Below are 115,343 nucleotides of genomic sequence, written 5' to 3' on the forward strand. Positions count from 1 at the left end.
TTACGCTTGCCAGGATGAGAAGTTTGATGCCAAAGAAAGGCTGTACTCGATTCCATCCCGGTTCGGTTTGCATAAAGCGTTGTGGTTCGCCCGCGGCTTTCACGTAGTAACAGCCATCGGTTTTATCGTTCTTTTCTTTGTCACACCGGTTGGCTGGTGGTATCTGATCGGCATGATCATCGCCTGCGGAATTTTGTTCTATCAGCATTACATCTTGTCGCCGAACGATATGAGCCGTCTGCAAACCGCCTTTTTTACGATGAACAGCACACTGAGCATCATCCTGTTTGTATTCACTCTGATTGATTTGGTGGTGCGGTATATCTGATGAAATCCATGCGCAGAAAAAGCTGGGTTGTCGGTATTACGGGAGCCAGCGGCAGCATATACGGTGTTCGCCTCACCGAGAGCCTGCTCTCGCTGGGCTTTGATGTGCATTTGATCATTTCCAATGCGGGCTGGCGTGTCCTGAAGGAGGAAATGGGCTTTCAGGCGGGCAACCGCGAAGAAGTGCTGGCCGAGAAATTCGGCGGATACGAGGGGAGTGTGATGTACCATCCGATCTCTGACATCGGGGCTACGATAGCCAGTGGATCTTTCCTGGTGGAGGGCATGATCATTATGCCATGCTCCATGGGGACATTATCCTCGGTGGCACACGGCTCTTCCGACAATCTGATGGGACGCGCCGCGGATGTGATGCTGAAAGAAGGCCGTCCTCTGGTGCTTGTCCCGAGAGAAACGCCTCTGCATGCGATTCACCTGGAGAACATGCTGGCGCTGGCCAAGCTTGGCGTGAAAATCATTCCCGCGATGCCTGCGTTCTATTACGGACCGAAGACCATTGATGATATCGTGAATTTTCTGGTCGGCAAGGTATTGGACAGCTTACGCATTGAACATCAATTGTATACAAGATGGGGTGACTAGCAGGCCGGAGTGTATCGGGGAGTTAGCGGCTGCTGCAATTCTGCTTGACGAACCTGTGCTACGATTTTGGCGAACGACAACAGGAAGGGGTACGCTTATATTTCAAGTTCGTGGATGAACTTGGCCTGCTAAGATTGCAAGGTAGTGCCGGAGTTATGGAAAGAGAATCTAAGCATACGGGTGAAAAGATGAAACGATTTGACATATTCGGAACATTAAAAAAAGATATGGACGTTATCGAGAAGGAACTCTATCTCAGTGTCGAAGGCGACAGCCCCGAGCTGACAGAGACTTCTTTGCATCTGCTCCGAGCAGGGGGCAAGCGACTCCGTCCTGTTTTTGTGCTGATGGGCGGTAAGTTCGGCGACTATGACATTGACAAGCTGAAGCATGTGGCCGTGCCGCTCGAGATGATTCACAGCGCATCACTCGTTCACGATGACGTGATCGATGATGCGGACACGCGGCGCGGTAAGCCAACGGTAAAGGCGAAATGGGACAACCGGATTGCCATGTATACCGGCGACTATATTTACGGCAAGGCGCTGGAGTTGACGACCCACCTGAAGCAGCCAGAGATTCATCAAATTCTCGCCAAGGCCATGGTCGAGATGTCCATCGGCGAAATGGAGCAGATTCGTGATTTCTTTAATACCGATCAGGACGTCAGAAGGTACCTTCTTCGCATTCGCCGCAAGACGTCACTCTTGATCGCCGTCAGCTGCCAGCTCGGAGCACTGGCTGCGGATGCGGACCGCAAGGTCGCAAACGGTCTGTATCGATTCGGATATAACGTCGGCATGGCCTTTCAGATTCAGGACGATCTTCTGGATCTGTGCGGGACAGAGAAGCAGATTGGCAAGCCGCCGGGGAGTGATATGAGGCAGGGGAATATTACGCTGCCCGTTATATTTGCTCTCGAAGATAGCAAACGGAGGGAGCCGCTGCTGCAAGCGCTGGATCGGATTCATGCAATGAATGGCCAGTGTGATGTGACGGACGCCGTGGAGCTTGTAACCTCAAGCGATGGTATATCGAGATCTGAGGCGTTGGCTGATCGGTATATCCGTAAAGCATTGGCCGCATTGGATACTTTGCCTGACATCAAGACCAAAAAACAGCTTAGAGATATCGCAAATTTTATTACGAAGCGGTCATATTAGCCTTAACCATGAGGTTGCTTTCTGTTAAAATACGGGTACAAACATGTAACATCACCTGAGCATGGAATGATTGTTCAATATCCTAGAATGAGGGGAAGCGTGATGAGGCCAATGGAACGTACTTTTTTAATGATTAAACCCGATGGTGTACAGCGTGGGCTGATCGGCCGAATCGTCGGCCGTTTGGAGGATAAAGGATTCAAGCTGGTTGCAGGCAAGTTCCTGCAGATTTCAGACGAGCAGGCCAAGCGCCATTATGCGGAACATGAAGGCAAAGATTTTTTTGAGAACCTGGTTGGGTTTATCACGTCCGGACCGGTGTTTGCGATGGTTTGGGAAGGGGACGACATCATTGCTTTGTCCCGCCAGGTGATCGGCAAAACGAATGTGAAGGATGCGCTGCCCGGGACGATCCGGGGGGATTTTTCAGCCCATACGCCCCACAATCTGATTCATGGATCGGATTCACCGGAGAGCGCCCAACGCGAAATTGCCAATTTTTTTGAAGAGAAGGAATTAGTTGAATATAACAAGACGCTGTCCCCTTGGCTGTAAGCTAAGGAAGCGGAATAATCTGATTAAACAGGATGATACGATGACGGAACATGAACCTGTGCTGGATGATCCGGATTATATCGGCTTTGTTCGCAGTATCGAACGAAGCACGGGGATCAATCTGGCTGATTATAAAGAGGCCCAGATGAAGCGAAGGCTGACAACGCTGCGTATGAAGAAGGGGTTTGAAACCTTCTCGGCCTTCTATGACGCCATGATGAAGGACAAGCCATTATTTCATGAGTTTTTGGACCGGATGACAATTAACGTCTCGGAGTTTTGGCGCAATCCCAACCGGTGGGAAGTTCTCCGTGACAAAATATTGCCAGAGATATCCCGGCAGAATCCCGGGGTATTGAAAATATGGAGCGCCGCCTGCTCCACGGGTGAGGAGCCATATACGCTTGCCATGATACTGTCCGAACAGAAGATGCTGGGCCGTGCGCGAATCGCGGCGACGGATATTGATGATGGGGCATTACATAAAGCGAAGGAAGGCCTATATGTCGAGAGGTCATTGAAGGATGTGCCTCCGGATGTAGCCGCCCGCTATTTTAAGGAAGAGGGCTCGGTGTATCGCTTCAGTGAGCATTTGAAGAAGGAAGTCACCTTTCATAAGCAGAATCTGCTGACGGACCGGTTTGAGACTGGATATGATCTGATTGTTTGCCGAAACGTGATGATTTATTTCACGGAAGGGGCCAAGCATAAGCTGTACCAGAAGTTTGCGTCAAGCTTGAAGCCAGGCGGATTTTTGTTTGTGGGCAGCACGGAACAAATCTTTAATCCGGGACAATATGGCCTGGAGAGCAACGAAACCTTTTTCTACCGTAAAATTCAATAGAGACAGCTGTCAATCACGCAAAAGCGCTTTTCAATCCGTAGGATGAGAGGCGCTTTTGCTTGTCTTGCGACATTCTTGTCAAAGCGGTGGACCTATACTATAATGAGCAGAAGATATTTACGGAGTTTAGCGGTTTAACGCTTAAAAGTTTAAAGGGGGAAAAGCATCATGAGCTTACGCTTTTTAACTGCTGGGGAAACACACGGTCCTCAGTTGACAACCATAATCGAAGGACTTCCAAGTAATTTGGAGCTTGATTTCGAAGCATTGAACTTTCAGCTTCATCGGAGACAGAAGGGGTATGGCCGGGGGCGCCGCATGCAGATCGAGAAGGATACCGCGCAAATCCTTGGGGGCGTGCGTCACGGATATACAACCGGTGCGCCAATCGCCTTGGTCGTGCAGAATAACGACTGGAAGCATTGGCAGAACATTATGAACGTGGAGCCGATTGAAGGTAGCGACGAGGTGAAAAGACGGGTGCACCGCCCAAGACCGGGGCATGCCGACTTGAACGGCGGTTTGAAGTACAACCTGAAGGATCTGCGTAATGTGCTGGAACGCTCCAGTGCCCGTGAAACCACGGTTCGTGTAGCGGTTGGCGCTATCGCGAGACAATTCCTGGCACAATTCGGCGTTAAAGTGGCTGGCCAGGTCATCCGGATCGGCGAGATCGAAGCTCCCCCGCACAATCTTTCGATGGATGAGCTGATCGAGCGTACGGAAGCCTCCTCGGTTCGCGTGGTGGACGAAGAGACCGAGAAGAAAATGGAAGCCTACATAGACCAGATTAAAAAAGAAGGCGACTCCATCGGCGGCATCGTGGAATGCATCATCGAAGGAGTGCCGGTTGGACTGGGCAGCCATGTCCAATATGACCGCAAGCTGGATGGCCGCATCGCACAGGGCGTGATGTCGATTAATGCCTTTAAGGGCGTGGAGGTCGGAATCGGATTTGAAGCAGGCCAATTGCCCGGTTCCCAGGTGCATGACGAGATTATGTACAGTGCAGAGCGCGGGTATCACCGCGCAACCAATCGCCTGGGCGGATTTGAAGGCGGGATGACCAACGGCATGCCGATCGTCGTTCGCGGCGTCATGAAGCCGATTCCAACGCTGTACAAGCCGCTTCAAAGCGTGGATATCGATACGAAGGAAGCTTTCACGGCTCAGGTTGAACGCTCGGATGCCTGTGCGGTTCCGGCAGCCAGCGTTGTCATGGAGCATGTTGTTACCTGGGAGGTAGCAAAGGCGTTTCTTGAGAAGTTTGGCGGTGATTCGATGGAAGAGATTCATGCGAATTACCAGAGCTACCTGAAGCAGCTGGAGAACTACTAATATGAGAACACTTCAGGTGGAACTGGGAGAGCGTTCATATCCGATTTATATCGGAGCTGGGATTTTGGATACCATCGGTGAGCTGATCGCGAAGCATGGGATTACAAGGAAGAGCCCACATTTGATCGTTACGGATGATAAAGTGGCACCTCATTATTTGTCGCAAGTGGAGGAGTTGTTAAAATCGGAAGGATACACGGTTATTTCCCATATTGTCCCTTCCGGTGAATCCTCCAAGTCGCTTCAAGTCTATGAAGAGGTAATGACTACAGCTATTAACGGCAAGCTGGACCGCAGCTCGGCAGTATTCGCGCTGGGTGGAGGCGTTGTAGGTGATCTGGCCGGATTCGTCGCGGCAACGTACATGCGCGGCGTGACGTTTGTTCAGATCCCGACCACCATTCTGGCCCATGACAGCAGCGTCGGCGGCAAAGTGGCGGTCAACCATCCGTTAGCCAAAAATATGATCGGTGCGTTCCATCAACCCGTTATGGTCGTTTATGATGTGAATACGCTGATGTCACTGCCTCCGCGTGAGGTATCCTCAGGTCTTGCGGAAATGGTGAAGCATGGTTTGATCATGGACCGTGATTTTGCTTATTGGTGCCGGGAGAATGGTCAGAAGCTGCTGAGCCTGGATCCCGATACGTTGATATATGGCCTGGAGCGCGGCTGCGCGATCAAAGCGGACGTGGTTTCCCAGGACGAGCGGGAAGGCGGTTTGCGTGCCATCCTTAATCTGGGTCATACCATCGGTCATGCCATTGAAGCCGTTGGCGGCTACGGACGCTTTTTGCACGGTGAGGCGATTGCAATCGGAATGGCCGGTTCGGCCCGCCTTGCCGAAAAGCTCGGCAGACCATCGGATCTGCACGACGAGACAGTGAGCATGTTGAAGGCGGTCAATCTGCCGGTAACCTTGCCGGGTGACGTCTCGGTTGAGCGAATTATGGACGCTATGCAGCACGATAAAAAGTTCGCCGAGGGGAATATGGTATTTATCGTACCGGAATCCATCGGCACCGTCAGCATCGTTAAGGATGTACCGGTAGAAGCTGTTCGATCCGTGGTTGAACAGTTGAAGGGAGAGGGATAGTTCATGATGAATCGGGGAATCCGGGGGGCGACAACCGTCACCCGCAACGATGAGCAGGAGATTGTACAGGAAACGCTGCGGCTGCTTGAAGAGATGGTGAGACGAAACGAGCTTCAGCCGGAGTATATCAGCAACATATGGATTACGATGACACAGGATCTGGATGCGACATTTCCGGCGAAAGCGATACGTCAGCTGGAGGGCTGGGATCTCGTCCCTTTAATGTGTTCGGTTGAAATACCGGTTCAAGGCAGTCTGCCGCGCTGCATCCGGTTTATGGTGCAGGTCAATACGGATAAAAGCCAGAGCGAGATTAAGCATGTGTATTTGAACGAAGCCAAGCGGCTGCGTCCGGATTTATCAGGCTCCAACGCTTGATGTAGAAATTTAGGGTTGCAGTAACACGGCATCATCCTGTATAGTGATATCAGAATAGCTGAGTAGAGTTAGGTTTTACAGATGAGTTGAGTTGAGAAGAGCTGAGGCATTTTAGGTAATAACATAATCGGGATTAAGGATGAACTTGATTTCATGATGAATAGTACAGCATGTTCGTACGGCTGGTTACAAGCCTATTTCTTGTATCCGTCTTTGGAACAATAGCCGCTGTAGTTCGTCGTTGAATGGGTTGGAATTCCTTGACCGCGCTCTTTTTTTCATAGACTTTTTCTGAACATTAACCTCTACTTCGGTAGAGGTTTTTTTGTTGTATATCATCAATTAAGGAGGGATTGACATGGCGAATCCATCAATGGAGCAAGTGGTGGCTATGGCAGGTGAATATAACCTGATTCCGGTAGCGATCAGACTGTTAGCCGACATGGAAACCCCGATTCGCATTTTTCAGCGGTATGCGGAGCGGAAACGGGCATTTTTACTTGAAAGCGTTGAGGGTGGAGTACAGTGGGCGCGGTATTCGTTTATCGGAACAGACCCCTTCTTAATGATCACGGGCAAAAAAGGCAAGATCGAAATTGAAAGGAACGGAGAGCGTTCCCTGCTGGAAGGAAAACCTGTCGAGGAGTTAAAGGCGCTGCTGCGGACGTACCGCAGCCCGCAGCTGAAGGAGATGCCTCCTTTTACCGGAGGGGCTATCGGATTTTTCGGATATGACCTGCTCCAATATTATGAGAAGCTTCCGCCACATGCGATGGACGATCTCGGAATGGATGATATCCGGTTCATGTTTTGCGATCAAGTCATTGTCTTCGACCATGTGAAGCAGCAGATCATGCTGGTGGGCAACGTGCACGTGAAACCTGGAGATTCGGACGATACCATCCGTCAGACCTACATGGAGGTATGCCGTGCCCTGGAAGCGGCGGCCGAGCAGCTGCAAGAACAGGGACCGCGGGAGAACGTGAACTCCAGAGGCATTCCGGCTGATGTTGATATGGGTGACATTAAATCCAATATGACAAAAGAGAAGTACCTTTCCAACGTGGATCAAGCGAAGGAATACATTCGCGCAGGTGACATTTTTCAGGTGGTATTGTCCCAGCGCTTTCACATTGAGACCGAAGTATCGCCGCTTCACGTCTACCGGGTGCTGAGAACGCTGAATCCTTCGCCGTATATGTATTATCTCAAAATGGACGACGACATTATCGTAGGAACCTCGCCGGAAGCTCTGGTGAAGGTAGATGGACGAAGATTGGAAACAAGACCGATTGCAGGCACCAGACCTAGGGGCCGTGATGAGGCCGAAGACCAGGCGCTGGCTGATGATCTGCTGCAGGACGAGAAGGAACGCGCCGAGCATTTGATGCTGGTGGATCTGGGCCGCAATGACCTAGGCCGTGTGTCAGAGTTCGGCACGGTGAAGTGCGACACGTTCATGGAGATTGAAAAATACTCCCACGTGATGCATATGGTATCCAGCGTTTCCGGTCAGCTGAGCAAGGATAAGGATTTCTTCGATGCTTTTCTGTCCTGCTTGCCGGCAGGAACGGTATCCGGTGCTCCGAAACTAAGGGCAATGGAGATCATTGCCGAGTTGGAGCGGGAGGCCAGAGGCGCATATGCGGGGGCCATCGGTTATCTGGGCTTTGGCGGCAACATGGATTCCTGCATTACGATCCGTACGATCATTTTTCGTCATGGCAAAGCTTACGTCCAGGCGGGGGCTGGCATCGTATGGGACTCGGTACCGGAGAAGGAATATGAAGAAACCGTCAACAAAGCCAAGGGGATGCTGAAGGCGATCCGCGTCGCGGAAGCGATGTTCCCGTCCAGCACGGGTGCTAACGATTTAATTAATCAGGATTACCTGTACCAATACACACCTTAAACCGAAGGAGGAGAACGTAATGAACGTCATGGAAACGATGCAATCCAGCCTTACGAAGCTGATTCAAGGTCAAGATCTGAGCCGGGAGGAAGCGCGCGGGGTCATGCAGTCCATTATGGAAGGCCAGGCAACCCATTCTCAAATCGGGGCGCTGCTTACGGCCTTGAGAATGAAGGGGGAGACGGTCGAAGAGATCACCGGCTTTGCCGAGGCGATGCGTGGTGCGGGCGGGCGCGTCGTTACCGAGCGAAACCAGCTGCTGGATACATGCGGCACCGGTGGATCCGGCATTCATAAATTTAACATTTCTACCGTATCCGCCATTATCTCCTCCTCGGTTTCGGTCAGAGTGGCCAAACACGGCAACCGCTCGGCATCGGGACGGGCGGGCAGTGCCGATGTGCTGGAGGCTCTGGGCGTCAATATTCACTTGACGGCAGAGCAAGCGACAGCCTGTCTGAACGATATCGGCATCTGTTTCCTATTTGCCCAAATCTATCATCCATCGATGAAATATGCGGCTGCTCCTCGCAAAGAGCTCGGGGTTCGAACCGTATTTAACATGCTGGGGCCTTTGACAAACCCGGCGGGGGCAGATCGGCAGATGCTCGGGATCTACGATATGAACAAAACGGAAACCATCGCGCAGGTGCTCAAAGAGCTTGGCTTGAAGCGGGCCATGGTGGTAACCAGCCATGACGGTTTGGATGAAATCAGCATCTCTGCGCCTACTCGAGTATCCGAGCTCCGCGGCGGAGAAGTCCGAACGTATGATATTCATCCGCATGATCTGGGACTGTCGGTTCATCCGATGAGCGATATTCTGGGTGGCGATGCAAAAGAGAACGCGGCCATCATCGGATCGGTGCTGCGTGGTGAGCGCAGTGCTTATCGGGATATCGTGCTTGCCAATGCCGGTGCCTGCATCTATGTGTCCGGGCTTGCGGATAGTTTGGCCGAAGGTGTGCAGCGCGCAGCGGGAGCCATCGATTCAGGGCTGGCTCAGTCCAAGCTGGAGCAGCTGATCTCAAGAACGGGGGAAATGAGTTATGTATCTTGATCGAATAGTAGAAACGAAGCGCAGAGAGGTTGCTCAGCTGCGAGATACATTCAGCATCTCGGAGGCGGAGAGGCAAATAGCGGATTTACCGCCGACTCTCGGTTTTGAGAAGGCGTTGTCCACGGGGCGTAAACGCAGCATGGGATTAATCGCCGAGGTGAAGAAGGCTTCGCCGTCCAAAGGGTTAATTCGTCCGGACTTTGACCCGGTTATGATCGCCAAAGCTTATGAGGCAGCCGATGCCGATTGCCTATCCGTGCTGACCGACATGGACTATTTTCAGGGTAGCGGAGAGTATTTGAAGGCGGTAAGGGCAGCCGTCAACATTCCTTTGCTGCGCAAGGATTTTATTATTGACGAGACTCAGATTTACGAAGCGCGCCTGTTAGGTGCGGACGCGGTTCTCTTGATAGCGAGCATACTGGATCCGCAGCGGATCGCGAATTTTATAGACATCGCTGGTTCCATTGGCTTGGATTGCCTGATTGAGGTCCATGATGGGCAAGAGCTGGAATCGGTTCTTGGGCTGGGAACGGCGCAGCTTATCGGGATTAACAACCGCAATCTGCGGACATTTGAAACCTCGCTGCAGACAACGGCCGATATCGCGGCACAAGTCCCGGAGGGAGTTACGTTGATCAGCGAGAGCGGAATATCAGGCCCCGCCGATATTTCCTACTTGCATTATGTTGGGGCACATGGTGTTCTGGTAGGGGAGCATTTCATGCGCCAGCAGGACGTGTTCCGCGCGGTAAACGATCTGATGGGACCCTTGCCGATCGCTGCAGACATCGAATAAAGGGGATATTGGATGATGAGTACGACGCTAAAAATATGTGGACTTCAAAGCGTTGAAGTGCTAAAATCTATGATAAACTTACCTGTGGATTATATCGGATTCGTATTGGCCAAGAGTCGGCGTAAGGTAACGCCGCAGCAGGCTTCGCAGCTGATGCAAGTATTGCGGGAATGGGATCATGACAAGATTCCCGCCGCTGTCGGCGTCTTGGTTAACCCTGATGTGAATGAGCTGGAAGAGCTTCTACGAGAAGCAGCGCTTGACGTCGTGCAGCTGCATGGTCAGGAATCGCCGCAATTTTGCCGGGAAGTGAAGGAGCGCTTCCCGGTTTCCGTTTTTAAGGCGGTATCGATCGAGAGTGACCGTCCGGAAGCGGAACGTCTGTCAGCATTGGATGCGTATGCGGGCGCCATCGACGGATTGCTGATCGACACGTACGATCCGGTGTATGGCGGAGGGTCTGGCAAGACATTTGCCTGGGAGCTCATTCCGCCTTACCAGAAGTGGGCGAAAAAGCAAGGGATCCCCTTGTTTGTAGCCGGCGGATTGGATTCGGATAATGTATCGCATTTAATAGGTCAGTACGCTCCGTACGGCGTGGATGTATCCAGCGGCGTTGAGAGCGAACCTGGCGTAAAGGATATAAACAAAGTGATTGCATTCGTAGAAAGGGTGAAGGGGAAATGACACAACTTCCTGACCGTAATGGACGTTTCGGAGTGTTTGGTGGCCGGTTCGTACCGGAAACACTCATGAACGCTTTAATAGAGCTTGAACAAGAGTATAACCGCTTTTCGGAGGATCCTGCCTTCAAAGAGGAGATTGCTTATTTGCTTAAACAGTATTCCGGACGGGAAACGCCGTTATATTATGCCGAACGACTCAGCAATCACCTCGGCAAGGCGAAAATTTATCTGAAGCGTGAGGATTTGAATCATACAGGCGCACACAAAATCAACAACGCCATTGCTCAAGGCGTGTTAGCCAAGCGCATGGGCAAAGGCAAGGTCATTGCCGAAACGGGTGCCGGGCAGCATGGCGTTGCCACTGCAACCGTAGCCGCTCTGCTCGGTCTCGAATGCAAGGTGTTCATGGGCGAAGAGGACACCAAACGGCAGCAGTTGAATGTATTCCGCATGAAAATGCTCGGTGCCGAAGTGATTCCGGTGACGTCGGGAAGCCGAACGCTTAAAGATGCCGGCAACGAGGCGCTTCGTTACTGGGTCAGCAACGTAGAGGATACCTTCTACGTGCTTGGATCCGCAGTAGGTCCGCATCCGTATCCGATGATGGTGCGGAACTTTCAGCGGATCATCGGTGACGAGACCCGCAAACAGATTCTGGAGACGGAAGGAAGACTTCCAAACGTGATTCTTGCACCAATCGGGGGAGGAAGCAATGCGATCGGCATGTTCTACCCGTTTCTGGAAGATAAGGAAGTCGGTTTGATCGGTGTCGAAGCAGCCGGCAAAGGGGTAGATACCGATTTTCATGCGGCTACCATGTCCAAGGGGACCCAGGGCGTATTTCAGGGATCGATGAGTTATTTGCTTCAGGATGAGTATGGACAGGTTCAGGAGGCGCATTCCATTTCTGCCGGCCTTGATTATCCCGGCGTTGGGCCTGAGCATTCCTACTTAAAAGATATTGAGCGTGTGCAGTATGTGCCTATAACCGACCAAGAGGCATTGAATGCCTTGCAGCTGCTTTGCCGCACGGAAGGCATTATACCCGCGCTGGAATCCGCGCATGCCGTAGCGCAAGCAGTAAAAATGGCGTCCGCGTGGACCGAAGACGATATTGTCGTCATTAATTTGTCCGGTCGCGGTGACAAGGACGTGGAGTCCATCATGGCTTACACGGGAGGGAAAACCGAATGAACCGAATCGACCAGACCTTTGCGTCGTTGAAACAGCAAAACAAGACGGCCCTGATTCCTTATTTGACCGTTGGGGATCCGGACGTAAAGTCGACGCTGGATATTATTGATGAGCTTGAAATTGCAGGGGCCGATATGATCGAACTCGGCGTTCCTTATTCTGACCCACTCGCCGATGGCCCGGTCATTCAGCGTGCTTCCGAGCGCGCCCTGAAGAGCAAGGTGACCATTCGCACTTGCATGGAGACCGCACACTTGGCGAGAGAACGGGGCAGCAAGCTGCCGTTCATTCTGTTCACCTATTACAATCCGGTTCTGCAGACCGGACTGGATGTCTTCTTCGAAGAAGTGGTAAGGCATGATATCAGCGGACTGATCATTCCGGATCTGCCGGTGGAAGAATCCGAAGAGGTTCGGAAACGGGCTCATGCCGCGGACGTTCACCTAATTCCGCTGGTGGCACCTACTTCCCATGAACGGATTGCGAGCATCGCTTCGGAAGCGACCGGCTTTGTATATTGCGTATCCTCGCTTGGCGTGACAGGCGAGCGCACCGATTTTTATACGGGAGTGGAATCATTCCTTGAAACGGTGAAGCAGTACAGTAACGTGCCAATCGCGATTGGCTTTGGTATTTCGTCGGGCGAACAAGTTGCCAGATTCTCGAAAATCTGCGACGGCGTCGTTGTTGGCAGTGCTATTGTGCGTCAGATCGAATCAACCATTCCTCTGCTTGAGAAGGAAGAGACAAGACGGCAGGGACTTTTGCAAATCAGAGAGTTTGTGGCACAATTAAAAGGATAGTGTTGTGTTAAGCAGTTATGAAAGGTGAGGCGAATAACAAATGAAACCGAAAGCGCAAATTGTTAATCTTCCTGTATATCAACCCGGGAAGCCAATCGAAGAAGTCAAAAAAGAATTAGGCCTGGATGTTGTCATTAAACTGGCCTCCAACGAGAATCCGTATGGCTGCTCGCCGCGCGCAACCGAAGCGATTACCGCTGAACTGGGAGCGCTCAGCCTGTATCCGGATGGTAGTGCAGCCGATTTAACGGCGGAGCTTGCTGACCAGCTTGGCATTGAACGCAATCAGATTATTTTTGGATGCGGATCCGATGAAATCATCGCTCTCATTATTCGGGCGTTCCTGGAGCCGGGAGACGAAACCATTATGGCCGATCAGACCTTCTCGGTTTATAAAACGAATGCAGATATTGAAGGTGCAACAAGCATTGAGGTACCTCTGGTTAACGGGAAGCATGATCTGCCGGGCATGGCAAAAGCCGTTACGGACAAAACCAAAATCATTTGGGTGTGCAATCCGAATAATCCGACCGGAACCATCGTTTCTGAAAGCGAGCTGGTATCTTTCCTGGATGAAGTTCCTGCTCACGTGATGGTTGTTCTCGATGAAGCTTATTATGAGTATGTTACGGACGCTTCGTATCCGGCCAGCATCCAATTAATGGAGCGTTATCCGAATCTGGTCATCCTGCGTACCTTCTCCAAAATATACGGCCTGGCTGCACTTCGCATCGGCTACGGCATGGGGCAGACTGAGGTTATCTCCTTAATTAACCGAGTGCGTGAGCCGTTTAATACAGGACGTCTGGCCCAGGTAGCGGCGAAGGCAGCTCTGAAAGATCAGGAGTTCGTAGCTAAATGCCGTCAATTGAATGCCGAGGGAATCACTTATGTCCAGCGAGAGTTTGATCGTCTTGGGTTATCCTATTTTCCTGCGAACGGGAACTTCATCATGGTGGATGTGAAAAAGCCGGGCACCGAAGTGTTCAAGTCCCTGCTAAGCAAAGGCATTATCGTACGTCCTGGATTTGAAGTATACCCGAACTACATTCGCGTAACCGTTGGCTCTGAAGAACAGAACAAGGCTTTCATCGGCGCATTGGAACAAGTGCTGCAAGAAGTGAATGCACCAGCCTAATCTAATGACATAACAATAATCGCAGCTTGAAACGAGTGAGAGAGAACATGACCATGCAAATTTCTATATTCGGCGTCGGCTTGATCGGCGGTTCGTTAGCTTTAAATTTCAAAGGAAAACCAGGCATAACCGTTACCGGTTATGCCCACACGCAAGAATATGCGGACCAGGTCATCGCCAAGGGTGTTGTCGATAAAGTTACGCTTTCGGTAGGAGAAGCTGCCCAGGACGCGGACATCATATTTTTGTGTGTTCCGGTAGGAAGTCTGGAGATGTACATAAAACGTCTGAGTGAAATGCAGCTTAAACCCGGGTGCATTATTACGGATGTAGGCAGTACCAAAGCGAGTATTGCCGAATGCGCATCCCGGCTTGCGCTTAAGGATGCCTATTTTATCGGAGGTCATCCGATGGCCGGCTCGGAAAGATCCGGCGTAGGCGCTGCTTCCACCGTATTATTCGAGAATGCATATTATGTGCTTACTCCACCGGATGAAGTCCCACAGGAGAAGCTGGACGTACTTGTAGAGCTTCTGTCGTATACGCGTGCACATATTGTCAAGGTTGATCCAAGACTGCACGATGAAATTGTTGGAGCCATCAGTCATCTGCCTCATGTGATCGCCGTGGCTTTGGTGAACCAGATCAGCTCCTACAATGACGATAATCCATTGTACCGTACGCTGGCTGCAGGAGGTTTTCGGGATATTACCCGTATTGCTTCCAGCGACCCGGTCGTTTGGCGGGACATTCTATTAAATAATCGAAATGTCATGCTGCCGCTGTTACGAGACTGGAACGAAGGCATCCAGCGTTTCATGGATATGCTGGAGTCGAAGGACGGGGCGGCTATTGAAGAGGCCTTCCGCAGAGCGGGGGAATTCCGCAGCGTGCTCCCAGAGCGACGGAAGGGGATGATTGTATCCCAATACGATCTGTATCTGGACGTGCCTGACCATCCGGGTATCATCGGCCGCATAGCGACGGATTTAGGGACGAATAGCATCAACCTTAGCAACATGCAGATTATCGAGAGTCGGGAAGATGTGCCGGGCGTGATGCGCCTTTCCTTCCGCAATGAAATCGAGCAGGAGCGGGCTAAAGAGCTATTGTTGTCGCAAGGACACTCGGTGTACCAGTAATTTTCCGGTTGTTTTTAAACAACCGGAAATAAATGCGTTTTCAGTGTTGACAAAATGAAAACGTATACATATAATAAAAGTACAGTATGGTTTCTCTCCACTCCTATCCAAAATATTGCACTGTGTGCAACCGCCTTCAATGTTGAAGGCGGATTTTTTTTGTCTTTTTTCCTATCCGTGGCAAACCTGCTGCCACAAACCTGAACTTTTCTCCAATATGTGCTATAATGCTAGAGTGCTAGTGTAGAAGATTTGGGGAAATTGCCAAATACATAGAATAGTCAGACATCTTGAGGCGTAACTATATATGGTTTGACGGTACTTTTGCACAAATCCATGATCATTGCATCCGCGGAGATGTAAAGGACAGGGAAGAGGCACCGGATGGTGAAGGAGGAACGAAAAATCATATGACGGATTCCCAACTAATCCAAGAAATTAAGCAAGGCAATACCGAACTTTATTCCGAATTAATGCGGCGTTATCAGAGAAAAATATTAGCGTTTGTCTATCATATGTTAAAAAGTTCGCACATGGAGCTTATGGCTGAAGATTTATGTTCGGAAACATTTTATAAGGCGTTCCGGAGTTTGCACTCATTCCGGGAAGTGGATGCATCCTTCTCGACTTGGCTCTATACCATTGCCCGCAACACCGTGCTCAGCGAACTGCGCAAGCATCGGAGCGGCACATTGCCGCTGGAGGAGAGCGGGGTCGTGCCTGTGGCTCCACTGGAGGTTGCTCCTGAACAGGCGATACTACGCAGTGAACGAGTACATATGGTAAGGGAAGCAATTAATAATTTACCGGAGAAACAGAGATCGGCGCTGATTCTTCGGGAGTATGATCAACTGGATTATCAGGAAATCGCAGATATTTTAGGTCAAAGCGTCAGTTCGGTTAAGTCATTGTTGTTCAGAGCTCGCGGCAGTGTCAAAATTCAGCTCGAACCCTATTTTTATGAGCCGGTTTTTGAGGATCTGAGAGGGATGAAGAATAGATGACTTGCGATGAAGCCCAAGAGCTGATGGAAACGGTCTGGGATTTGCCGGACAATGATCTGCAGCGACAACGGCTGATCGCACATGTTCAAACCTGCAGCTCGTGTGCAGCGGAGTACGAAATGTGGGTGGAAAGCCAGAACATGGTTCATGTTCTGGAACATGAGATCCCCGACATGGACGCTGAACAGATCAACCGCAACGTGATGGACCGCATCTATCGCGATTTCCCATGGCTGGTGGAGGAAACATCTAAGAGCCGGGCGGTAAGCCGAGTGTTCCGCAAGCGGCTGACTTTCATGATTGCCGGTTTTTTGGCTCTATTTGTTTGCAGCTTCGTTTATTTTGCAGCGACCGGCAACCAGCCGGAGCCGGTTCCGGAAGCGGTAACGACAGGGATCATCCCTACGGGGGTGGCTGACACGGCCCAAACCCTGAACTCTCAGGACGATTACAACATTCCGAAAACGAACAGCGGCATTATTGATCCTTTTGTGGTTGATATGAGCCCGACCCAGCCAGAATATTGGATGATACTATCCCTGTTGGGCATTGGATTCGCCATGTTTTTCCTGAAGAGATTAAATCGGGTCAGAAGATGAAAAATGGTTAGGATGGAGGAGATGCGGCATGCAAATCGGCTTGGTTCGTCATGGATTAACGGATTGGAATGCGTTAGGCAAAATCCAAGGCCAAACGGACATTCCACTGAATGAGGAAGGTCGTCGTCAAGCGCGTTTGCTTGGGGATAGACTTCTGCAGGAGCCTTACCGATGGGACTTTGCGGTTAGCAGCGGACTCTCCCGTGCTGAGGAAACAGCTAAGATCATCTCGTCCATGCTGAACATTCCATTAATGCCACCGGATAACCGTTTGCGCGAGCGCAAGTACGGTCAGGTGGAAGGTTTGACAGCGGAGGAGCGTGAATCCCGGTTCGGTGCTGATTGGCATCTGTTGGATTTGGGACAGGAGACGGATCTGGAGCTCCAATCCAGAGGGCTTGTCTTTCTGGATGATATGTGGCATAAACACCCGGATGCCAATATTTTGGTTGTCAGCCACGGTGGATTTTTAGCGCAGCTATACAGGCTGGTGTGCCGCGGCGTTCTGAGCGAGCGGATCGGCAATCTGTCGCTTACGGTCCTGGAGAGAAAAGACGATGACTGGTCGCCCCTGCTGTTTAACTGTACCAAACATCTGTTGACAAAACAGTCGTAACATGGAGCTTCATGAATAGAAGTAAGAGCCTTCCCGCGGGAAGGCTCTTATTTGTTTCTAAGATGAGTTTTACGCCTCTGCTATTAAAATAAACCGATGCTGCTGCACCTCGAAGTAGCCCTTAGTCCGGATAACCTGATGAATCTGATATAAGGGTTCGACGTAGCGTTCAACCGTAAAATCCGGAATCTGCCAGGGGATCGCTTTTAGGTAATAGACCAGCGCACCGATGTCATAAAACCGCTGCGGTGAAAAGTCCTCCCGGCTGAAGGTGACGTTGAAGCGGTGATCCTGCAGTTCTTGGACAGCGGTTTCCAGATCCCAATGAGCGAACTCTTCATTTAACGGAACGCCAAACCATTCGTTGATTCCATAACAGTCGGTTCCCCCGGCTTGCTGGGTTACGAACACGCCATGATCGTTTAGAATTCTTTGGATTTCCGCTACGGAATAAGACTCATGCTGATTGATGATCAGATCAAAAAAATGATCCTTCAAAGGCAGCGATGCATCCTCTTCAAAATAGACGACCTTTGCGCCAAGCGGCTCAAGTCTTTGCTGTGCAATCGGTACGTTTGGCTTATACCCTTCGGTTGCATAGACCGTTTTCGGAAGTGGATGGAGGGAGGATAAGAACTCTCCTCCGCCTGTCCCCATGTCCAGCATCGTTGTGGCGTCTCGCATGAACGGAATCACCATGCTGCCTAAAGACCAGGGTAGAGCATGGGACTGCATGCGTCCTGAAGCTGTAATGCGCGAAAAGTCCCATCCTGAAAAATGTTGATCCACATCTTGAATAAAGGCCATAAATTCTGCATCTTTTATCATTTCTCATAACCTCCAAGCTTTTGATAATGAAAGGTTCTTTCATTTTTTGAAAAGCTCTTAAGGGAGGCCCCCGGATTCGATTTGCACCTAGTTATATCTCATGTTCTGGAGTTCTCATGATTTTGCTCCTCCTGTAGTGATTGAATAATTACCTTCATATAATCGGTTTATCATTTTATTTAAATGTAATACATCATAAGCGAATTCTCTGCAATAATCAGTAAGTATTCTATCATTAAATAAGAGAGCATAGTCATTTCTATATACAAATAAATAAAAAAATATTTCGTTAAACCGAAGTGTATCAGGTATCAAATGTCCAAAACCTTCCCATAATGGTTGTAAAACGGCGAGGCGATGGAAGATGAATCTAGCGGATATGCTCACATATGCCGATATTGGACAGCTTAGCAATATAGCGAATCACTATGATTGTGATGCTAAGCGGAATTCAAAGCATGAACTGATCCAGAGCATCCTGTCCAAGCTCGGACGCAGAGAGTTTTTCGAGGAGCAGGTCAGCAGCTTGTCCCCAAGCGATTTGCGTTTTCTGAACAACCTGGCATTTGACACTCGAACAGGCTACAGCCTGGAAGAATTAACGGCTGCGATCCGTCATGCGGCGGAAGTGGAGGAGAAAGATGATCAAGCTTCTTCAAACAAGAAAGCTGCCGCTGCCAAACCGGAAAGTCCGCGTGAGGCGGTCGCACGTTATCGCCGAAGCGGCTGGTTGTTTAACGGCTTTACCCATTCCACCAAGTATTTGTTTCAAGTGCCTTCGGATTTGAAGGAGCGGTTTCGTGACGTGCTGCGTGAACGGCTTCATCAAAATCTGCAGCGATTGAGTGATGACCCGGAAGTGTACCGGGATGAGCAGGGACTAGCCGCAGAAGATCTCATGCTGATTCTTAAATATGTCGGCAGACATGATATCGAGTTGAATCAGGAAGGATTTATGTATAGGCGAAATCAGCAACAGCTCATGAGTACGCTGCATATTACGGAACCGCTCATTACCAAGGGAGCATGGCGGTTCGGGTATGGCCGCTCCTGCATTGAATATCCCGATCGGTTTGCGCTGCTGTACGATTATGCTTACGCTAAAAAATGGATCAGGGAAAACAATGCCCGGTTGATCCTGACCGAAAGCGGAGCTGCGCTTATGGAGGAAGGAAATCAAGTTAGCGTGATACAGATATTCCGCTTTTGGTTAAGACTTTATAAAGGCGCAATTCCCAATATCACATCTCTTGTATACTGGATCAGTCAATGCGCAAGAGATTGGGTCACCGCAGCCTCTCTTTACGAATCGCTGGGCTGGCTAATCCGTCCTTTCTATTATGACAGTCCGCAAAACATTTTGGAGCAGCGGATTATCCGCATGCTGATGCATTTAGGGATGCTCAGAATAGGAGAGAGTCAGAGTATGGGGATTTCGTACAAAATGACCGCTCTTGGCTTAAAGGCCGCGGAAGCCGGCATACATATCAGCGATTCAAACGATTTGATTCTCTAGCATGGTTGTTTGGTTACATTTGCAGCAGCCGTAAAAATTTTTGGAAGTAAAGCATTTAAAGGGAAAGAATATAAGGTATACGCAAATTTAGTTTGGAGGTGCATCCTAATGGATAAGATGAAGGTTACTTACGAGGTTATGTTAGGTCTGGCGGCCGAAATGGTGTGGGACGAAGCATTGCGCAAGCATCGGAGTGAAGAGCTGTACAAAGAAATTGACGAAGCGCTGGCTTCCGGCGACGAAGTGGCTTTCCGAAACCTGACGGATGAACTGAGGACTTTGAATTGAAGAAATGCTTTATCGCATTTCTTCTTTTTTTTGCTTTATCCGCTCTTCCACTCGTATAATGATAACAAAATGATGATGAGTGAGCAGAAAGGATGTACCTTGCATGAAATTTAGTGAAGTAGACGAGCAGACTTGGCCGGAACTTAAACCTTTTTTTGATACCTGCCTGATTCCGTTTACCGGATTATCGGGGTTGGAAACGCCATGGGAGGCTACAGCTGCGCTTGAACGGCTGCGGGATTTTATGGATTTGGCAGAAATTCCGTTTAAGGGAAGATTGGTTACATATCCTGCTGTACAATATGGAAATACTGAAGATATAAAGCTTCTAAATGAGGTTTGTCACAATGTCAAATCCATCGGGTTTACATTTGTTGTTATCATGACCGCGGATGTTGAGCTCTCTAAAGAGGATGTGCCTGAAAGCACGCTTGTACTGTCCCGGCGCAGGTTGGAAGGCCATGAAGGTATCCCCCTGTCAGCTATCGTTTCCGGTCAAATCAGTGAAATGTGGCAGCAGGAAAGCTGAGTTCAAATGTGACAAAAAACCAACAATTTATGAAAGGGCTATTGGAAGCGAACCCAAATTTGGGGTTCAAATTCTTGACGGTCTTGGGTGCCTAAGATATTATTAGTATGTCCTAGTAAGTCGTGTGATTTTAATCATTGATGACACTTAAGAACGGTTGACAAAGGGGGTTGAACACAGAATGAGCAGCAACCACAATGACGAGCATGAAGAATCGCACAATCCACCCCGACAGAAAGAGATGTCCCGCAGACAATTTCTTACATACACGTTGGGCGGTGCCACAGCTTATATGGCTGCTGGAGTAGTTTTGCCAATGCTTCGCTTTGCCGTTGATCCGATTCTTCAAAATAAAGAAGAAGGGTCTTTTGTAAAGGTCGCGGAAGAGAGCAAAATTACCAACGATCCACAGGAATTCCATTTCGAGCTCAAACAGCAGGACGGCTGGTACAACAGTACAGCTACTTTGACGGCGTGGATTCGTAAGAACGATCAGGGTGAAATAGTAGCGCTTTCACCGATCTGTAAACATTTGGGATGCCTTGTTGGATGGAATAACAACAAAAATTTCCCTGATGAATACCACTGCCCTTGCCACGGTGCGCGTTATACACCGGATGGGAAGAACCTGGCAGTTGCGCCGAAGCCGCTTGACCAGTACGAGACGAAAATCGAGAACGGCTGGATTTACCTCGGCGCCATCGTGCCAAATACCGTAGTTAAATAGGAGGCGTAGATTCAGATGTTGAAGAATGTCTACAACTGGATTGATGAACGTCTCGATATCACGCCGATTTGGAGAGACGTTGCAGATCACGAGGTACCGGAACACGTAAACCCGGCGCATCATTTCTCCGCGTTTGTGTACTGTTTCGGCGGCTTGACGTTTTTTATCACAGTCATCCAGATTCTGTCGGGGATGTTCCTGACGATGTATTATGTACCGGATATCATAAACGCTTACAACAGTGTTGAGTACCTGCAAACACAGGTTGCCTTCGGACAGATTGTCCGCGGCATGCATCACTGGGGCGCAAGCTTGGTAATCGTGATGATGTTCTTGCATACGATGCGCGTGTTCTTCACCGGCTCGTACAAAGCGCCGCGTGAAATGAACTGGGTTGTTGGTATGCTCATTTTCTTTGTTATGCTCGGTCTTGGTTTAACAGGTTACCTGCTGCCATGGGATAACAAAGCTTACTTCGCTACAAAAGTTACATTGGAGATTGCGAACTCCGTACCTTGGCTTGGACCTATCATTAAAGAACTGCTGCAAGGCGGTACGATCGTAGGTGCCGAAACGTTAACGCGTTTCTTCGCTATTCACGTATTCTTCCTTCCGGCTGTCCTTCTTGCTCTATTGGTAGGACACTTTATCATGATCCGCAGACAAGGTATTTCCGGTCCACTATAAGAAGAAGGGAGGCGCATATTTATGGCACATGGTCATAAATCTGATGAGAAAGTAGTTTATGTCGGCGATTCGCGTGTGAAAAAAGGCAGCGGTTGGGTTACGCCGCCGGATTACACCGCTTATCCCGGCAAATCAGAAGCGTTCATTCCTAACTTCTTGTTGAAGGAATGGATGGTTGGTGTAGTTGTACTGGTCGGTTTTCTTGTGCTGACCATCTCGGAGCCGGCTCCGCTCGGTTATCCGGCGGATCCGGGAGCTTCAGTAATCCCGATGCCGGACTGGTACTTCCTGTTCCTGTATGAATACCTGAAGCTTCCGTACGCTTCCGGTGATTATGTAGTCCTTGGTACGATTGGTGTTTCGGGCGTTGCCTTCGGCGCATTGCTCCTTGTTCCTTTCCTTGATACGGGGAAAGAGCGGCGATTCTACAAGCGGCCTATTACTTCGGCCCTTATGATTCTGTCGTTATTTGCAGTCATCTATCTGACGAATGCAGCATGGACGCACTATGTGCATGAGCTGGAAGCTACTGGACAGAAACCGGAGCATATTCAGCGTGAAGAAGAGGCGGAAGAGAAGCATGCAGCTGGTCTACCAACGACTAGTGGCAAGCAGGCTGAAGACAGTATTGTAGCGATCGTGGATAAGGATAATCCGGCGATGGAAACCTTTAAGACAGCTACCTGTATCTCCTGTCATGCTGCAGATTTGAAAGGGGCATCCGGACCGTCGCTTCGTGGTGTCGGGGATACCCACACGAAAGAAGAGATCGTGGCTATTATTGAAAATGGCCAAGGCGGCATGCCGGCTATGAAAGACACGGCGCTTGCGGCTGGAGTAACCGAAGAACAACTCGACCAGTTGGCTGATTGGCTCGCAAGCCAAAAGGCAGAAGCAGCTGCAGAGTAAGAAGCATAGAAGAACCTGACCGTATTACGGTCAGGTTCTTTTTTAAATGCGTACATAGATGAAATATGTCCCTGGTTTAGGTATAATCGGCATTAGTCTAAAGAATACAGGAACAGGATTGGAGGACCGATTTTGTCAATTTCGTTTTTATGGAGCCGGGAATTTCTAAGCAAGCGATCGATTCTCTGGTTGCTGCTCATATGCAACATCCTTGGAACGATCTATGGATACATATGGTACGGTGGTCAAATGGTCGATACGGTGGATCATGGCTTGATATGGCAGGTCATATTCGTACCGGACAGCCCGACGGCCAGTTTATTCTTCAGTTTGGCACTGCTGCTGCTCCTTTACCCGCCTCGGGGGCTTGGGGGCTCCTTGTTTCAGCAATTTATTGAGGCGCTGGCGGTTGTTACATCGGTGAAGTATGGGATATGGGCTGTGGCCATCATATTTGCCGGACAAGCCCAAGGGGATGTGCTGGCATGGCAGGATTGGATGCTCGTCGCTTCCCATACGGCGATGGCGGTGGAAGCGCTATTGTTCGTACGATTGTTTCATTATCGCTGGACAGCGCTCACGGGGGCCATTGCTTGGACACTGCTGAATGATACCGTCGATTATACGTACGGTGTATTTCCTTGGCTGCCGGGTCAGTTATATGACGACCTATCAGCGGTCGAGCTGTTCACGTATCTTTTGACTCTCTTCAGCGGTTTCGCCGGTTGGATTTTCATGAAGTATGGGAAATCCAAACAACGTTAGCTGTGTAGGCAACGCGGTTCTATGAGCATCCCTTCTGCCATACATATACGGTAGGAGGGATGTCCCATGTTTCGAACCTTTCCGAAGCTCCTGCTGTGCCTGTCTGCACTGCTTATGCTGGTTACCGTCAGCATGGGTGATCCTGTGCGGGCTACCCCGGCAAACGGACAGTCAGAGACTTCGCCCGCCGCGTCCATACAGGCCAAGGCGCTGAACAAGGAAGTGGAGCGGTTATACCGCCATGTGGAAGAAGGCAATGTACAAGCCGTGCTGGAGGATATTCGCCGGGTATCCGGGTTATTTGAGGCTTCGTCATTTCAGGGATTGACCGGAGTAGAAGGTATTCATGCGTTGGCTGAGAGCATTCTGGAAATGAAGGAAGCCACGGCAAGGGCCACACAGGACCCGCAGCACTGGATGGTGTCCGCAGGTAAACTCCGAATGGCAACCGATAGCCTGATCCATGCCAGAGATGCGTTATGGCTGCAATATTATAAGGTCATACGTGAAGATCTGAGAGTCATGGGGGAGTATGCCGTCCAGCAGGATCAGGCTGGCATGAGACGAGCGTATGACAGCCTGAGTGGACATTATGAACTCATCCGTCCTTCCGTTGTCATACAGCGAAAGCCTGAGGATGTTAACATGATGGAATCCTGGATATCCTATGCCGGGGGTCTGGTGTCATCCGGAGACACGGCAGAGGTGCAAAAAGTGGTTCCTCAGGGCGAGGAAATGATCAACACGTTGTTTGGCAAAAAGAAGGATGAGCCAGCCCTCGCTCCGCTGGGAGAGGTCAAGGAACCATGGACGTGGCAGCTGGTCATCGGTGCTTTCATTTTGGCGGCATTAACGTTTGCGGGATACCGCAAATACCGGGGCCAGTTGAATAGCGCAAAACCAATGTTCCCTCGAAAAATGTAGGCGGGAATCCATAGCTGTTCCGATTGAGGCCCGGTGCGAACCGGGCTATTCCTCTTTAAATCCTTCGCCATGCACATCATTGACATCATTAATGATAATAAATGCCCGAGGGTCCAACGATTTGGCGATTCCCGTTAGGCGGCGAATTTCCTGCCTCGATACGACGCAGTATACCATATGCTTGGCTTGCTTGGAGTAGGCGCCGATGGCGGGGATAAGCGTAACCCCGCGCTCCATCTCGGTTGATATGCGATGGGCGATATCTGGGGCCTGATCACTGATGATGGTGAAGGCTTTGGCCGCATAGGCCCCTTCCTGTATGAAATCGATGACCTTGGAAGCGATGAATACGGCCACGAGGGTATACAATATCCGCTCGAGCGGGATAAAGAATAAGGAAAGCCCGATAATCAAGATATCTAGCGATAGAATGATCTGGCCCATGCTGAAGCCGAATTTCCGGTTGATGATTCTGGCAATGATGTCTGAACCGCCCGTTGTCCCGCCAAACCGGAACACGATACCGAGTCCAGCCCCCAATGTGACACCTGCGTAGAGCGCAGCAAGAATATAATCCTGTTCGGTCTGAAACGGCACAACATAGCCGCGGTCGATCAAAGCTTCGAACAGCCACAGAAACAGGGTTAATGAGGCGATGCCAAGACCTGTGTAAATCGATTGGCGTTTACCGAGGATTTTCATGCCGACCAAGAATAGCGGGATATTAAGCGCCATGGTTGAGATGGACGGCGATATGTTAAAGGCATAGTTCAGCAGTACGGTAATGCCGGTGACGCCCCCCTCCATGAGTTCATTCGGAATGATGAAATACAGCAGGCCGAATGCGTAAATAGCGGAGCCGGCGATGATCGGAATGATCGTTTGAAGCTGATGGAGCAACTTGGACGTTTTCATAAGACCCCTCGCATTCCCGATTGTGGATATTACCCGTATGTCTGGGTTGCTTGCACACCTACCTAGTATGTGCTGATCATGTTCCAGCCATAAAAAATTATTTGTTTTCAAATCCGCTTTACGATAACATAGGTTTAAAACCAATCGCTCGTCATGAGAGAATGCTGCTTTTCGGCTTGGAGGTTACAAGTTGAGGCAGACTGTGCAGTGAAGGGAGTTTTAGAGTCTTGGGAAAATCAATGGCTGAAATGCAGCAGGAAGTCGATCAATACATATCACAATTCAAGGAAGGTTATTTCAGTCCTTTATCCATGATGGCCCGGATGTCGGAAGAGGTGGGCGAACTCGCCAGAGAGGTTAATCATCAGTTCGGTGAGAAGCCGAAAAAAGCGGATGAAGCAGACAATTCCATCGAAATGGAACTTGGAGATATATTGTTCATTACGATTTGTTTTGCCAATTCTCTTGGCATCGATCTCGCGGAAGCACACGCTAAAGTCATGCATAAATTTGCGACGCGTGATGCCGATCGTTGGACGAAAATAAACACCGATTAGGCTGCTGCTACATATGCTGTACCAAACCCGCTGTGGGGAGGGACAGCCCGTGAAACCTGAAAGTTATATACAAAAAGCATATCGATGCATCCTTCAAAATGATTTCGAAGAGGCCTTACGTTGGTTTGAGCAAGCGATCATTGCGAATCCGGGAGATGCCGAAGTGCATTACCGATGCTCCATTACCTACGGCAGAAGCAACAAACTGGAGATGGCGATTACTCACGCGGAAGAGGCCGTCAGGCTGCAGCCTGACAAACCGGAATATGCGCTTCACTTACAGCATATCAAGGCGGCGGAACTGGTGCAGCGTGCCAGAAAAATGGTGGAAAATCGCAAGGATGTGACCAAGTCGGAGCTCTATCAGGCCGTGTCTCATCTGAAATTAGCCGTAGCGATGGACCCTTTATACGCTCAAGCCTACGTATGGCTTGCTCTGGTCTATAGCGAACTCGATGAGCATGCGCGTGCCATTTCCACTCTAAAAGAGGTCATCTCATTGTACCCGCAGGAGAGTGGGCTTCAGCATATTATGGAGGAACTCAAACAGCGCTTGAAATCATATATGCAGGATACAGCATCGGATTGAAAGTGAGGACATGTAAAAATGGCAAACAAATGGACAGTTGCGGTCGTCGGTGCCGGCGGCCGTATGGGTAAAGAAGTAGTGAAGCTTGTTTTGGGCGATGAGGAGCTGGAACTGGTTGCCGCTGTCGGCCGATCGGATGCAGGTGCTGATGCAGGAACGCTTGTGGGTCTTCCTGCCTGCGGCGTTACGGTGACTTCCGATCTGGAGATGGCGCTCGTCGAAACGCAACCGGATGTCATGGTTGATTTTACAGCACCGCAATTTGCCTATAGCAACACGGCTCTGGCCATTAAGCACGGCGTGCGTCCGATCATGGGCACAACCGGCTTCACGCCAGAGCAAATCGAAGAGTTGGACAAGCAGTGTACGGAGCAGAATATCGGTGGTTTGATTGCACCGAACTTTTCCATCGGAGCGATCCTGATGATGAAGTTTGCCGCTTCGGCTGCCAAATATTTGCCTCATGTTGAAATCATTGAAACCCATGGCGACCAGAAGCTTGATGCGCCATCCGGAACATCGATCAAAACAGCGGAAATGATTGCTGCAAATCGCGAGGAGATCCGCCAAGGCAATCCGAAGGAAGAAGAGGTCATTGAGGGCGCCAGAGGCGGGTATTATAACGGCTTCCGTATTCACAGCGTTCGTCTGCCGGGCGTCTTTGCCCAGCAGGAGGTCATATTTGGCGGTTACGGACAAAGCTTGAAGATCCGACATGATTCTTATGAGCGTGCAGCTTATATGCCGGGTGTGAAGATGGCTATAGAGAAGGTAATGGGTTACACCGGACTGGTCTATGGATTTGATCATTTTATTGACTAACATAGGGGAGAAATTACTATGAATATTGCATTTATCGCTCATGATCGTAAAAAAGAGGAAATGGTCAATTTCGTTATCGCATATGAAAATGTATTCGAAGATCATAATCTTTACTCAACGGGAACGACGGGGACCCGTATTATGGAGCAAACCAAGCTCAGCATTCACCGTTTTGCTTCAGGACCGCTTGGCGGCGATCAGCAGATTGGTGCACTCGTTGCGGACAATGAGATGGATCTGATCATTTTTTTACGGGATCCTTTGATGGCGCAGCCTCATGAACCGGACATTAATGCACTCCTTCGTTTATGCGACGTGCAGGGAATTCCGCTTGCTACCAATGTGGCAACAGCCGAGATTCTAGTTAAAGCGCTGGACCGTGGCGATTTTGCATGGCGGGAACTCGTTCATAAATACAAACCGGGTGTGGATAGCTAATGAACAGCCAACTGGATATTTTAATCTTCGGAGCACACGCAGACGATGCCGAGATCGGAATGGCAGGAACGATTGCGAAGCATACGGCAGCTGGACTGTCGGTCGGGATCTGCGATCTGACGCAGGCCGAGATGTCGTCTAACGGTACCGTCGACATTCGCAAGCAGGAGGCGGAGCAAGCTGCCCGGATTTTGGATCTCAAGGTCCGTACGAATCTGGGACTGCCGGACCGCGGTTTATTTGCGACGCCAGAGAACATTGAACGGGTCACGGCCGAGATTCGCAAGTTTTCTCCCTCGATTGTGTTTGCCCCTTACTGGGAGGATCGCCATCCGGACCATGTGGCTTGCAGCCGTTTGGTTGAGGAAGCTGTATTTAATGCCAAACTTCGTCGTTACATGCCTGAGCAGCCGCCGGTTAAGGTGGACGAGCTTTATTTTTATTTCATTAATGATATCGGAAGAACGGACCTCGTCGTTGACGTTACGGATCATTACGGCGTCAAGGAGCAGGCCCTGTCTAGTTACCGTTCCCAGTTCCAGAAGGCTGAAGAAGATGCAGTCTCTACCCCGTTGACAGAGGGGTACATAGAGCGTGTGCGGGCCAGGGATTCACTGCTTGGAGCGCGCAGGCTTATTCCTTATGCAGAAGGCTTCGCTTGTAAAAGTCCGTATGTTGTTCATCTATTCGGCTCCAAGCAGGCATAATATATAGAGGCGTACGTAAAGGAGGCCTGACATGAATCAACAACCATTAAAAATCGGCATTACCTGTTACCCTTCATTGGGCGGGTCGGGCGTGGTGGCGACAGAGCTGGGAAAACTCCTGGCCGAGCAAGGTCACCAGGTTCATTTTATTGCTCACAGCATTCCGTTCCGGTTAGGGACGTTCCATAAAAATATTTTTTACCATGAAGTTGAAGTGAACGACTACTATGTGTTTCGATACCCGCCATATGATCTGTCGCTAGCGACAAAGATGGCTCAGGTAGCCAAAATGCAGCAGCTTGACGTGCTGCATGTGCACTATGCGGTGCCACACGCCGTGTGTGCCTTCTTAGCGAAGCAGATGGTCGGAGATCAGCTGAAGGTCGTCACGACGCTGCACGGAACCGATATCACAGTACTTGCGCAGGATGAATCGCTGAAGGATTTGATTCGGCTCGCCATTAATGAAAGTGATGCCGTTACGGCTGTTTCTCAGGATCTCATCCGAGAAACGCGGGAGCTGCTGGATATAAGCCGGGATATTGACCTTACCTACAATTTTGTGGATCCACGGGTGTACTATCCACGGGATTCGGAATCGCTGCGTAAAGATTATGCAGAACCGAATGAAAAGATTTTGATGCATATTTCCAACTTCCGTCCGGTAAAACGGGTAGCTGACGTGTTGGAAATATTCGCTCAGGTTCAGGAACAGGTACCGGCGAAACTGCTGCTTGTCGGGGAAGGGCCTGAGCTTCCGAAAATCCAGTGCCGGATCAATGAGCTGGGACTCGGCAGCAAGGTACATTTCCTAGGCAAACAAGATGAAATTGCGCACGTGATTTCGATGGCGGATGTACTGCTGCTTCCTTCCGAAAAGGAAAGCTTTGGCCTGGTTGCTCTGGAAGCGATGGCCTGCGGAGTGCCTACTGTCGGCTCCACGGCAGGCGGGATTCCCGAATTGATTACACATGGCGAAACCGGATATTTGGCTCCAATCGGAGACACCTACTCGATGGCTCAGCATGTGCTTGAAATATTAAAGGACGAAGCCCTTAGTGAGCGGCTGCGCAAGGCTTGCCTGCATCGTTCCAAGACGATGTTCTGCAATGAATTGATACGGGGCAAGTACGAAGAAATATATTACCGAGTATTGGGACGGGAGGTTAGCGAGCTGAAGCCGGTCTGCGGCTAAGCTCGACCCTCTCGTTGTTTTTCGGATAAAGGAACGGGGAACTATGGCAGATATGTTTAATTCAATACGATGGCGCAATGCGGATCCCGATATGGCTGAGCGGAGTGCGGACGTGATCCGGACTCTGCTTCGGCATGGACATGAAGCGTATTGGGTTGGAGGCTGTGTCCGTGATGAATACATGGGACGCAGGGTCAGTGATATGGATATTACCACCTCCGCCTTGCCGGAAGTCACCTGTTCCGTCTTCCCCAAGGTCATTCCTACAGGAATCAAGCATGGGACCGTGACGGTGCTGATGGAAGGCCAGTCTTTCGAAGTGACGACGTATCGCGTGGAGAGCGGTTATGCGGATCACCGTCATCCAACGGAAGTTGCTTTCGTCCGAGAAGTGAAGGAAGATTTGAGACGGCGCGATTTTACGATGAATGCGATGGCCCGAGGGATTGATGGATCCTGGGTGGATCCGTTTGGCGGACGAGCGGATATTGATAGGCGGGTGATCCGCTGCGTAGGCGATGCGCGTCTCCGTTTCCGTGAAGACGCCCTGCGCATGGTTCGCTGCATCCGTTTCGCCTCCGTGTTCGGTTTCTCCATCGCGCAGCATACATGGAGGGGGATTCTCTCGGAGAGAGACACCTTAAGCTGGATTGCAATGGAGCGCATCCGCAGTGAATTTGAAAAGATTTTGACTGGACCGGCCCCGTTGCGCGGGTTGGAGATGTTTGTCCGCAGCGGCTTGCACGCCCGAATGAAAGCGCCGTTTCCGTATACCGGACATGACACGAAGGCGATAGAAGCCATGAGTGGGATCGAGCCGGAGCATTCTACGATCCGCTGGACGCTGCTGCTGCTTGCCTGCGGCATTTCAGCCCAGGAAGCAGAGGGGCTGCTGCGATCGTGGACATTCTCTAATAAGCAGCGGGAAGCCATCGTTAAACTGCTCGCGCTTCATGAGTCCTATCTGCAAGAGCAGGAAGAGGAAGATACCGAGAACGTCAGGCACAAATGGATTAAGCTGGTCCTTGTCCACGGAGCCGAGGCAGCTCAAGGCTGGTTGCAACTGCAGACGGCGTTGAATCAAACGGGGGCGGCCTCTGCCGCACTACGTTTAATCGAACAGCTTGACGGTTGGCTCCGGGACCTCCGAATTCGGAGTTTGAAGGATTTGGCCATCACCGGAAACGAACTGCTGGAGTCGCTGGACAAGCGGGGGGGACCATGGCTTGGAGAACTTCTCGGGCAATTGCTGGAGAAAGCGGCGGCAGGTTTAATTAACAACGATAAGGAATCGTTGATTGAAGAAGCAAAGCGGGTGGTAATTCATAATGAAGGATTATGATCAAGACAATGCACTTCTGAAAATGTTCCAGGAGCATTCCGGCCAATTTTTGTCCGGAGAAGAGATCAGCCGTAAATTGTCCATCAGCCGGACGGCCGTATGGAAGCAGATCAATAAACTCCGTCATTTGGGTTATGATTTCGAGGCCGTTCCGCGGCTTGGCTACCGCATGATGGATGAACCGGACAAACTGAGCGTGGAACAACTGACAGCGGGGATGACCAGTCAAACCTTCGGTAAACCGCTGAAGCTGCTGGACAAAACGACGTCAACTCAGGAAGATGCCCGGCAATTGGCGGAAGAAGGGGCAGCGGAGGGCACGCTTGTGATCTCGGAAGAGCAGACGGGCGGACGCGGGAGAATGGGAAGGAAATTCCACTCTCCCAGAGGCAAAGGCATATGGATGAGCCTGGTGCTCAGACCGAAGCAACCGCTGCATTTAACCCAACAGCTCACCTTGTTGACAGGCGTAGCGGTATGCCGTGCCATCACGAAGTGCGCCGGTGTGCAGACCGATATCAAATGGCCAAACGACATTCTCTTTCAGGGCAAAAAGGTTTGCGGCATCCTGCTGGAGTCTGCAACAGAAGACGAAAGGGTGCGCTACTGCATTGCCGGTATCGGAATCAGCGCCAATCTGAAAGAGTCCGATTTTCCGGAGGAACTGCGCAGCGTTGCGACTTCGATTCGCATGGCTGGCGGAGCAACCGTCAACCGGACAGAGCTGATCCAAGCCATCATGGCGGAGATGGAGGTTTTATATGAATTGTACAACGAGCAGGGCTTCGAACCTATAGCCTCTCTCTGGGAAGCTTTATCCGGCACGGTGGGCAGGGAAGTTCAAGTTCAGACGGCCCGTGACCGTTTTAGCGGGATTGCCACAGGACTCAACCGAGATGGTGCGCTGCTGGTTCGCAACCAAGATGATGAGCTGATCCCCGTATATTCCGGTGATATTCTTTTTAATACCAGGTAAATGAAACATGGTGAAATCGTGGCTCAAATTTGTTATACTATGACCAAGAGGCGGTATCGCCATGAGCGAATTGCACTCTGCAGCAATGGGTACTGAAATGTATTACTTTTTTTAGAACACCTTCATAACTGTTATGCCGGTTACGTTGGATTCTGCTCTGAGCCGAAAGGACCGAGACAGAAGGGACGATCGCGAGTGACTCTTTTTTGCCTTTCGGACTTTTTAGCAAGTATGTGCTAAAAGGTTTTTTTTATTGTGTCTAACTTATTTACACAAAGGAGGCTGTGTCACAATGGCAGACAAACAACCACTGAACATCGTGAAGATGAAGAACATGAAGAAGAAGGGTGTACCGATCACCATGCTGACCGCGTACGATTATCCTTCTGCCAAGCTGGCGGAGGAAGCGGATATTGATATGATATTGGTAGGCGATTCCCTCGGCAATGTCGTGCTCGGCTATAATTCCACCATTCCAGTAACGCTTGACGACATGGTATACCATACCCGTGCCGTCGCTCGTGGAGCGGAGGACACTTTCATCGTCGCGGATATGCCGTTTATGACCTATCACGGAGATATTGATGAAAGTCTTCGCGGGGTGCGGAGATTGATGCAGGAAGGCCATGCGCATGCGGTGAAAATGGAGGGCGGCGAAGAAATCGCCGGCACCGTGAAACGGATTGTACAGTCCGGCGTACCGGTACTGGGCCATATCGGGCTGACGCCTCAGTCGGTGAATCAGATTGGAGGCTACCGGATACAAGGCAAGGATGCCCAAGACGCGCAGCGGCTCATGAATGATGCAAAGGCGCTTGAAGCGGCTGGAGCATTCGCAATTGTATTGGAGCTGGTTACGGAAGAGGCAGCGACGGAAATATCCAAGGCGCTGAGCATACCGACAATTGGCATTGGAGCGGGTCGTTACTGCGACGGTCAAGTTCTGGTATTCCATGATATATTGAAATACGCGTCTCCCTATCGGGACAAACGCTTCGTGAAAACATACGCCGATGTCGGCTCCGTCATCCGTGAAGGCATCACGCAGTATGTGAAGGAAGTAAAGGACCGCTCATTCCCGGCAGAGGAGCATGTCTTCAAGGCTGAGAATCATGCAGGTTCAGAAACAACAACTTTATATGGAAGCAAAAAGGAAAAGGTGGGCACGACATCATGAAAGTGATTCGCACCATTGCGGATTTAAGATCAGAGCTCCAGGACCGCCAGGAATCCGGCAGTGGTCCGGTAGGACTTGTGCCTACGATGGGTTATTTGCATGAAGGACACGCCAGCCTGATGCGTAAGGCGCGAGAAATGGCAGGTACGGTGGTCGTCAGTATCTTTGTCAATCCGATTCAATTCGGACCGGGTGAGGATTATGAGACCTACCCTCGGGATGAGGCACGCGATTTGGCGTTGGCGGAATCCGAAGGAGTAAATGTGGTTTTTATTCCCTCGGTTCAGGAAATGTATCCTCAGCCGACCAAAACCAAGATCGCCGTATCGGAAATTACGTCTTTGTTGTGCGGGGCTTCCCGTCCCGGGCATTTTGACGGTGTTACCACGGTTGTTAACAAATTGTTTAATATCGTAAAACCTGACTATGCATTCTTCGGCATGAAGGATGCCCAGCAGGTGGCCGTGATTGAGCAGATGGTACAGGATTTGAACATGGATGTGACCATCGTGCCTTGTCCGATCATCCGCGAATCTGACGGACTTGCTCTAAGCTCACGCAACGTGTATCTGAAGCCGGAAGAGCGGGAACAGGCACTTGTGCTGTCGGGCTCTCTGCGGACCGCTCAGGAGGCAATCCGACAGGGACAAGCGGCGACGGCAGGAGAGATCCGTGCTCATCTTCGGGAGTATATATCCCGATCCCCGCTCGCTGATATTGATTATGCAGAATTGCTCACTTTCCCGGAACTTGTTCCCGTGGAAGATTCATATCGCATTGCGGATGAAGACAGAACCGTCATTATGGCGCTGGCCGTACGTTTTGGCCGCACCCGTCTCATTGACAATGCGTTACTTCAACCAAAAGTAGGGGGATCCCATGTTTAGAACAATGATGAAATCCAAAATCCACCGTGCAACGGTGACGGAAGCCAATCTGAACTATGTGGGCAGCATTACCATTGATGAGGATCTAATGGAGGCTGCAGATCTTCTGGAGAATGAAAAAGTTCAAATCGTGAACAATAACAATGGCGCTCGTTTGGAAACGTACGTAATTAAAGGCGAACGGGGCAGCGGCGTTATCTGCTTGAACGGGGCAGCCGCACGGCTTGTACAGCCCGGCGACAACGTCATTATCATTTCTTATGCCATGATGTCCAAAGAGGAATACGACAATCACACCCCAACGGTCGTGATCGTTGACGAATTGAATAAGCCGGTTACGACGGAATATCGCGAAGTTCACGCCGCGGTTCTCTAAGAGGACTCCTAAGAGCCAAAATGTGTCGGGACCCTAAAGGGATGAAAAGACCGTCTTCTACAGAAAATGAGTTCAGGTCGACGCACTGATCTCATTTTTCCGCTAAGGGTGGGATGCAGCTATGTTTCAACATGTATTCGCTGAAATGAACAACATGTTAGATGAAATTGTGAAGCATTACCCTTCTGCTCAAGGTCCCCAAAAACAGGCGCTGGTACAAAACTGGAACATGCTCAAAAGCATGAGTGAGGGCATTATCGAGGAATGGCTCCATTTTGAAGAGAAGATGGCCATCTTCCGCGAGAGTGCCGCTTCGCCTCCTGTTTTTCCACCGACCGAAGCGCCTGAACTGCAGCTTGATGCATTCATTCGCGGTCAAGGTTATTACAAGTTGTTGATGTTCCAGCCGGCTATACAGCAATTTGAGGCGGCCGCCACGGTATTTCCGGATAGCCTTCTGATCAAGCTGTATATTGCCATGTCCCATCTTTATTTGGGGCAAACCATACCAGCTTCCGATGTGTTGGTGTCCATTCTGCCCATGGCAGACAACAAGAAGATGCGGGCGATGATATACAATGCGCTGGGTTGCATCGAGGTGTTGAATGGACAACAAGGGAAGGCCGAGGAGCATTTCGCACTGGCGATCCACAGCGACCCGACGCTTCCTGACCCCATTATCAATTTGGAGGTCTGCAAGCAGAATCGCGGTGAGCTCCAGTACGGCAGCCAATTGATCTCTTTGCTGTAGAAATCAAGCCCAACAAGAAGCGATGCCAGAGCTCATCCCTGAGACTTTGGTATCGCTTTTTGCCGTATGAGCGGAGGGGGAGAACGCGGGGATTTTTTACCCGGAATGTTCAAAACCCGCAACTTCTGGTATGCTGTTAATTAGTCTGGAGGAAAGGGATTTTATCGAAATGAAATTTGCCGTATTGGATTTTGAAACCACGGGCAACCAGTCAGCAGATGAGATCATTCAGGTTGGACTGGCCATCATCGAAGAGGATCGAAGCATCTCCCGCGTATACGGCACCTATGTCAATCCCGGGATTCCGATCCCTCCTTTTATTACCGGTTTGACCGGCATTTCCGACAGTGATGTAGCGAATGCTCCTTCATTGGAAGAAATGATGATGGAACTAGTGCCCATGCTCAACGATGTCGTATTGGTTGGGCATAATGTCGCTTTTGATTTTAACTTTTTGCAAAATGCACTCGATCGCTGCGGCTATTTACCGTTCAGCGGCCGAATTCTAGATACGATGCACTTCTTAAAAATATGTTTTCCCTCGCTGCCTTCTTATCAGCTCGGGATGGTGTCCTCTCATTTCGGCCTGGAGCATGACCGTCCGCATCAGGCGGACAGCGATGCGCTTGCCACAGCCTATGCGCTGCTGAAATGCCTGGAGGAGATCGATGAGCTTCCTCTTCTTACCGTACAGCGGTTAAGCGACCTGTTTGCGGACGAGGACAGCGACTTGGCCTGGTTCTTTGACGGCATCCGTGCTGACAGGGAACTCCAGGCTGTACAAGCCGGAGACACCCATACGTACTATCGTCAATTCGCCCTGGCAGTTGACGATTGGAACGATATTGCGCCCGTCAGGGATGAGACGGAGCCCAATCCCTTGGCCGATGTAAGCTTCGAGCAATACATGAATGATGTACGTGAACGCCTGAAGGAAACGCTGCCTCATTACGAGAGCAGGGATGCCCAGGACATGATGTTCCAGGAAGTGATGCAGGCACTCGATAACAATAAACATTTATTAATCGAGGCCGGCACGGGAACAGGCAAATCCCTCGGGTATTTGCTGCCGTCGATTTATCAAAGCGTGAAGCAGGAACAGAAGGTTATGGTGAGCACGCATACGATCAACCTTCAAGAACAGCTGCGTGACCGGGATATTCCCCTGCTCACCCAGGTTGTTCCTTTTCCGTTTAAAGCGGCTATTTTCAAGGGAAGAGGCCATTATTTGTGTTTGAGAAAATTTGAACATAAAATAAATAGAAGAGATTTTCATTCACCGAAGGAAGATGTGATCACCGCGGCGCAGATGCTGGTCTGGCTGACCCAGACGGAGAACGGGGATGATGAGGAGCTGAACCTTGGCGGCCGCGGGGGGGATTTCTGGGAGACCATCTCCAGCGATTCGGATTCCTGCCTTGGGCGTGCCTGCCCATGGTTCCGCAAATGCTACTATCACAGAGCCAAGCATGAAGCGGGCATCGCGGATGTTGTCATTACGAACCATTCGAAGCTGTTCACCGACGTAAAAGCGAATCACCAGCTGCTTCCGAGTTATGAGCGTCTCGTCATCGACGAAGCGCATCATCTGGAGGATGTCGCCGGCAAGCACCTTGGCTTGCAGATGAAATATTTTTCGGTTGTCCATACGCTAACCCGTATGTACAAAGACAACCGCAGCGGTCAGCTCCCGGCTCTTCGCCAGCTGCTGCAAGTTTCATCCCATGAGAAGGCTGTCGAGTGGTCTTCCATCATAGATCGGATTTATCCGGATCTGATCACCGTAAAAGAGAATTGGGATCGACTCAGCGATCAATTGTTCGGACTGCTTCCGGAACGCGGAGATGCATCTCCAGGAGACGCCGGTCAATTCTCGCTTCGCTTATCGCCTCTTAAGAAGCCGAAGGATTGGGATTCGCTTGCCGAGCTGGAACATCAAATCCATGTGATACTGGGCGATGTCGTACGCAAGGGTGACAAGCTGATCGCCGAAATGAAGGAAGATCTCGACGATTACAGTGCCGACAGTCTGTTAACAGACCTATCGGGTCTGTTTAAGGACCTGGCCGCACACCGCGAGGACCTGAGGTCCTTCATGGCTCTGAATGATGAAGGCACGGTATACTGGATGGAGGCTAACGGCAATTTCCGCGGGAAATCGCTGCAGCTTTATGCGGTGCCTGTCGATGTAAGCACCCACTTGAAGGAATTGTTTTTTGACAAGAAACAAAGCGTGATCCTGACGTCGGCGACCTTGTCGGTGGACAAATCGTTCCAGTTCATGATCGAGAATTTGGGTCTACAGGAAGCGGCAGATAGCGGCAACCTGAACACGGTTCTGCTGCCGTCCCCGTTTAATTACAGGGAGCAGGCTCTCCTTGTCGTGCCGCGCGATTTTCCGAGCGTGAAGGGCTCGGTCGGGGATGCACTCTTTGTGAATACACTAGTGCAATCATTGGCCGATACGGCAATCGCTACGCATGGACGTATGCTTGTCCTGTTCACCTCGTACCGGATGCTGCGTCAGGTGCATGAGCCCTTGAAGGAGGCGCTGGCATCCAGCGATATTACGGTACTGGGACAAGGGATGGATGGAACCAGCCGTACCAAGTTAATCCGGAGATTCCAGGATAGCAGCGCCTCGGTTCTGCTGGGTACCAGCTCCTTCTGGGAAGGGGTTGACATACCCGGTGAGGCGCTCACTTGCCTTGCGATCGTCCGGCTGCCGTTCCAGCCGCCGAATCACCCTTTGGTTGAAGCCAAGAGCGAATTGCTGCAGCAGCAGAAGAAGAACCCCTTCATGAAGCTTTCGGTTCCGCAAGCCGTCATTCGCTTCAAACAGGGATTTGGCCGACTGGTACGGACAGCGCAAGACAAGGGGATTGTCATCGTCTACGATACCCGGGTCATTGAATCCTATTACGGAAAATATTTCCTATATTCCTTGCCGGGACCAAAGATGGAGCACATGCCGACCGAGGGGATTGTTCCCCGAATTTCGGAATGGCTGCAGGAAGAGGCAGGCGTAGAGAACCAAGCTGAATAAAGTGAAACCATGAACGATCACATTGAAATGTAGTTATTAACCTATTATTAGGGGGAGCATGCATGAAATCGGAAAAAATTTCGGAAGCCGTGGTCCGCAGATTACCTGTATACTTGCGCTATTTGAATGAGCTTCAGAAAAGGGAGGTCTCCACGGTTTCCTCCCAGGAACTGGGACAAAAACTGGACCTCAATCCTGCTCAAATTCGTAAGGACCTAGCGTATTTCGGTGATTTTGGACGGAAAGGGATCGGATATGACGTATCTTATCTGATCGAGAAAATTCGCCAGATTCTAAAGCTGGACCAGAAGATCAATGTCGCATTGATTGGGGCCGGTAATCTTGGACATGCATTATCAAATTACAATGCATTTCTGAAGGACAATATGAAGATTGTGGCGGTTTTCGATTCGTATTCTCCCAAAGTTGGTATGAAAATAAACAATTTGGTTGTACAGCCGATGGAGGAACTGGAGAAGACGGTTCATGAGTACGGCATTCGTATCGGGATTATCACCGTTCCGGATTTTGAAGCGCAAAATGTAGCGAATCAGCTTATCGCCGCAGGCATCGAGGCTATTCTGAATTTTGCGCCGACCATCCTGAAAGCTCCATCCCATATCCGGATTCATACGGCTGATTTTACTACGGATTTGCAAAGTTTGGCCTATTATTTGGATAACGGTAAGGAGGATACAGCACATGACGACAACGAAGTGGATGGTTAAAAACGGAACGTTTGCGGTACTAGAGAAAGGAAGGTCCGTGCTACGCGGATATATGGTTGTGGAGAATGACCGGATAACCTACCTGGGTGAAGAAGAGCCAACCGTCCAAGAGGGAACAGAAATTATCGACGGAACCCATCTGTTTTTCCTGCCTGGATTGGTGAACACGCACGGACATGCGGCGATGTCGCTTCTCCGCGGTTATGGCGACGATCTGGCACTGCAGGTATGGCTTCAGGAAAAAATGTGGCCGATGGAAGCCAAATTCACGGCCGACGATGTGTACTGGGGAACCTCACTCTCCGTGCTTGAGATGATCAAAGGCGGAACCACGACGTTTGTGGATATGTATGATCATATGGATCAGGTTGCAAAGGTTGTGCAGGACTCAGGAATGCGCGGCGTACTGACACGCGGTGTCATCGGATTATGTCCGCCTGAGGTGCAGCAGCAGAAGCTGGATGAGGCGGTTGCATTCGCGAAAGACTGGCATGGCAAGGCGGATGGAAGAATTACGGCGATGATCTCGCCGCATGCACCTTACACATGCCCGCCGGATTTCATCGAGAAATTCGTTCAGGCATCCCATGATCTGAATCTGCCTTTGCATACGCATATGTCCGAAACGGAAACGGAAGTCGCTCAGAATGTAAATGATTACGGACTCCGCCCTGTTGCCCATTTGGAGAAGCTTGGCATGTTTTCCCGTCCAACGCTGCTTGCGCATGCCGTCCATCTGACCGATGAAGAAATCGAAATCCTGGCTAAGCATCAAGTGATGGTGTCGCATAATCCAGGCAGCAATCTGAAGCTTGCCAGCGGCATCGCTCGCGTGCCTGCACTACTGAAAGCCGGGGTCACCGTGTCTTTGGGTACCGATGGACCTGCGAGCAATAATAATCTGGATATGTTTGAAGAGATGCGCCTGGCGGCACTGATCCATAAAGGAGTAAGCGGGGATCCAACCGCGATTCCTGCATCCGAAGCGCTTCGGATGGGTACAGAGTATGGTGCCAAGTCAGCTTTCCTTGCGGATATCGGTACGCTTGCGGTAGGAATGAAGGCAGATATGATCGCACTGAACACGGATCAGGCGCACTTCCTTCCGAAGACGGATTATATTTCTCATGCTATCTACTCCGCCAGTGCGAAGGATGTTGAGCATGTATGGGTTGACGGTAAGCAGGTCGTGAAGAATGGCGCGAGCCTTACTCTCGATGAGGAACGTATCCGGCGGGAAGCGCAGCGTGCCTTTGAGCGTCTTACAACCCTCTAGGAAATAATCAAGGGGAGCGAGGAAGACGGATTTGAAGAAAAAAACGAAGTGGATCTTGCTTAGTGTATCCGGCGTGCTGCTGTTACTGCTTGGTTTACAGCTCTATTATTCATATGTTATGAAAGACACTTGGAATGAAGAAAGAATGGCGATTGCTGCCGCCAAGCAGCATGGCCAATTGGTTTCGTCCGGAAAGACCTATAAATCGGTGTGGGGCGAGGATAATAACTATTGGGTGGTAAGCGGCAAGGATCAGGACAATCAAGATCGTATGGTATGGGTAAAATTTACAGATGACAACGTACCTGTTGAAGGTGCCGATGCTGTCCAGTCCGTTTTATTGAATACAGGGATGTCGGAAGCCCAGATTCGGGATCAGATTTATAACGAATTGCCTGGTGTGGAAATTAAGCGATTGCTGCCTGGAATGTATGAAGGCGAGTATGCCTGGCAGCTGCAGTATGAACACAACGGTCAGCGCGGCTATCGGTTTTATCGTTTTCAAGACGGTAACACGATCGGTAATGACATTATTCTTCCGAATCAATAATAAACGAAGTAAAGAGAGGCGTCCCTTACTATTTAAGAGGGGCTTCTCTTTTTCTTTCATAATTGTAAGCGCATTCAGGAAAAATATGGAAAAACTGTTCTAAATATTTTCACAGACATGCATGAAAAAGTATATAAGATGTGATATACTCGTACTTGTACAAAACGAGCATATAAATTACATGCATCGCAATATATCGTTGTTATATGTATTTTTGTGTTACAAAATGATAGACAAAATTTTATACAGGAAATGAAGGAGGAACTTCATGAAACTACGCATTGTACCTATCATGCTGACTGTCGTGATCTCAGCATCGGTTCTCTTTGGCGGATGGTTTCTGTATCGGCAGATGGCTTTGCAAAATCCGCTGGCAAATGTTGTGTCACAATATGACGGCGTGAAGGATTCTCATATAGATATTAAACAGAATACCGTTACTTTGAATCTTGATTTGGCTCCAGATACAAATTTACAAGGTTTGGTTCAGCATATTAAGAAGGAAGGCAAGTCTGTGATTGGCAAGCGGGAATTGAAAATCCAGGTGGAGGACCATTCCTCGGAAGCACTGGATCAATGGTGGGAGAAGGCCATGCTTTCAGTCGCCGAAGCAATGGATAATAAGCAGTATACCGATATTCAATCATCGCTCGAGCAGCTTGCTGCCCAGTCTCCGAATTTGAAAGCAAAAGCAACCATCGATGACACCAATGTCTATGTCAGCTTGTCAGACGGCAAGTCTGGTAAATTTATAATCTTGCCGCGTCAGCCTGGCAACATGGAGGTGTGGAATCATGCCTAAATTGGCTAAAGAAATCATGTTAGGCTTTATTCCCGTATTGCTGGTATTCCTCGTATTTGTCGGCGTGAACATCGTGCCCTTGCTCATCGCTGCAGGACTTGTAGGCGGCTTGTTGTTTATCGCTAAAATGAAAGGCGGTATTGCTGTAGGCGCAGGGAATGAGCGCAAGCGGAAAAAGAGCGGACCTGCCAAGCTGACGTTCGAAGAAATCGGCGGGCAGGATAATGCTAAACAAGAACTGCGAGAAGCATTGGATTTTCTGATTCGTCATGAAGACATTAAGAAATTCGGCATTCGTCCATTGAAGGGCATTCTCCTAACCGGGCCTCCGGGAACAGGGAAGACGTTGATGGCGAAAGCCGCTGCTCATTATACGGATTCGATCTTTGTTGCTGCATCCGGCAGTGAATTTGTCGAGATGTACGTCGGTGTTGGTGCGGGGCGCATCCGGGATTTGTTCAAGGATGCCCGGAATCGTGCGACAAAAGAAAACAAACAAAACGCCATCATCTTCATCGATGAGATCGATGTCATTGGCGGTAAACGCGAAGGCGGCCAGCAGCGCGAGTATGACCAGACGCTGAATCAGCTGCTAACCGAGATGGATGGCATCTATTCACAGGATACGCCTCGCATTTTAGTTATCGCCGCGACAAACCGGAAAGAAATGCTGGATAGTGCACTGCTGCGTCCAGGTCGATTCGACCGTCATATTCAAGTAGATCTTCCGGATAAGAAGGGACGCACTCATATCTTGAATCTGCATGCGGGTAATAAGCCGCTGCATGAAGATGTTGACTTGGAGAAAATCGCTGAGGAAGCTTACGGCTTCTCGGGTGCACAGCTTGAGAGCGTCATGAATGAAGCGGCCATTTATACGATGCGCGAGAATGAACAGTTTATCCATCAGCGCCATTTGTCCATGGCGATTGATAAGGTAATGATGGGTGAGCGTTCCGACCGCGAATCGAATTTGGAAGAGAAGAAGCGCGTTGCCATACATGAATTGGGACATGCTATTATGGCAGAGCTTGTGCGTCCCGGGAGTGTGAAACAAGTTGCGCTGAGCCCGCGTGGTAAAGCACTTGGTTATGTACGTCATAACCCGCAGGAGGAGCAGTATCTGTATACAAAAACCTTCCTCGAAGAGCAAATTATGATCGCGCTTGGCGGTGCGGCCGCCGAAGAGATCTTTTACGGGGGGCGAAGCACAGGCTCAAGCAATGACTTTGAGCAATCGCTGAACATCGTGGAGACGATGATGAAGTCGGGTTTGACGTCGCTGGGCATTGTTAACATGAACATGGTAACAACTGAAGAGTTAATGAAAGAGAATAATGTGATTTTGGAAGAGTTAATGAACCGCACTAAGAATCTCTTGGGACAAAAACGGCCAATATTCGACAATTCTCTTGATATCCTTTTAAAGGAAGAAATCCTCTCTGGGGAACAATTTCGTTGTCAATTTCGTGAAAACGCGCTTTTACCAGCATAAATTGTTATGCTGGTTATTTTTTTTTACTTTTTTGTCGTGCTAAGATATTATTATACTTTGTGCTCTGAAAATGTATTTTTCGACAAATGGGGTACAATAAAGTATAGAGATAAGGAAAGGGTGGAGTAGAAACCATGTACTTCAAAAAAATCGGCGTCGTAGGCGGCGGGACTATGGGGCAGGGCATTGCGGAGATGCTGGCAGCCAAAGGTCTTGACGTGCTGCTCGTAGAGAAAACTCCAGAGAAACTGGACTATTCATACCGAATGATCGAGACCAGTCTAGATAAACAATTGGAGAAGTGGGGAATTACCCAGGCAGAGAAGAAACTCATACTGAACCGGATTCAAAAAGTAACTCATTTTGCCGAGCTTAGCACCTGCGATATGGTGATTGAGACCATTATAGAGGACTTGGAAGCGAAGAAAGAGGTATTTACACAGCTCGATCAAGTATGTCCGAGCCATGTGATATTAGCAAGTAATACATCCACGCTTAGTTTGACGGAGCTCGCCAGCTCTACCAAATATCCTGAGCGTGTTATTGGCATGCACTTCATTCATCCTGTTTCCAAGGTAGATCTTGTTGAAATCATCCGCGGCCTGAAAACTTCCGAACATACGTTTACGGAAACGAAACGCTTTGTTGAAGAAGTTTCGGATAAAAAAGGCATCATGGTGTATGAGTCTCCAGGTTTCGTTACAACCCGCATGATCACTCTCATGATCAACGAAGCGATGCATCTGCTGCAAGAAGGCGTGGCTTCGGCGGAAGATATCGATGACGCGATGAGAATCGGATATAACTTCCAGCATGGGCCGCTTGAGATGGCCGACCGTTTCGGCTTGGATTCCATTCTCGCTGCGCTGGAGCGCATGTTCCGCGAGTACGGCGAACTGAAATACCGTCCATCGATAGTCTTGAAGAAACTGGTCCGCGCAGGGCAACTGGGCGTCAAAACCGGGGAAGGCTTTTTCAAGTACGATAAGGATGGTGATCGGGTATGAATATTCTCGTAATTAATGCAGGTAGTTCTTCACTGAAGTATCAACTGTACAACATGACGGATGAATCCGTGCTGGCAAAAGGCTTGGTAGAGCGGATCGGCATGGACTCCTCGATTCTGACGCATAAGCCGACGGGAAAACAGGATGTTACGGAAGTTAGCGAAATTCTGGAGCATACCACGGCGATCCGCAAAGTGCTTGGCATGCTCACGAACGAGGAACACGGTGTGATCGATTCTATCGAAAGCATTCAGGCCGTTGGACACCGCGTAGTGCACGGCGGGGAGTCTTTTAAAGAATCCGCGCTCGTTGACAGTGACGCCAAAGCGGAAATCCGCCGCTTGTTCGATTTGGCTCCGCTTCACAATCCCGCATCGATGATGGGGATTAAAGCGGCAGAAACCAATATGCCGGGCGTTCCGCAGGTCGTTGTATTTGATACGGCATTCCATCAGACGATGCCTGAGAAATCATACCTGTACGCTATTCCGAGAGTACTTTATAATAAGTATAAAGTACGTCGTTACGGTGCGCACGGTACGTCCCACGCCTATGTCAGCCAGGCAGCGGCAGAATTTCTGAACCGGCCGCTGGAGGATTTGAAGATCATTACCTGTCATATCGGTAACGGTGCATCCCTGACAGCCGTAAAAGGCGGGAAATCCATCGATACCTCCATGGGGATGACTCCGCTGGAAGGGCTCATGATGGGTACACGCAGCGGTGATTTGGACCCGGCAATAGTACCGTTTGTCATGAACAAGGAAGAGCTGACTGTCAATGAAGTGAACTCCATGCTGAACAAGCATAGCGGACTATTAGCGATTTCCGGGATCAGCAGTGATATGCGTGAGATTACGGAAGGCATGGAAAAAGGCGATCCGAACTCCACGTTGGCCTTTGAAATGTATGAGTATCGTGTTCGTAAATACATCGGGTCATATGCTGCTGCCATGAATGGCGTGGATGTCATCGTATTTACTGCGGGCGTCGGCGAGAATTCGATCGTTCTTCGTCAAAGAGTGCTTGAGCAGCTTACCTATCTCGGAGTAGAATTGGATGAGGAGCTGAACAGCATTCGTTCCGGCGAACCACGCCGTATTTCTGCGGCGAATTCGAAGGTCGAGGTACTTGTGATCCCTACCAACGAGGAACTGGTTATCGCTCGGGATACGCATCGTATCGTACAAGCTTCCAACCGTTAAATAGTAGTGATATAAGGGAGAGATTTAAGCATGGCCACCAAAAGTGTGATTCGTAACGTCAACCAGCATGTCGGTGAGACCGTCACGATCGGCGCCTGGATCAACAACAAGCGTTCCAGTGGGAAGATTCAATTCCTGCAGCTTCGCGATGGCTCCGGATATATCCAGGGTGTTGTTGTGAAGAGCGAAGTATCCGAACAAGTATGGGATGACGCGAAAAGCCTGACACAGGAAAGCTCTTTGTATGTGACGGGTGTTATACGTGAAGAGCCGCGGAGCCAATCGGGTTATGAGATGACGGTTACCGGCATTGAAATCATACATCTTACGGAAAACTATCCAATTACGCCTAAAGAGCATGGTGTCGATTATTTGATGGACCATCGTCATCTGTGGCTTCGTACCCAGAAACAACGTGCGATCATGGTGATCCGTGCTGAAATTATCCGTGCGGTTCAAGATTATTTTGATACCAACGGATTTACGCTTGTGGATCCGCCGATTTTGACCCCAACTTCCGCGGAGGGTACAACCAACCTGTTCCACACGAAGTATTTTGATGAGGATGCCTACTTGACCCAGAGCGGACAGCTGTACATGGAGGCTGCCGCCATGGCGCTCGGTAAGGTATATTCTTTCGGGCCGACGTTCCGGGCCGAGAAGTCCAAAACCCGCCGTCACCTGATCGAGTTCTGGATGATTGAGCCGGAGATGGCCTTCACGGACCATGAGGAGAGCCTTCGGGTGCAGGAGCAGTTCATTAGTCATGTGGTGCAATCCGTGGTTAAGAACTGCCGCCAGGAGCTTGAAACGATCGGTCGCGACATCTCGAAACTTGAGGCGATCCAGGCACCATTCCCTCGGATTACTTACGATGAGGCCATTGAATTCCTGCATACGCAAGATTTCGATATTCCTTGGGGTGAGGACTTTGGCGCGCCACACGAAACTGCCATTGCCGAGAAGTATGACAAGCCGGTCTTTATCACGCATTACCCGGCGGGAATCAAGGCTTTCTACATGAAGCCGGATCCGAACCGTCCGGAAGTCGTACTGTGTGCGGATATGATCGCTCCGGAAGGTTATGGCGAGATTATTGGCGGATCGCAGCGGATAGACGATCCGCAGCTGCTTGAAGAGCGCTTCAAGGAGCATGATCTATCGATGGAAACCTATCAATGGTATATGGATTTGCGTAAATACGGCACCGTGCCTCATTCCGGCTTCGGTTTAGGTCTTGAGCGTACCGTTGCCTGGATTTGCGGCTTGGACCATGTGCGTGAAACGATTCCGTTCCCACGGACCCTGTACCGGTTGTACCCATAAGCCGTGAGAGGTGAGTCTATGGACCACGACGGTAACGTGGACACAGGCGTGAATGGGTGGACGGCCGGCGCCGCTGCCGGCATGAGCCAAGGAATGGCGATCATCCCTTATGCCTTGCTCCGGCATTACCGGTCACTTGGTTTAAGCGACCGCGAAGCCATGCTGGTCATCCATTTGATTGGTTATCAGCAGGTGGAGTTCAAGGCGTTTCCTTCGCTGGAGGAGCTTGCGGAAGTGACGGGGGCTCCCGCGGCTTTCATCGCTACCAGCTTGCAGCGTTTGATGAAGGTAGGGCTGATCGGCATTGATGAGTATGTGGACGAAACACAGGGGATTCATTACGAGCGCTACAATCTCAACGGATTGTATGAGAAGCTCGCTTCGTGCTTGGCTGAAGAGCGTGAGGAAAAGACCCCTGATGGAACCAAGTTTGCGTCTCCGCTTTTAAATGCCCGGCCTGCTAATGGCAAATCAGCTGCATCGGGGAATCCCGTTCCCGAGAAGGAAGAGCGGAATTTGTTCACCATTTTTGAAAAAGAGTTTGGACGCCCGCTGTCGCCCATGGAGCTGGAGACGATCTCCGGCTGGGTTGATGCGGATCGCTATCCGGACGAGTTGATCCTGTTGGCTCTCAAAGAAGCGGTATTTGCGGGCAAACTGCATTTCCGCTACATTGACCGGATCCTGCTGGAATGGAGCCGAAACCGGGTGCGTACCGCACAGGATGCCAAAGCCTATACGCAGAAATTCAGAAATATTGGAAGATAGATAAGAAGCACGTCCGTTAAGGGCGTGCTTTTTTATTTGCAATTTTTTTGTAATCCAGGTCTATGATGGGACTTTTCTAATGCAGCGGGCTGAGGATGGGCTGTTCAGTCCTGTGAATTAGCAGGAGAATTTCTCCGAATTAGCGAATGGATATAGTTGCAGCAGCGGCTGGAGGGGGAGATGAAGATGAGATACAAGGCCATAATTTTTGATCTGGATAACACGTTATTAGACTATAGTCAGAGTGAAAGGTCATGTATGCAGCAGGCACTGGAGGACTACCGTCTGCATGAGGAACTGACGTGGGAGGAATTCTGGAGCACGTTTGGACCGATTAACTTTAATTATTGGATGAACCGGATTCAGAACAATCACGATATTAGGCAGGTGTTGGAGCATTCCTTCATGGACACGTTCCTTGGACTGAAGCGGGAATTTACCCAGTGCCGGGAGATCTCGGAAACCTACTGGGGTTTGTTTTGCAGTTCCAACCATATGGAGCCCCATGCCGATCTTATTTTGGAACACCTGCATGGCGACTTTGCCCTCGGGGTCATATCCAACGGCATTGGTGAGGCTCAGCGCAAACGTCTTGCGGCAGGAGGCTTGTTTCATTATTTTGACTCCTTCATCATTTCGGATGAGGTGAAGTGCTGGAAGCCGGACCCGCAGATCTTTGAACTCGCTTTGCAGGAATTGGCTTTAAGTCCAGACGAGGTGCTGTACATAGGGGATTCGCTTACGGATGACTATGAAGGAGCAGTAAGATCCGGGATTGATTTTTGTTATTATAATCGCCGGGATACCCCTTTAAATGACCATCATCGACCTGCTTATGTGATCAGGGATCTTCTGGAGATCAAGGATTTGGCTAACGATGGAACACGGAGGACTACATAATGAAATATAATCATATACTGTTTGATTTGGATGGAACCCTGACGGATCCGCGTGAAGGCATTACGAAAGCCGTGAAGTACGCACTCGCTCAGCATGGGATTAACGTAAGTGATCTCTCCGAGCTGGAATGTTTTATCGGTCCCCCGCTCCAGGCGACCTTCACCGAGAAATATCATTTTAGTGAAGCCGAGGCTTGGGAAGCCGTTCTGAGTTACCGTGAATATTTCAAGGACACCGGCCTTTATGAAAATGAGGTATATGTCGGCATACGCCAGTTATTGGATTTGCTGTTATCCCAAGGGCGCCAGTTGTATGTGGCTACCTCCAAACCTACGGTTTTTGCCGAAACAGTCCTAGAGCATTTCCAGCTAACCGCTTATTTTTCCATGGTGTGCGGAAGCGAACTGGACGGCACCCGGTCCGCCAAAACCGAAATCATTCAGCATGTTCTGGATACGTGCGGCATTCATACTTCGGAAGCCGTCATGATTGGAGATCGGAAGTTTGATCTGATTGGAGCCGGGAACTGCGGGATACACAGCATTGCTGCAGGTTATGGTTACGGTTCGGAGGAAGAGCTGAGGGCATGCCAGCCAACCTATTATTTCAAAACCGTGGAGGAGATGCTCCGGTCGTTTGCAAGCTTAGCGGTTTAAAATCGGCTTGAACGATGAGACAGAGCACTTCGATTTTTCGCGTAACATCGGTTATAATGGTCATAACCAGTCGGAATGTCATTATTTTGAAGGGAGGGGCATGATCATGATGGGAAGATTGACGATGAGCTCTATGCAAAGTCTATATGATGAACAACGGCGGTTGTTTGCATGGAGCGATGAGAAAGTTACCGCCTGATTACCTCGCATAAAAGAGGCCGTTTATCTAATGGACTTTGCATCCTTAAAACCTTTATTTTAATTTTAAGGAGCAGAGCTACCATGAAATATATAAACGCGGATATTATACTTCCAGAGGAATTGTTGAAGGAAGTGCAAAAATATGTACAGGGCGGGATGGTGTACATCCCTAAACCTGAAGGGTTACGCAAGAAATGGGGAGAAAACTCGGGCAGCCGGGTGTATTTGAAAAAAAGAAACCTGGAAATCCGGCAGTTGTTTGCGTCGGGGGCAAGTATTGATCAGCTTTCTTCTCAATTTTGTTTATCCTGCGATTCCATCAAGAAAATCGTGTATACCAAAAACAAGTAATGCAAAGTCACATTGGACCTGATTCTGATGTGGCTTTTTCTTATGGATAAAAGTCATTTTAAACCAATTGTTATATAGGAAGTACAGATACTGAGCAATTATAATCATTCAAGAACGTCAAATGATAGAGCAGAGGTGAGTTCATGAATGATTTTTTTCAATTTGAAACAGAAGTACAACGGTGTGCGCTGCTCGAAAGAGCCAAGAGGGTTGCGATATCGGCACTTCAGCAATATAACCTGAGATGGGTTGAGATTGAATTTATCGGTATTTCGGACACGATTACATATCAAGTTAAGACAAACTTAGATGAAACATACTTGTTGAGAATTCATTCGCATCGACGGCGCAGTAATGAAATAGACCTGGAGCTTCAATTCCTGGATGCCCTTATTATCGCAGGTATCAAAGTGCCGACAAGTATAACCACACCAAGTGGTTTAAGATTGTTGACAATCGTTACGGACAATGGATTCAGATCACCTCATGTCACCGTGATGAGATGGGTGGATGGTGTGCATGCCCATGAAAGACTTACAGAAGATCAGGCTTATCAGGTAGGTGCCTTGATTGCGAGATTGCATGAAGTTGCACTTGGCTTCGAAAGTTCTTCTGATCTCCGGAGGCCCGTATGGGGGATGAACAGTTATAGAGAAGCGTTAGCCAAGCTGGAACGATATGCAGGAACTTTTTTATCGGAAGTCTCATGGTCACTGTATCAACTCGCAGCTGAAAAGGTTCTATCCCAGCTTGAGCATATGAACGCTGATGATTGCAACTATGGCCTCATTCATGCCGATTTACATCTGGGGAATGTTGTATTTGAAGGGGGAATTCCACATCCGATTGATTTCGGTAGATGCGGTTACGGTTTTTATCTTTACGATCTGGCCGCGGTTATGTTGTCACTTGATCCGAAGCAGCGATTCAAAGTGCTCCAAGGATATGAAAGTGTGCGGAAGTTGGACTCGGATTATATTCAGTCTCTGGAGTGTTTTTTCATCATGATCATGATGGAGAATTATAGCCACCATGCCTCTAATCCAAGAGAGACAGAAAGTCTGAAGAGTGAGCAAATCTATGCACTAGCCTATATCCGTGAATATTTGCACGGACGCCCGTTTCTGCTAACTGTGGTGAAGCCGTTAGAAAAAGACGATGTCCCAATCTCTAGTTGATCCGGTCAGGATAGAAGGGTATCATGATATCATCATACGCGTTACAGAATGGGAGAGAAAAGCTTGCAAGTAACGAACCGCCCAGGTGAATTTATCACCTGCTTGATCATCATGATCGCTACCATCGTATGGGTTCAATGGACCTCAATCCTTTTATCCATGGTGTGGGGAATCGGGCTGATCCTGTTGATATATCGTTTGTGCAAGCTAAGAAGCTTACGCAAGATATCGATTCAAATCAGAGACACAGCCATAGTCGCGCTTATCATGGTGATAGGCTATACGCTCTATCATGCTTTCGGTGAAATCATCAAAAATGGATTCGCGGGGCATGATGCCTGGGCCATCATCCTATCGAGGTTAAGCCTGATTCTATTTGTACTGCCGTTTGCGCTCGCGGCCGCATTAACGAAAGAAAAGCCTTTATACCTCGCCACAGGTTCATGGGGGAAAACGATCTATTTCCCATGGATATTCAAAGGACCAATTAAGGATCCGATTTGGCGTTTCATGCTTATTTTCCTGGTTGTCGTTTGTGGCATATTTTCTTTTTTTATGGACTGGGGACAGCCGCAATTTCTCGTTCTTATCGGTTATGCACTTTCCTTCGCGCTGATCAATGCCGTCCTTGAGGAGCTGTTGTGGCGGGGATACATACTTAGTCATTTTGTAGGTAGATTTGGGGAGCTGAAAGGGCTCATCATCGCTGGAGCTACCTTTGGTTTATACCATTACCACCTAGGTTTTTCATGGCCGGTTTGTCTGCTGTTTTCAATCTTTGGTATCATGATGGGCGGCGTGGCTATTCGTTCGAAAGGTTTGGTTCCCGTGATGGTCATGCATTTTGTGATGAATGTTTTATTTGTTCTTAGCGGCATGATCCTGTAACATCCTAAAAGGGCGTCGATAGACGTTCTTTTTTGTTTTGACCGGTATGGGCAGACTATGGACAAGCAGTGTTGGTCTTGTTTTTATATTTATTCAAAAAACTTTTTGAAAAAAGTGCAGGGGCAGCTTTTAAAGCTGACGTCTATGTATTAGGGAAGGAGGGGAGAGTTATTGATGCTGAAACGTTAATCACGCGCATCCTGCAAGGTGATCAGGAAGCCTTTCGGGAACTGGTGAGCCATTACAGCCAGCACGTGTTCCATACGGCATACTCGGTCCTGCGGGATGCCAAGGAAGCGGAAGATGCGTCGCAGGAAGTGTTTATTCAAGTATACAAAGCTCTCCCCCAGTACCGATCTGAAGGGTTCAAAACCTGGATTACACGCATCACGCTAAATAAAGCGATTGATATGAAGAGGAAGCTTTCCCGTAAACCGCCGGAGCAGCTGCCCGGCGAACATGCTGAAGTGCTGGATAAACTCCCTTCCCGGGACGAGGACGTGGTTTCTCTGCTCATACATAAGGAGAGAAGAGAGGAACTTCGCGAGAAAATCAAACAATTGCCGGACAACCACCGCGCCATTATAACGGCTTTTTATTTGGAAGAGAAAAATTACGAGCAAATCGCAGCCGAGCTGGATGTCACGGTCAAGACGGTTGAATCGAAATTATACCGGGCCAGACAATGGATTCGGAAATCGTGGAAGGAGGAGGAATGGAAATGAACGTTAAGGGCAACGAGCTTACAATGCGGACAGAACGATATGTTAGAGGAGAAGGCTCGCCAGAAGAACGATCTTCTTATGAAGAGCTCATGTTATCGGATGACACCGTGCTGGAGTTATATATGCAGGTACTGGCGAAGCTTGATTCCGAACTCCCTGGCTTGTCAGACCCGGAAACATTTACGCAGCAGGTGGTAGAACACGAACAAATTAAGCCATACACCCATAAAGCACCGCTGCGGATTCTGGAACGTCCGAAGCGATGGTACGAACGCGCGATCGTTCATTACACCATTGCCGCCTCCATTACCATGCTGTTCCTCTTCACCGGGGCATTTGACCGACTTCTTCCTGGAGAAATGAACGGTGATGCTCCATTATCCGAAACACCTTCTTACAGTGAACAATGGGTGGAAAAAACAACGGGCTGGCTTGACCAGCTATTATCCAGATAAGAAAAATGAAAGGAAGATGCCTAGTGCAACCGCAAAAAAGTAAAGGGTTTGCCTTTATATTAAATATCCTTCCCGGCCTCGGCCATTATTATTGGGGGAGAAAGGGACGCGCCCTGCTATATCCGCTCTTGTTCTTCGGAAGCCTCTTCGGCGGATTTGTGCTCGGGATTATGTCCCATTCCGATGCGGTCTTTGGGCTGGGAATTCTCGGAGCCTTCATGATCTGGGGGATCAGCATGCTCGACCTGCTAGTTGCTTTGATCCGATATACGCCTGTAATGATTATCCACGATGAGTATGGACGGCCGATGGAGATTCGCCAGGAAAAGAGTGATGAGTCTGAACGCTTTTATACCATACTGCTGTCCTTCATTCCCGGTTTGGGTCATTTTCAACTGGGATTGATGCAGCGGGGGTTGTCATTCCTGATCGCATTCTTCGGGCTGGGGACGATTCTGCTGTTCTTAACGGGCTTGACTCACGAATCGGTATTCCTGCTGTTTCTGGGCATGCTGCCTATCATTTGGCTTTACTGCATGTTTGATGTGGTTCAGCTGGTTAACCGCAAGCAAGCTGGGGAATTACTTATCGATCGCACGCTGTTTGATGAGTTAGAGAGCGGAAGGGAGAGCGGACGCCGAAGTAAAGTGTTTGCTACCTTGTTATCGGCGTTTCCTGGAGCGGGTCAAATGTATTTGGGATTGCAAAAACGCGGACTACAGCTCATGGTCCTATTTCTTGGCAGCATTTATGTGTTGGATGTACTCAAGCTGTCGCTGTTCCTGTTCTTGATTCCGCTGATCTGGTTCTATGCATTCTTTGACGGCCTGCAGCAAGTAAGCCGTTACGGCAGGGAGCCGCTGCGCGATCGACCGATCATCTCGGGACTTGGGAATCAGCAGCGCTGGCTCGGGCTTGGACTGATCGTACTCGGTATTTATTTCGTATTCACCAGTGTTGTGATGCCTTATATTGATACGCATTTCCCTCATTTACAGCTGGATTACCGCATTCGTTCCTATTTGAAAACCGCGATTATCGCCGTTCTTCTCATCGGAGGAGGAATCAAGCTGATGACCGGCTCGAAAAAGGATACATTAAGGGGAGAGCGTTCATATTATGATACCGACAACGAATGAGATGTCCATTCATGGTCTGGGAAGCCCTCCATCGAAGTCTGCACGGCCATGGAGAGTGGGTACACTCTCCATGGGACTATCCTTGCTCGTGCTCGGTTTGCTTGTCTTGTCCTCCGCCTGGAAAGGCGCAGAGGTGTACAGCTCCGCCGCAAGATGGTGGCCGATCGTATGGGTTCTGTTAGGCGCCGAGATTGTGTGCTATACACTGATTTTTCGGAGAGGCGGTTCGGTCAAGTATGATCTTTTCAGCATTCTTCTCATCGGTTTTCTGACCTTCTGCTGTATCGGCATGGGAGCGCTGAACGCGACAGGTTTACTGGATCAGATTCGCCGTGAGACGATGTCCGTGCAGCAAACGATTCCGTTACCGGATCAGAAAATAACGATCCCGGACGGGGTTAAAAAAGTCATTGTCCAGGGCAGTTACAACCACAATATCCATCAGGATGCTTCCAGCTCGGATGAAATGCTGATCTTCGGCAGCCTGCGTATGGAAGACATCAAAATGTGGAGTACGACCGAGCTGCCGTCGATGATTCAGGTTAAACAGTCGGGAAACATTCTATATGTCCAGCTGAATGATCCCCCGCGCTATGCTTTTCGAGGATCGTTCTCACAACTTGATGTGACGCTGTCCGTGCCTTCTGCAGTCAAAGTGATCATTAGAGATCGCAGCAGTTAGGCTAGGCTGTCTGTCGTACATATGGGTGTTAATAACATCCATTGGATTAAGAGGATCGCGATCTAATCAATGAAATGATATGAACGAGATATGGAGGGAGATATCGTGGCCAAGAATCTGTATTACCTGTTGTATATCGCACTATTTGTTGTGACTTGTTTGTTTATCTTCAATGCCTATTCGTCACCGGATCAGGTACCGGCGCCTTCGATCTCTTTGACGGAGCATGAGCAGAATCGGCTATAATTTATATAAAGAAAAAAACCTGTAAACGATCGGAATCGTTTTACAGGTTTTTTAGTTTTCGTTCAACGAGAATATAAATCAGGATAAAGACGATCACGGTCGCAATACCGGTTGTCATGAAATGGCCGGTAAGCCTGGCGATAAGCAGCAGGACGACCCCGAAGATCATCAGCAGCAAACTGACATAGGCATTCGCAGCTTTAAAGTTCCGTTCATTTTTGAGAGATGACGTCGTTTTATAAGCATAAATGCTCTTGGAACTTTTAGGCGGAATCAAAAAGAGGACCAAACCATACAAAATAAACACGATGCCAATGGCTAAACTTTCGAGCATCCCTATACACTCCTAACGGAAATATAACGCCGGATGCACCCCGAAAACGTTGGATGTAGGTGCATCCGGCTGTTTAAGCCCTGTACATGCAAATATGGCTTTACTTTACTTGGATCCGGCTGCATTCAGGAGTAGACGACGGTAAGAGTATTCGAATATAAATTCAAAAGCCTCCAGATGTTTCTTCGCTTCGAAAGCATTCTTGCCCCACGCATAGATGCCGTGGTTGCGCAGCAAAATGCCGGGTACCGCCGGATCGAGCGCATCCGGAACGAGTTCCGCAATCCGCGGGATGTCCGCATAGTTCGGCAGGATCGGAATGCGAATCGCCGCGTCCTCTTCCCAAATGTTAAAGGCTTTGATCAGCTCGATTCCTTGGGCAGGGACATAGCCTTGTTCACCATACCAGTCGCTGATCAGATTGTTATCGATGGTGTGCACATGGAAAATGGCGCCGCAGCCGGTTTTGCGATAAATTTCGCAGTGAATCAAGGTTTCCGCACTAGGCTTTAAGCCGGTTGCTTCACAAGGTAAGCCGTTCTGATCCACAAAAAGATAATCTTCGGGCGTATGTACCGACTTATCTTTTCCACTGGCTGTCACCGCAAAATAAAACTGCTCCGGGTTGAACTCGCCAACACGGACAGATAGATTGCCGCTGGTGCCAGGGAACCAGTTTCTAGAAGCGAACAGTTCCTTGATCCCTCTAAGATCCTGCAGGGCAGCCTGTTTCTGTTCAAGCCGGATATCTGAAAATGCCACTTACAGCACCTCCTGTTTAAACTTGTCTTTCATATCGTTCTGGATATCGGTAAATGTCTCGAAGGGTACATGAAACACGCCAAGCTTCTTGCACTGCTCGGTGAGCGAAGAACGGGAATAAACCAGGTCGGCTTGCTTGGCGCCTTCGAAATCGGTAAGGCTGTCACCGATCAGAATTCGGTAATATTGATCGGCCGGAAAACGGTCCATCACCGTGACCTTGCACATACCGCAGTCGTTATGGCAGGATTCCTTGCAAGGATGAGGCCAAGTAATCTCGATGTGATCTCCTTCAAAATTCGAACCGTTGCAGAAGATATGGTCTGCCGGAATGCCGAAGGGTTTCAGCAGGGGATCGACAAAGAAATCGATACCGCCGCTTGTGACATAAAACTCAATCCGTTCCGATTTTAAATAGTCAAGGAATGCACGGAAGCCTTCACGGATTCCTGCATGGTTAAGAACAAAATCGGTAATCTCTTCTCGCATCGAGGAAGGGAAGAGGGCAAACATGCGGCCAACGCCCTCCCGTATGGAAATGGTGCGGTCAAGCGTATCCTGCATGATCGACTCGAAGCCTTCCGGTTTGAAGTGCTTCATGATGGCGACAATATTATCGTTGTTCGTGATGGTTCCGTCGAAATCACAAAAAATGATCGGTTGTTTTACTCCAGATGTCATACTTCTCCTCCCCAGATGTCCAGTGCGGCTTTCAACTCTTCGTGCTCTTCGGCAAAGTGTGCGAGCGGAACGGATTTCATCGTCGCCTCAATCGCTTGCACAAAGGCTTTGCCGCCCGCTTCGGTACCCATCGGATGACCGTGGATCCCGCCGCCTGCGTTAACGACCACATCGGTGCCAAAGTCCCGGATGATGCGGGGAACGAGTCCCGGATGAATTCCTGCGGACGGTACCGGCATGCTTCGTTTCACACCAAGTTTAGCGCTATGCAGTTCGTCGCGAATGGCCAGATTCTCTTCTCTCGGCATCGTTACAGATCCGTAAGGCGAAGGGAAGAGCACCAGATCCGCACCGGCGATCCGCATCAGCTGGCCGAGCAGCACCGGAGCCGTTATCCCATAGTATGGAGAAGGATAAATGGCGCCGGCAAGTGCAGGGTGAGCCGCGATAGGAACGGTGATATCCGGATCGCTGCTTAGCTCATGCAAAACGTCATACCCGTAGGACAGCACATTAAAGAGCAGGGCGTTGGCGCCGGCATCAATCGCACGCAGCGCTTGCTCACGCAGCTGCGACGTCCGTCCGGTTAGATTAGCGGCATAGAGCAGCTTTTTACCTGTTTGTTGTTCCACATCGGCAGCAGCCTGGATGCACATGCTTACCCGTTTTTCAATCGGGGTGAGGTCATTCTCGAACAGGATTTCATCATCTTTGATGAGATCTACGCCACCCAGCGCCTGACGGATAAATTGGGCTCTAAGCTCGTCCGCATTCAGGCCGATAACCGATTTGAATATGCTCATCAGCAGCGGACGATCATGGACGCCGAGAAGATTGCGGACTCCGTCGATGCCATATTTCGGTCCTGGAAATGCACTCAGGAAGTCGGGAGACAAATCCAGGGAAGTCAGCTTGATGCGTCCGTCCATGGAAATCTTGCCGAACACCGTCACCAGCAGAGCGGGAATATCCCGGCTGAAATTAATGTCCGGATAAGCAATGCTGACATCCGCATAACGACTGCCGGGCTCCCAGCCCTCGTGAACCTGAATGTCAACGACTTCGCCGAGATGTTTCTGCATCGCTTCACGCTTGGCTTGCGGCAGCTCGGTCCAGCTGCCGACCGTCATGCCAACGGCAATGGAAGTCGCTTTCTTACGAAAATCCGCCTGGTCGTCATAAATTCGGTACGTTGCAATACAGCGGCTCATGAGATCTGCTCCTTCAGCATGGCGCCCATTTCTTTGGAGCGCTCAGCGCAGCGGTTTACGGCGGCAATGACGGTTTCGAAGAAATCGCCTTTGTCTAGCGTTTCGAGGGCCGCTTGCGTGGAACCGTTCGGCGATGTAATCTTCGCGCGAAGCGATGAAGGCTGTTCTCCGGTCTGCTGCACCATCCGGGCCGCGCCCAGAATGGTTTGGAGCGTCAACTCGCGGCTTTGCTCCGGCGTCAGGCCGCCGCGGATCCCTGCGGCAGTCATGGCTTCCATCATGTAATAGAAGTAAGCGGGGCCACTGCCGGAGATGCCGGTCAGGATATCCATCTTCTCTTCTTCAATGACGGTTACATTGCCAACAGCTTCGAACAAGGTCATGACCAGCCGGCGCTGTTCTTCGCTGATTTCCTTCGAGAAAGCGATTCCTGTGGAACCCAGTCCGATGGAGGCGGATGTATTCGGCATCGTGCGTGCAATGGGTTGATGGGTTCCAAGCAGCGTCTGTGTCGTATAAATCGATAATCCGGCGATCACGGAGATAATCAATTGGTCGCTTGAGAGCTTCGGACCCAGTTCTTTCAATACTTTAGCAGCATCCTTCGGTTTCATGGCAAGCACGATCACCGGCGAAGTTTTCAGAATTTCGATTTTAGCGGCTTCGTCGTTATTGATCTGGACACCGTACCGCTCACTCAGTTCCTGAAGGCGCTGAACGTTGCTTCGGTTGAGCATCGTAATATTCTCCGGAAGCACGACAGAACGGCTCACTAATCCTCGTACGATCGCTTCGGCCATCGAGCCGGCGCCGTAGAAGGTGATTGCTTTATCTATTAAAGGTCGGTTCTGCGGGGATTGGCACATCGTTATTTCCTCCTTCATGGGCTTTAGATGAATGATTTATTCGCGTATTTGACCACTACCGATAATAACATATTTGGAGGAAGTAAGCGCGGGTAACCCCATAGGTCCCCGGGCATGCAGCTTCTGGGTGCTGATCCCGATTTCGGCGCCGAAGCCAAATTCAAAGCCGTCGGTGAAGCGGGTCGAAGCATTATGATAGACAGCCGCCGCGTCTACTTCCTGCAAGAAGCGCTCTGCATGATCCTTATTTTCGGTAACGATACATTCCGAATGCTTTGTGCCATAAATCGAAATATGCTCAATGGCCTCATCCAGGTGATCCACGATTTTAAGGTTCAAAATATAGTCGTTATACTCAGTCGCGTAATCCTCAGACGTAGCTTTTACAGCCCATGGAACGTAATCCAGGGTACGCTGGCATCCGCGCAGTTCAACATTGCGCTCACGGAATGCTTCGGCCAGCGCAGCCAGATGCGATTTGGCATAATCAGCATGGACGAGCAGGGTCTCCATGGAATTGCAGACCGAAGGGCGCTGCACCTTGGCATTGAGGCTGATGGCAACCGCCATGTCCGGCGCTGCCGATGCATCCAGATAGGTATGGCATATTCCGGCTCCGGTTTCGATCACAGGTACCGTGGCGTTCATCACGACGTTCTGGATCAGCGAGCTGCCGCCGCGCGGGATGATGACATCCAACAGTCCGTTGAGCTTCAGCATTTCATCCACGGAGGAACGGTTCGGGTCCTCGATAAGCTGCAGCGCATCCTTAGGCAGTGCGGTGCGTTCCATAGCTTCGTGAAGCACCTCGATGATTTTGCGGTTGGAGGAGAGGGCGGATGAACCGCCGCGCAGTACCACCGCGTTGCCTGTCTTCAAGCACAGCCCGGCTGCATCAACGGTCACGTTGGGACGAGCTTCATAAATGATGCCGATCACGCCAAGAGGAACGCGTTTCTTGACGATGTTCAGCCCGTTGGGGCGGTCGATCGTTTCCAAGGTGTCGCCGATCGGATCCGGCAGCTTAACGATTTGGCGCAATCCTTCGGCAATGCCCTCGATTCTGGCCTCATTCAGTGCCAGCCGGTCCAGCAGGGAGGCTGAGGTGCCGAGTTCCTTCCCGCGGCGAAGATCCTCAGCGTTCGCTTCCATAATATCTGCCGTCCGTTGGATCAGGGCGTCTGCCATGATCAGCAAAGCCTGGTTTTTCTCCTCCGTGCTCAGTCTCCCAAGACGAAATGCAGCCTGTTTGGCGAGCTGGGCTTTATTGCGTACCTCACTCATGATAATTCCTCCTTGTTTGAGTTATCAGGAAATCCCTTATTGGTTTATGGCAATCCGGATTATTTTAATGTGATCCATTCATCGCGGTGAATAACCTCGAGCCGATGGATTTCTCCGATGATGCCGATGACTTGACTGCTCGGCAAACCGAGCACGGCCTGCAGCTGGTCCTCATCGTAATTGACGATGCCTCTGCCAAGCCGTTCGTTGTTCATATTAACGACCTCCACCACGTCCCCTGCATGGAAGCTGCCTTCGATTCGTTTTATGCCAACGGGAAGGAGGCTGTGGCCTCCGTGAATCAGCGCTTTCTCGGCGCCCGGATCGACAACGATCCGGCCTAGCGGCGAGGACATAAAGCCGAGCCATTGTTTTTTCATAGGCAGGGAGGATAGGTGGGTAGCAAAATATGTTCCTTTGCCTGCATGCTTAAGCGCCTGAAGCAAATCCCCGGTCTCGTTGGCTTTGCCGATGAAGACGGGGACACCGCCGCGGGTGGCGATTTTGGCAGCGTCGATTTTTGATCGCATGCCGCCTGTACCTACGCTGGAGCCATCGCCTCCTGCCATGCTGTAAATCTCATCGGTAATTTCATCAATTTCCTCATATTTTGTTGCATCCGGCGACTTGCGTGGATCTGCCGTGTACAAACCATCCGTATCGGTCAGGATGATTAGTTGCTGGGCGCGGACCAAATTGGCGACCAGCGCGGATAACGTATCGTTATCACCAAATTTCAGTTCGTCAATCGAAACGGTATCGTTCTCATTAATAATCGGAATAACGCCTTGCTTCAGAAGCTCTGTAATCGTCATGTTGGCATTGTTCATGCGTTTGCGATTCGCAAAGTCCGTTCTTGTCAACAGAATTTGCGCAGCCTTCAATTGATGGGAGGCCAGCGCATTCTGGTAAGCACGCATCAGCAGCGCCTGCCCCAGTGCGGCGGATGCTTGCTTTTCATGCAGTAATTTGGGTCTCGTCTCGTAGCCGATCTCCCGAAAGCCTGCTGCGACAGCGCCGGATGTCACGAGCAAAACCTCATGACCGGCCTTGCGGAGCGCGGCAAGTTCTCCGGCAAAGAAGGCGACGGAATCAAGATTAAGTCCGCCTTCATCTGTCGTAAGGGAGCTGCTTCCGATTTTTACGACGATGCGTGATAGCATCGTGATCACTTCCTTGTATTTATGATTAGTAGGTATAGCTGTAATGAATCCTTTTCTCAGAAAACAAAAAAACTTTCGTCCTGTATGAAAAAGGACGAAAGTTTGACTTCCGCGGTACCACCTTTGTTGATGAGCGCAGCTCATCCGGCTTTAGCCCTGTAACAGAAGGCACTGTCCTGGCAAGCCAGGCCGCTCGGGGGTAGGATTCTGAAAGGGGGTCACGGCAAATTCTTTCAGCCCATGGAATTTGCTCTCTGGTCATCGTGCCATATGCTTTCGTACTGGTCCCGTCTTTGCGTTTTTGAAAATGGCATTCAATTGTTACTGCAAGAATAGCACATCGTTTTTGTTTTTTCAAAAGGAATTAGATTAACCGAACAGGTTCAGCTTGCCGATTCGGTAGGCGGCTTCCCGCATTCGTTCTTCGCTGCTTAACAGGCCGACGCGGACATATCCTTCGCCGTGATCGCCAAAGCCGATACCAGGAGCAACCGCTACCTTGGCCTCCTCAAGCAGCAGGTCGGCAAAGGATACCGAGGTAAAGCCCTTCGGTACGGGCAGCCAGCTAAAGAAGGAGCCTGCAGGTTTCTGGGCTTGCCAGCCGATTTCGGACAGGGCGCCATAGAAGGCGTCCCTTCTCGATTGGTAGCGTGCCACCAGCTCCTCAACGCAGTCTTGCGGCGAAGTGAGCGCTGTGGCCGCTGCAGCCTGAATGCCGCCGAACAGGCTGACGTAGATATGGTCCTGCAGCATATTGATCATCGAGATGATTTTTTGGTTCCCCAAGGCAAAACCAACGCGCCATCCGGCCATATTGTAGGTTTTGGAGAGGGTGTAGAATTCTACGCCAACCTCTTTGGCTCCTTCTGCCTGCAAAAAGCTGACCGGACGGTCTCCGTCAAATCCGATCGCTCCATAAGCAAAATCACTGGCCACCACAATCCCGTGTTCGGCGGCGAATGCCACCGTATCCTCGTAGAAGGACAGGGGAGCGACGGCGGATGTCGGATTATTCGGGTAATTCAAGAACATCAGCTTCGCTTTTTCTCTGTCTGCAGGTGTGATCGCACCATAGTCGGGAAGAAACCGGTTAGCTGCGGTTAACGGCATGAACTTCATTTGGGCACGGGCCAGTGCAACACCTGACCAGTAATCCGGATAACCGGGGTCCGGGACAAGACATACATCACCCGGGTTCAGAAGCACTTGCGGCAGCTGTACGAGCCCTGTTTTTCCTCCAAACAGAATGGCTACCTCCGTCTCCGGATCCAGATCAACGTTGTAGTCTTCCTTATATCGATGCGCAATGGCTTCTTTAAGAAAGGAAAAGCCGGTAAAAGGCGAATATTTGTGAAACTGCGGATTGTCGGCCGCTTCCTTCAAGCTGGATACGATATGAGGCGGCGTGGGCTGATCGGGATTTCCTTGCCCGAGATTGATCACATCATGCCCCTGTGCCACTTGGCGGTTTACCTTGGAGACCAAGGTCGCGAAAAATTGTGTGGGCAGCTGGGACATCATCTCGGCCGGCTCTATTTGGAATTCGTTTAATTTGTTCATTGCAGTTTCATCACTCCGTTATCTAATTACACTCGAATGCAGCTGATTTTGAAAACAATTAGGATTAATTTAACACGATTTATCAGGGGTGTATAGAGGGAAATGGTGCTTGGGTGTTGCAGCAGCAGGGCGGAGGAGGCTATGATGATGACATCAAGAGAATGGATGAATTCCTGAATAAGAGCCCGAACATGGATTTCATGATCACAGCGGCGCTGATGCTGAATTCAACCCAATAACAGGAGGCTGCAAGATGACTGGTGAAGCAAAGGCTCAATTGAATATCGCACTTATCCAAGCCGATATTGAAATAGGAAACGTGAATGCCAATATGAATAAAATGCTCGGTATGATGGAGCAGGCCGCAGCGGCTGATATGAAGCCGGACGTCATCGTACTGCCGGAAATGTGGAATACGGGGTATGCGCTTGACCGGATTCAAGAGCTTGCCGATCCCATGGGACAGGAAACCTCTCGGATGCTGAGCGAATTTGCGCGAAAACACCGCATCCAAGTCGTTGGCGGATCTGTAGCCGAACGAATCGAAGATCGGATTTATAACAGCATGTATGTGTTTAACCGGAGCGGGGAGCAGATCGCCAAATATTCCAAAATTCACCTGTTCCGCCTGATGGATGAAGAGAAGTTTCTGCAAGCCGGACAGCATACCGTAACCTTCGAGCTGGAACAATTGAAAGCGGGCGCGTCGATCTGTTATGATATACGGTTCCCAGAATTGTCCCGCACCCTCGCGCTCAGCGGCGCTCAAGTGCTGTTTGTGCCCGCGGAGTGGCCGCATCCGCGGCGGCATCATTGGAGAACGCTGCTCATGGCCAGAGCGATCGAGAACCAAATGTATGTCATTGCGTGTAATCGTGTAGGAACTAGCGGAGATACGGACTTTTTCGGCCACTCCATGATCATCGATCCGTGGGGGGAGGTCATTGCCGAAGGGGATGAGCAGGAAATGATCCTGACAGGTACGCTGGATTGTGATCTTACGGATGAAGTCAGAGGACGTATTCCGGTTTTTGAAGACCGTCGTCCGAATTTGTATTTTCAATAAATCGTTTATGGTTAAACTCCTCTGAAAAATGAAGTTTCATCTGGTCAGTGGCGGGTATACTATGGGTAATCCGTCAGAGAGGAGGCTTGGAATGATGGCAGAGAACAACCAATTCGACAGCCAAAACCATGAGCAGGAAGAAGTACAAAAACAACAGTTCCGCAACTTTGTTGAGAATGTTGCCGGAGGTGGCAACGGGAAGAATGAATCGATTCAGGATCAGTCCCGTACTGCGGATGAACAGAACCGATTGATTGACCAGCATAATTTGCGCAAATAAACCTCCGATTATGATGAAATGGGTGTGTTATAACTTCAGGTTGAAAAGAAGCTCAGCTTGGTCTTGTCAAATTGACCTTAGCTGAGCTTCTTTTTTATTTATGGGGCAGCACGCACTAGTCCTGAACGCTCTCCACTACCAGCTTGTCCATGACCTGCTTAAAAGTATCGATGAACGCATCCGCGGCTTTGGACAAATACCGGCCGTTGCGGAAAGCCACAACCAGTGTGCGGCTCGGAACCGGATCAGCAAGCGGCAAGTAGACCGGTATAAACTCGCTGCGTTTTGCACGGGCGATAAAACGAGGCACCAGCGTTATGCCCATTCCGGTAGCGACCAGAGATTGGAGCGTTTCGATATTGTTGCTCTCGAATACAACGTTCGGTTCAAAGCCGGCCTCCCGACATATGTCAAAAGTAAGCTTCCGGAAGCCCTGTCCTTTTTTGAGGACAACAAACGCTTCGTTCCGAATTTCGTCGATCGTGATGGGCCGGACGGGATCAGAGGCTGCCCGCAACGCAAGCGGGTGCTGCGGAGGAACGGCCAAATCGATCATTTCCTCACCGATCGGAATCCAGGACAGTGACGGCTCGGACAGCGGCAGCGCTAGGAGGCTGAGATCGGCCTTGCCGCTGGCCGTCAGCTTCTCCAGGTTCATGGAGGAGTCTTCCAACAGGGTGATCTCAATATCCGGATATCCCTTTTTAAAGGCAGGCAAAACCCGTGGCAGCAGGTGAGAACCCGTAATCGGCATGCTGCCGACTACGACTTTACCCTTCCGTAGCTGGGAGATGTCCGACATCTCCTGCTTCAGCTGCTCGACGGCGTCCATGATCTTCTGGGCATGCTCGACAAAGCTGGCCCCGGCATGGGTAAGCTCAACGTTGCTCGTATTCCGCTGGAACAGCAGCACGCCGAGCTCTTTCTCCAGCTTGGAGAGCTGCTGGCTCAAGGAAGGCTGGGCGATATGAAGCTTCTCCGCGGCACGCGAAAAATTTTTATCCGCCGCGATTTGCAGCGTATATTGCAGTTGTCTCAGTTCCATTTAGGCATCACTCCGTTATAGCTGAATCCTATTACATCTATAGATATTATATCTTGGAACAATGAAGAAGGAAATGATATATTACTATCAACGTAAAGATGATGCGTTGTAGATCTTCCTTATATGTAAAGAAGATAACAAGCAATTATCTTCTCATGGACGTAAAGAACAATGGGGTGATGATGATGAGTAAGAAGACAATGTTCGAGAAAATTTGGGATAACCACGTTATTCATCAAGAAGAAGGCAAACCGGGTATTTTGTACATCGACCTGCATTTGGTTCACGAGGTAACTTCCCCGCAAGCATTTGAGGGTTTGCGTCTCAGCGGCCGTAAAGTACGCCGTCCTGAACTGACCTTCGCAACGATGGATCACAATGTTCCAACGAAAGACCGTTTTAACATTACGGATCCGATTTCGAAGCAGCAAATCGATACCCTGACCAAGAACTGTCAGGATTTTGGCGTTACCTTGTATGATCTCGATACGATTGATCAAGGCGTTGTGCACGTCATGGGGCCGGAACTGGGCTTAACACATCCAGGCAAAACGATTGTGTGCGGCGACAGCCATACATCCACTCACGGTGCGTTCGGCGCGCTTGCGTTTGGTATCGGCACGAGCGAGGTTGAGCATGTACTGGCTACCCAATGTTTGCAGCAGGCGAAAGCGAAGACCATGGAAGTGCGATTTGTCGGCCGCCGCAATCCGGGCGTAACGGCTAAGGACATGATCCTCGGCGTCATCGCGAAATACGGAACTGATTTTGCAACAGGCTATGTTATTGAGTATACGGGTGAAGCGATCCGCGAGCTGTCGATGGAAGAGCGCATGACCGTGTGCAACATGTCCATCGAAGGCGGAGCCAGAGCGGGCATGATCGCTCCGGATGAAACAACGTTTGAATACTTGCGCGGACGTCAATATGTTCCGCAGGGCGAAGCTTTTGATGCTGCAGTAGCAGCTTGGAAAGAGCTTGTGACAGACGAAGGCGCCGAGTTCGACGTGGTGGTTGAGTTCGATGTAGAATCTCTGATCCCACAAGTAACCTGGGGAACGAGCCCGGGAATGGGTACTGACATTTCCTCGACGGTTCCTAACCCTGCGGATTTTAAGACGGAGAATGAGCGCAAGGCAGCGGAGAAAGCCCTGGAGTATATGGCGCTTGTGCCAGGGACTCCAATATCCGAGATTCCGATCGATTATGTCTTTATCGGTTCTTGCACGAATGGACGCATTGAAGATTTGCGTGCAGCGGCTGCTGTAGCGAAGGGACATAAAGTGTCAAGCAATGTAACAGCTATCGTTGTTCCCGGATCGGGCCGAGTGAAGATTCAGGCTGAACAAGAGGGGCTCGACAAAATTTTTGTTGAAGCGGGTTTCGAATGGCGTGAAGCAGGCTGCAGTATGTGTCTCGCGATGAACCCGGATGTATTGAAGCCGGGACAGCGCTGCGCATCCACGTCCAACCGTAACTTCGAAGGACGCCAAGGCCGCGGCGGCAGAACGCACCTCGTATCGCCGGCAATGGCAGCGGCAGCTGCGGTAAAAGGACGCTTCGTGGATGTACGTGACTGGAACTTTGCAGCCGAAGAAGTTGTGAGCTAAGAAGGACGGAGGAGAAGTTTATGCAAGCATTTACGAAATTACACGGTATCGTCGCACCTGTGGACCGGGTGAATGTAGATACGGACGCAATAATTCCGAAGCAGTTCTTGAAACGGATTGAACGTACAGGTTTTGGACAGTTTCTGTTTTACGAATGGCGGTTTGATGAAGAGGGCGGCAATATCGACAGCTTCTCGCTGAATCAGCCCCGATACCAGGGCTCAACCATCCTGATTTCCCGTGCCAACTTTGGCTGCGGTTCTTCCCGTGAGCATGCGCCTTGGGCGATTCTCGACTACGGATTCCGGGTGGTCATCGCTCCATCGTTCGCTGATATTTTCTACAATAACTGCTTTAAGAACGGGATTCTGCCGATCAAATTGTCGGAGGAGCAGGTGGAAGAGTTGTTCCAGCGGACGGAAGCCCAAGAAGGCTATAAGCTGAACGTCGATCTGGAGAGCAAAACGATTACAGATGATCAAGGACTCCGTATTGACTTTGATCTTGACGAGCACCGTCGTCAATTCCTGCTTCAAGGACTGGATGACATCGGTTTGACGCTGCAGCATGAAAGTGCGATCGATGCTTACGAGAAGAAGCATGGGGAGCGTCTGTTCGCTTAATCTCGCAATTACGCAGCAAAAGGTTACAAGATTATTAAACTTCCATTTCCTGTGTAGGAAATGGAAGTTTTTTTTGGTATTATGGAATTAATATGCAGCGGCAGCCAAGAGGGACCCTTGTTTTATGTCAGTATTTGTCCGGCAGCATGTAGTCGGGAATGTGCTGATTTACATATTTTTAGTTTTTGCTAGATTTGCTTTTCAAATTCAATCATGGGATGATCGAGGTGGATTCATGAAGAAGTTAGGGTTTGTAATGATGTTGATAGTCTTCTTGCTGGCGTTTCCGAAAAGTGGTGAAGCCAGTTCTTCAAGTGCGAGCATTTTTCTTGACGGGGAACCATTGAATTTGTCTTCTGGCGTCCAGGTAGCCAACATGAAAGGCAACGTGATGATTCCGATCCGCGTAGTATCCGAGAATCTCGGTTTCAAGGTAGGCTGGGAGAAGGCCAGCCAAACCGTAACGGTTGAAAATAGCGAGAAGACGGTCCGCATGGTGGTCGGCAGCCAGCAGGCAGAATTGAACGGGGCCCAGGTAGATCTGAATTTGGCGCCTGTCTTGAATGGACCGACCACGCTTGTGCCGCTCCGTTTTGTTAGCGAACAGATGGGTCTTGACGTGAAATGGGACAACCAATCGAAGGCTGTGTTCCTCTCCAGCACGGCTCCGCCTGCCACCGAAGTCGAGATTGATCCAGGTGCCGGAACCAATCCAGGCAATCAAACGCCTCCGCCTGCGGAATCTGGAAACAAGACTTCGTTGACGGGGCTTAGCTTTAGCGATAACCGTCTTATGATTGCAACGGAAGGCGCCGTGACGCCGAAAGTGTTCAGCATGACGGGGCCTGATCGGATTGTTATCGATCTTCCGGACACCGTGTACTCTGCTTCGTTTCTAAGCGGACATGTCCTGAATGCTCAAAACGGCGGCAATATGGAAGTTACGGATTACTCTGACGTTACGAATATTAGATATGCCGTGTTCAGCGACAACCCGCCAACCGTGCGTATCGTATTGGATTTGACCGGACCTAAGAATTATGCGGTGACCCAGGAATCGGGCATCATCATCGTGGATCTGAACGCAGAGGGCGAAATCCTCGTTCCGCCGGTACCGCCAGTTACCGGCAATGGCAAGAAGACGGTTGTTATTGACGCCGGTCACGGCGGCAGCCAGCCGGGTGCGATCAGCGCTAACGGCAACCAAGAGAAGGTTCTTAATCTTGATATTGCATTAAAAGTGGAAGCCTTGCTGAGAATAGAAAAGAATATCAACGTTGTTATGACGCGGAGCGATGATTCAACACTGGGTCTAAGTAATCGCGTGAAAGTTGCCAACTCTTTAAAGGCTGATATTTTTGTATCGATTCACGGAAACAGCAGCACTTCCAGTAGTCCGCACGGTACAGAGACTTACTACACGAGAGATGCCAGCAAACCTTTGGCGAATGTAATACATAAACATCTCGTCAAGGCAACTGAACTCATGGATCGGGGAGTTAAATATAGCAGCCTTCATGTTACGAGAGAAACGACGATGCCGGCTGTCCTGCTCGAGATTGGTTTTTTGAGCAACCAGGGTGACGAAGCCCAGTTGTTTGAAGACGATTTCCAAAATCGTGTTGCACAAGGTATTGTAGCGGGTATTAAAGAATATCTTAAAGTACAATAACGTGTACAAGATTTGATGAACTTAGAGGGGGACGAAAGTCATGAACAAAAAATATTGGATGACAGGATTGCTGGCGCTTCTGCTTGCATTTAGTGCCGGCTGTGGACAGAAGCCGACTGCAGCCCCTGCCGAGACAAATCCGGAGACCGCAACAGGAGAAGTGCAAACGCCTCAGGATCATCCGGAAGAAACGGCGGCTGATGATCATAAGCAAGATGACGCAACACCAGTAAACGCAGGCGAGGGAGCAAGTACACCACCGCAGAACACAACCGGTGAAAGTGCTGGAACTCCTGTGGATACAAAGGATGTGAATGCTACGGAGGACCAAGCGAAGAAGGCTAATATTAAACTCTATTATACGGACCCCGAAATCATGGATCTGAAAGAGGCAAGCAAAGAGATTACATACTCGGGTGAAGAGGATAAATATAAAAAAGCTTTTGAAGGACTTCAAACAAGCAGTGATGCCGAACTAAGTCCACTATGGTCGGATAAGATTACGCTGAAGTCTCTCAAGTTTGATAAAGGAGCTCTGACGCTGGATATCACTAAACCAGCCGAAGCCAACCTTGGAGCTGGAGGGGAGATGTTTGCGATTGATGCGTTACAGAAAACCTTCTTCCAGTTCGATGAAGTGCAGTCTCTGGAATTGCTAGTAGACGGTAATCAGATCGAAAGTTTAATGGGACATGTTGAGCTTGAGCATCCTATGACTCGAAAATAGAGCAAAAGAACCAATGTTGAATTTCATATGAAGGACCAAACACCTATTTCGGTTTTTGAAATAGGTGTTTTTTTGGTAAAAAGGGAACATTTTCGCAACTTTCATTGTGACTTTGCGTCTATAGGTTGTCAGGTAATGTCGGACAGGCCGAGTGCAGAAACGCCAATCTATGGCAAAATAATAGGATGGTAGGGGTGAAGGATGAAGAAGTTCGGTTTTTTAATGTTTCTGGTTGTCATCATGATTGCGTTTCCTAAAATGGCGGATGCGAGTTCGTACAGCGCAAAGATTTACCTGGATGGCCAACAAATCAATCTGTCATCTGGCGTGAAGGTCGAGAATAATAACGGTACAGTCATGGTTCCGATCCGTGTCATTTCCGAGAATTTGGGATTTGACGTGTACTGGAACAAGGCAACCAAGACGGTAACTGTCCAAGACGGCTCGCAGACTGTAACAATGGTGATTGGAAGTCAGCAAGCTGACATCAACGGTCAGCGCGTTCAAATGACCAAAGCACCTGTTCTTCGTGGCGGAACAACACTGGTTCCCATCCGTTTTGTAAGTGAGCAGATGGGCCTTCAAGTAAGATGGGATAACGCGCAGAAGGCAGTCTATCTGACCTCGTCTTACGAGGGGAATAACCCTGGTGAAGAACCTGGCGTAGCTACGTCGACCGTGGACGGTATCAGTTTCAGTGAAAACAGGCTGATGGTAGCCGTTACGGGCAATACGAAGCCGAATGTATCCAAACTTAGCAGTCCGGACCGTATCGTCATTGATATGGTGAACACGAATTTCTCGGATACATTCAGCAGCAATGCCAGCTTTGATGACGTGACGAAAAGCGGTCAGATGGCGGTAACGGGTTACCCGGATGTCAAAGCCGTCCGTTACTCCCTTTACAACAGCAACCCAATGACCGTGCGAATTGTCATTGATCTCAACTACGCCAAGAATTACACCATTTCAGGCCTTGAGAACGGATCGGGCTTGTTCATTGTGGATTTGAATACGGGTTCTAACCCGACACCTGGTACAGGCGGAAAGAAACTCGTGGTCATTGATGCGGGTCATGGAGATCACGACCCTGGAGCAATTGGTGTAACGAAGAAGAGGGAGAAAGATTTCAACCTCGCAATGGCGCTGAAAGTTGAGAAACTGTTGGCCAAAGAACAAAATATCGAAGTCGTTTTGACTCGCAGTAACGATACTTTCCTCGAGCTGAAGGATCGCGCGAAGATTGCGAATGATCTGAAGGCTGATGTTTTCATATCGATACATGCTAATAGCGGCCCTTCCACTGCAAGCGGAACCGAAACGTATTACTACAATGAATCTGACAAAGCCTTGGCGAATGCACTCCATAAAGAGATCGTTAAGGCCATGGGTTTAAAGGACCGCGGAGTGAGATATGGCAATTTCCATGTCATTCGCGAGACGAAAATGCCTGGCGCCCTGCTGGAAGTCGGGTTCCTGAGTAACAAGACCGATGAGAGCAAGCTGTTTGATCCGGCAACACAGGATCGAGTAGCCGAGGCTATTGTCAGAGGCATCAAAAATTATTTAAAGGTTGATTAAGATACGACAGTGATCGTGATTGCAGGAGGTGGCTACTTTTGAATAAAAAAATATGGTCGGCTGGTCTATTGGCAGCCGTAATGCTGATTGGCGCCGGTTGTGGACAGAAACCCGGAGCAGCTCCGGACAATACGCCGGAGCAAGTAACGCCTAAGCCTGATGATCAGACAGGACAGAGTAATAGCGGAACGTCGAATGGATCAGGTGGATCGTCTACCGGGAATGGCAGCGAAGTGACGACGCCGGAAGCGAAAACAGAGAGCATCAAAGCCTACTACACGGATCCTGATTTGATGGAGCTGGTAGAAGGCACGGCAGAAATTTCGTATAAGGAAGATCAAGAAAAATACGAAGCGGCTTATCAAGCATTGCAGAAGAGTAATCATGCCGAAATGATTCCTCTGTGGGACAAAATCGGGCTGAATTCACTGACATTTGATAACGGGGCATTGACGCTCGATGTGACGGTTCCGGACGAAGCCAACCTGGGTGCAGGCGGGGAGTCGTTTGCCGTCGATGCGATCAAAAAAACTTTTTTCCAGTTTGACGAGGTGAAATCACTTCAAATTCTGGTGGATGGTCAGCAGACCGAATCGTTAATGGGTCATGTCGATTTGGAAAATCCAATGACTCGGTAATGATGGTTGAAGGAGATCACGATCTGCTGTCGAATATTAGTATATGATGAAGCAGTAGTTATTGAGAGGGGAAAGAAAATGGTACTTAGACACAGCAAACATGTTCATTCCAAAAAAGTGGTCTCCGCCGTCATGGCCGGACTTATAGCATTCGGAGGCGGGGCTTCGATCGTCTCGGCAGATGAAGAAGCGGCAAATGCGACAACGGCAAATGCAGCCCAAACGCCCATTAACGCATTCAGTGATGTTAATGCCGGATATTGGGGAGAAAAGTACATTTATCAGTTAGCAGCACAGGGGATCGTGACCGGGAATAACGGAAAGTTTCGTCCGAACGATCCCGTAACGCAGCAGGAAGCTGTAACGATGGCGATCCGGTTCTTAAGCATGCAGGATCAATTAAGCAGCGGCGCTGCGACATTACCGACAAATGTTAAAGTGAATGATTATTTTACGAAATATGTTGAACTGGCTTTTCAGCAAAACCTGCTCGACAAGCAAAAAGAATCCGGATATACGGATGAGAAAGTTATTTGGGGCGCGCAGAAAGCATCCCGGGAATGGATAACCGAAGTGCTTGTCCGTTCCATTGGACGAACCGCGGAGGCCAATGCAGCCAAAAATAAAGCGACAGGCTTTGCGGATAACGCCAAGATATCCCCGGATCGTCTGGGCTATGTCAATGTTGCGGTTGAGCTGGGACTTGCAAAAGGTGTGAACGGCAACAAGTTCGATCCGCAAGGGGCCGTTACCCGTGCCCAGCTTGCAACGTTCCTTAGCCGGGCTCAAGCCTACATCACCACAAATTATGAGAACCAATACAAAGGCTCTATTGCTTCAATTGAGAATGGAAAACTGGATTTGTATGCCGATGGCAAGCTGAATTCATTTAAGCTGGATAATTCCACAGCGTATTTCACATCCGATTCGGAGAAGAGATTGCAATTCTCGGAGATTAATCCATACACCCAAGCGGTAGTCGTTGTGAATAACGGAACGGCTGCTTACGTGGAAATTACCGATCCAACCCAGCAAGTGGAGCGGTTTGACCGCACGTACGCACGCTTGTCGCCGAACAACGTCATTTGGCTGGATACAGGCAGCACCTTTGAAGAGCTGAGTTACGAGCCAAGCACGGTGTTCCTGGATCAGAACGGGACCAAGATCGATCCGAAGACACTGGCTGCCGGCAGTCTGCTTACGATTGAGCGCGAAACGTACAGTCCGCAGAAGAAAATTGTGTCCATCCGCGTAAAGAGCGGCTTGGTTAACAAGACGGGGGCGGGCGTCGTCCAGAACGTGGATACGGTAAACAAAAGAGTAACTCTTAAAGATAGCACCGGTTATGAGGATACGTACACATGGGATGATGCCACCGTCATTCGCTATCAGAACCAGATAATGGCTCCGGCCGAGTTGAAGAACGGCTACACCGTCAATTTTACGGTAAAAAACAGCATCCTTCAGTCGTTGGAAGTCACGCAAAGCGTTGATCGTACCGTGCAGGCGATGCTGTACTCCGTTGAAGAAAACGGAAAGACCATCACCTACAAACGCAGTGGAAGCACACAGCTCGAAACAAAGTTTTTGGCTGAGAAGCCGGAAATCATTATGAGCGGTGTGGTGAAACCTGTTCTGTCCGATTTGCTCGCTGACGCGGTATCCGGCGATCAAGTGACATTGACCATCAACGGGGAAGAAAAAATCACGAAGATCGAAGTAACGGGTCGTCAAATGGAGCAGCTCGACGGCGTCACCATTGTAAACTACGATTCGAAGACGCACTGGCTGACCGTTAAGGATGCCAACAACCAGCCTCGGGTCATCATCCTGGATGATAAGACGAAGCTGGAATCAAGCAATGGAACGACGCTGGATAAGGTAGAACCACTGCTAGGCGCAGGACGTAAAGTAAGCGTGTCGCTGATTGGTACCCGTGCACTTTCATTGGAAGTGGTGTATAAAGTTGAAGGTAAAATCAGCAGCATTAACACATCCAAGAAAGTGATATCGATTGTGGACGCCACTGGAAAAGTGGAAGAAATTCCATACAACAGCACTTTGATTGTGGAAATCTTCGGCAAATCGAGCGCGTCGCTGGCCGATGTACGGGTCGGTGACGAAGTGTCAGCCCAGCTGTCAACCAATCAAGATTACTTGCAGAGCTTGAAGCTCAAAACTTCCGCGCAATTCGAGGTGGTTTTTACTGAACCTGCGAAAAACCGGATTCGAGTGAAAGCGAACGGCTCCACAAGCGATATTTATACCGACAAAGCTACATTGACCGGTGATAGCGGACAAGCGATTCTGCTTGCGGACCTGCGTCCCGGGACACTCGTTAACATTACGCTGCAAGGTGTGATGGCTGTCGCGATCGCTGAAGTTAAATTAACGCTTGGCGAAGTGACTAGCGTTGATGCATCCGCAAATGCACTGACCGTGAAGGATCATGCGGGCAATAGCCAGACGATAGGAGTAAGCGGTGGAGTTAAAGTCGTTAAGAATGGTTCAACGGCTTCGAACTTAACCACATTGACTCCGGGAGATCGCGTGGAGATTCGAAAGGATATTCAAGGCGTAACCATTGTCCAGGTTCTGGAGAAGGTTGAACGCGCATTCTGGCAGGCGAGCAATACGGAAATTCAAGTTAAGCGTAAATCGATTAATGATAATTACCGGTATACATTATCCGATAAAGTATTTGTTCATCAAGGTGACACTACTTTGTCCGTGCAATCCCTTAAGGAAAATGATAATATTGTACTGTACTTAAACAACGGTGTCGTTGTTGAGATCGTAAAACAGTAAATTATCGACCTGGGATTGCTCGAGAAACACCGTCTTGATGCGGGGATTTCCGCATCAAGATTTTTTTTTGCGGGAGGGAAATCATATGAATGCGGCAACGGTACGGCATATTTTGGACACGATGGAGAGCATGTTTCCGGATGCACATTGCGAACTGAATCACAGCAATGCGTTTGAGCTGACCATCGCCGTGCTGCTGTCCGCCCAGTGCACGGATGAAACGGTTAATAAAGTGACAAAGGATCTGTTTCAGAAATACAAAACGCCTTTGGATTATGTATCGGTACCGATCGAGGAACTTGAGCAGGATATCAGACGGATCGGATTATACCGGAACAAGGCCAAACATATTCAGAATTTGTGCAGGATTCTGATCGAGCAGTATGGCGGTGAGGTGCCGGAAGCTCATGATGAGCTGGTTAAATTACCTGGGGTTGGACGCAAGACCGCCAATGTCGTGGTTTCTAATGCCTTTGGTGTGCCTGCCATCGCGGTTGACACGCATGTGGAGCGGGTTTCCAAGCGACTTGGACTGGCCGCCTGGAAAGATTCCGTGCTGGAAGTGGAGAAAAAGCTGATGAAGCGGGTACCGCGTGAAGAATGGACGCTGACCCATCATCGAATCATTTTTTTCGGACGGTATCACTGTAAGGCTCAAAATCCGCAATGCCCGGTATGCCCCTTGCTCGATGTTTGCCGTGAAGGAAAGAAACGTATGAAAACCTTAGTAGTCAGGAAGAATAAGGAACAACTGTAAAACCAGCAAGAATAGACAAAAAAGAGGTTCATCAGATTCATTGGGAATACGGCACTCTAATGAATAGCTAGCGAAATGGACATAATTGCAAGCAAGCGCTGGGCTTGCCTTTGTCTCCGGATTTCTATCTTTAGCCGCATGGGAGAATGGAAATCTGGAAACAACAGTGATCAAAAGTCGCTTTTCGCAAGGTGTAAGAGGACGTATCCTGGATCGGCATGAGCTAAATTTAAAAGAGGATGGGATTACACATGAAATGCATCTCTGTTTACACCGACAATTTTGAATTGTTCTCAGATATTTTTGAACATGTGGTGGAGAGCCAAAGCCAACTGAGTGAAAATGAAGAGCAGGAAGTCGAAGGCGTGACGTTCAGTCATTCCGGGGATGCTCCCGAGCATTATTTGGAGCGCATGTCACAAAAGCCCGAAGTGGTTGTTATGCGTGATAAATCACGCGGTTTAACCATTCTGCAGCATGGAAATGTCTTCGAAATTTTGATACCGGCAGAAGAAAACACCGTTGTATCTTAAGTTCTTTAAATTTGATGTTTTAAAAAATGAGATAAACCTGGTTCTTACAGGGTAATCGAGTGTGAATTCTCACCTCATTCCTCCTGTATGTTCCAGCTTCATGAAGCTTTGGATCCATGGCAGGCAAGGAAGATCACTTCCTTGACCTGCCATTTTGCATAGATCAAGGACTGTCATATCAAGGCAACGGTCGAAAATAAAATGCAATGATTCCTTTACGGCGCAAGCGGTGATAAAATAAAACGATGTGAATAGATTGTGTCAGAAATTGAGAGAGATCAATGGACAGGAGCGAGAAATGACATTGAAGTTGATGGCTGAGCATGAAATCGGATACAGTGTTACGGAACTCACGAGAGTTCGGGACCGTTTCTTGGAATGGAATGACGAGTCTTCCTCCGCTTTGACTGAGGATTTAATACGCAAGGGTACAGGCGGCGAACTGACGCTTGCCTTCTGCGGACATTTTTCCGCAGGGAAGTCGAGCATGATTAATGCGCTTTGCGGCAAAAAGGTGCTGCCCTCGGGTCCGGTACCGACAAGTGCGAATGTGGTTACAATCCGAAGCGGTGAGCCACGGGCGTTGATTCACCGATCTGCTGCGGAGCCTGGGGAGCCTTTAACGGTAACGATTGACGAGCTTGCCGAATACTGCAAGGAGGGCCGGGAGTATTCCGCGATTGAGGTGTGGGATGATGTGCCGCTGCTTGGCGAAGACGGCGTCTTGATGGATACGCCCGGGGTCGATTCAACCGATGACGGGCACCGGCTTGCCACGCATTCCGCCCTGCATATGGCTGACATCGTTTTTTACGTCATGGATTATAATCATGTGCAGTCGGAGAGCAATTTGATGTTTGCCAAGAGTTTGTCGGATTGGGGGAAGCCGCTGTACCTGATCGTCAATCAGATCGACAAGCATCGTGATGACGAATTGACGCTGACTTCTTATCTGAACGACGTGAAGAAGGCGTTCGCCCAGTGGAAGATCACGTATAAAGGATTGCTGTGCACTTCGCTTAAAGTTCAGGACCATCCCTATAATCAATGGGGGACGCTGAAGTCTTTGATGGGCGAACTCATATCCCATAAGGAACCGTTGCTGCGCTACAGCGTATCCTGCTCCATTCGTCATGCTGCCGATCAGCATGTGGAAGCCTATACCCGCAGCCATCAGGAAGAGAAGGAGCGGCTGCTGGAGGAAATGGGCGGCGAGGAGGCCGCTGCGGCGATGAAAGCGCGGCTGCAGGAGCTGGAGGATCAAAAAAGATCCGCGCAGCTGCTGCCGGAATCCGTCCGCACGGAACTTCGCAAAGAAGCGGATACCCTTCTGGCAAATGCCAATCTGACGCCGGCGGATGTTCGGGATTTAAGTTTGGCCTTTCTGGAAAGCCGGAAGAGCGGTTTTAAAGTCGGGTTTCTGTTCACAGGCGGCAAAACGGAGGAGGAGCGTCGGCGCCGTCTGGAGGCTTTTCATCATCGATTGGAGGAACAGACGACAGCGCAGATCGACTGGCATCTGCGTTCGCTGTTCCGCAAAAGCGTGGAACAGCATACGGAGTGGAATACGGAATGGGAGAGTTTGATGGACGCTGAGCTTCCCGGCGTGCGGGAGGATATGATCACGCGGACCGTGAATCCGGAAGCGACGGTGTCCGGCGAATATGTATTGAACTATAACCGGGAGCTGGCCGAGGAAATCAAGGGCAGCTACCGCCGGGCCGCGTTGGTGCTTGCCGACCGGCTGAAGGCGGTATTGACGGACGCTGCGGCCGTCCGTCTGGAGGAGCTGGAGCGCCAGGGCGCCGAGCTCCTGGCGCAATCTGCGGCTTCCGCCAGCTACGCAGCCCTGCAGCAGGCGGAAGCCGCCCGCGCGGCTGAGCTGGCGCAGCTGCTCCCGCCGCGCACCTCCCTCACCCCCGGCCTCCTGCCGGAGGTGAGGGAGCCGGAAGGGCAGCCCGCGCAAGCGGCTGCCCAGGGCGGCGCCCCGGCGGCGCAGCCGGGGCTAGGGCGCACGGCGCCCCGCCCCGCCGCTGCGCAGGCGGCAGCACCGCAGCGGCGCCAGCGGCTGGATGCCGCGGCAGCCGAGCTGCGCGCAGCAGCAGCGCTGCTGGCGCCGCATCCCGCGCTTGTCTCGGCCGCGCGGGATTTGACCGCCCGCGCGGATGCGCTTGCGGGCGGCTCGTTCACTTTGGCGCTGTTCGGTGCGTTCAGCGCCGGGAAGTCCTCCTTCGCCAATGCACTGCTAGGCGAGTCGGTCCTACCGGTGTCACCGCACCCGACAACGGCGGCGGTGAACCGGATTCTGGCACCGGTTGAAGGGAAATCCCATGGGACCGCAGCCGTGCGGATGAAGAGCCGCGAGATGTGGTGGGACGATCTGAAGTACTCCTTCAGCGTGCTGGGTCTCCAGGAACCGAATCCGGGCAATTGGCGGAGCGCGGCAGAAGGATTGAATCCAGCCGGTATTCACCCGGCAGGCTTGCCGCATTACGGGTTTCTGAAGGCCGCCGCCGCCGGTTGGGATGTGATGGAATCCAAACTTGGTACGACGGAAACGGTAGAGCTGGCGGAATATCGGGGCTATGTGGCGGACGAAACCAAATCCTGTTTTGTCGACGGAATTGATCTATATTACAGCTGTCCGATGACAGAGCAGGGGATTGTGCTGGTGGATACGCCGGGAGCGGATTCCCTGCATGCCCGGCATACGGGCGTCACGTTCAATTATATTAAGAATGCGGACGCCATCGTTTACGTAACGTATTACAACCATGCCTTCTCCAAAGCGGATCGGCAATTCCTGTCCCAGCTGGGCAGGGTTAAAGACAGTTTTGCCCTGGATAAAATGTTTTTTATCGTCAATGCCGCAGACCTTGCACAATCCGAAGAGGAACTGGATGAGGTTGTGAAGCATGTTCGTACCAATCTGACATCCAGCGGGGTAGGCAGCCCGCATATCTTCCCCGTTTCCAGTCTGGCTGCGCTGGATAGTAAGCTGGGTGGGGATGAAGCAAAATTGAAGGAATCGGGGTTTCCGGTATTTGAAGGAGCGCTTAGTCGATTTGCGGTTGAAGAGCTGCCAAGGCTTTCACAGCGCGCTGCTTATGATGAACTGGCTTCGGTTAGGGACCGGATCAGGGCATGGGCCGATATGGCAGCCCAGGATGAGACCACGCGTGAGCGTAAAATCGTGGAGCTGGAAGAGGTTCATCAACAAGCCTTATCTCGCCTTGAGGCTTTAACGGAGTATAACATGTCCCGCGACATCGCGCAGGAAAGCAGCGAGCTGCTGTTTCATGTACGGCAGCGGCTGGATTATGCCATGAACCGTTTCTTTCAGGAGTCGTTTAATCCTTCCGTGCTCCGGGAGGATGCAGGTCACCTGAAATCGGCCTTTGCGGCTTGCGGACGTGATTTGATGCGGACGATGTCCATGGAGCTGGATCAGGAGTTATGGGCGACAACGCTTCGATTAGAGATGGCCGGCCGCAAATTAGCTGAAGACGCAGCGCTTAAAGCAGCAGCGGATATCAACGGTATGGCCGAGGGCTTGTCCCTTTCCATACGGGCAGATAAGGACTGGTCACCGCCGGAGCTGGAAGAAACGGATCTGCAAATCCAGGGGGATTGGTTGTCCTTCTGGTCGTCCTTTAAGAACCCGAAGCATTTCTTTGAGGGAAGCGGAAGCTCCAAGCTTCGTGAAGCGGCTGAGCCGAAGGTGAAGGAAGCCGTGGCGAGTGTGGTGAGCATTCGGGAAGAGCAGCTGACGGACCACTATGTTCGGATGAGCGAGCGTTCATTGCAGCATCATGTCTCGGTGTTGGAGGAACAGCTGAAGGAATCCATGGCTGCCATTCTCGGTTCGCTGCAGGACGGCCAATCCCCGTTGATGTGGAGTAAGCTGGCGGATGAGCTGGAAGTTATGATTCAGGGAGCGCAGTAATGACGGTTCTTATGCGACCAAGAGCAGTACCCAACGGAATAGCATAGTTATTGTTGGTGTCAGAAGCTCCCAAACGCATAACGATGATATGCAGCTTAAACTCCAAACCTATACTTCTCAATCAAAAGGCGTCCCGTTTGCCACCATGGCGGGGCGTCTTTTTTCCTATGTTCACCGTGGGCTGATGAAGGTTAATAGGATGGTATGACGTATTTTAATCCGCTACAGCGTTCGCACTAGGATGAAAACGGCTTAGGATATTACCCTTTTTCAAGCATGTTCAAAAAAGTCGGAAATCGTGGATGAAGCCTGATGGTTGAAGGGACTGACAATGTGATTATATCCCCTAGTATTAATGAGAATTTCCGATGATTTCATTATGAAACAAAGATAAGTTATACTATTTGCCCCCTTTAGGTCCTTTTGGCTCATTTATGACGGTTTTCCCTCTTTGCCGCGGGTTCAGGTCGATGATAAACTTCATAAATGCTACATAACCTGAACGAAAATAATCCAAAGGAGGATAAACATGAATGTTCTCAGGCAACTGCAGGGCTTCTTTTGGGAGAAACGAAGTTATCTTTTTCTTTCCATTCTGTGTCTGGCGATTGCAACCGCTTTAGGACTTGTCTATCCGCAGCTGTTGAAAGTGCTGATTGACGATGCAATCAAGCTGGAGAATTACGGCATCGTGCCGCAGCTCGCACTCACTGTGCTGGGTGTGGTAATTCTGAAAGCTTCAATGCAGTTTCTGCACGGTTTTTTTGGGGGGAGGCTAGGCAACTACCTGGCATACTCGTTACGAAACGCCTGCTATGAAAAATTGCAATTTCTATCGTTCCGCTATTATGACACGGCACGGACAGGGGATTTGATGTCGCGGCTTACCGGGGATTTGGAAGCAATCCGGATGTTTATCGGCTTCGGTTTTGCCCAACTTCTCAATTTAGTACTGATGATAACCTTTGGTTCCATCATGATGTTCACCATCAGCTGGCAATTAACGCTGGTTACTTTGGTAGCGATGCCATTCTTGGTTGTGGCAGCTCTGAAGTTCGAATCCAAGATCCATCCGGCTTTCCAGGAAATGCGTCTTGCGCTGAGCTCGCTGACAACCGCGGTTCAGGAGAATATTACGGGTGTTCGAACCGTAAAATCTTTTGCGCGTGAGCCTCACGAAGTGGAGAAGTTCTCCGAACGGAATGAGCGCTACAAAACCAACCAAATTTTTGCCTCTTCACTGTGGGCACGTTACTTCCCGATGATGGAACTATTCGCGAATATCAGTGTCGTCATTCTCCTTGCAGTCGGCGGTGCCATGGTTATCAAAGGTTCAATGACGGTTGGGGAGTTAGCAGCATTCTTTACCTTGATCTGGTACATAATCGGCCCTCTCTGGGGAATTGGTTTCCATATTAACAACTATACGCAGTCCAAGGCTTCCGGTGAACGTGTGTTGGAGCTGCTAAATCAGCCAATTGATGTGGAAGACCGCGAACGTGCTGTAGATTTGGTGCCAAGCGAAGTGAAAGGACACGTTGTATTTGACAACGTCACCTTTGCTTACGGCAATAAGATGGCTGCAGTTAAAGATATTAATTTGGATGCGCGTCCCGGCTCTGTTATCGGCTTGCTTGGCGGAACGGGCTCTGGTAAGTCGACTATAATACAGCTCTTGATGCATGCTTACAATGTCAACCAAGGCAGTATTAAATTAGACGGAGTCAACATTAATGATATTAAGGTGCGGAGTTTACGCAGCCAGATCGCCACGGTATTCCAAGAGACCTTCCTGTTCTCATCCAGTATACGAAATAACATTTCTTACGGGATGAAGAACGTCAGTATGGAAGAGATCATCCGGGTAGCCAAGCTGGCCAAGGCTCATGAATTCATCATGGAGATGAAGGATGGCTATGATACCATCGTTGGCGAACGGGGAATGGGACTGTCCGGCGGACAGAAGCAGCGGATCGCGATTGCCCGGGCTCTGTTGAAGGATCCGAAAATTCTGATCCTGGATGATGCCACCAGTGCAGTGGATATGGAAACCGAGCATGAAATTCAATCCGGCTTCCAGGAAGTCATGAACGGTAGAACGACGTTTATCATCGCTCACCGGATTTCCTCTTTACGTCATGCGGATGAAATTCTCGTTCTGGATGAGGGAAGAGTCGTGCAGCGCGGCAAGCATAATGATTTGATTGCAGTGCCAGGACCTTATCAGGATGTGTACAAAATACAATATGCGGACCTTATTGCGAAGCAAGCTCAAGCAGGAGGCACGCAAGGGCAGGTGCAAGCATGAACGCCAATGTAAATACTGAACCGCATCAAAAGCAAAAGATTCCGAGGCCGCGGAAGTCCTCGGAAGAACCCAATGAACGTTTTGTATACAAGGACGACGATGCGATTGAGAAACCGTTTAACTGGATGCAGCTGACACGGCTGATTTCGTATATGAAACCTTATGCCAAACAGATTCTCCCGCTAATCGGACTTATGATGGTCATCGGTACCATTACGAAGCTTGCCATACCGTTCTTGACCAGTTTGGCCATTGACCAGGCCATCGAACCGAAGAGTGGGAATCCCAGCCTGACCTTGCTGTATCAGATTACGATAGCCGTCCTGGCGATGTATATCATTCAATGGGTTGCCGGAATATTTCGTATCAAGTTTACGAATATCATCGGTCAGCGAGTGATATATGACCTTCGAGCGGATCTGTTCCAGCATATTCAGCGCTTGTCCTTTAATTTCTTCGACAAGCGTCCGGCTGGATCCGTGCTGGTCCGCGTTACGAATGATGTTAACTCCCTGCAAGATTTGTTTACTAACGGGGTTGTCAATCTGATCATCGACTGCGTGCAGCTAGTAGGTATTGTGGTCATCCTTCTCTTAATAAACTGGAAGCTTGGTCTTGCTGTTATTGTCACGGTACCGATCATGTTCTTCATCTCGACCAAACTCCGTGTACGCATCCGGCGTGCATGGCAGGATGTACGGATTCGGAACTCGCGGATTAACTCCCACTTGAATGAATCGATTCAAGGGATCCGCGTGACCCAAGCTTACACGCAAGAAGAAGAGAATATGAAATTCTTTGACAACATGAACATGGACAGCAAAAAGTCCTGGGATAAGGCGTCTGCCATGAACCAAGGATTTGGACCTCTTATCGAAATTACCGGTGGCTTCGGTTCATTGATCTTGTTCTGGCTTGGTGCCGTGTTGATCCAACAAGGCGAGCTCACCATCGGTCTGCTCATTGCCTTCACCCAATATGTAGGGAACTTCTGGGAGCCGATCAATCGGCTTGGCCAAATGTATAACCAATTGCTTGTCGCCATGGCTTCCTCTGAACGTATTTTTGAGTTTATTGACGAGAAGCCGAGCATTGATGATCAGCCTGGGGCGAAGAAATTGCCGACGATTAAAGGGGATATCAAGCTGGAGAATGTGGTGTTTGAATACGAAAAAGGACGCCAGGCTCTCAAAGGGATCAATCTGGACGTGAAGGCAGGCCAGTCGATTGCGCTTGTCGGTCATACCGGATCAGGCAAGAGTACCATCATTAATCTGCTCAGCCGATTCTATGATATTACCGAAGGTAAATTAACCATCGACGGATACGATATCCAATCGGTAACGGTTGAAAGTCTTCGAAATCAGATTGGCATCGTGCTGCAGGATACCTTTATATTCTCCGGTACAATTCGGGATAATATCCGGTTTGGCCGTCTGGATGCAACCAATGAGGAGATAGAGGATGTAGCGAAGGCGGTAGGCGCCCATGATTTTATCGTCCAAATGCCGGGCGGCTACGATACCGAGGTTGAAGAACGCGGGAATATGCTGTCCATGGGTCAGCGGCAGCTGCTGTCCTTTGCCAGGGCGCTCCTTGCCGATCCGCGGATTCTGATTCTGGATGAAGCAACGGCGAGTATCGATACCGAGACGGAATTGAAAATTCAGGAAGCTCTTAAAGTGCTGCTTCAGGGTCGAACCTCCTTCATCGTGGCGCACCGTTTGTCAACGATTCGCCACGCCGATCATATCGTTGTGCTTGATCATGGCAAGATAATCGAAGAAGGAAATCACAGCCAGCTTATGCAGAAGCAGGGTACGTACCATGGGTTGATTGAAGCACAATACCGATTTTTGTAAAAACGGCTTAACAAAGGTTTAACAAAACCGACACAAATGTAAAAAAAATGTCGCTTGATACTTGCAATCTTCTTCGTAAACTTACAAAATAGAAGTAGAGTTTACTCAGAATTCATAGAAGAAGGGAAGCATGAGGGTATAATGAGCATCGAAAGCGTATTATCTGCGCCTGCACTGCTGATTCGAAACTTTGAGAAGAATGATTTGGAAGCTGTCACATCCTTGATGCGCGAACTGAATTATCCGACCACGCTTAATGTGATGCGTGAACGGATGGAAGCCATGAACGACAATCCTTTATACGGCAATCTGATTGCTGAGGTTGATGGTGTTGTTGTTGGTATGATCATGCTTCGTCAAGTCAAATCCTTCACTATGACCGAACCGGTCACTCAAATTACTTCGGTTATTGTAACCTCAAGCTACCGCGGCCAAGGAATTGGCAAAAGATTGATTCGCGGTGCAGAGACATGGGGAAGACAGCATGGTAGCCACCTCTTGTTTCTCACAAGCGGCAACCGGGAAGAACTTGCTCCCGCACATGCATTTTATGAGCATATTGGATTTGAAAAGGCTGGATACCAGTTTAGTAAAAAGCTGTAGTCTTCGTCTTTTCATAAACCCATCCCAATTTTGGGGTGGGTTTTTTCTTGTTTTTCCCTAAAACTCGATGGGAAGACCACCGATATAAGAAGAGTTCTTCGCTTGATTAAAGCATCGATCCCTACATCATGTCTGGGACTATAGACGACTTGGTTTCCGGTGTATAGGTAGGAATTCAAGGACGCTTTTCCAACAATTGTAGGATTGCCGAAGGTATCAAATGTGTTACAATGTGTTCGTAACGAGATTACAAAAATGTAACCATTGTTTGATCGTCCGGCACCCTAGAAATTCATCTTAGAAGGGCGGTCAAGCAAACTCCACAACTATGAGCATAGGAGATGAGCATTCATGAACAACCATTGGATAAAGAAAATCGCAGGCGGCAGCATTGCTGCTGTGCTGGCTGTCGGCATCATGCTGCCAACGACGGCGTCTGCTGCACCTGCTGAAAGCAATAATTATGTAAACTGGCAACAAAAGATCCAGAAATTCCTGGAGAGCCAAGGCTTGGAATCACAGTTTAAATGGGTGGTCGTTCAGAAGCCGCAAACGGAAAAACCTCAGGCGAACCAGCCTGCTGAAACTCCGCAAGCAAGCAAGCCGGAAACCAGCAAACCAGAAACCAGCAAACCAGAAACGACTCAACCAGAAACCAGCAAACCGGAAACAAGCAAGCCTGAGACCAGCGCTCCATCTACAACACCGTCTCAGCCTTCCGAGTCTGCGGGTACAACGGAACAATCGAATTTTGCTTCCGAGGTTGTAAAGCTGGTGAACAAAGAACGTGCGAATGCAGGCCTGAAGCCGCTTACGGTCCATGCTAAGCTGACAACCGTGGCACTCGATAAAGCGAAGGACATGAGCAATAATAATTATTTCAGCCACACTTCGCCAACGCATGGTTCTCCATTCGATATGATGAAAGCCTACGGTATTTCTTACGGCTATGCCGGTGAGAATATTGCTAAAGGGCAACGTACACCACAAGAAGTTATGAACTCCTGGATGAATAGTCAAGGTCATCGTGAAAATATCCTGTCTCCGAACTTCACCATGATCGGTGTTGGATACTACAACGGATATTGGGTTCAAGAATTCATCAGTGAATAAGCACTTATCTTGTTTCATATGAACAGGGCTGCCCCGGTCGCGCATCGAAAGACTGCGTCCGGGGCAGTCTTCTTTGCGTGTTTTGATTTGCAAATTTTTAATAGAAGTCTTAAGGTAATGTACATGAGGAATTTTGTAGGGGGAATGTCATGAAATCATCTGCATGGATATGGCGAATTACTGCCTCCGTGTCGGTTATTGTAACGATTGTGCTTATTCTTGGCTTTGTGTATGCATTTAAGGATATTAATGATCCGCAAGGACAGCCCTTGCTGACTGGTGGTGGTGGATCCGAGGCGTCCGAAGAAGAGACAGCGCCGGAAGAGCCGGAGAGTGCTCCGTCACATCCGATTTTGCCCAATGATTTAAATGTAACTGCGATTGGAGATTCACTGGCCAAGGGAACGGGGGACAATACCGGGAGCGGTTTTGTCCGTCGAAGCGTGGATCAATTAAATGGCGATGGCCGAACAGCGAGCCTGCTGGCGAATCTGGCCATAAACGGAATGACGACCGAAGGACTCCTTCCCAAGCTGGACGACAAAGGAATACAGTATGCCTTGAAGCAAGCCAATGTCATTATGCTATCGATAGGAGGCAATGATATCTTTCAAGGCAGCGGGCTGATGGAAGGGGCGGCGGATTCCGATGAGTTAGAGCTCGAACCTGCTAAGCTGATGGGTGCATTGCCGCAAGCATCTGAACGCCTGCAGGCGATTCTGGAGAAGATTCGTGACATTAATCCGGATGCGAGAATCGTTTATATCGGTCTGTATCATCCTTTTTCCGATTTGGAAGACTTGCTCATACCCGGCAATATCGTGGTCTCTGCATGGAATCATGCGGTTATGGAGATCGTGAACCGGGATCCCAATATGACATTGGTCCCCACGTTCGATCTGTTTCAGCATAAGCTGGGCGAGTATCTGTCCTCGGACCATTTTCATCCGAACGGGGCAGGATATCAGGCTATAGCGGATCGAATTGTAGAGGGTATGCTGTAGGCATGATGAGGATGTCATATGGGGAGTTGGAATTTGATGAATGATCAAGCTCAAGAAATCGTACTATCTGTCCAGCATGTAAAAAAGAAAATCGGTCGAAAATGGATTATACATGATGTGTCGTTCGACGTGCGCGCAGGGGAAATTTTCGGGTTCTTGGGGCCGAACGGGGCAGGAAAGACGACCACAATCCGCATGCTTGTGGACCTGATTAAACCGTCCTCCGGCAGGATTGAGGTCTGCGGTTATGATGTGAACCGCCAGCAGGAGCAGGCGCTGCGTTATATTGGGTCCATCGTGGAGAATCCGGAAATGTATTCGTATATGACGGGATGGGAAAATCTTGAGCATTTTGCACGAATGCAGCCCGGCATTAACCAGCAGCGAATTCAGGAAGTTGTGGATACGGTAAGACTGGATCGAAGAATTCATGACAAGGTGAGTACATATTCACTGGGAATGCGGCAGCGGCTTGGAATAGCCCAGGCCCTGCTCGGCAGACCGAGGCTGCTCATTCTGGATGAGCCGACCAACGGTCTTGATCCGAAAGGGATCAAAGAGATGCGGCAGTTCATCCATCGATTAGCCGAGGAAGGATTGGCTGTTTTTGTCTCCAGCCATCTGCTGAGCGAAATTCAGCTGCTATGCGATCGCGTGGCGATCATCAGCAGCGGAAGAGTGCTTGCGGTTGGTGAGGTCGATGAATTGATTGCCGGCAGCAGTGATCATGTGATCTGGGATCTGAATCCCGCCGTGCAAGGGAAACGAATATTGCAAAAGCTGGATTATTGCCAAATCGTCGACCGCCCCGAGGAGGTGCTCGATGATAATTTGCTTGCAGGCATGTCTCCGGACGCTGTTGTGACCCGTATGAGCACGACATACACGTCTAGAGCTGTGGAACGGCTGGTGGCCGCTGGTGTACAGGTCCGGGAGGTTCATCGGATCAATCCTACGCTGGAGCAGCTGTTCCTGCAGATGACGGAGGGTGAGAGCATTGAGTAACCTGTTGCCCCTGATCAAGAACGAGTGCATCAAAATTATCAAACGAAAGCGGTTCTATGTTGTCCTGCTGGTTCTTCTTGTTCTGGTTCCCATGTTTACCTATGCCCAGATGAAATCGGCTGAACGGAGCCGGGAGAAGTTCAATAGTGACTGGCGGCTTGAGCTTCAGCAGCGAATCACGGATAATGAGAATTCGCTTAGTAGTGATAGAGTACCGGATGAATGGAAACGATATAGGCAAATCTTTATTCAGCAAATGCAGTATTATTTGCAGCATGATGTGAATCCTAATCAACCAAACGGGGTTACGTTCACACGGGAATTTTTGAATAATGCGATATCCCTGTTTATCCCGCTGCTCATTATGGCCATTGCTTCGGATATCGTCTCCGGCGAACGGACGACCGGTACCATCAAGATGCTGCTGACAAGGCCTGTGAAGCGATGGAAGGTGCTGCTGAGCAAACTGATCGCCCTGATCATGTTTACGTCTCTTATCGTAGTTTCCACCTTTGTCATTGCCTATCTGATCTCCGGTCTTGCTTTCGGATACAAGGGGTTTGACATACCGGTATTCACGGGATTCCAAATTGTTGGGTCTGATGTGGATATGTCCGGCGTTCATGCTGTTCCACAGTGGAAGTACTTGCTGATGCAGGGCGGCTTGGTGTGGTTTGTCGGTGTATGTGTCGGTATGCTGGCCTTTATGGTGTCCGTGCTGGTTCGAAGTACGGCGGCGAGCATTGTGATTATGATGGCCGCATTGATTGCCGGAAATATTCTGACGAATATGGCATCGGCATGGAGCAGCGCGAAATATTTGTTTATGGTAAACCTGAATTTGACCAACTATTTGGCCGGCAATTTACCGCCAATTGAGGGGATGACTTTGAATTTTTCCCTTGCCGTATTGGCCCTCTGGGCAATTTGTGCGGTTATTGTTTCATTCAGTGTCTTTACGAGAAGGGATATCTTGAATTAAAATGGACAAAGCATGAAACATTTGTTTGCATTTTTTAGGGAACAGCGTTCTTCTAAAATATTGAAATGTAGAAATAGAAATACACGAGATACGTGAATTTGAAGGAGGAGCATGAATGGTCGAACAGATCGATATGTTTGCAGAGTCATCGAAGAACGGCGGTAACAACCGTTCAGGATACGATGCTGACGACATTCAAGTGCTCGAAGGCCTCGTTGCGGTGCGCAAACGGCCAGGCATGTACATAGGGAGCACAAGCTCGTCAGGCTTGCATCATCTGGTATGGGAAATTGTGGACAACGCCGTAGACGAGCATTTGGCCAAGTACTGCTCGAGAATTGAAATTACATTGCATAAAGACGGGTCCGCGACGGTATACGATAACGGACGCGGTATTCCAACCGGAATGCACAAGACAGGCATCCCCACCCCGCAGGTTGTATTTACGATTTTGCATGCCGGCGGTAAATTCGGTGGTTCCGGATATAAGAAGTCCGGCGGTCTTCATGGCGTTGGCGCCTCGGTAACCAATGCGCTCTCCGAGTGGCTGGAGGTGGAAATTTACCGTGATGGTAAAATTCACCGCCAACGTTTTGAATATTGGCAGGACAAAAAAGGAAAAGAGCATGTCGGGGAACCGGTAACGGGCCTTGAGGTGCTTGGTAATACGAACAAAACAGGCACGAAGATTACGTTTAAACCGGATGCGCGCGTGTTTACCGCGGGAACGCATCTCAACTACGACACGCTTGCAGAGCGCTTACAGGAAATTGCCTTCCTGAACTCCGGACTCCGGATTGTTCTGAAAGACGAGCGCAGCGGCAACGGTGAAGAGTTTTTCTACGAAGGCGGCGCAAGCCAGTTTGTGCAGTTCCTGAATGAAGGCAAGGACGTGCTGCATGATGTGATCCATTTTTATGCGGAGAAGGATGATATCGAAGTCGAAATCGCCCTTCAGTATAATGCGGGTTACACGGAAACGCTGGCATCTTTCGTTAACTCCATCCCGACGCGCGGGGGCGGTACGCATGAGACGGGCTTTAAGACAGCGTATACCCGCGTCATGAATGATTATGCCCGCAAGAACAATCTTTTGAAGGAAAAGGACAAGAACCTGGAGGGGAATGATCTCCGGGAAGGCATGATGACCGTGATCAGCGTCAAGATGGCTGAGGTCGAATTTGTCGGCCAGACCAAGGACCAGCTGGGGAGCGCCTCTGCACGCAGTGCGGTTGACAGCATTGTCACCGAGAAGATGCAAATCTTCCTCGAGGAGAATCCACAGATCGCGCAAACGCTCTTGAAGAAGGCCATCCAGGCTTCCAAAGCCCGTGAAGCGGCCCGTAAAGCAAGGGATGAAATGCGCAGCGGCAAGAAACGCAGCGAGAGCTCCAATCTAGGCGGCAAGCTGACGCCGGCGCAGTCCAAGGATTTTTCGAGAACCGAATTGTTTATTGTCGAAGGAGACTCCGCCGGAGGCTCTGCGAAGCAGGGACGGGATTCGAAAATCCAGGCTATACTGCCTCTTAAAGGGAAACCGATGAATCCGGAAAAGTCGAAGCTGGCCGACATCCTGAAGAATGATGAATACCGAGCGATTGTATCTGCCATCGGAGCAGGAATCGGTACGGAGTTCACCGCCGGGGACAGCAATTATTCGAAAATCATTATCATGACGGATGCGGACACGGATGGCGCTCACATTCAGGTGCTGCTGCTTACGTTCTTCTACAGATACATGAAACCGTTGATTGATGAAGGCCGCGTCTATCTTGCACAGCCTCCACTGTATAAAATCGCCAGCAAATCCGGGAAGCTGGAAACCATACGGTATGCCTGGACGGATGAGCAGCTGGCTAATTATTTGAAGGAATTCAAGAACTTTGAGTTGCAACGCTACAAAGGTCTGGGCGAGATGAACCCGGAGCAATTATGGGAAACAACGATGAACCCGGAAACACGGACATTGCTGCAGGTACAAATCGATGATGCTGCCAAGGCGGAACGTCGCGTGTCTACGCTGATGGGAGATAAAGTAGATCCCCGCAAGCGGTGGATCGTAGAAAATGTCAACTTCGCGGAGTTTGAGGAATAGAAGGTGAAGGAATGAGTTTATCGGAGCAATTTTTGCCGGCTTTTCTGGAAGAGGTCGTAGGTGATCGATTTGGCCGGTATTCCAAGTATATTATTCAGGACCGGGCGATCCCGGACGTCCGTGACGGCCTGAAGCCCGTTCAGCGCCGGATTCTGTATGCCATGTACGATTCGGGTAACACACCGGATAAACCATACCGAAAATCAGCCAAAACTGTCGGGGATGTTATGGGTAACTACCATCCGCACGGGGACTCATCGATTTATGAAGGTATGGTTCGGATGGCCCAGCCATGGAAGATGGGACATGTGCTCGTGGACGGCCACGGAAACTGGGGTTCACAGGATGATGATCCCGCAGCAGCGATGCGCTATACCGAGGCAAGGCTATCGCCGATTGCCATGGAACTGCTTCGGGATATCGAGAAGCGGACCGTGCTGTTTAAGGATAATTTTGATAACACGGCCAAGGAACCGGTTGTGCTGCCTTCACGGTACCCCAACCTGCTTGTGAACGGAGCTAGCGGGATTTCCGCAGGCTTCGCCACTGAAATTCCGCCTCACAATCTACGGGAAGTGATTGATGCTTGTATTGCCGTCATGCAGAAGCCGGAGATTGAGCTGGCCGAGATTATGACCTTTATCAAAGGTCCGGATTTCCCAACCAGCGGAATCATCATGGGCGGCGAAGGCATTTTGGATGCCTACCGTACAGGCAAAGGCCGCGTATATCTGCGGTCGAAGACGGACATTGAATCGCTTCGTGGCGGCAAGCAGCAGATTGTCATCACGGAAATCCCTTACCAGGTCGTTAAGTCCCGGCTTGTTACCGCCATGGAGAACATACGGCTCGAGAAAAAAGTCGAAGGCATCGCCGAGGTTCGCGATGAGAGCGGACGGGAAGGACTTCGAATCGTCGTTGAGCTGAAGAAGGATGCCGACGCAAACGGGATTCTTGCTTATTTGTTCAAGAAAACCGATCTGCAAATTACGTACAACTTCAATATGGTTGCGATTGTGAATAAAACCCCTCAACAGCTGGGGCTTAAAGACATGTTATCCGCTTATATCGGGCATCAGCGTGAAGTCGTCACGCACCGGACGCAGTATGAGCTGGAGAAAGCAGAGGATCGGGCGCATGTATTGGAAGGCCTGGTTAAGGCTTTAAATATCCTGGACGAGGTTATTGCGGCGATCAAAGCGTCCAAGAATCGTCAGGATGCCCAGAACAATCTGCAATGGATGTTCGGTTTCACGGAGAGACAAGCCGATTCCATATTGACATTGCAATTATACCGCCTTACGAACCTTGAAATTCATTCCCTGCAAAAAGAGCTGGACGAGTTAACGAAGAAAATCGAGGGCTTGCGTGCGATACTGGACAGCGATAAGAAGCTGATTGCCGTCATTCGCAAAGAGCTGCTTGAAATTCGCGAGAAATACGGTATCGACCGGCGTTCTGTCATTCAGGAAGAAGTGGAAGAGATCAAGGTGAATCTTGAAGTGCTGGTTAACGCAGAGGACGTGCTCGTAACGCTGTCTAATGAAGGCTACATCAAGCGTACCAGCATGTTATCCTTCACCCGAAGCGGCGGTGAGCTGGAAAGCTCCGGCGTTAAGGAAGGGGATTACATCACCCGTCTGTTTGAAGTCAATACGCTGGAGAATCTGCTCATATTCACGAGCCGTGGACAGTATTTCTTATTGCCGGTTCACCAAATTCCGGAATATAAATGGAAAGATGCCGGTACGGCTATCGTTAACGTGATTCAGGTGCCGAAAGAGGATCACATCGTATCGGTCATTCCGGTTTCGAATTTTGAAGAAGAGGGCAAATCACTTGTGTTCGTCAGCCGCAAAGGTCAAGTGAAGCGTACAGAGCTCAAGGAGTATGTAACCAAGCGAACTGGCGCAATTGCGGCCGCCAAGGTTGCTCCGGAAGACAGTATTATCCAGGTCGTCGTAAGTGATAGCAATAAAGATATTGTGCTGATCTCGAAAGAAGGGATGAGCATCCGGTTTAATGAGCAGGAAGTCAACGCCATGGGACGCGTTTCCGGCGGAGTCCGGGGAATCCAACTCCGTGACGGGGATGAAGTCGTTGCAGCGTTATGGGTGGAGAACGATGAGGGTGAAATTTTGACCATCACGGATCTTGGTTATGGTAAGCGCAGCTTGCTGTTGGATTACCAGACGCAAAGCCGCGGCGGAAAAGGAATAGCTACGTTTGAGTTTAAGGAAGGCAAGCGGGTGAAGCCGAACGGCAGCGCCATTGTCGGTGCTTTCTATTGCCGTGAACCGCTGCAGATTATGGCGTACAGCGAAGACGGGCAAGCTTATCCGATTCATACGGAGAAAGTACCGATCGCGGAACGTAAATCGATAGGCAAACTGCTTGCGGATGTTGGCAAGCAAGGACAGATTGTTGATTTGGTAAGTATTCCGCATGCAGAGTTAGGCAAAGAAAGTTAAACAAGGATGTAGGTACTTCCTTTGTTTAGCAAGAAATGTTCGAAGTACAGGTGAGATAGATGGACGAAAAAGCACCTTCGATGATATTTGTCGAGGTGCTTTTGCTATATTTTGCGTTTGCACAACATTAGAGCTTTTGTTTATACTATTTGACATATGTCCGGCTATGTCGAAGCAAGGTGAACCTTGAAAAACGCCGTCATATAAGGGTTGACGGGTTTTGTCGCTTGATTGGAAATTATATTTTTTAACGAAAAAAGAAGGATATTGGGAGCTCGCCCGCGAAAAGTTAATCCTATAAACTATTATGGAATCATGACTTGGATTCAAACGAAATCCATTCAACGAAGTACAGTGCAACATCCACGGATGGTATCCGAGGTTTGATCATGACAGACATAATTGAAGGGACGGGATAAAACATGCATACTGCCGAATTCGCCAAGGTGTGGTCCAAGCTGGCCAAGGATTATAAGCTCCATATGGAAGCCGGATTAGCACCGACATTGACGGAATCGCAACTGATGGTGCTGGAGGTGCTGGCTGAACAGAAGCGAATGAAACCTTCCGATTTCATTCCTTACCTGGCCACAAGTCCGGCAGCCGTAACCATGCTATTGGACCGGATGGAGAAGAATGGACTGATCAAACGGGAACGTGACGCAAATGACAGACGGATCGTCTGGGTAACGATATCCTATAAAGGACGTGAGGAGTATACACGCGGATTACAGGTTAGGGATGAGTACCTTTCCCAGATTTTGAACCGCATATCCTCGCATAATCAACAGCTGCTTGTCTATCTGTTAGGAAAGATTAATACAGCTCCAAAGGAAGCTCTGGTTGAGGTCTAAGTTCTGAAGCAAACGTTGTAAACGTAGAGAGCCCCCAGGGCGGCTGCATACGGCAGCTCACCCTAGGGGCTGTTACATATCTTCATACGCATGAAACATCATGGTCAATCCATGATTTCGAACTTTTTACAAGACGTCATGAAATTATGACTTAAGCAACCATAAAGCCGGGACGTTGGAGGGTTCCCAACCAGGCAGGGATGTGTGGGCTTGGCGGCACTCATAGGTGTTGCCTCCATATGTGACTAAAGCTCCCTGCTGGTATGAAGTGTTAGGTGCCCAGGCCGGAGTTCCCGGTGTGGAGCCGTCCGTCGTGGTGACCTGCAGCTGATTGCTTGCAGGAGAGACGTTGCCAGCCGCATCACGAGCTTTCACAGTGAAGTTATAAGATGTGTTTGGCGTCAACCCGCTGACCGTATAGGAAAGCGTGCTGCCGGATACCGTGGTCACCAGCGTTGTGCCCCGATATACTTCATAACCGGTAACCCCGACGTTATCCGTGGCATTGTTCCAGGCTAGTGATACGCTGGTCGATGTAGAACCTACAGATCGTAAATTGGCAGGAGCCGTCGGGGCTTGAGTGTCCGGGACGGGATTCGATGTGGCAATAGTTAACGGACTGCTCGCTGGTGAAACGTTGCCTGCTCCATCACGTGCTTTTACCGTAAAGGTATAGGAGGTTGCCGCTTGCAGACCGGTTACAGTGTGGCTTAAGGTTGAACCGGATACGGTCGTTACGAGATTGGACCCTTGATAGATTTCATAGCCGGTTACTCCTACGTTATCCGTGGAAGCGTTCCATGAGAGCGTTATGCTGCTGCTGGTGACGCCTGTGGATCTCAAGTTACCCGGTACGGTTGGAGCTTGCGTGTCCTGATTCCCGCTGCCGTTATTCAGGTTCACGTCGATTACGTTATAGAAGGCGTTGCCTGTATCGGCGATTTCCCATACGGCGAGGATCAGATAGTAGCCGGTACGGTCGGTAGGTACGTTACAAGTGTGGGTTACGGTGTTCGGCGGTTGTTTACCACCGTCATTGAAGGAGCAGAACAATTCGAGATCTGCGCGTGCGAGGGGTTTGCTGGAATCCCAGCCTTTTTTCGTAATATAATATTTCCAATCGGATGTGGCGTGAGCAGCGGTCAGCACCCACTTAAACGTATTCGGTCCGCCGTTCATGTTCACTTTACTCCAGCGGGTAGGTGATTGTTCATTGAGCTCGTGAAAAATTCCAGCACCAGCAATCTGACCATCCGCCGGTCCACCGATCGGGAAGTTTCCTTTTCCCTCCAGGGAATGCGGTTCATATATGATTCTGCCGCAGTTGGTGTTCTCTCCGAGCTTACACTTATAACCACGACTGGCTGGTGATTCAACATAACCATGAGCGGAGACGCTGCTTGCTGTGATGATCATGATGGTGAAGAACAACAGTGTGCTTCCTAAAAAAATCCACAGCGGTTTCAAATGCAAGCGGTGATTTGTTTGACATCGAACTTGGTCCATAACAAATTCCTCCTTGTATATTTAATTTTAAATTCAGCGGACACTTGTTGCTGATCAAACCTCCCTGAACTGTGAGTTTTCTTGCTCTGTTAAACATCATGAACAACCGAGCCGACAGTGTTACCATTCATGAACAGCTTTGATCATCCTCCTCCTTGGCAGCCGTTGGTTTATATAAACTCTAAACTAGAGTTTATACCATGATTGTACAAATCATCTAAAAAATGTTAAACTAATCTAGTTACTATTTTTCGGCATTCTTTGATAAAAGTAAAGGGATAATATATTATCGAAGAGGGATAAAATATTACAATATTTGCCGCTGTGAAAGAGGCATATAAAAAACGAAATCCAAGATTGGATTTCGTTTTTTTGAGTTCTATTGATAGGATCGTAGTGTGGACTCCAGCTTGTCCATGGAGAAGAGGCTCCAGGGATAGACTGAGGGCGGCATGGAACGAATGGAGATCTCCTCTTTGGTAACGGGGTGCGGAAATCCGACCAATACGGACCATAAGGCAATCTGCTGGCCGGCTTTGTTCACCTTGCTCCCATACTTCTGATCTCCGAACAGCGGATGTCCCGCATGGCTGAGCTGTACGCGGATTTGGTGCGGCCTGCCCGTGTGCAGCTCGATCAGGACGAGGCTGAAGCCTTCCGCCGTTTGGAGCACGGTGTAATCCAGAATGGCCTCCTTGGCCCCGTCCGCACCTTTAGAGGTGACATGGACAGTATTTGTTTTTACATCCTTATACAGCATATTCACGAGCCGACCCGAAGTTTTCGAAGGAATCCCGTGAACGACCGCTACATACTGCTTGCGGAAGCTGCGACTGCGGACGGCTTCCGATAATCGGGAAGCGGCTTTGGAGGTCTTGGCAAAGACCATCGCTCCGCCAACCGGACGGTCCAGACGGTGCACCAATCCCAAAAATACATTGCCCGGTTTATTGTAGCGCTCCTTGATGTCCTGTTTCAGAATGGTCAGCATGTCGGGATCGCCGGTAGCATCCTCCTGGGAGGGGATGTTTACCGGCTTGGTTACACCTAACACATGATTATCCTCGAAAAGAATCGGCACAACCGGATATGCTGCAGGTTCCCGCTTGCTCATCGAATCAGGACTCCCATCGACCCAGGATGCCGCATGGCAGGTTCATGCCGGAGCGGGTAATCGGCAATCCGATTTCTCCCGCACTGATGGTGCCGCCGTATTTCGGCTTCATGGTCATGGTCAGCATGTTATTCAGAACAGTAGGAGAGATGCCGGTTGTATAGGAGTTAATCAGCATGAACAGCGGATGATCCGATACGATGCTCATGCAGCTTTCGAGGAATGGGTACAAGCTCTGTTCAAGCTTCCACGTTTCTCCACTTGGTCCGCGGCCATAAGATGGAGGGTCCATAATGATCGCATCGTATTTGTTCCCCCGACGCTGTTCCCGTTGCACGAATTTAAACACATCATCCGTGATATAACGGATAGGACGGTCGGCGAGGCCGGACAATGCCGCGTTTTCCTTGGCCCATTGAACCATCCCCTTCGCAGCATCCACATGGACAACCTGAGCTCCGGCCGACGCGGCCGCGACGGTTGCTCCGCCGGTATAGGCGAATAGGTTCAGCACGCTGACCGGACGTCCGGCTGAAGCGATCTTATCCATCATCCAGCGCCAGTTGGCTGCCTGCTCCGGAAACAAGCCGGTATGTTTAAAATTGGTTGGTCGAATATGAAATTTCAATTGGTCGTATGAGATGGTCCACCGGTCCGGAAGCTGCTTTTTCATGTCCCATTGCCCGCCGCCGGACGAGCTGCGGTGATAGTGTCCGTGAACACTGCGCCACTGTCCATCTTCACGTTCAATCGGCCATATGATCTGCGGATCCGGACGTCTGAGAATCACGTCGCCCCAGCGTTCCAGCTTTTCCCCGCCTCCGGTATCGATGACCTCGTAATCTTGCCAATCCTGAGCTACATACATGTTGAAAACCATCCTTCAAATAGTCATTTAGATTTTATTGTACAACATATCAGAAGCTGAATGCCACCAAGGATTGCCCGGCTTGATCAAAGCTATTCGGATGATATAGACTTTGAAGATCGGCGACTTACCCCAAATCTTCGAATGCGGAGTGGAAACGGAATTCGCCATGCAGGTGATCGAGTGCGCCCTGCTGAAGCTCGGCAACCATGAACACTTCATCGGAAACAGTAAATTGGGTTATATCGATCCCAAAGGTTCTGGCCTGCACAAAACCGTAACGGGGATAATACGCCGGATGGCCGAATAGAAAAACAAGGGGATAGCCGTGCGTGAGACACCGCCGTTTGCCTTCTTCAATCAATTTTCCGCCGATCCCTTGTCGTTGATAATCCGGAAGCACGGCCAGCGGCCCTAGTGCAGCCACGTGATGGCTATGAATCCCGTCAAAAAGGCTGGCTCGGCTGAACATAATATGGCCCTTGATGATCCCATCTTCTTCCGCTATGATTGACAATTCCCGTTGAAAGGCTTTGTCTTCCCGCAGCCGCTGTACCAGAATCGCTTCTTCCTGTCCGGGAAAAGCACGGGTGAGAAGGTCCTGGACCTTCTCATAATCGTTCTTGGTTTCTGTGCGTAAGTTCATCGTGATCTCTCCTTCGCAAATCCTTAGGATTCTTTTTTGATATCCTGGTCGCCCCATCATCAAGAGTTTCGTTACTCCGGCTTCGTTTCTATCTGCAGCCCCTCGATGTGTTTGCGGTTCATCAGTTTACGCTTCTTCCGATTCTCTTTGCTCTCGAAAACGATATCAAGATCATAATCCTCCGGGTATAGATCCTTGGCCGCAATATAAGGCTTCAGCCGTTTATGGTTAATCTTCAGTCGGTCCTTCTGAATCATAACACCGATATTTCCTCTACCGTCCACGGTTTCATACACGGTTCCGCTTCGTTTCAAATAAGGCACATAGACACGATCGCCAAGTTGGTAGAAGGAAGAGGGAGAGGCTTCATGTTCATCTTCATGATCCTTAACATTCTTAAGCTTATCCTGTTCGTCTGACGGTAAGGTAACTTGGTCTACCGGACTCGCTGCTTCTGTCCATTCCTCGGACTCTGATCCAGCATCATATCTAAGGGGCGTGTCACCTCTTGCCGTTCCCGCTTCCGTGATTTCACGCGATCTGGCAATGATCGACTCCGGAATGCCCAGCTTTGCTGCAATGACAAAGGCATAACTGTGACCGGCTTCACCGATCCGCAGACGATAGAGCGGCTCGAGTGTGTCGGCATCAAATTCCATCCGGGCATTCTCAAAGCCGGCTGTGCGCTCGGCAAAATTTTTGATTTCGGTAAAATGCGTGGTGACCACAACCGTTGCTTGACGTTGACTCAGCTCCTCCAGAATGGCGATCGACAATCCAACGCCTTCACCAGGGTCCGTTCCGGACGCCATTTCATCAAGCAGCACCAGCGTGGACCGACCGGCCGTCTGCAAAATGTCGCGGATGTTGCGAATATGCGCAGAGAACGTGCTGAGGGCATGCTCCAAACTCTGCCCATCTCCGATATCGACGGAAACCTCGTCAAAGATGGCGCAATGGCTGCCTTCCGCTACAGGTACCAGCAGACCGGATTGAACCATAACGGTGATGAGTCCAACCGTCTTGAGCGCTGAAGTTTTGCCGCCGGTGTTAGGTCCTGTGATGATCAAGGTTTTGTACTGCTTCCCGATGGTGAAGTCCAGCGGTATCATAGAGGAGCCGATTAAAGGATGCACCGCAGATTTTAGATGGATGAACCCATCCTGGTTCAGGCTCACATTGCGCCCGCCGATGGAAATGGCGTACTTGCCTCTGGCTATGATGTAATCGTAGATTCCAACAATGTCGGCATTGGTTCTCAGTTCGAATTGATATAACTCGGCCAGTGCGGTCAAATCACTCAGCACCTTTGTTTCTTCCCTGACTTCTTCGGCGTGCAGAAGAGTTAATTCCATCTGAAGCGCCTGCATGTCGGAAGGCTCGATAAATACCGTCTGCCCGCTGGCCGATTCATCCAGAATCGAGCCATTTACGGATTTACGGTGCTCCTTCTTGATGGGCAGCACGTAACGTCCTCCGCGCTTGCTGATGACATTCTCTTGCAGGATCCCTTTGTAACGGCTCATCAGGCTGTCGAGCTTACGCTTGATCCGTTCCTCGGTTACGATGATTTTTTTGCGGATTTTGGCCAGATCTTTGCTGGCGCTATCCACAACACGACCGCCGTGAATGCTGCGTTCGATTTCGGACAGAAGTGGACGCAGCTCATGCATAGAAGAGGCGTAGGAACTGATCAATGGAGCAATGCCGTCCTTGGCATTCATATATTGAATGAGCTGGCGGCAGCTTCTCAGATATTGGACCATATTCCCGAAATCGCGCTCAGACAGCACATAACCGGTGCCGAGCAGATCCAGGATCAGCTCGATTCCCTCCAGGGAAGGAATCGGGACGCTAGCCCCGGTTTGCAGCAGGGTTTTGGCTTCCTCCGTTTCATTTAGCTTATTGCGAATGGCTTTCATCTGGGTGAGGGGGGCCATCTTCCGGATATGCTCGACTCCCAGATAGGATACGGCAAAGCGTTCAAGCTCGGTGCGAATTTTCTCGTACTCCAATTTGTTTAATGCGAATGGTTTCATGGGTGATATTCTCCTTTTGACTATAAAATGGATGGTTATACAACACAAAAAGGGCGGAAAGCGAACTACTAAGGTTCGCTTTCCGCCCATAGACCGTTATTCCGATGGCATGGCGTTATGGGACAGCTCCAAATAACCCTTTTGCTAAAAGAGGGGGAGACCCAAAAAATCCGTGCTGAACTCAGCACGGATGACCATATCATATCTGAATAAACCCTAAAGGGGCTTCAATTGATATCCGCAGTTCTTAACTAATTCAACGGACGAAATGAAAATCCATCAAAAAATAAACATATCCTATTACAGGAAATGCCCAAAATTTTACATTTCAATCCATATGAAATTTGGTTAGTTAAGAACGACCACCGACATCAAAATCTCTCCTTTAGATAAGAGTATGCAATAACTATATCCATAAATATGGCAGAAGTCAAGGTGGAAAAGCGGATACGATCCCTTAAAAAACTGTGATATGATGGAATTGTTATGCTGTTGCTAATCATTAGTAGTTGCGGTAGTCAATCATGAGAGAATAAGACACGAGAGGAGCTGTATCCATGGGGAAATTGCTGACACGAAGTGAGGTTCCAATTGAGGCAACCTGGAATCTGGATGATTTGTTTGTCTCGCAAGAAGAATTCGAAGCGGGTTTAAAAGCGCTTGAATCACAAGCTGCTCAATTGACGCGATTCAAAGGCCGGCTGGGAGAAGGGGCATCTGTTCTTCTGGAATGCTTGAATGAACAGGAAGTTTTGATGGAGAGCATTAGCAGAGTCGGGGCGTATGCCAGATTACGACAATCGGAGGACGGAACCAACCCGGCTAACCTGGCGAATTCGGCCAAAACGGGCGATGTTCTCTCACGCATCCAATCCTCTCTGACGTTCATTGAATCGGAGCTGCTGGATCTCGAAGATGGAGCCATCGAACATTACATAACGAAGGAAAACGGGCTTGAACCTTATGCCCGCAGCTTAAAATTGTTGCTGGAATCCAAGCCTCACCGCTTGAGTCCTGAGACGGAAAGCGTGCTAGCATCGCTGGGAGAGGTCCTGGGTTCGCCTTACCGCATCTATTTGCGCAGCAAGCTGTCGGATATGACCTTTGACGATATTCAAGTGAATGACGTAAACAAACCGGTCTCGTTCCGTCTGTACGAGAATTCTTACGAAATGTCTGAGGATACGCAGCTTCGACGGGAGGCTTATGCCTCGTTCACGAAGTCGCTGCAGGGATCGCGTCATACATTTGCCGAGGCTTACGCCACCGAAGTGAAGAAGCAAGTGGTGATGTCCCGGCTTCGCGGGTATGATTCCGTAACGGACATGCTGCTGAAGCCGCAGCAAGTGACGATGGAGATGTACAACCATATTCATGATACCATTCTGACGGAGTTAGCTCCGCATATGCGGAGGCTTATGAAGCTCAAGAAGCGTGTGCTTGGGCTGGATCAAATGCTGTTCTGCGATTTGAAAGCGCCGATGGATCCGGATTTCAATCCAAGCGTTACTTATGAAGAAGCGTGCTCCACGATTTCGAGCGCCTTGTCGATTCTGGGTCCTGAATACGGCGAGATCGTTAAATCCACGTTCTCCAAGCGCTGGGTGGATTATGCCGATAATATTGGTAAATCTACAGGCGCGTTCTGTTCCTCCGTATACGGGGTACATTCCTATATCCTGATGGCCTGGGCGGATAATATGCGCAATGCCTTCACATTAGCGCATGAAGTCGGGCATGCCGGTCATTTGATGCTGGCAGCGAAGAATCAGCGTATTACCAATGCGCGTCCTTCCTTGTATTTTATCGAAGCGCCTTCAACGATGAACGAGCTGCTGCTAGCGGATCACTTGCTCAGCCAATCCGAGGATAAGCGGATGCGACGCTCTGTTATTCTTCAACTTCTGAGCACGTATTACCATAATTACGTGACTCATCTTCTGGAAGCGGAAATGCAGCGACGGGTATACCGCCATGCGATGGCTGATGAGCCGATTACCGCAGATAAGCTATCTGAGCTAAAGGGTGCCGTGCTATCCGATTTCTGGAGTGACGCGGTCGAGCTCGATGAAGGAGCGAAGCTGACCTGGATGAGACAACCGCATTATTATATGGGTCTTTATCCATATACTTATGCCGCAGGACTGACTGCATCAACAGCTGCAGCACAATTGATTCGCGAGGAGGGACAACCGGCTGTAGACCGCTGGCTCCAAGTCCTCAAAACCGGAGGCAGCAAGAGCCCACTGGAATTAATGGCGATGGCGGGCGTCGATATGTCCACTTCCGAGCCGATCTCCAAAGCGGTAGCTTATGTTGGATCACTCGTCGACGAACTAGAGTCTCTGTACGAGGAATAGTGTCATTTGCATATATGAGAAAAGGGTGGTCCACAGCTCATTGCTGTAGATCACCCTTTTTTTGTGGAGGATATTGGAGTGAAACCGAAGCTTATTTGTCCGTGATATCATCATGCAGCGTATGGGTCGGGATCGTAAAGTAGAAGGAGGAACCGATGTTTTCACGACTCTCGACGCCGATGACCCCTCCCATCAGCTCAACTAGTTTTTTACTGATTGCCAGCCCCAATCCCGTACCGCCGTATTTGCGATTCAAGGATGGATGAAGCTGCGAGAAGGAGGTGAACAGCTGGTGCTGCTGTTCAGCAGGGATGCCAATTCCCGTATCCCTTACTTGAAAAGCAAGCGTGAATTCATGGGTTCCCGTCCTGCGCAGTCCCTCGACACTCATCACGATGCTGCCCTCATGGGTGAATTTGATAGCATTGCTGATAAGATTAACAAGCACTTGCCGCAGCCGCAGGGCATCGCCGATGATCACATCGGGAACCGTGGAGCTGTTGATGCTGCAGGATAACGTTAATCCTTTTTCTTTGGCTTTGGCCGAAAATAAATCAACGACGATTTCAAGCAAGGAACGTAAGTCGATCGGTTCGTGAATGAGGGTCATATTGCCGGTCTCGATTTTGCTGAAATCGAGGATCTCGTTCAGGATGTGCAGCAGCGAGCTGCTGCTCTCCATCAAAATATCGGTATAATTCTGTTGGTCCTCGTCAAGCTCGGTCGTTCTTAACAGCTCAATCATACCGATGATGCCGTTCATGGGTGTACGGAGTTCGTGGCTCATCATGGTCAGAAACTCCGTTTTCGCTTGATCAGCCCGTTCGGCATTCTCCTTCGCCCGGATGATCTCTTTCTCATCAGTGATATCACGGAACACCATAACGGCGCCTTTACGCTCTCCTTGATCCCAGATTGGGTTGACCTGATAATCTGCCAGAAAGCTGGTTCCGTCGCCTCGCCAAAGCACAATTTCGGCTCTGGACAGCGGTACGCCTTGTTTGACGGCCCGAACAAGCGGTGAATCATCCCCCCGATAAAAAGTGCCGTCATGGCGAATTTCTTTGATAATCTGGTCGCAAGGTCTTCCGATGGTGGTGGCCGGTTCATAATCCAGCATCGCTGCGCCTGCCGGATTGATAAAAGCGACATGTCCGTGAATGTCCAGCCCGATAATGCCTTCGGATACCGTATTCAGCAAAAGAGTGAGCTCGCGGCTAAGTTTCTTAATCTCTTCCATGGTTCGCATGCGCTCGGTAATGTCCCGGGTAATGCCATAGACGCCGACCACTTCGTCATCCACGAAAATCGGGATGTTGATGGTATTGATGTTGATGGGATGTCCATCCTTATGAATTATCGTCAGATCATAGCTCTGCGGTATGCCTTCTGTCGCCTGATTAAAATGATACAACGTTCGAGCCATGTCATTTTCCGCTACAATCGGTCCGAAATACATTCCGATCAGCTCGTCCAGGGAATATCCCGTCAGCTCCTGCAAATTTTGATTGGCCGTTAAGTAGTCGCCATCCAAATTCAGGGAGTATACCGCCGACGGATTATATTCAAATAGCGAACGATATCGCTGCTCGCTTTCTTTAAGCTTAAATTCCATCATCTTTCGCTCGGAAATGTCGCGGGCAATCGAAATGATTTCGTTCTTTTGGCCGTCCTGCGTGCCAATGTACTTGCAATTGACTTCAAACCAGATGTGCCTGCCATCCTTATGTATATAACGGAAGGTAATGGGTGTGAGCGATTTGCCGTCCAGGCAATTCTTGAAATAGTCCTGGAGCGGGATGATATCCTCAGCGTATACGTAATCGAATATACTGGTGCCAACCATCTCCTCCGGACGATATCCAAGCAGAGAATAACAGGAAGGTGAACAATAAAGAAACGTGGAACAGCCTATGGTGCTGCTCGATATGAAATCAAGGGAATTTTCGGTTATGAGTTTGTACTTATTTTCATTCTCCAGCGACTGCTGTTCAATCAGCACCTGCTCGGTGATATCCTGGGCCATGCCGACCATCTCCATCGGTCTGCCTTGGTTCGTAACGGAGACCTCCCATTGAGCTCGAATCGTTCGGATATGCCCGTCCTGAAGCTGGATCCGGTAAATGATTTCATTCGCTTTTCCTAGAATGGCTCTGCTCAATTCCGCCTCCAGCCGCTCGCGGTCTTCCGGAACGACCAATGACAGCAGCGTGTTATGGTTTGGCTCGGTAGTACTGATCTGATACCCGTAAATTCGCCTCATTTCATCGCTGTAGGTTAGCGTATGCGTAATCAAGTCCCAACGCCAGGAACCAATCTTGGCAATCCGCTGCGCATGCGCCAGCGTATCCTCATCCGTTTTGCGTTTGGTAATATTTCGTCCAATGGCCAGGACCTTGGTAACCTCGCCTTGCGCTCCCCGTACCAGCTGGAAAGACGTTTCAAACCATAAATAATGCCCGTCCTTATGGCGTATGCGTCGAACGAAACTATCTTCCTCTGAGAATAGTTTGCCCGGTTCTTTCATTTGCTCGGAATCAACCTGATGATAGTAATCGATCCGGCATTGGCCCGTCATTTCCTCTTGGGTGTATCCGAGGATTTCCGTTACAGAAGGTGAGATGTATTCGATGATGCCGTCGGCGTTGCTAATGGATATAAGATCTTGTCCGCTTTTGGAGATGAGTGCAAGCAGCTCATCATTCTTAATGGTCGGCGGCAAAGACGACTCCTCCTGTACGGTCCCTGGTTCAATACAGCATAAAATCCATGGAGCCTCTCCAGGGGCGGGATGGTTCAACAGGGAAATCGTCACAGAGACTTGAACTTGATTTTCGTCACGGCGGATAAAGTAAGAGTTTTTTTTGATCGTGGACGTTAGGTCATATGTCAATGATTGTAATGTTTGTTGAATCGATAAGTTGGATAGAACTTGGATTTCGGAAGGTTTGAGCTGAAGCAGATCTGAACGTTTGGATTCGATAAGTTCGCAAAAACGATCATTAACCTTGGCCACAGGCTCGTCAACCGCAGAAATCAGGATTGCCCCAATAGGCAAGTTATCAAACATCTGTTCCCAGACCCAATGTTCCGCTGTTTGCCTCATGATTATAGTTGCCTCCCTAACTTAAGCTATACCATTTGATCATAGAGGATAGGATCACTCTATCGCAATAGAAAATACCAACGTTACATTTGAACTTGGAAATAATGGCGCGTAAAAGCCAACCGATAAGAGGAGCTTTCTTATGGCTGGCGAGTTAAACCTTACGGGTACATCCGATTCCTAATGCCATATGTTGTTTTAATCATCGTTTGTTATTTGTGCAGCAGTACACGATCTTCGACGTTTTTGTCAAAATAATGTCCGGCGTAGGAGCAGACGGGGATGATTTTCAAATCTTCTTCCCGAGCGTGTCCTATTACTTTTCGAACGAGTTCGTCGGCGATTCCTTGGCCTCGCAGGCCGGGTGAAATATAGGTATGATCGATACTAATCACTCCGTTTCCTTGAGGTGAGTAGGAGATTTCGGCTACCTTTTTTCCGTTATCTTCAATAAAAAAGCTTCCGGGCTTTGTCTGTATATTTCGTTTGTCCATGGTGTTTAACCCTCCTTCATCTGGTTGTACTATACCCGTATCCGCTATGCATTAAACGGATTTCAGATAGGCAAACACCCTTGACGGGACATTTGCATACAATGCGAATAGAAGAGAATGAAGGAGGAGCATTATGAGCCATTATTCAACCCAACCCCAAATGCTGTTTCAATGCGACCACCAGTTGGTACATTCCATGAAGAAACATAGAGAAAGCGCCCATTCGGCCATGAAAAACGTAGTCAATCGCAAGGTAAGAGTGCATACGATGGATGATGAAGCCATTGAAGGTATCGTCATTAATGTTGATGCAAAGAATGTGTACATTCTTGTAGAACAAGGGAACAGAGGTTTCTTCCCGGGATACCCTCCATTTGTGCCATACGGGCCCAATCCTAATGTCATATTGCCGTTAGCATTGTTCAATCTATTGGCTGTTAGCTTGTTGTGGTAGCAAACGAAGAACCTGCGGTCCGATCAGCAGGTTCTTTTTTTTTATGATAAGTTTTAAAAAACATGTTTACATACAAACTGTATGTATGTTAAATTGGATGCATCCCATTATAGAAGGAGATGTTTTCCATATGAAGCTGCAAGGATTTTATCCCGTGATCATGACTGAGAAGATTGCCGAAAGCGCAGACTTTTACACACGGTTGTTTGGTTTTGAGATTGTTTTTGAAGCGGATTGGTATGTAAGCCTGAAGAAGGGTGACGAAGGACAAGGCGCTTATGAAATGGCCATCTTGTCCAAAGACCATCCCACGGTACCGTCCGCTTTTCAGAAACCTGTACAGGGATTGATTCTGAATTTCGAGGTGGAGGATGTGGATGCCGAGTACCAAAGGCTGGTCATCCACGAAAAGCTGCAGCTTCATCAGGATATGCGGGACGAAGAATTTGGTCAGCGGCATTTTATTACTAGTGACCCGAATGGGGTACTGATTGACATGATCAAGATTATTCCGCCTTCCCAGGCCTTTCTCGAGCAGTATAATGAAGAAGTGTGGTCACCAAACGGGGTTGACCCCGGAGAATGATGCATAGGGGGGAACAACGCGAAATATGAGAAGAAGCAAAAGCGAAACCAACGAGACAATACAGCTGCTGCTGAAGGTAGCCAGAACCCAATTTACGGAAAAAGGCTACGCCAATGCGGCACTGGAAGAGATTGCCGACGAAGCTAAAGTTACCCGCGGCGCGCTGTATCATCACTTTAAGAATAAACTAGGTTTGTTCCTGGCTGTGCTTGAATTAGTGCAATCGGAAATAGCGCAGCGCGTCGAGACGGAAGCGGATAGCTCCGAGGATCCTTGGGAGCAGCTCCTGTTTGGCTGCCGGGCTTTTGTTGCAGCCGTGGTCGAACCGCAGAATAAGCGGATTATGCTCATTGACGGTCCAAGTGTCGTAGGCTGGGAATCTTGGCGAGAAATGGACGAGCTGCATTCGATGAGTCATCTGCGGGAGCAGTTAACCTTGATGCAGGAACAGGGGATTATGAAAAGAATTCCTGTTGATGCTATGACCCATGCCTTGTCCGGCGCATTAAACGAATGCTCGCTCTGGGTCGCTCAAATGCCGGAAACCGATAAAGGCCTCGAGGAAACGATGGATGTGATTGCCGGTATGTTACAAGGGTTCAGGGTAAGAGACTAAAGTACATGATAAGGTTTACCCCTAATATGGGCTGGTTATCCTACAAACCTTACAATTTGCACCCATGTTGTAAGCTGGAGAGGTACATCAAAAAATCCATGAAATGGGAAGGGGTAAACCATGAAACCAAAACCACTGAAGGAATTTTTGGAAGAGCACCAAGAGCACCAAGATCATCAAGATCATCCCATCGAAGCCATCGGAAGCTATGTTTCCGAATACATTGAACGAAACTGGCAAACAGTACTCACCGTAAATCATGAAAAACTGATGCGGGCATACAACGAGGGTGGAGATGCAGCGTATGGGACGTTTTTGAACCTATTATTCTTGCCGATTCATAGACAATTCAAGGAGCTGGGAATACGTCCTGAACCTAATTTCCCGGGGAACTTTGACATTTCAAGAGAATGGGGAAGCCCGGAAGGGACGGACCAGCAGCGCTGGATGTGGAGCACGGTTTATTCAACCGAGAAGGAGCCGCTTGGCACCATCGTCACCATCGTATATCACGATCATACCCAGTTTCGCGTCCCAAGGCAGCCTCGTATCCTAGCCTTGCATGAGACAGGAAAAGAGGAAGTCGTCGCAGCCCTTTCGCTCAAGTCCCCGGATTTTAAGGAAGCACTCGAGTTTACGGTTGAATATAAAGCATATCTTCGGAGTTTGCAGGAGTAGGAAGTAACTCATCAGCGCGGATTCTACCGATCAAGGAGATGGCTTCGTCCTAGCGATGGGTTTCAGACGGTACATTAGCCTATAAAAAGCGCCTTGAGCAGGATGGAATTATCCTGGCACAAGGCGCTTTTAACATTTAGATTGTAGACAGCTGATCGATCGTTAGGTCTAACCAGTCTATTTCTTCCCTTGTCAGCTGGATGGTTGAACCTTCATCACAGGATTTTAATTCTTCGGCTGATTGCGCACCGATCAGCGCACATGTCGGGAATGGCTGGTTCAGCACGTAAGCGAGCGCGATCTGTATGGCTGTCACATTCTTCGTTGCGGCCAGTTGTTTGGCGCGCTCTAATCGCTCCCAGTTCGCATCGCTGTAGAATACCCGCACAAGATCCGCATTATCTCGAATTTCCGGCGTAAATCGTCCGGTGAAGAATCCTCTCGCTTGAGAAGACCAGGAGAACAGCGGGAACTGCTCTGCCTCATGCCACGCAATCGTCTCTGCATCGGCTGAGACGCAGCCTTTCCAGAACGGCTCGTTTGGCTTGGCCAGACTGAGATTCGGGCTGCTGAAGGAGAAACCGACCAGTCCATTCGCTTCAGCGTAGGCATTGGCATCCCGGATGCGCTCCCATGTCCAATTGGATACCCCAATGGCACCCACGCTGCCATCGGCAATGTATTCGTTCAGGGCCTCAATAACTTCACCTGCCGGAACCTCAGGGTCGTCACGGTGAAGAGCGTACAGATCGATGAAATTCGTTTGCAGTCTTTCGAAGCTCGTTGTGATGTCACTCTTGATATCTTTTTTATTCACGCGCGGGCCGTTCTGATCATGATGGGCACCCTTGGTCAGGATGACGATCTGATCCCGGTTACCTCTTTCCTGCATGTATCTGCCGATGACTTCTTCGCTTTGACCTCCACAGTAGATGTGGGCGGTATCAACGGAATTGCCGCCGATCGCAAGGTAAGCATCCATATTGGCGGCAGCTTTCTCGTACGAATCATGATAGAAGTAGTCCGTTCCTTTCATTAGTGCTGAGACGGGTTTGTTTAATCCCTTGATTGATATATATTTCATATTCATATCCTCCTTGGGTGTAATTACAATACAATTCGCTTCCGCTCATGGGCAGATTGCAGGCAAGCGTCAATGACTTTCATGTTGTGAATGGCGTCCTCTGCGGAGTAGCGGAGGGGTTTGTTGTTCAAAATAGCTTCGGCCATATGATCACCTTGTTCGCTGTATGCGTTTGCACGAGGAACCTCGATTTCTTTACGTCCTTCGCCTGTCGTTAAGATGAAGTTCGCTCCGTCCTCAGGCAGGCTATATGCGTAAGGGACTTCAATCAGGCCATCCGTGCCTACAATTTCAAGAGGGTTGCGATACGCCGCCCACATTCCGCAATCAAATGTCAGAGCGACATTGCCTTCAAATTCGATTAATCCGGATGCCATCATGTCGACATGGTCATGCTCAGGTGAGAAGAAAGCTTGAACGGTAACAGCTTCCGGCTCTTTATTCAGCAGGATCCGCGCGGCATTGATCGGATAACAGCCGACATCATAAATCGAGCCGCCGCCCCAATCTTTGCGGAAACGGACATTGCCGTGATTGGCTGAGCTGTTGAAGGTAAACGCGCTGCGAATGCCCCGAATATCCCCGATGGCACCGGCGTTGATCATTTCCTTCATCAAGTCATACCGCGGGTGATAGCGATACATAAAGGCTTCGGCCAGTACTACCCCGGCCTTAGCTGCTGCTTCTGCCATTTCAGCTGCTTCTGCTTCCGTCAGCGCAAGCGGTTTTTCGCATAGAATGTGTTTACCGGCTTCCGCCGCACGGATGCTCCATTCTTTATGTAGATGGTTAGGGAGCGGAATATAGATAGCATCTATGGAAGAATCCTCGAGCAAGGACTCGTAACTGCCGTATGCAGTCGGTATATTCAGTTCCTCTGCCGTTTGGGCTGCTTTTGCCTGATCGCGGCTGGCAATGGCAACGACTTCATTGAGACGGGATTGCTGTAAACCAGGTATGACCGAGCGTTTGGCAATGCTGGCGCAGCCAAGGATTCCCCAACGAAGTTTTTGAGTCATGTTCATCAGCTCCTATACAACTTATTAAGATTATATTGCGATTATAAAAGACAAGAAATAAAATTGATATAATATTATTTTGTAGTCTAATACAACAATATTGTCATTCGAGGAGTATTATGATGAAACGACAAAGTCATCTGCTGACCCTTCCGCAAATGCCGTTCTTCTGCCTGCCCGAATCGGTGGGAATTTACCGGGATGAACCGGACCATACGGTTACGCGGGCAGCCGGGTCTTTAAACAATTTCAATATTCACTATGTGGCTTCCGGTAAAGGGTATGTTGAAATCGAAAATGTAGTCCATACGCTTGGCCCAGGTGAAGCCGTGCTGTATTTTCCTATGCAGGCACAGCGTTATTACACAAGCGAGGACGATCCGTGGGATGTACGGTGGTTTCACTTTTATGGCAGCGGTCTGCAGAACTATTTCATCGAACGCGGATTTCATAAAAGCCAGCTTTGGAGCATTCGGCAGCCGTCTGCTTTTGAGGAAGCGCATGAAGCGCTGTTAAGTGAGGCGGAGACCCACCGGATGCTTAAGCCTGCGCAATTATCCACGCTTACGTATTCCTTGTTAGCGGTATTCGTGGAGCAGGCGTCCGCATTATCGGATAATAAATCGAACAACTCCGCCAACCGGATTCTTGAACTGCTGCCGATTATGCAGCAGGAAGCGGCACAGCCGTTTATTTTGGAAGAGTGGGCGGACAGACTCGGCGTAACCACTTACTATTTCTGCAAATTATTCCGCAATGTCATGGAGATGACTCCGATGGATTTTGTAACGCGCTGCCGTCTCCAGATGGCAAAGCAGTGGCTGCTCGACCATAAAGAAAAAACCATCGGACAAATTGCAGTAGAAGCGGGCTATCCAAGTGTCAGTTATTTTAACAAGCGATTTATGGAGCATGAAGGCATGACGCCATCTTCCTATCGTCGCTTATATGGGGTATAGTTAGGGGGTTCATGTCGCAAGGTCAGGTGAGAACTCGACTTAGGTCCAGGTTCTATTCACACCTATAGTCGGTTATGGAAACGGCTTGCCTCTACTACAATGGAATTAACGAAGGATTTGACGAAATCCGGATTCAATGAAATATGTAATCAATGTATGTGGGGGAAAGCCAAATGTCCAATAACCAAAATATATATGTTCTACTGACTGATACGGGTACGATGTTTACGAAACTGATCAAACGAATTACGGCAGCGCCCTATAATCATGCTTCGCTGGCGCTGGACGAGAATTTGAACGAAGTGTTCAGTTTCGGCCGCAAATGCGCCAACAATCCTTGGGTTGGAGGATTTGTGGAGGAAGATGTATACGAAGGGACCTTCCGTCACTTTCCTGGCACGCGCTGCGCTCTGCTCCGTCTCCAGATCACAAGGGAGCAATTTGAGGCGGCAAGACGCGTGATTCAAAATTATAAGGATGAAGAGGATGCTTACGGGTACAATCTCATCGGTATGTTCGGCGTTCTGATGAGACTTGATATTACGAGAGAAAGATCCTACTTCTGCTCACAATTCGTAGCGGAAGCGATGAAGCAAAGCAGAATCCATCTATGGGATCGCCCTTCCTCCGCAGTAACTCCGAATGATTTCTTTCAGCATCCGGCGTTCGAGGTTGTTTACGAAGGCATGTTATATGACTATCCATTGCTGGATCAATCCAGGTTGGCTGGATTCCAATACCCGTTACAAACGGCTTCAAGTTGAGTTGACTTGTTGCATATCGAAAAATAACTTCTGCCCTCGGCAGAAGTTATTTTTTGTATCGAGAGATTCTTGAATCGTTATTTTAATTGTGCATTTGCACGTGCAATGATAGACTCGATTTTTTGTTCGTGACTGTAAATGCTTTTCTTTTTCGTCAGGATCTGACCGGAGAGCGTCAACAGCCTGGAAAGGGTATCGCTGATTCTGGCCGATTCATTGGCCTTTACTGCGGTTTTGAAATTTTTCCACTCGGTTGTCATCAGTTTATTCGGTGTAGAGATTGCGCTTTTATCGCCCTTGATCTTGCTTTTGTAGGATTCAATCTCGGAGAGGATAGTGCGGACCTTTGCCGCTTTGGAAGTTTTCTCTTTCTTGGCTGCCGTAAGGGCTGCCTGCTTATTTCTAATATCCTCACGTCCCAGGGTAACCAGGAGTTTCATGCCACCGGCCTGTGACTGCAGCATCTTGGAGAGTGTTTTGTCTTTGAGTTTTTTAGCAGCGGCGATTTGCTTATTGAGAGCGGTATAGGTGTTAAACAGCGGCTGGTACTTGGTTTTGGCTGCTTGGAGCTGATCTTCCAGCTTGCGGATTTTGTCCTTATCGATTTCGCTGATTCTTTTGCGGGTTTCCGAAGCTTTGGCTTCATTGGCATAACGAAGGGATGAGATTCGATCGTCCCAATCCATCGCCTCCTTTCGTTCGGATTTAAAATCATCGTACTGTTTGATTAGCTTCCCACGAACAGTTCCGCCGGCCCGGTCCGCCGTGGCATTCAATTGGGCTTGAACCGTATCGGTGAACTCAATCGCGGCCGCATTTGCGAAAGGCATGGGAATTAAAGTGAGAAATAGTGCCATGACAAGGGATGAAGTCAGTAATCTTCTAAACATAAACATCTCTCCTTAAAAATAATAATCATCATTAGCGGTAAGCGCATCATGACAGGATGACCGGACTCACGACAAAAAGCACCCGTAGAAAGGCGCTGTTAAACGCCAGACTTACGGGTGCTTCCTTCGTAAGAGCTCCGATTCACTTTTTTGTAAATATACGGGAAAATTTTGGTTTTGTCAAACGTTTATTCCCCTGAAATGAGCGAAAATTCTCCAAGAATAGTCTTCCAAGCCTCCAAATCTCCTTCCCATGTGGGTCCTTTCGGTATTTGCTTGATGAGCACCAGATCCGAGAATGAGGGAAGGGTTACAATACTCGGACTGCTGCTAAGCATGACAAATAACAGGGTTACGTTCGGATTGGAGTAGGTTTCACGAATAACCTGATCAATCGTCTCAGCATCCTTTTTATGCGGGATGATCCGCACGAGCAGAGTCTTTTGTTCAGAATTCAAGTTGCGGTTAAAGCGCTCGATTCTTCGATTCAGCCGTTCGCGAAAAACGGGGTAGTCATATAACGGCCGCTCCTCCGGGTTGTTCTTGAAATCATGGAAGGATAAACAGGAAGATCGTTTGTCTCGTACATAGTAACAGTTTACCGATTTACCATATATGACCAGGTTATCCCGGAGCATGAAATCGCTGAATTGATGTTTAATGACTTTACAAAACTCGTGTGTCGAAGCGAAGTTGAACCAGTCCAACGGACCCGCTGCATGACGCAGCTTGTTTCTTCTTAGCTGGGCGGCAACCTGACAGTTGTGACCCAGACTGAAAATGGCATCAAACTCCATAGGGGTTGTCATGCTTCCAGACCTCCTTGAATCTATCATTAGATATCCTATGCAAATAGATAGAGTTGGTATGGAGTAGTGACCATGGTAGGTGTGGAGAGCAGAGGCCAGCCACCGTTTAAGCTTACGGCTGAAGGGGCTGATACTTTGAGCAGAGGGTGCCGCACAAAAAAAACGAAGCACGAATAAGGAAAGCGCGCTTCGTTTTTCATATATTTATATTTTCGGGAATGGATGTCTGCCCGAAGAAAGAAAAACGACCCCATTATGAAGGACTCAGGCTATATTTTGAATGAAGCTGCCATATTAATTCCCTTCGGCTGTTGACGCCGGTTTTGATAAAAATGGACTTCAGATGATCCTGAATCGTGTAGGGGGAGATAAACAGCGATTGAGCAAGCTCCTTGGTGGACAATCCTCGCAGAATACCGCTGATCACTTCGTTCTCGCGTTCCGTTAATCCTAACGAATCCGAGATTAGCGGCAGCATATCCGTAGTATTGGCAGGTTCAAGCGTTACGGCAAGCTTGGTAAGAGCATCAGGGCCATGCAGAAAACTTGCCCGTATGCTGGCAAAGGATCCGTCTCTCAGCCTGACGCGAGTATGGGCACTCGTTGAATAGACCGTTCCTCGGTCGTTCTCGGACAAAGCCCGGAAGCAGACTGCCCGCAGCGGGCGGGGGAGTGAAGCGGCATCCAATCCCTCTGCATCCTGGAGCAATGACATCCACTGCCGTGCAGCAGCGTTATAAGAAAGAATATCAAGCGTTTCGGACAGCAGCAATAAACCAGGCTCAGGCATAGGATCCATTCCATCTACAGTGACAGTGGATCGCGGAAGACTTCGATCACGTAGCATGACCGCCATGAATGGCGCCAGGGAAGAGAGAAGCTGCCGTTCCTCCTCGCTAAAAAAGGGCTGGCCCTCCTGACGGAAAATGGTTAGAAATCCCCAGCACATGCCGTTCGCTACCAAGGCGGCACGCATCTCGTCATGAAGGCCTGCCGGCTTCAGCACGTTCAGATAGCGAGGACTTTTGCTCATAGTCCCGTTCGTAGCCCCGCTTAGCGTTGCCACCTTCTCCATGGAGTTTACCAGTTCATGAAAGTGATTGTAATCGCTGTGCAGATAT

General features: G+C 49.6%; 112 protein-coding genes (2 of these 112 running past the window's edge). 89 read left to right on the forward strand and 23 right to left on the reverse strand.

Features of this window, described 5'->3' with window-relative positions:
- The 19 genes from PAEVO_RS03640 to PAEVO_RS03730 form a co-directional block, all read left to right on the forward strand.
- Window positions 1–328 carry the 3' end of a UbiA-like polyprenyltransferase gene (locus PAEVO_RS03640; protein WP_100536315.1) on the forward strand. 545 nt of this gene lie to the left of the window's left edge, so 328 of the gene's 873 nt are visible here — the last part of the coding sequence; its start codon lies beyond the left edge, outside the window; the stop codon is at window positions 326–328.
- The gene (locus tag PAEVO_RS03645; protein WP_100536316.1) at window positions 328–930 is read left to right on the forward strand and encodes a UbiX family flavin prenyltransferase; all 603 of its coding nucleotides are present in this window, start codon (window positions 328–330) and stop codon (window positions 928–930) included. Before PAEVO_RS03640 ends, PAEVO_RS03645 begins: the two co-directional genes overlap by 1 nt.
- A gap of 188 nt (window positions 931–1,118) precedes the next feature.
- Window positions 1,119–2,093, forward strand: coding sequence for a polyprenyl synthetase family protein (locus PAEVO_RS03650; protein WP_100539309.1), 975 nt, complete (start codon window positions 1,119–1,121; stop codon window positions 2,091–2,093).
- Window positions 2,094–2,204: 111 nt separating this feature from the next.
- Window positions 2,205–2,648 (forward strand): nucleoside-diphosphate kinase, encoded by a 444-nt coding sequence (gene ndk / locus PAEVO_RS03655; protein WP_098743022.1) that lies wholly within the window; start codon window positions 2,205–2,207, stop codon window positions 2,646–2,648.
- Window positions 2,649–2,688: 40 nt separating this feature from the next.
- Window positions 2,689–3,492 carry a CheR family methyltransferase gene (locus tag PAEVO_RS03660; RefSeq protein ID WP_100536317.1) on the forward strand — a complete coding sequence of 268 codons (804 nt, stop codon included), beginning with the start codon at window positions 2,689–2,691 and terminating at the stop codon, window positions 3,490–3,492.
- A gap of 168 nt (window positions 3,493–3,660) precedes the next feature.
- Window positions 3,661–4,830, forward strand: a complete 1,170-nt coding sequence (aroC, locus tag PAEVO_RS03665) for a chorismate synthase (protein WP_100536318.1) — start codon at window positions 3,661–3,663, stop codon at window positions 4,828–4,830.
- A gap of 1 nt (window position 4,831) precedes the next feature.
- Complete coding sequence (aroB, locus tag PAEVO_RS03670) at window positions 4,832–5,926, forward strand: 3-dehydroquinate synthase (protein ID WP_100536319.1); 1,095 nt, start codon at window positions 4,832–4,834, stop codon at window positions 5,924–5,926.
- Window positions 5,927–5,929: 3 nt separating this feature from the next.
- A complete protein-coding gene (gene aroH / locus PAEVO_RS03675) occupies window positions 5,930–6,304 on the forward strand; it encodes a chorismate mutase (RefSeq protein WP_009595253.1) in 375 nt (124 codons plus the stop codon).
- 358 nt (window positions 6,305–6,662) lie between these two features.
- Entirely contained in the window at window positions 6,663–8,216 is a 1,554-nt protein-coding gene (gene trpE, locus PAEVO_RS03680; RefSeq protein ID WP_100536320.1) for an anthranilate synthase component I, read from the forward strand.
- A gap of 19 nt (window positions 8,217–8,235) precedes the next feature.
- The gene (trpD, locus tag PAEVO_RS03685; protein WP_100536321.1) at window positions 8,236–9,276 is read left to right on the forward strand and encodes an anthranilate phosphoribosyltransferase; all 1,041 of its coding nucleotides are present in this window, start codon (window positions 8,236–8,238) and stop codon (window positions 9,274–9,276) included.
- Complete coding sequence (trpC, locus tag PAEVO_RS03690) at window positions 9,266–10,075, forward strand: indole-3-glycerol phosphate synthase TrpC (RefSeq protein WP_100536322.1); 810 nt, start codon at window positions 9,266–9,268, stop codon at window positions 10,073–10,075. Before trpD ends, trpC begins: the two co-directional genes overlap by 11 nt.
- A 12-nt stretch (window positions 10,076–10,087) precedes the next feature.
- A complete protein-coding gene (locus PAEVO_RS03695) occupies window positions 10,088–10,762 on the forward strand; it encodes a phosphoribosylanthranilate isomerase (RefSeq protein ID WP_100536323.1) in 675 nt (224 codons plus the stop codon).
- A complete protein-coding gene (gene trpB, locus PAEVO_RS03700; RefSeq protein WP_100536324.1) occupies window positions 10,759–11,955 on the forward strand; it encodes a tryptophan synthase subunit beta in 1,197 nt (398 codons plus the stop codon). The genes PAEVO_RS03695 and trpB overlap by 4 nt, the downstream gene beginning before the upstream one ends.
- A complete protein-coding gene (gene trpA / locus PAEVO_RS03705) occupies window positions 11,952–12,758 on the forward strand; it encodes a tryptophan synthase subunit alpha (protein ID WP_100536325.1) in 807 nt (268 codons plus the stop codon). The genes trpB and trpA overlap by 4 nt, the downstream gene beginning before the upstream one ends.
- Before the next feature lie 40 nt (window positions 12,759–12,798).
- Window positions 12,799–13,896, forward strand: coding sequence for a histidinol-phosphate transaminase (gene hisC / locus PAEVO_RS03710; RefSeq protein WP_100536326.1), 1,098 nt, complete (start codon window positions 12,799–12,801; stop codon window positions 13,894–13,896).
- 53 nt (window positions 13,897–13,949) lie between these two features.
- Window positions 13,950–15,038 carry a prephenate dehydrogenase gene (locus PAEVO_RS03715; RefSeq protein WP_207797446.1) on the forward strand — a complete coding sequence of 363 codons (1,089 nt, stop codon included), beginning with the start codon at window positions 13,950–13,952 and terminating at the stop codon, window positions 15,036–15,038.
- Between the two features lie 410 nt (window positions 15,039–15,448).
- Window positions 15,449–16,042, forward strand: a complete 594-nt coding sequence (locus PAEVO_RS03720) for an RNA polymerase sigma factor (RefSeq protein WP_015734542.1) — start codon at window positions 15,449–15,451, stop codon at window positions 16,040–16,042.
- On the forward strand, window positions 16,039–16,641 hold the full coding sequence (locus PAEVO_RS03725; protein WP_100536328.1) for an anti-sigma factor family protein: 603 nt from the start codon (window positions 16,039–16,041) through the stop codon (window positions 16,639–16,641). Before PAEVO_RS03720 ends, PAEVO_RS03725 begins: the two co-directional genes overlap by 4 nt.
- Window positions 16,642–16,669: 28 nt before the next feature.
- Window positions 16,670–17,257 carry a histidine phosphatase family protein gene (locus PAEVO_RS03730; protein WP_100536329.1) on the forward strand — a complete coding sequence of 196 codons (588 nt, stop codon included), beginning with the start codon at window positions 16,670–16,672 and terminating at the stop codon, window positions 17,255–17,257.
- Between the two features lie 69 nt (window positions 17,258–17,326).
- Here PAEVO_RS03730 and PAEVO_RS03735 read toward each other — a convergent pair whose 3' ends face one another.
- Window positions 17,327–18,085: a class I SAM-dependent methyltransferase gene (locus tag PAEVO_RS03735; RefSeq protein ID WP_100536330.1), complete on the reverse strand. Its 759-nt coding sequence runs from the start codon at window positions 18,083–18,085 to the stop codon at window positions 17,327–17,329.
- A 364-nt stretch (window positions 18,086–18,449) separates the two neighbouring features.
- On the opposite strand from PAEVO_RS03735, the gene PAEVO_RS03740 reads away from it, so the two are divergent.
- The 8 genes from PAEVO_RS03740 (at window position 18,450) to PAEVO_RS03775 (ending at window position 24,430) form a co-directional block, all read left to right on the forward strand.
- Entirely contained in the window at window positions 18,450–19,601 is a 1,152-nt protein-coding gene (locus tag PAEVO_RS03740) for a hypothetical protein (protein ID WP_100536331.1), read from the forward strand.
- A gap of 108 nt (window positions 19,602–19,709) precedes the next feature.
- A complete protein-coding gene (locus tag PAEVO_RS03745; RefSeq protein WP_006209497.1) occupies window positions 19,710–19,889 on the forward strand; it encodes an IDEAL domain-containing protein in 180 nt (59 codons plus the stop codon).
- A gap of 103 nt (window positions 19,890–19,992) precedes the next feature.
- On the forward strand, window positions 19,993–20,418 hold the full coding sequence (locus PAEVO_RS03750; RefSeq protein WP_100536332.1) for a DUF2487 family protein: 426 nt from the start codon (window positions 19,993–19,995) through the stop codon (window positions 20,416–20,418).
- A gap of 181 nt (window positions 20,419–20,599) precedes the next feature.
- Entirely contained in the window at window positions 20,600–21,145 is a 546-nt protein-coding gene (locus PAEVO_RS03755; protein WP_015734548.1) for a Rieske (2Fe-2S) protein, read from the forward strand.
- Window positions 21,146–21,160: 15 nt separating this feature from the next.
- Window positions 21,161–21,832 (forward strand): menaquinol-cytochrome c reductase cytochrome b subunit, encoded by a 672-nt coding sequence (gene qcrB, locus PAEVO_RS03760; RefSeq protein WP_006209500.1) that lies wholly within the window; start codon window positions 21,161–21,163, stop codon window positions 21,830–21,832.
- 21 nt (window positions 21,833–21,853) lie between these two features.
- Window positions 21,854–22,741: a menaquinol-cytochrome c reductase cytochrome b/c subunit gene (locus PAEVO_RS03765; protein ID WP_100536333.1), complete on the forward strand. Its 888-nt coding sequence runs from the start codon at window positions 21,854–21,856 to the stop codon at window positions 22,739–22,741.
- A 132-nt stretch (window positions 22,742–22,873) separates the two neighbouring features.
- On the forward strand, window positions 22,874–23,506 hold the full coding sequence (locus PAEVO_RS03770) for a DUF1405 domain-containing protein (protein WP_100536334.1): 633 nt from the start codon (window positions 22,874–22,876) through the stop codon (window positions 23,504–23,506).
- Window positions 23,507–23,572: 66 nt separating this feature from the next.
- Entirely contained in the window at window positions 23,573–24,430 is an 858-nt protein-coding gene (locus PAEVO_RS03775) for a sporulation protein YpjB (RefSeq protein ID WP_100536335.1), read from the forward strand.
- A gap of 45 nt (window positions 24,431–24,475) precedes the next feature.
- Here PAEVO_RS03775 and PAEVO_RS03780 read toward each other — a convergent pair whose 3' ends face one another.
- Window positions 24,476–25,345: a YitT family protein gene (locus PAEVO_RS03780; RefSeq protein WP_100536336.1), complete on the reverse strand. Its 870-nt coding sequence runs from the start codon at window positions 25,343–25,345 to the stop codon at window positions 24,476–24,478.
- Between the two features lie 227 nt (window positions 25,346–25,572).
- Between PAEVO_RS03780 and PAEVO_RS03785 the strand changes: the two genes are divergently transcribed.
- The 32 genes from PAEVO_RS03785 (at window position 25,573) to PAEVO_RS33660 (ending at window position 54,786) form a co-directional block, all read left to right on the forward strand.
- Window positions 25,573–25,902, forward strand: a complete 330-nt coding sequence (locus PAEVO_RS03785) for a nucleotide pyrophosphohydrolase (RefSeq protein ID WP_071218387.1) — start codon at window positions 25,573–25,575, stop codon at window positions 25,900–25,902.
- Window positions 25,903–25,951: 49 nt separating this feature from the next.
- The gene (locus tag PAEVO_RS03790) at window positions 25,952–26,491 is read left to right on the forward strand and encodes a tetratricopeptide repeat protein (RefSeq protein WP_100536337.1); all 540 of its coding nucleotides are present in this window, start codon (window positions 25,952–25,954) and stop codon (window positions 26,489–26,491) included.
- Between the two features lie 18 nt (window positions 26,492–26,509).
- Window positions 26,510–27,313: a 4-hydroxy-tetrahydrodipicolinate reductase gene (dapB, locus tag PAEVO_RS03795; protein ID WP_100536338.1), complete on the forward strand. Its 804-nt coding sequence runs from the start codon at window positions 26,510–26,512 to the stop codon at window positions 27,311–27,313.
- Window positions 27,314–27,331: 18 nt separating this feature from the next.
- Window positions 27,332–27,751, forward strand: coding sequence for a methylglyoxal synthase (gene mgsA / locus PAEVO_RS03800; protein WP_071218384.1), 420 nt, complete (start codon window positions 27,332–27,334; stop codon window positions 27,749–27,751).
- Window positions 27,751–28,458 (forward strand): bacillithiol biosynthesis deacetylase BshB1, encoded by a 708-nt coding sequence (bshB1, locus tag PAEVO_RS03805; protein ID WP_100536339.1) that lies wholly within the window; start codon window positions 27,751–27,753, stop codon window positions 28,456–28,458. The genes mgsA and bshB1 overlap by 1 nt, the downstream gene beginning before the upstream one ends.
- A gap of 31 nt (window positions 28,459–28,489) precedes the next feature.
- Window positions 28,490–29,653: an N-acetyl-alpha-D-glucosaminyl L-malate synthase BshA gene (bshA, locus tag PAEVO_RS03810; protein WP_100536340.1), complete on the forward strand. Its 1,164-nt coding sequence runs from the start codon at window positions 28,490–28,492 to the stop codon at window positions 29,651–29,653.
- A gap of 43 nt (window positions 29,654–29,696) precedes the next feature.
- Window positions 29,697–30,995: a CCA tRNA nucleotidyltransferase gene (locus PAEVO_RS03815; protein WP_100536341.1), complete on the forward strand. Its 1,299-nt coding sequence runs from the start codon at window positions 29,697–29,699 to the stop codon at window positions 30,993–30,995.
- Window positions 30,982–31,971, forward strand: coding sequence for a biotin--[acetyl-CoA-carboxylase] ligase (locus tag PAEVO_RS03820; RefSeq protein ID WP_100536342.1), 990 nt, complete (start codon window positions 30,982–30,984; stop codon window positions 31,969–31,971). The genes PAEVO_RS03815 and PAEVO_RS03820 overlap by 14 nt, the downstream gene beginning before the upstream one ends.
- Window positions 31,972–32,263: 292 nt before the next feature.
- Window positions 32,264–33,148, forward strand: a complete 885-nt coding sequence (gene panB / locus PAEVO_RS03825) for a 3-methyl-2-oxobutanoate hydroxymethyltransferase (RefSeq protein WP_100536343.1) — start codon at window positions 32,264–32,266, stop codon at window positions 33,146–33,148.
- Window positions 33,145–34,035: a pantoate--beta-alanine ligase gene (panC, locus tag PAEVO_RS03830; RefSeq protein ID WP_100536344.1), complete on the forward strand. Its 891-nt coding sequence runs from the start codon at window positions 33,145–33,147 to the stop codon at window positions 34,033–34,035. The genes panB and panC overlap by 4 nt, the downstream gene beginning before the upstream one ends.
- Window positions 34,028–34,411, forward strand: a complete 384-nt coding sequence (panD, locus tag PAEVO_RS03835; protein WP_100536345.1) for an aspartate 1-decarboxylase — start codon at window positions 34,028–34,030, stop codon at window positions 34,409–34,411. Before panC ends, panD begins: the two co-directional genes overlap by 8 nt.
- Before the next feature lie 121 nt (window positions 34,412–34,532).
- Window positions 34,533–35,162: a hypothetical protein gene (locus PAEVO_RS03840; RefSeq protein ID WP_100536346.1), complete on the forward strand. Its 630-nt coding sequence runs from the start codon at window positions 34,533–34,535 to the stop codon at window positions 35,160–35,162.
- 169 nt (window positions 35,163–35,331) lie between these two features.
- Window positions 35,332–38,208: an ATP-dependent DNA helicase DinG gene (dinG, locus tag PAEVO_RS03845; RefSeq protein ID WP_100536347.1), complete on the forward strand. Its 2,877-nt coding sequence runs from the start codon at window positions 35,332–35,334 to the stop codon at window positions 38,206–38,208.
- 62 nt (window positions 38,209–38,270) lie between these two features.
- The gene (locus PAEVO_RS03850) at window positions 38,271–38,936 is read left to right on the forward strand and encodes a redox-sensing transcriptional repressor Rex (RefSeq protein WP_100536348.1); all 666 of its coding nucleotides are present in this window, start codon (window positions 38,271–38,273) and stop codon (window positions 38,934–38,936) included.
- A complete protein-coding gene (locus PAEVO_RS03855; RefSeq protein WP_100536349.1) occupies window positions 38,911–40,212 on the forward strand; it encodes an amidohydrolase in 1,302 nt (433 codons plus the stop codon). The genes PAEVO_RS03850 and PAEVO_RS03855 overlap by 26 nt, the downstream gene beginning before the upstream one ends.
- 31 nt (window positions 40,213–40,243) lie before the next feature.
- Entirely contained in the window at window positions 40,244–40,762 is a 519-nt protein-coding gene (locus PAEVO_RS03860; RefSeq protein ID WP_100536350.1) for a cell wall elongation regulator TseB-like domain-containing protein, read from the forward strand.
- A gap of 268 nt (window positions 40,763–41,030) precedes the next feature.
- Window positions 41,031–41,564 (forward strand): hypothetical protein, encoded by a 534-nt coding sequence (locus PAEVO_RS03865; RefSeq protein ID WP_100536351.1) that lies wholly within the window; start codon window positions 41,031–41,033, stop codon window positions 41,562–41,564.
- On the forward strand, window positions 41,557–43,059 hold the full coding sequence (locus PAEVO_RS03870) for an AAA family ATPase (RefSeq protein ID WP_100536352.1): 1,503 nt from the start codon (window positions 41,557–41,559) through the stop codon (window positions 43,057–43,059). Before PAEVO_RS03865 ends, PAEVO_RS03870 begins: the two co-directional genes overlap by 8 nt.
- A 134-nt stretch (window positions 43,060–43,193) precedes the next feature.
- On the forward strand, window positions 43,194–44,066 hold the full coding sequence (locus PAEVO_RS03875) for a 3-hydroxyacyl-CoA dehydrogenase family protein (RefSeq protein ID WP_100536353.1): 873 nt from the start codon (window positions 43,194–43,196) through the stop codon (window positions 44,064–44,066).
- Window positions 44,063–45,271: an acetate/propionate family kinase gene (locus PAEVO_RS03880; RefSeq protein WP_100536354.1), complete on the forward strand. Its 1,209-nt coding sequence runs from the start codon at window positions 44,063–44,065 to the stop codon at window positions 45,269–45,271. The genes PAEVO_RS03875 and PAEVO_RS03880 overlap by 4 nt, the downstream gene beginning before the upstream one ends.
- 30 nt (window positions 45,272–45,301) lie before the next feature.
- Entirely contained in the window at window positions 45,302–46,597 is a 1,296-nt protein-coding gene (asnS, locus tag PAEVO_RS03885; protein ID WP_076321005.1) for an asparagine--tRNA ligase, read from the forward strand.
- Window positions 46,598–46,615: 18 nt separating this feature from the next.
- Complete coding sequence (locus PAEVO_RS03890; RefSeq protein ID WP_100536355.1) at window positions 46,616–47,365, forward strand: DnaD domain-containing protein; 750 nt, start codon at window positions 46,616–46,618, stop codon at window positions 47,363–47,365.
- Between the two features lie 186 nt (window positions 47,366–47,551).
- Entirely contained in the window at window positions 47,552–48,265 is a 714-nt protein-coding gene (locus PAEVO_RS03895) for an HAD family hydrolase (protein WP_243390618.1), read from the forward strand.
- Complete coding sequence (locus PAEVO_RS03900; RefSeq protein ID WP_100536356.1) at window positions 48,265–48,921, forward strand: HAD family hydrolase; 657 nt, start codon at window positions 48,265–48,267, stop codon at window positions 48,919–48,921. Before PAEVO_RS03895 ends, PAEVO_RS03900 begins: the two co-directional genes overlap by 1 nt.
- A gap of 282 nt (window positions 48,922–49,203) precedes the next feature.
- Entirely contained in the window at window positions 49,204–49,473 is a 270-nt protein-coding gene (locus PAEVO_RS03905; RefSeq protein WP_100536357.1) for a CD3324 family protein, read from the forward strand.
- 143 nt (window positions 49,474–49,616) lie between these two features.
- Window positions 49,617–50,651, forward strand: coding sequence for a phosphotransferase enzyme family protein (locus tag PAEVO_RS03910; protein ID WP_100536358.1), 1,035 nt, complete (start codon window positions 49,617–49,619; stop codon window positions 50,649–50,651).
- Between the two features lie 48 nt (window positions 50,652–50,699).
- Window positions 50,700–51,539 (forward strand): CPBP family intramembrane glutamic endopeptidase, encoded by an 840-nt coding sequence (locus PAEVO_RS03915; RefSeq protein WP_243390619.1) that lies wholly within the window; start codon window positions 50,700–50,702, stop codon window positions 51,537–51,539.
- Window positions 51,540–51,610: 71 nt separating this feature from the next.
- Complete coding sequence (locus PAEVO_RS03920) at window positions 51,611–52,264, forward strand: RNA polymerase sigma factor (protein ID WP_481856483.1); 654 nt, start codon at window positions 51,611–51,613, stop codon at window positions 52,262–52,264.
- Window positions 52,261–52,719 carry a hypothetical protein gene (locus tag PAEVO_RS03925; protein WP_100536359.1) on the forward strand — a complete coding sequence of 153 codons (459 nt, stop codon included), beginning with the start codon at window positions 52,261–52,263 and terminating at the stop codon, window positions 52,717–52,719. The genes PAEVO_RS03920 and PAEVO_RS03925 overlap by 4 nt, the downstream gene beginning before the upstream one ends.
- A 23-nt stretch (window positions 52,720–52,742) precedes the next feature.
- Window positions 52,743–53,858 (forward strand): hypothetical protein, encoded by a 1,116-nt coding sequence (locus tag PAEVO_RS03930; RefSeq protein ID WP_100536360.1) that lies wholly within the window; start codon window positions 52,743–52,745, stop codon window positions 53,856–53,858.
- Window positions 53,839–54,540, forward strand: coding sequence for a hypothetical protein (locus tag PAEVO_RS03935; protein ID WP_133120296.1), 702 nt, complete (start codon window positions 53,839–53,841; stop codon window positions 54,538–54,540). Before PAEVO_RS03930 ends, PAEVO_RS03935 begins: the two co-directional genes overlap by 20 nt.
- A 105-nt stretch (window positions 54,541–54,645) precedes the next feature.
- Window positions 54,646–54,786 carry a hypothetical protein gene (locus tag PAEVO_RS33660; RefSeq protein ID WP_164817498.1) on the forward strand — a complete coding sequence of 47 codons (141 nt, stop codon included), beginning with the start codon at window positions 54,646–54,648 and terminating at the stop codon, window positions 54,784–54,786.
- A 40-nt stretch (window positions 54,787–54,826) separates the two neighbouring features.
- Here the strand turns inward: PAEVO_RS33660 and PAEVO_RS03940 are convergent, their stop codons facing one another.
- The 8 genes from PAEVO_RS03940 to PAEVO_RS03975 form a co-directional block, all read right to left on the reverse strand.
- On the reverse strand, window positions 54,827–55,120 hold the full coding sequence (locus tag PAEVO_RS03940) for an SdpI family protein (RefSeq protein WP_100536362.1): 294 nt from the start codon (window positions 55,118–55,120) through the stop codon (window positions 54,827–54,829).
- A gap of 105 nt (window positions 55,121–55,225) precedes the next feature.
- Window positions 55,226–55,882: a methylthioribulose 1-phosphate dehydratase gene (locus PAEVO_RS03945; RefSeq protein WP_100536363.1), complete on the reverse strand. Its 657-nt coding sequence runs from the start codon at window positions 55,880–55,882 to the stop codon at window positions 55,226–55,228.
- Window positions 55,883–56,563, reverse strand: a complete 681-nt coding sequence (locus tag PAEVO_RS03950) for a 2-hydroxy-3-keto-5-methylthiopentenyl-1-phosphate phosphatase (RefSeq protein ID WP_100536364.1) — start codon at window positions 56,561–56,563, stop codon at window positions 55,883–55,885.
- Window positions 56,560–57,774: a 2,3-diketo-5-methylthiopentyl-1-phosphate enolase gene (locus PAEVO_RS03955; RefSeq protein WP_100536365.1), complete on the reverse strand. Its 1,215-nt coding sequence runs from the start codon at window positions 57,772–57,774 to the stop codon at window positions 56,560–56,562. Before PAEVO_RS03955 ends, PAEVO_RS03950 begins: the two co-directional genes overlap by 4 nt.
- Entirely contained in the window at window positions 57,771–58,640 is an 870-nt protein-coding gene (gene proC, locus PAEVO_RS03960; RefSeq protein ID WP_100536366.1) for a pyrroline-5-carboxylate reductase, read from the reverse strand. The genes PAEVO_RS03955 and proC overlap by 4 nt, the downstream gene beginning before the upstream one ends.
- A 36-nt stretch (window positions 58,641–58,676) precedes the next feature.
- On the reverse strand, window positions 58,677–59,924 hold the full coding sequence (locus tag PAEVO_RS03965; protein ID WP_100536367.1) for a glutamate-5-semialdehyde dehydrogenase: 1,248 nt from the start codon (window positions 59,922–59,924) through the stop codon (window positions 58,677–58,679).
- Window positions 59,925–59,983: 59 nt separating this feature from the next.
- Entirely contained in the window at window positions 59,984–61,087 is a 1,104-nt protein-coding gene (gene proB / locus PAEVO_RS03970) for a glutamate 5-kinase (RefSeq protein ID WP_207797447.1), read from the reverse strand.
- 369 nt (window positions 61,088–61,456) lie between these two features.
- Entirely contained in the window at window positions 61,457–62,647 is a 1,191-nt protein-coding gene (locus tag PAEVO_RS03975) for a pyridoxal phosphate-dependent aminotransferase (RefSeq protein WP_100536368.1), read from the reverse strand.
- A 113-nt stretch (window positions 62,648–62,760) separates the two neighbouring features.
- Between PAEVO_RS03975 and PAEVO_RS34590 the strand changes: the two genes are divergently transcribed.
- The 3 genes from PAEVO_RS34590 (at window position 62,761) to PAEVO_RS03985 (ending at window position 63,993) form a co-directional block, all read left to right on the forward strand.
- The gene (locus PAEVO_RS34590; RefSeq protein WP_279300440.1) at window positions 62,761–62,886 is read left to right on the forward strand and encodes a hypothetical protein; all 126 of its coding nucleotides are present in this window, start codon (window positions 62,761–62,763) and stop codon (window positions 62,884–62,886) included.
- A 14-nt stretch (window positions 62,887–62,900) separates the two neighbouring features.
- Window positions 62,901–63,713: a carbon-nitrogen family hydrolase gene (locus PAEVO_RS03980; protein ID WP_100536369.1), complete on the forward strand. Its 813-nt coding sequence runs from the start codon at window positions 62,901–62,903 to the stop codon at window positions 63,711–63,713.
- 94 nt (window positions 63,714–63,807) lie between these two features.
- Entirely contained in the window at window positions 63,808–63,993 is a 186-nt protein-coding gene (locus PAEVO_RS03985) for a hypothetical protein (protein WP_100539313.1), read from the forward strand.
- Between the two features lie 115 nt (window positions 63,994–64,108).
- Here the strand turns inward: PAEVO_RS03985 and PAEVO_RS03990 are convergent, their stop codons facing one another.
- On the reverse strand, window positions 64,109–65,038 hold the full coding sequence (locus tag PAEVO_RS03990; protein ID WP_100536370.1) for a LysR family transcriptional regulator: 930 nt from the start codon (window positions 65,036–65,038) through the stop codon (window positions 64,109–64,111).
- Between the two features lie 185 nt (window positions 65,039–65,223).
- On the opposite strand from PAEVO_RS03990, the gene leuC reads away from it, so the two are divergent.
- The 20 genes from leuC (at window position 65,224) to PAEVO_RS04090 (ending at window position 94,230) form a co-directional block, all read left to right on the forward strand.
- The gene (leuC, locus tag PAEVO_RS03995; protein WP_164817497.1) at window positions 65,224–66,648 is read left to right on the forward strand and encodes a 3-isopropylmalate dehydratase large subunit; all 1,425 of its coding nucleotides are present in this window, start codon (window positions 65,224–65,226) and stop codon (window positions 66,646–66,648) included.
- A gap of 20 nt (window positions 66,649–66,668) precedes the next feature.
- Window positions 66,669–67,271, forward strand: a complete 603-nt coding sequence (gene leuD / locus PAEVO_RS04000; RefSeq protein ID WP_100536371.1) for a 3-isopropylmalate dehydratase small subunit — start codon at window positions 66,669–66,671, stop codon at window positions 67,269–67,271.
- Between the two features lie 235 nt (window positions 67,272–67,506).
- Complete coding sequence (locus PAEVO_RS04005) at window positions 67,507–68,943, forward strand: N-acetylmuramoyl-L-alanine amidase family protein (RefSeq protein ID WP_100539315.1); 1,437 nt, start codon at window positions 67,507–67,509, stop codon at window positions 68,941–68,943.
- A 40-nt stretch (window positions 68,944–68,983) separates the two neighbouring features.
- Window positions 68,984–69,670: a GerMN domain-containing protein gene (locus tag PAEVO_RS04010; RefSeq protein ID WP_100536372.1), complete on the forward strand. Its 687-nt coding sequence runs from the start codon at window positions 68,984–68,986 to the stop codon at window positions 69,668–69,670.
- Between the two features lie 201 nt (window positions 69,671–69,871).
- Window positions 69,872–71,251 (forward strand): N-acetylmuramoyl-L-alanine amidase family protein, encoded by a 1,380-nt coding sequence (locus PAEVO_RS04015; protein ID WP_100536373.1) that lies wholly within the window; start codon window positions 69,872–69,874, stop codon window positions 71,249–71,251.
- 38 nt (window positions 71,252–71,289) lie between these two features.
- A complete protein-coding gene (locus PAEVO_RS04020) occupies window positions 71,290–71,889 on the forward strand; it encodes a GerMN domain-containing protein (RefSeq protein ID WP_100536374.1) in 600 nt (199 codons plus the stop codon).
- Window positions 71,890–71,967: 78 nt separating this feature from the next.
- Window positions 71,968–74,697 (forward strand): S-layer homology domain-containing protein, encoded by a 2,730-nt coding sequence (locus PAEVO_RS04025; protein ID WP_100536375.1) that lies wholly within the window; start codon window positions 71,968–71,970, stop codon window positions 74,695–74,697.
- Between the two features lie 85 nt (window positions 74,698–74,782).
- Window positions 74,783–75,454, forward strand: coding sequence for an endonuclease III (nth, locus tag PAEVO_RS04030; RefSeq protein ID WP_100536376.1), 672 nt, complete (start codon window positions 74,783–74,785; stop codon window positions 75,452–75,454).
- A gap of 251 nt (window positions 75,455–75,705) precedes the next feature.
- Window positions 75,706–75,987: a hypothetical protein gene (locus tag PAEVO_RS04035; protein WP_006209564.1), complete on the forward strand. Its 282-nt coding sequence runs from the start codon at window positions 75,706–75,708 to the stop codon at window positions 75,985–75,987.
- Between the two features lie 298 nt (window positions 75,988–76,285).
- Window positions 76,286–79,933: a dynamin family protein gene (locus PAEVO_RS04040; RefSeq protein ID WP_100536377.1), complete on the forward strand. Its 3,648-nt coding sequence runs from the start codon at window positions 76,286–76,288 to the stop codon at window positions 79,931–79,933.
- Between the two features lie 529 nt (window positions 79,934–80,462).
- Window positions 80,463–82,241 (forward strand): ABC transporter ATP-binding protein, encoded by a 1,779-nt coding sequence (locus PAEVO_RS04045; RefSeq protein ID WP_100536378.1) that lies wholly within the window; start codon window positions 80,463–80,465, stop codon window positions 82,239–82,241.
- Entirely contained in the window at window positions 82,238–84,103 is a 1,866-nt protein-coding gene (locus PAEVO_RS04050) for an ABC transporter ATP-binding protein (protein WP_100536379.1), read from the forward strand. The genes PAEVO_RS04045 and PAEVO_RS04050 overlap by 4 nt, the downstream gene beginning before the upstream one ends.
- A gap of 141 nt (window positions 84,104–84,244) precedes the next feature.
- Window positions 84,245–84,706: a GNAT family N-acetyltransferase gene (locus tag PAEVO_RS04055; RefSeq protein WP_071218337.1), complete on the forward strand. Its 462-nt coding sequence runs from the start codon at window positions 84,245–84,247 to the stop codon at window positions 84,704–84,706.
- Between the two features lie 351 nt (window positions 84,707–85,057).
- Window positions 85,058–85,819, forward strand: a complete 762-nt coding sequence (locus PAEVO_RS04060; RefSeq protein ID WP_100536380.1) for a CAP domain-containing protein — start codon at window positions 85,058–85,060, stop codon at window positions 85,817–85,819.
- Window positions 85,820–85,968: 149 nt separating this feature from the next.
- Entirely contained in the window at window positions 85,969–86,823 is an 855-nt protein-coding gene (locus tag PAEVO_RS04065) for a GDSL-type esterase/lipase family protein (protein ID WP_100536381.1), read from the forward strand.
- 36 nt (window positions 86,824–86,859) lie between these two features.
- The gene (locus tag PAEVO_RS04070) at window positions 86,860–87,828 is read left to right on the forward strand and encodes an ABC transporter ATP-binding protein (RefSeq protein ID WP_100539316.1); all 969 of its coding nucleotides are present in this window, start codon (window positions 86,860–86,862) and stop codon (window positions 87,826–87,828) included.
- Entirely contained in the window at window positions 87,821–88,810 is a 990-nt protein-coding gene (locus tag PAEVO_RS04075; protein ID WP_098743120.1) for an ABC transporter permease, read from the forward strand. Before PAEVO_RS04070 ends, PAEVO_RS04075 begins: the two co-directional genes overlap by 8 nt.
- 115 nt (window positions 88,811–88,925) lie before the next feature.
- Window positions 88,926–90,905, forward strand: coding sequence for a DNA topoisomerase IV subunit B (gene parE / locus PAEVO_RS04080; protein WP_100536382.1), 1,980 nt, complete (start codon window positions 88,926–88,928; stop codon window positions 90,903–90,905).
- A gap of 11 nt (window positions 90,906–90,916) precedes the next feature.
- On the forward strand, window positions 90,917–93,376 hold the full coding sequence (gene gyrA, locus PAEVO_RS04085; RefSeq protein ID WP_100536383.1) for a DNA gyrase subunit A: 2,460 nt from the start codon (window positions 90,917–90,919) through the stop codon (window positions 93,374–93,376).
- A 422-nt stretch (window positions 93,377–93,798) separates the two neighbouring features.
- Window positions 93,799–94,230, forward strand: a complete 432-nt coding sequence (locus PAEVO_RS04090; protein WP_100536384.1) for a MarR family transcriptional regulator — start codon at window positions 93,799–93,801, stop codon at window positions 94,228–94,230.
- 144 nt (window positions 94,231–94,374) lie between these two features.
- On the opposite strand, the gene PAEVO_RS04095 is transcribed toward PAEVO_RS04090, so the two are convergent.
- From PAEVO_RS04095 to PAEVO_RS04115, 5 genes are all read right to left on the reverse strand, one after another.
- Window positions 94,375–95,736, reverse strand: a complete 1,362-nt coding sequence (locus tag PAEVO_RS04095; protein ID WP_100536385.1) for a lytic polysaccharide monooxygenase — start codon at window positions 95,734–95,736, stop codon at window positions 94,375–94,377.
- A gap of 379 nt (window positions 95,737–96,115) precedes the next feature.
- The gene (locus tag PAEVO_RS04100; RefSeq protein ID WP_100536386.1) at window positions 96,116–96,850 is read right to left on the reverse strand and encodes an RluA family pseudouridine synthase; all 735 of its coding nucleotides are present in this window, start codon (window positions 96,848–96,850) and stop codon (window positions 96,116–96,118) included.
- 4 nt (window positions 96,851–96,854) lie between these two features.
- On the reverse strand, window positions 96,855–97,718 hold the full coding sequence (locus PAEVO_RS04105) for a class I SAM-dependent methyltransferase (protein ID WP_100536387.1): 864 nt from the start codon (window positions 97,716–97,718) through the stop codon (window positions 96,855–96,857).
- A 127-nt stretch (window positions 97,719–97,845) separates the two neighbouring features.
- Window positions 97,846–98,364, reverse strand: a complete 519-nt coding sequence (locus tag PAEVO_RS04110; RefSeq protein WP_100536388.1) for a GNAT family N-acetyltransferase — start codon at window positions 98,362–98,364, stop codon at window positions 97,846–97,848.
- 71 nt (window positions 98,365–98,435) lie between these two features.
- Entirely contained in the window at window positions 98,436–100,403 is a 1,968-nt protein-coding gene (locus PAEVO_RS04115; RefSeq protein ID WP_100536389.1) for an endonuclease MutS2, read from the reverse strand.
- Between the two features lie 557 nt (window positions 100,404–100,960).
- Here PAEVO_RS04115 and pepF point away from each other — a divergent pair.
- Window positions 100,961–102,763, forward strand: a complete 1,803-nt coding sequence (gene pepF, locus PAEVO_RS04120) for an oligoendopeptidase F (protein ID WP_100536390.1) — start codon at window positions 100,961–100,963, stop codon at window positions 102,761–102,763.
- Window positions 102,764–102,854: 91 nt separating this feature from the next.
- Here the strand turns inward: pepF and PAEVO_RS04125 are convergent, their stop codons facing one another.
- Window positions 102,855–105,869, reverse strand: coding sequence for a PAS domain-containing protein (locus tag PAEVO_RS04125; protein WP_100536391.1), 3,015 nt, complete (start codon window positions 105,867–105,869; stop codon window positions 102,855–102,857).
- 212 nt (window positions 105,870–106,081) lie between these two features.
- A complete protein-coding gene (locus PAEVO_RS04130) occupies window positions 106,082–106,363 on the reverse strand; it encodes a GNAT family N-acetyltransferase (protein WP_100536392.1) in 282 nt (93 codons plus the stop codon).
- Between the two features lie 133 nt (window positions 106,364–106,496).
- Between PAEVO_RS04130 and PAEVO_RS04135 the strand changes: the two genes are divergently transcribed.
- The 4 genes from PAEVO_RS04135 to PAEVO_RS04150 all read left to right on the forward strand — a co-directional run bounded on the left by PAEVO_RS04135 (window position 106,497) and on the right by PAEVO_RS04150 (window position 108,697).
- Window positions 106,497–106,817, forward strand: a complete 321-nt coding sequence (locus PAEVO_RS04135) for a hypothetical protein (RefSeq protein WP_100536393.1) — start codon at window positions 106,497–106,499, stop codon at window positions 106,815–106,817.
- Window positions 106,818–106,947: 130 nt separating this feature from the next.
- Window positions 106,948–107,403, forward strand: coding sequence for a VOC family protein (locus PAEVO_RS04140; protein WP_100536394.1), 456 nt, complete (start codon window positions 106,948–106,950; stop codon window positions 107,401–107,403).
- Window positions 107,404–107,428: 25 nt separating this feature from the next.
- Window positions 107,429–108,019, forward strand: coding sequence for a TetR/AcrR family transcriptional regulator (locus tag PAEVO_RS04145; RefSeq protein WP_100536395.1), 591 nt, complete (start codon window positions 107,429–107,431; stop codon window positions 108,017–108,019).
- A 120-nt stretch (window positions 108,020–108,139) separates the two neighbouring features.
- Window positions 108,140–108,697 carry a DUF6022 family protein gene (locus PAEVO_RS04150; RefSeq protein WP_100536396.1) on the forward strand — a complete coding sequence of 186 codons (558 nt, stop codon included), beginning with the start codon at window positions 108,140–108,142 and terminating at the stop codon, window positions 108,695–108,697.
- Between the two features lie 136 nt (window positions 108,698–108,833).
- Here the strand turns inward: PAEVO_RS04150 and PAEVO_RS04155 are convergent, their stop codons facing one another.
- Together PAEVO_RS04155 and PAEVO_RS04160 are read right to left on the reverse strand one after the other, a co-directional pair.
- Window positions 108,834–109,781 (reverse strand): aldo/keto reductase, encoded by a 948-nt coding sequence (locus PAEVO_RS04155; RefSeq protein WP_100536397.1) that lies wholly within the window; start codon window positions 109,779–109,781, stop codon window positions 108,834–108,836.
- Window positions 109,782–109,804: 23 nt separating this feature from the next.
- Window positions 109,805–110,800, reverse strand: a complete 996-nt coding sequence (locus PAEVO_RS04160; protein WP_100536398.1) for a Gfo/Idh/MocA family protein — start codon at window positions 110,798–110,800, stop codon at window positions 109,805–109,807.
- Between the two features lie 122 nt (window positions 110,801–110,922).
- On the opposite strand from PAEVO_RS04160, the gene PAEVO_RS04165 reads away from it, so the two are divergent.
- On the forward strand, window positions 110,923–111,759 hold the full coding sequence (locus tag PAEVO_RS04165; protein ID WP_100536399.1) for a helix-turn-helix transcriptional regulator: 837 nt from the start codon (window positions 110,923–110,925) through the stop codon (window positions 111,757–111,759).
- Between the two features lie 173 nt (window positions 111,760–111,932).
- Window positions 111,933–112,523: a hypothetical protein gene (locus tag PAEVO_RS04170; protein ID WP_100536400.1), complete on the forward strand. Its 591-nt coding sequence runs from the start codon at window positions 111,933–111,935 to the stop codon at window positions 112,521–112,523.
- A 77-nt stretch (window positions 112,524–112,600) separates the two neighbouring features.
- On the opposite strand, the gene PAEVO_RS04175 is transcribed toward PAEVO_RS04170, so the two are convergent.
- The 3 genes from PAEVO_RS04175 to PAEVO_RS04185 form a co-directional block, all read right to left on the reverse strand.
- On the reverse strand, window positions 112,601–113,413 hold the full coding sequence (locus PAEVO_RS04175) for a hypothetical protein (protein WP_100536401.1): 813 nt from the start codon (window positions 113,411–113,413) through the stop codon (window positions 112,601–112,603).
- A 188-nt stretch (window positions 113,414–113,601) separates the two neighbouring features.
- Window positions 113,602–114,222, reverse strand: a complete 621-nt coding sequence (locus PAEVO_RS04180; RefSeq protein ID WP_100536402.1) for a DUF1796 family putative cysteine peptidase — start codon at window positions 114,220–114,222, stop codon at window positions 113,602–113,604.
- Between the two features lie 253 nt (window positions 114,223–114,475).
- Window positions 114,476–115,343, reverse strand: the 3' portion of a protein-coding gene (locus PAEVO_RS04185) for a LuxR C-terminal-related transcriptional regulator (RefSeq protein ID WP_100536403.1). The gene runs 221 nt beyond the window's last position; the window shows 868 of its 1,089 coding nt (coding positions 222–1,089); the start codon falls outside the window, past its right edge — the gene reads right to left on this strand; it ends in the stop codon at window positions 114,476–114,478.

This window comes from Paenibacillus sp. GM2FR, assembly GCF_002803325.1.
GTDB lineage: Bacteria > Bacillota > Bacilli > Paenibacillales > Paenibacillaceae > Paenibacillus_AQ > Paenibacillus_AQ lautus.

Coding starts and splice junctions, on each gene's coding strand:
- PAEVO_RS03645 (WP_100536316.1), top strand. CDS start 328: ATGAAATCCATGCGCAGAAAAAGCTGGGTTGTCGGTATTACGGGAGCC.
- PAEVO_RS03650 (WP_100539309.1), top strand. CDS start 1,119: ATGAAACGATTTGACATATTCGGAACATTAAAAAAAGATATGGACGTT.
- ndk (WP_098743022.1), top strand. CDS start 2,205: ATGGAACGTACTTTTTTAATGATTAAACCCGATGGTGTACAGCGTGGG.
- PAEVO_RS03660 (WP_100536317.1), top strand. CDS start 2,689: ATGACGGAACATGAACCTGTGCTGGATGATCCGGATTATATCGGCTTT.
- aroC (WP_100536318.1), top strand. CDS start 3,661: ATGAGCTTACGCTTTTTAACTGCTGGGGAAACACACGGTCCTCAGTTG.
- aroB (WP_100536319.1), top strand. CDS start 4,832: ATGAGAACACTTCAGGTGGAACTGGGAGAGCGTTCATATCCGATTTAT.
- aroH (WP_009595253.1), top strand. CDS start 5,930: ATGATGAATCGGGGAATCCGGGGGGCGACAACCGTCACCCGCAACGAT.
- trpE (WP_100536320.1), top strand. CDS start 6,663: ATGGCGAATCCATCAATGGAGCAAGTGGTGGCTATGGCAGGTGAATAT.
- trpD (WP_100536321.1), top strand. CDS start 8,236: ATGAACGTCATGGAAACGATGCAATCCAGCCTTACGAAGCTGATTCAA.
- trpC (WP_100536322.1), top strand. CDS start 9,266: ATGTATCTTGATCGAATAGTAGAAACGAAGCGCAGAGAGGTTGCTCAG.
- PAEVO_RS03695 (WP_100536323.1), top strand. CDS start 10,088: ATGATGAGTACGACGCTAAAAATATGTGGACTTCAAAGCGTTGAAGTG.
- trpB (WP_100536324.1), top strand. CDS start 10,759: ATGACACAACTTCCTGACCGTAATGGACGTTTCGGAGTGTTTGGTGGC.
- trpA (WP_100536325.1), top strand. CDS start 11,952: ATGAACCGAATCGACCAGACCTTTGCGTCGTTGAAACAGCAAAACAAG.
- hisC (WP_100536326.1), top strand. CDS start 12,799: ATGAAACCGAAAGCGCAAATTGTTAATCTTCCTGTATATCAACCCGGG.
- PAEVO_RS03715 (WP_207797446.1), top strand. CDS start 13,950: ATGCAAATTTCTATATTCGGCGTCGGCTTGATCGGCGGTTCGTTAGCT.
- PAEVO_RS03720 (WP_015734542.1), top strand. CDS start 15,449: ATGACGGATTCCCAACTAATCCAAGAAATTAAGCAAGGCAATACCGAA.
- PAEVO_RS03725 (WP_100536328.1), top strand. CDS start 16,039: ATGACTTGCGATGAAGCCCAAGAGCTGATGGAAACGGTCTGGGATTTG.
- PAEVO_RS03730 (WP_100536329.1), top strand. CDS start 16,670: ATGCAAATCGGCTTGGTTCGTCATGGATTAACGGATTGGAATGCGTTA.
- PAEVO_RS03735 (WP_100536330.1), bottom strand. CDS start 18,085: ATGATAAAAGATGCAGAATTTATGGCCTTTATTCAAGATGTGGATCAA.
- PAEVO_RS03740 (WP_100536331.1), top strand. CDS start 18,450: ATGAATCTAGCGGATATGCTCACATATGCCGATATTGGACAGCTTAGC.
- PAEVO_RS03745 (WP_006209497.1), top strand. CDS start 19,710: ATGGATAAGATGAAGGTTACTTACGAGGTTATGTTAGGTCTGGCGGCC.
- PAEVO_RS03750 (WP_100536332.1), top strand. CDS start 19,993: ATGAAATTTAGTGAAGTAGACGAGCAGACTTGGCCGGAACTTAAACCT.
- PAEVO_RS03755 (WP_015734548.1), top strand. CDS start 20,600: ATGAGCAGCAACCACAATGACGAGCATGAAGAATCGCACAATCCACCC.
- qcrB (WP_006209500.1), top strand. CDS start 21,161: ATGTTGAAGAATGTCTACAACTGGATTGATGAACGTCTCGATATCACG.
- PAEVO_RS03765 (WP_100536333.1), top strand. CDS start 21,854: ATGGCACATGGTCATAAATCTGATGAGAAAGTAGTTTATGTCGGCGAT.
- PAEVO_RS03775 (WP_100536335.1), top strand. CDS start 23,573: ATGTTTCGAACCTTTCCGAAGCTCCTGCTGTGCCTGTCTGCACTGCTT.
- PAEVO_RS03780 (WP_100536336.1), bottom strand. CDS start 25,345: ATGAAAACGTCCAAGTTGCTCCATCAGCTTCAAACGATCATTCCGATC.
- dapB (WP_100536338.1), top strand. CDS start 26,510: ATGGCAAACAAATGGACAGTTGCGGTCGTCGGTGCCGGCGGCCGTATG.
- mgsA (WP_071218384.1), top strand. CDS start 27,332: ATGAATATTGCATTTATCGCTCATGATCGTAAAAAAGAGGAAATGGTC.
- bshB1 (WP_100536339.1), top strand. CDS start 27,751: ATGAACAGCCAACTGGATATTTTAATCTTCGGAGCACACGCAGACGAT.
- bshA (WP_100536340.1), top strand. CDS start 28,490: ATGAATCAACAACCATTAAAAATCGGCATTACCTGTTACCCTTCATTG.
- PAEVO_RS03815 (WP_100536341.1), top strand. CDS start 29,697: ATGGCAGATATGTTTAATTCAATACGATGGCGCAATGCGGATCCCGAT.
- PAEVO_RS03820 (WP_100536342.1), top strand. CDS start 30,982: ATGAAGGATTATGATCAAGACAATGCACTTCTGAAAATGTTCCAGGAG.
- panB (WP_100536343.1), top strand. CDS start 32,264: ATGGCAGACAAACAACCACTGAACATCGTGAAGATGAAGAACATGAAG.
- panC (WP_100536344.1), top strand. CDS start 33,145: ATGAAAGTGATTCGCACCATTGCGGATTTAAGATCAGAGCTCCAGGAC.
- panD (WP_100536345.1), top strand. CDS start 34,028: ATGTTTAGAACAATGATGAAATCCAAAATCCACCGTGCAACGGTGACG.
- PAEVO_RS03840 (WP_100536346.1), top strand. CDS start 34,533: ATGTTTCAACATGTATTCGCTGAAATGAACAACATGTTAGATGAAATT.
- dinG (WP_100536347.1), top strand. CDS start 35,332: ATGAAATTTGCCGTATTGGATTTTGAAACCACGGGCAACCAGTCAGCA.
- PAEVO_RS03850 (WP_100536348.1), top strand. CDS start 38,271: ATGAAATCGGAAAAAATTTCGGAAGCCGTGGTCCGCAGATTACCTGTA.
- PAEVO_RS03855 (WP_100536349.1), top strand. CDS start 38,911: ATGACGACAACGAAGTGGATGGTTAAAAACGGAACGTTTGCGGTACTA.
- PAEVO_RS03865 (WP_100536351.1), top strand. CDS start 41,031: ATGAAACTACGCATTGTACCTATCATGCTGACTGTCGTGATCTCAGCA.
- PAEVO_RS03870 (WP_100536352.1), top strand. CDS start 41,557: ATGCCTAAATTGGCTAAAGAAATCATGTTAGGCTTTATTCCCGTATTG.
- PAEVO_RS03875 (WP_100536353.1), top strand. CDS start 43,194: ATGTACTTCAAAAAAATCGGCGTCGTAGGCGGCGGGACTATGGGGCAG.
- PAEVO_RS03880 (WP_100536354.1), top strand. CDS start 44,063: ATGAATATTCTCGTAATTAATGCAGGTAGTTCTTCACTGAAGTATCAA.
- asnS (WP_076321005.1), top strand. CDS start 45,302: ATGGCCACCAAAAGTGTGATTCGTAACGTCAACCAGCATGTCGGTGAG.
- PAEVO_RS03890 (WP_100536355.1), top strand. CDS start 46,616: ATGGACCACGACGGTAACGTGGACACAGGCGTGAATGGGTGGACGGCC.
- PAEVO_RS03895 (WP_243390618.1), top strand. CDS start 47,552: ATGAGATACAAGGCCATAATTTTTGATCTGGATAACACGTTATTAGAC.
- PAEVO_RS03900 (WP_100536356.1), top strand. CDS start 48,265: ATGAAATATAATCATATACTGTTTGATTTGGATGGAACCCTGACGGAT.
- PAEVO_RS03905 (WP_100536357.1), top strand. CDS start 49,204: ATGAAATATATAAACGCGGATATTATACTTCCAGAGGAATTGTTGAAG.
- PAEVO_RS03910 (WP_100536358.1), top strand. CDS start 49,617: ATGAATGATTTTTTTCAATTTGAAACAGAAGTACAACGGTGTGCGCTG.
- PAEVO_RS03915 (WP_243390619.1), top strand. CDS start 50,700: ATGGGAGAGAAAAGCTTGCAAGTAACGAACCGCCCAGGTGAATTTATC.
- PAEVO_RS03925 (WP_100536359.1), top strand. CDS start 52,261: ATGAACGTTAAGGGCAACGAGCTTACAATGCGGACAGAACGATATGTT.
- PAEVO_RS03935 (WP_133120296.1), top strand. CDS start 53,839: ATGATACCGACAACGAATGAGATGTCCATTCATGGTCTGGGAAGCCCT.
- PAEVO_RS03940 (WP_100536362.1), bottom strand. CDS start 55,120: ATGCTCGAAAGTTTAGCCATTGGCATCGTGTTTATTTTGTATGGTTTG.
- PAEVO_RS03950 (WP_100536364.1), bottom strand. CDS start 56,563: ATGACATCTGGAGTAAAACAACCGATCATTTTTTGTGATTTCGACGGA.
- PAEVO_RS03955 (WP_100536365.1), bottom strand. CDS start 57,774: ATGAGCCGCTGTATTGCAACGTACCGAATTTATGACGACCAGGCGGAT.
- proC (WP_100536366.1), bottom strand. CDS start 58,640: ATGTGCCAATCCCCGCAGAACCGACCTTTAATAGATAAAGCAATCACC.
- PAEVO_RS03965 (WP_100536367.1), bottom strand. CDS start 59,924: ATGAGTGAGGTACGCAATAAAGCCCAGCTCGCCAAACAGGCTGCATTT.
- proB (WP_207797447.1), bottom strand. CDS start 61,087: ATGCTATCACGCATCGTCGTAAAAATCGGAAGCAGCTCCCTTACGACA.
- PAEVO_RS03975 (WP_100536368.1), bottom strand. CDS start 62,647: ATGAACAAATTAAACGAATTCCAAATAGAGCCGGCCGAGATGATGTCC.
- PAEVO_RS03980 (WP_100536369.1), top strand. CDS start 62,901: ATGACTGGTGAAGCAAAGGCTCAATTGAATATCGCACTTATCCAAGCC.
- PAEVO_RS03985 (WP_100539313.1), top strand. CDS start 63,808: ATGGCAGAGAACAACCAATTCGACAGCCAAAACCATGAGCAGGAAGAA.
- PAEVO_RS03990 (WP_100536370.1), bottom strand. CDS start 65,038: ATGGAACTGAGACAACTGCAATATACGCTGCAAATCGCGGCGGATAAA.
- leuC (WP_164817497.1), top strand. CDS start 65,224: ATGAGTAAGAAGACAATGTTCGAGAAAATTTGGGATAACCACGTTATT.
- leuD (WP_100536371.1), top strand. CDS start 66,669: ATGCAAGCATTTACGAAATTACACGGTATCGTCGCACCTGTGGACCGG.
- PAEVO_RS04005 (WP_100539315.1), top strand. CDS start 67,507: ATGAAGAAGTTAGGGTTTGTAATGATGTTGATAGTCTTCTTGCTGGCG.
- PAEVO_RS04010 (WP_100536372.1), top strand. CDS start 68,984: ATGAACAAAAAATATTGGATGACAGGATTGCTGGCGCTTCTGCTTGCA.
- PAEVO_RS04015 (WP_100536373.1), top strand. CDS start 69,872: ATGAAGAAGTTCGGTTTTTTAATGTTTCTGGTTGTCATCATGATTGCG.
- PAEVO_RS04025 (WP_100536375.1), top strand. CDS start 71,968: ATGGTACTTAGACACAGCAAACATGTTCATTCCAAAAAAGTGGTCTCC.
- nth (WP_100536376.1), top strand. CDS start 74,783: ATGAATGCGGCAACGGTACGGCATATTTTGGACACGATGGAGAGCATG.
- PAEVO_RS04035 (WP_006209564.1), top strand. CDS start 75,706: ATGAAATGCATCTCTGTTTACACCGACAATTTTGAATTGTTCTCAGAT.
- PAEVO_RS04040 (WP_100536377.1), top strand. CDS start 76,286: ATGACATTGAAGTTGATGGCTGAGCATGAAATCGGATACAGTGTTACG.
- PAEVO_RS04045 (WP_100536378.1), top strand. CDS start 80,463: ATGAATGTTCTCAGGCAACTGCAGGGCTTCTTTTGGGAGAAACGAAGT.
- PAEVO_RS04050 (WP_100536379.1), top strand. CDS start 82,238: ATGAACGCCAATGTAAATACTGAACCGCATCAAAAGCAAAAGATTCCG.
- PAEVO_RS04055 (WP_071218337.1), top strand. CDS start 84,245: ATGAGCATCGAAAGCGTATTATCTGCGCCTGCACTGCTGATTCGAAAC.
- PAEVO_RS04060 (WP_100536380.1), top strand. CDS start 85,058: ATGAACAACCATTGGATAAAGAAAATCGCAGGCGGCAGCATTGCTGCT.
- PAEVO_RS04065 (WP_100536381.1), top strand. CDS start 85,969: ATGAAATCATCTGCATGGATATGGCGAATTACTGCCTCCGTGTCGGTT.
- PAEVO_RS04070 (WP_100539316.1), top strand. CDS start 86,860: ATGAATGATCAAGCTCAAGAAATCGTACTATCTGTCCAGCATGTAAAA.
- parE (WP_100536382.1), top strand. CDS start 88,926: ATGGTCGAACAGATCGATATGTTTGCAGAGTCATCGAAGAACGGCGGT.
- gyrA (WP_100536383.1), top strand. CDS start 90,917: ATGAGTTTATCGGAGCAATTTTTGCCGGCTTTTCTGGAAGAGGTCGTA.
- PAEVO_RS04090 (WP_100536384.1), top strand. CDS start 93,799: ATGCATACTGCCGAATTCGCCAAGGTGTGGTCCAAGCTGGCCAAGGAT.
- PAEVO_RS04095 (WP_100536385.1), bottom strand. CDS start 95,736: ATGGACCAAGTTCGATGTCAAACAAATCACCGCTTGCATTTGAAACCG.
- PAEVO_RS04100 (WP_100536386.1), bottom strand. CDS start 96,850: ATGAGCAAGCGGGAACCTGCAGCATATCCGGTTGTGCCGATTCTTTTC.
- PAEVO_RS04105 (WP_100536387.1), bottom strand. CDS start 97,718: ATGTATGTAGCTCAGGATTGGCAAGATTACGAGGTCATCGATACCGGA.
- PAEVO_RS04110 (WP_100536388.1), bottom strand. CDS start 98,364: ATGAACTTACGCACAGAAACCAAGAACGATTATGAGAAGGTCCAGGAC.
- PAEVO_RS04115 (WP_100536389.1), bottom strand. CDS start 100,403: ATGAAACCATTCGCATTAAACAAATTGGAGTACGAGAAAATTCGCACC.
- pepF (WP_100536390.1), top strand. CDS start 100,961: ATGGGGAAATTGCTGACACGAAGTGAGGTTCCAATTGAGGCAACCTGG.
- PAEVO_RS04125 (WP_100536391.1), bottom strand. CDS start 105,869: ATGAGGCAAACAGCGGAACATTGGGTCTGGGAACAGATGTTTGATAAC.
- PAEVO_RS04130 (WP_100536392.1), bottom strand. CDS start 106,363: ATGGACAAACGAAATATACAGACAAAGCCCGGAAGCTTTTTTATTGAA.
- PAEVO_RS04135 (WP_100536393.1), top strand. CDS start 106,497: ATGAGCCATTATTCAACCCAACCCCAAATGCTGTTTCAATGCGACCAC.
- PAEVO_RS04140 (WP_100536394.1), top strand. CDS start 106,948: ATGAAGCTGCAAGGATTTTATCCCGTGATCATGACTGAGAAGATTGCC.
- PAEVO_RS04145 (WP_100536395.1), top strand. CDS start 107,429: ATGAGAAGAAGCAAAAGCGAAACCAACGAGACAATACAGCTGCTGCTG.
- PAEVO_RS04150 (WP_100536396.1), top strand. CDS start 108,140: ATGAAACCAAAACCACTGAAGGAATTTTTGGAAGAGCACCAAGAGCAC.
- PAEVO_RS04155 (WP_100536397.1), bottom strand. CDS start 109,781: ATGAAATATATATCAATCAAGGGATTAAACAAACCCGTCTCAGCACTA.
- PAEVO_RS04160 (WP_100536398.1), bottom strand. CDS start 110,800: ATGACTCAAAAACTTCGTTGGGGAATCCTTGGCTGCGCCAGCATTGCC.
- PAEVO_RS04165 (WP_100536399.1), top strand. CDS start 110,923: ATGAAACGACAAAGTCATCTGCTGACCCTTCCGCAAATGCCGTTCTTC.
- PAEVO_RS04170 (WP_100536400.1), top strand. CDS start 111,933: ATGTCCAATAACCAAAATATATATGTTCTACTGACTGATACGGGTACG.
- PAEVO_RS04175 (WP_100536401.1), bottom strand. CDS start 113,413: ATGTTTAGAAGATTACTGACTTCATCCCTTGTCATGGCACTATTTCTC.
- PAEVO_RS04180 (WP_100536402.1), bottom strand. CDS start 114,222: ATGACAACCCCTATGGAGTTTGATGCCATTTTCAGTCTGGGTCACAAC.